General features: G+C 53.4%; 101 protein-coding genes, 1 tRNA gene, 1 pseudogene and 1 other annotated feature (2 of these 104 cut by a window edge). Of the genes and pseudogenes, 57 read left to right on the top strand and 46 right to left on the bottom strand.

Annotated elements, in window-relative coordinates; translation table 11 throughout:
• From rlpA to lipA, 5 genes are all read left to right on the top strand, one after another.
• Window positions 1-1,021 carry the 3' portion of an endolytic peptidoglycan transglycosylase RlpA gene (gene rlpA, locus AC6I8L_RS05435; protein WP_058960803.1) on the top strand. It extends 80 nt beyond the left edge of the window, so only the last 1,021 of its 1,101 coding nucleotides appear in the window; its start codon lies beyond the left edge, outside the window; the stop codon is at window positions 1,019-1,021.
• Window positions 1,022-1,143: 122 nt separating this feature from the next.
• Window positions 1,144-2,355 (top strand): D-alanyl-D-alanine carboxypeptidase DacA, encoded by a 1,212-nt coding sequence (dacA, locus tag AC6I8L_RS05430; protein WP_034829047.1) that lies wholly within the window; start codon window positions 1,144-1,146, stop codon window positions 2,353-2,355.
• A 160-nt stretch (window positions 2,356-2,515) separates the two neighbouring features.
• Entirely contained in the window at window positions 2,516-2,779 is a 264-nt protein-coding gene (gene ybeD / locus AC6I8L_RS05425; protein ID WP_034829045.1) for a DUF493 family protein YbeD, read from the top strand.
• Window positions 2,780-2,848: 69 nt separating this feature from the next.
• Entirely contained in the window at window positions 2,849-3,499 is a 651-nt protein-coding gene (gene lipB, locus AC6I8L_RS05420) for a lipoyl(octanoyl) transferase LipB (protein ID WP_058960804.1), read from the top strand.
• Window positions 3,500-3,675: 176 nt separating this feature from the next.
• Window positions 3,676-4,641, top strand: coding sequence for a lipoyl synthase (lipA, locus tag AC6I8L_RS05415; protein WP_058960805.1), 966 nt, complete (start codon window positions 3,676-3,678; stop codon window positions 4,639-4,641).
• 131 nt (window positions 4,642-4,772) lie between these two features.
• On the opposite strand, the gene tatE is transcribed toward lipA, so the two are convergent.
• The 6 genes from tatE to AC6I8L_RS05385 form a co-directional block, all read right to left on the bottom strand.
• Window positions 4,773-4,976, bottom strand: a complete 204-nt coding sequence (gene tatE / locus AC6I8L_RS05410; RefSeq protein WP_034829040.1) for a twin-arginine translocase subunit TatE — start codon at window positions 4,974-4,976, stop codon at window positions 4,773-4,775.
• 107 nt (window positions 4,977-5,083) lie between these two features.
• Entirely contained in the window at window positions 5,084-5,854 is a 771-nt protein-coding gene (locus tag AC6I8L_RS05405; RefSeq protein WP_058960806.1) for an amino acid ABC transporter ATP-binding protein, read from the bottom strand.
• Window positions 5,851-6,801, bottom strand: coding sequence for an amino acid ABC transporter permease (locus AC6I8L_RS05400; RefSeq protein WP_058960807.1), 951 nt, complete (start codon window positions 6,799-6,801; stop codon window positions 5,851-5,853). The genes AC6I8L_RS05405 and AC6I8L_RS05400 overlap by 4 nt, the downstream gene beginning before the upstream one ends.
• Window positions 6,798-7,685: an ABC transporter substrate-binding protein gene (locus AC6I8L_RS05395; protein WP_058960808.1), complete on the bottom strand. Its 888-nt coding sequence runs from the start codon at window positions 7,683-7,685 to the stop codon at window positions 6,798-6,800. The genes AC6I8L_RS05400 and AC6I8L_RS05395 overlap by 4 nt, the downstream gene beginning before the upstream one ends.
• Before the next feature lie 21 nt (window positions 7,686-7,706).
• Window positions 7,707-8,501, bottom strand: a complete 795-nt coding sequence (locus AC6I8L_RS05390; RefSeq protein ID WP_034829032.1) for a deaminated glutathione amidase — start codon at window positions 8,499-8,501, stop codon at window positions 7,707-7,709.
• A 2-nt stretch (window positions 8,502-8,503) separates the two neighbouring features.
• On the bottom strand, window positions 8,504-9,463 hold the full coding sequence (locus AC6I8L_RS05385) for an ABC transporter substrate-binding protein (protein ID WP_045816520.1): 960 nt from the start codon (window positions 9,461-9,463) through the stop codon (window positions 8,504-8,506).
• A 135-nt stretch (window positions 9,464-9,598) separates the two neighbouring features.
• On the opposite strand from AC6I8L_RS05385, the gene AC6I8L_RS05380 reads away from it, so the two are divergent.
• Entirely contained in the window at window positions 9,599-10,954 is a 1,356-nt protein-coding gene (locus AC6I8L_RS05380; protein ID WP_058960809.1) for an aminotransferase-like domain-containing protein, read from the top strand.
• Here AC6I8L_RS05380 and AC6I8L_RS05375 read toward each other — a convergent pair.
• The 3 genes from AC6I8L_RS05375 to pagP all read right to left on the bottom strand — a co-directional run bounded on the left by AC6I8L_RS05375 (window position 10,932) and on the right by pagP (window position 12,602).
• The gene (locus AC6I8L_RS05375; RefSeq protein WP_034829026.1) at window positions 10,932-11,363 is read right to left on the bottom strand and encodes a GNAT family N-acetyltransferase; all 432 of its coding nucleotides are present in this window, start codon (window positions 11,361-11,363) and stop codon (window positions 10,932-10,934) included. The genes AC6I8L_RS05380 and AC6I8L_RS05375 overlap by 23 nt on opposite strands.
• A gap of 357 nt (window positions 11,364-11,720) precedes the next feature.
• On the bottom strand, window positions 11,721-11,930 hold the full coding sequence (gene cspE / locus AC6I8L_RS05370) for a transcription antiterminator/RNA stability regulator CspE (RefSeq protein ID WP_034829024.1): 210 nt from the start codon (window positions 11,928-11,930) through the stop codon (window positions 11,721-11,723).
• 150 nt (window positions 11,931-12,080) lie between these two features.
• Complete coding sequence (pagP, locus tag AC6I8L_RS05365; RefSeq protein ID WP_082678124.1) at window positions 12,081-12,602, bottom strand: lipid IV(A) palmitoyltransferase PagP; 522 nt, start codon at window positions 12,600-12,602, stop codon at window positions 12,081-12,083.
• A 435-nt stretch (window positions 12,603-13,037) separates the two neighbouring features.
• Between pagP and AC6I8L_RS05360 the strand changes: the two genes are divergently transcribed.
• Window positions 13,038-13,223, top strand: coding sequence for a hypothetical protein (locus tag AC6I8L_RS05360; protein WP_072226559.1), 186 nt, complete (start codon window positions 13,038-13,040; stop codon window positions 13,221-13,223).
• Between the two features lie 31 nt (window positions 13,224-13,254).
• On the opposite strand, the gene AC6I8L_RS05355 is transcribed toward AC6I8L_RS05360, so the two are convergent.
• Window positions 13,255-13,338: a small membrane protein YohP gene (locus tag AC6I8L_RS05355; RefSeq protein WP_017346848.1), complete on the bottom strand. Its 84-nt coding sequence runs from the start codon at window positions 13,336-13,338 to the stop codon at window positions 13,255-13,257.
• Window positions 13,339-13,597: 259 nt separating this feature from the next.
• Between AC6I8L_RS05355 and AC6I8L_RS05350 the strand changes: the two genes are divergently transcribed.
• Both AC6I8L_RS05350 and AC6I8L_RS05345 read left to right on the top strand, forming a co-directional pair.
• Window positions 13,598-13,843: a hypothetical protein gene (locus tag AC6I8L_RS05350; protein WP_008103719.1), complete on the top strand. Its 246-nt coding sequence runs from the start codon at window positions 13,598-13,600 to the stop codon at window positions 13,841-13,843.
• 108 nt (window positions 13,844-13,951) lie between these two features.
• The gene (locus AC6I8L_RS05345) at window positions 13,952-15,034 is read left to right on the top strand and encodes a malate/lactate/ureidoglycolate dehydrogenase (RefSeq protein ID WP_058960811.1); all 1,083 of its coding nucleotides are present in this window, start codon (window positions 13,952-13,954) and stop codon (window positions 15,032-15,034) included.
• A 47-nt stretch (window positions 15,035-15,081) separates the two neighbouring features.
• Here AC6I8L_RS05345 and gntT read toward each other — a convergent pair whose 3' ends face one another.
• A complete protein-coding gene (gene gntT, locus AC6I8L_RS05340; RefSeq protein WP_058960812.1) occupies window positions 15,082-16,398 on the bottom strand; it encodes a gluconate transporter in 1,317 nt (438 codons plus the stop codon).
• Between the two features lie 292 nt (window positions 16,399-16,690).
• On the opposite strand from gntT, the gene AC6I8L_RS05335 reads away from it, so the two are divergent.
• Window positions 16,691-17,836 (top strand): iron-containing alcohol dehydrogenase, encoded by a 1,146-nt coding sequence (locus AC6I8L_RS05335; RefSeq protein ID WP_058960813.1) that lies wholly within the window; start codon window positions 16,691-16,693, stop codon window positions 17,834-17,836.
• Window positions 17,837-17,995: 159 nt separating this feature from the next.
• Here AC6I8L_RS05335 and AC6I8L_RS05330 read toward each other — a convergent pair whose 3' ends face one another.
• On the bottom strand, window positions 17,996-18,823 hold the full coding sequence (locus tag AC6I8L_RS05330; RefSeq protein ID WP_058960814.1) for a Cof-type HAD-IIB family hydrolase: 828 nt from the start codon (window positions 18,821-18,823) through the stop codon (window positions 17,996-17,998).
• 108 nt (window positions 18,824-18,931) lie between these two features.
• Window positions 18,932-19,405, bottom strand: coding sequence for an RcnB family protein (locus tag AC6I8L_RS05325; protein ID WP_479398113.1), 474 nt, complete (start codon window positions 19,403-19,405; stop codon window positions 18,932-18,934).
• A gap of 805 nt (window positions 19,406-20,210) precedes the next feature.
• On the opposite strand from AC6I8L_RS05325, the gene AC6I8L_RS05320 reads away from it, so the two are divergent.
• A complete protein-coding gene (locus AC6I8L_RS05320; RefSeq protein WP_167347119.1) occupies window positions 20,211-20,378 on the top strand; it encodes a 2-thiouracil desulfurase family protein in 168 nt (55 codons plus the stop codon).
• Here the strand turns inward: AC6I8L_RS05320 and AC6I8L_RS05315 are convergent.
• Entirely contained in the window at window positions 20,351-20,590 is a 240-nt protein-coding gene (locus AC6I8L_RS05315) for a DUF1272 domain-containing protein (RefSeq protein ID WP_058960815.1), read from the bottom strand. The two genes, AC6I8L_RS05320 and AC6I8L_RS05315, sit on opposite strands and share 28 nt — an antisense overlap.
• Before the next feature lie 182 nt (window positions 20,591-20,772).
• Between AC6I8L_RS05315 and AC6I8L_RS05310 the strand changes: the two genes are divergently transcribed.
• The gene (locus AC6I8L_RS05310; RefSeq protein ID WP_058960816.1) at window positions 20,773-21,876 is read left to right on the top strand and encodes an AI-2E family transporter; all 1,104 of its coding nucleotides are present in this window, start codon (window positions 20,773-20,775) and stop codon (window positions 21,874-21,876) included.
• Between the two features lie 63 nt (window positions 21,877-21,939).
• Window positions 21,940-22,941 (top strand): AI-2E family transporter, encoded by a 1,002-nt coding sequence (locus tag AC6I8L_RS05305; protein ID WP_058960817.1) that lies wholly within the window; start codon window positions 21,940-21,942, stop codon window positions 22,939-22,941.
• A gap of 1 nt (window position 22,942) precedes the next feature.
• Here AC6I8L_RS05305 and AC6I8L_RS05300 read toward each other — a convergent pair whose 3' ends face one another.
• Window positions 22,943-25,642, bottom strand: coding sequence for a cation-transporting P-type ATPase (locus tag AC6I8L_RS05300; RefSeq protein ID WP_058960818.1), 2,700 nt, complete (start codon window positions 25,640-25,642; stop codon window positions 22,943-22,945).
• A gap of 740 nt (window positions 25,643-26,382) precedes the next feature.
• Between AC6I8L_RS05300 and AC6I8L_RS05295 the strand changes: the two genes are divergently transcribed.
• Both AC6I8L_RS05295 and AC6I8L_RS05290 read left to right on the top strand, forming a co-directional pair.
• Window positions 26,383-27,006 carry a response regulator gene (locus AC6I8L_RS05295; protein ID WP_034828290.1) on the top strand — a complete coding sequence of 208 codons (624 nt, stop codon included), beginning with the start codon at window positions 26,383-26,385 and terminating at the stop codon, window positions 27,004-27,006.
• 49 nt (window positions 27,007-27,055) lie between these two features.
• On the top strand, window positions 27,056-30,622 hold the full coding sequence (locus AC6I8L_RS05290) for an ATP-binding protein (RefSeq protein ID WP_236699743.1): 3,567 nt from the start codon (window positions 27,056-27,058) through the stop codon (window positions 30,620-30,622).
• A 13-nt stretch (window positions 30,623-30,635) separates the two neighbouring features.
• Here the strand turns inward: AC6I8L_RS05290 and AC6I8L_RS05285 are convergent, their stop codons facing one another.
• Window positions 30,636-31,262 carry a response regulator gene (locus AC6I8L_RS05285; protein ID WP_058960820.1) on the bottom strand — a complete coding sequence of 209 codons (627 nt, stop codon included), beginning with the start codon at window positions 31,260-31,262 and terminating at the stop codon, window positions 30,636-30,638.
• Between the two features lie 250 nt (window positions 31,263-31,512).
• Window positions 31,513-32,397, bottom strand: a complete 885-nt coding sequence (locus AC6I8L_RS05280) for an alpha/beta hydrolase (protein ID WP_058960821.1) — start codon at window positions 32,395-32,397, stop codon at window positions 31,513-31,515.
• A gap of 102 nt (window positions 32,398-32,499) precedes the next feature.
• Between AC6I8L_RS05280 and AC6I8L_RS05275 the strand changes: the two genes are divergently transcribed.
• The 18 genes from AC6I8L_RS05275 (at window position 32,500) to AC6I8L_RS05190 (ending at window position 51,696) form a co-directional block, all read left to right on the top strand.
• On the top strand, window positions 32,500-33,429 hold the full coding sequence (locus AC6I8L_RS05275; RefSeq protein ID WP_058960822.1) for a LysR family transcriptional regulator: 930 nt from the start codon (window positions 32,500-32,502) through the stop codon (window positions 33,427-33,429).
• Between the two features lie 60 nt (window positions 33,430-33,489).
• A complete protein-coding gene (locus tag AC6I8L_RS05270) occupies window positions 33,490-33,666 on the top strand; it encodes a hypothetical protein (RefSeq protein WP_167347120.1) in 177 nt (58 codons plus the stop codon).
• A gap of 367 nt (window positions 33,667-34,033) precedes the next feature.
• Complete coding sequence (tssL, locus tag AC6I8L_RS05265) at window positions 34,034-34,642, top strand: type VI secretion system protein TssL, short form (protein WP_236699744.1); 609 nt, start codon at window positions 34,034-34,036, stop codon at window positions 34,640-34,642.
• Window positions 34,643-34,678: 36 nt separating this feature from the next.
• On the top strand, window positions 34,679-37,063 hold the full coding sequence (locus AC6I8L_RS05260; RefSeq protein ID WP_058960825.1) for a type VI secretion system Vgr family protein: 2,385 nt from the start codon (window positions 34,679-34,681) through the stop codon (window positions 37,061-37,063).
• A 2-nt stretch (window positions 37,064-37,065) separates the two neighbouring features.
• On the top strand, window positions 37,066-37,809 hold the full coding sequence (gene tla1 / locus AC6I8L_RS05255; RefSeq protein ID WP_058960826.1) for a toxin Tle1 chaperone Tla1: 744 nt from the start codon (window positions 37,066-37,068) through the stop codon (window positions 37,807-37,809).
• 6 nt (window positions 37,810-37,815) lie between these two features.
• Window positions 37,816-38,328: a Tli1a family immunity protein gene (gene tli1a, locus AC6I8L_RS05250; protein ID WP_072226561.1), complete on the top strand. Its 513-nt coding sequence runs from the start codon at window positions 37,816-37,818 to the stop codon at window positions 38,326-38,328.
• Complete coding sequence (tli1a, locus tag AC6I8L_RS05245) at window positions 38,313-38,852, top strand: Tli1a family immunity protein (RefSeq protein ID WP_082678125.1); 540 nt, start codon at window positions 38,313-38,315, stop codon at window positions 38,850-38,852. Before tli1a (AC6I8L_RS05250) ends, tli1a (AC6I8L_RS05245) begins: the two co-directional genes overlap by 16 nt.
• The gene (locus AC6I8L_RS05240; protein WP_058960827.1) at window positions 38,837-41,146 is read left to right on the top strand and encodes a T6SS phospholipase effector Tle1-like catalytic domain-containing protein; all 2,310 of its coding nucleotides are present in this window, start codon (window positions 38,837-38,839) and stop codon (window positions 41,144-41,146) included. The genes tli1a (AC6I8L_RS05245) and AC6I8L_RS05240 overlap by 16 nt, the downstream gene beginning before the upstream one ends.
• The gene (locus AC6I8L_RS05235) at window positions 41,143-41,406 is read left to right on the top strand and encodes a PAAR domain-containing protein (RefSeq protein WP_034828274.1); all 264 of its coding nucleotides are present in this window, start codon (window positions 41,143-41,145) and stop codon (window positions 41,404-41,406) included. Before AC6I8L_RS05240 ends, AC6I8L_RS05235 begins: the two co-directional genes overlap by 4 nt.
• A complete protein-coding gene (locus AC6I8L_RS05230; RefSeq protein ID WP_058960828.1) occupies window positions 41,403-42,539 on the top strand; it encodes a KPHS_23130 family T6SS system protein in 1,137 nt (378 codons plus the stop codon). Before AC6I8L_RS05235 ends, AC6I8L_RS05230 begins: the two co-directional genes overlap by 4 nt.
• The gene (locus tag AC6I8L_RS05225) at window positions 42,520-45,855 is read left to right on the top strand and encodes an ImcF-related family protein (protein WP_058960829.1); all 3,336 of its coding nucleotides are present in this window, start codon (window positions 42,520-42,522) and stop codon (window positions 45,853-45,855) included. The genes AC6I8L_RS05230 and AC6I8L_RS05225 overlap by 20 nt, the downstream gene beginning before the upstream one ends.
• 95 nt (window positions 45,856-45,950) lie before the next feature.
• A complete protein-coding gene (tssJ, locus tag AC6I8L_RS05220; protein WP_236699745.1) occupies window positions 45,951-46,376 on the top strand; it encodes a type VI secretion system lipoprotein TssJ in 426 nt (141 codons plus the stop codon).
• Window positions 46,373-48,157 carry a type VI secretion system baseplate subunit TssF gene (tssF, locus tag AC6I8L_RS05215; protein WP_058960830.1) on the top strand — a complete coding sequence of 595 codons (1,785 nt, stop codon included), beginning with the start codon at window positions 46,373-46,375 and terminating at the stop codon, window positions 48,155-48,157. The genes tssJ and tssF overlap by 4 nt, the downstream gene beginning before the upstream one ends.
• 2 nt (window positions 48,158-48,159) lie before the next feature.
• A complete protein-coding gene (gene tssG, locus AC6I8L_RS05210; protein WP_058960831.1) occupies window positions 48,160-49,173 on the top strand; it encodes a type VI secretion system baseplate subunit TssG in 1,014 nt (337 codons plus the stop codon).
• Between the two features lie 188 nt (window positions 49,174-49,361).
• Window positions 49,362-50,108, top strand: a complete 747-nt coding sequence (locus AC6I8L_RS05205) for an HNH endonuclease signature motif containing protein (RefSeq protein WP_058960832.1) — start codon at window positions 49,362-49,364, stop codon at window positions 50,106-50,108.
• Between the two features lie 270 nt (window positions 50,109-50,378).
• On the top strand, window positions 50,379-50,705 hold the full coding sequence (locus tag AC6I8L_RS05200) for a hypothetical protein (protein WP_072226563.1): 327 nt from the start codon (window positions 50,379-50,381) through the stop codon (window positions 50,703-50,705).
• A gap of 103 nt (window positions 50,706-50,808) precedes the next feature.
• A complete protein-coding gene (locus AC6I8L_RS05195; RefSeq protein WP_058960834.1) occupies window positions 50,809-51,015 on the top strand; it encodes a helix-turn-helix transcriptional regulator in 207 nt (68 codons plus the stop codon).
• 90 nt (window positions 51,016-51,105) lie between these two features.
• On the top strand, window positions 51,106-51,696 hold the full coding sequence (locus AC6I8L_RS05190; RefSeq protein WP_058960835.1) for a hypothetical protein: 591 nt from the start codon (window positions 51,106-51,108) through the stop codon (window positions 51,694-51,696).
• 366 nt (window positions 51,697-52,062) lie between these two features.
• Here the strand turns inward: AC6I8L_RS05190 and mzaE are convergent, their stop codons facing one another.
• The 8 genes from mzaE to AC6I8L_RS05150 form a co-directional block, all read right to left on the bottom strand.
• Entirely contained in the window at window positions 52,063-53,859 is a 1,797-nt protein-coding gene (gene mzaE, locus AC6I8L_RS05185; RefSeq protein WP_058960836.1) for an MZA anti-phage system associated AIPR family protein MzaE, read from the bottom strand.
• On the bottom strand, window positions 53,846-54,874 hold the full coding sequence (mzaD, locus tag AC6I8L_RS05180; protein ID WP_058960837.1) for an MZA anti-phage system associated PD-(D/E)XK motif protein MzaD: 1,029 nt from the start codon (window positions 54,872-54,874) through the stop codon (window positions 53,846-53,848). Before mzaD ends, mzaE begins: the two co-directional genes overlap by 14 nt.
• Window positions 54,858-57,716, bottom strand: coding sequence for an MZA anti-phage system associated Z1 domain-containing protein MzaC (gene mzaC, locus AC6I8L_RS05175; protein WP_352411784.1), 2,859 nt, complete (start codon window positions 57,714-57,716; stop codon window positions 54,858-54,860). The genes mzaD and mzaC overlap by 17 nt, the downstream gene beginning before the upstream one ends.
• Entirely contained in the window at window positions 57,713-59,215 is a 1,503-nt protein-coding gene (gene mzaB / locus AC6I8L_RS05170; RefSeq protein WP_058960838.1) for an MZA anti-phage system associated ATPase MzaB, read from the bottom strand. The genes mzaC and mzaB overlap by 4 nt, the downstream gene beginning before the upstream one ends.
• Window positions 59,212-61,263 carry an MZA anti-phage system associated sigma-70 family RNA polymerase sigma factor MzaA gene (gene mzaA / locus AC6I8L_RS05165; protein ID WP_058960839.1) on the bottom strand — a complete coding sequence of 684 codons (2,052 nt, stop codon included), beginning with the start codon at window positions 61,261-61,263 and terminating at the stop codon, window positions 59,212-59,214. Before mzaA ends, mzaB begins: the two co-directional genes overlap by 4 nt.
• Before the next feature lie 531 nt (window positions 61,264-61,794).
• Complete coding sequence (locus AC6I8L_RS05160) at window positions 61,795-65,076, bottom strand: type I restriction endonuclease subunit R (RefSeq protein WP_058960840.1); 3,282 nt, start codon at window positions 65,074-65,076, stop codon at window positions 61,795-61,797.
• 84 nt (window positions 65,077-65,160) lie between these two features.
• Window positions 65,161-66,612, bottom strand: a complete 1,452-nt coding sequence (locus tag AC6I8L_RS05155) for a restriction endonuclease subunit S (RefSeq protein ID WP_058960841.1) — start codon at window positions 66,610-66,612, stop codon at window positions 65,161-65,163.
• Window positions 66,602-68,206 carry a type I restriction-modification system subunit M gene (locus tag AC6I8L_RS05150; protein WP_058960842.1) on the bottom strand — a complete coding sequence of 535 codons (1,605 nt, stop codon included), beginning with the start codon at window positions 68,204-68,206 and terminating at the stop codon, window positions 66,602-66,604. Before AC6I8L_RS05150 ends, AC6I8L_RS05155 begins: the two co-directional genes overlap by 11 nt.
• Before the next feature lie 415 nt (window positions 68,207-68,621).
• Between AC6I8L_RS05150 and AC6I8L_RS05145 the strand changes: the two genes are divergently transcribed.
• Window positions 68,622-70,742: an ATP-binding protein gene (locus AC6I8L_RS05145; RefSeq protein ID WP_058960843.1), complete on the top strand. Its 2,121-nt coding sequence runs from the start codon at window positions 68,622-68,624 to the stop codon at window positions 70,740-70,742.
• 192 nt (window positions 70,743-70,934) lie between these two features.
• Here the strand turns inward: AC6I8L_RS05145 and AC6I8L_RS05140 are convergent.
• The 3 genes and pseudogenes from AC6I8L_RS05140 to AC6I8L_RS05130 form a co-directional block, all read right to left on the bottom strand.
• Window positions 70,935-72,140, bottom strand: a pseudogene (locus tag AC6I8L_RS05140) (tyrosine-type recombinase/integrase).
• A 174-nt stretch (window positions 72,141-72,314) separates the two neighbouring features.
• Window positions 72,315-72,391 (bottom strand) — tRNA-Arg (locus tag AC6I8L_RS05135).
• Between the two features lie 170 nt (window positions 72,392-72,561).
• The gene (locus tag AC6I8L_RS05130; RefSeq protein WP_058960856.1) at window positions 72,562-73,065 is read right to left on the bottom strand and encodes a DUF1198 family protein; all 504 of its coding nucleotides are present in this window, start codon (window positions 73,063-73,065) and stop codon (window positions 72,562-72,564) included.
• 174 nt (window positions 73,066-73,239) lie between these two features.
• Between AC6I8L_RS05130 and folD the strand changes: the two genes are divergently transcribed.
• Window positions 73,240-74,106 carry a bifunctional methylenetetrahydrofolate dehydrogenase/methenyltetrahydrofolate cyclohydrolase FolD gene (gene folD, locus AC6I8L_RS05125; protein ID WP_034828233.1) on the top strand — a complete coding sequence of 289 codons (867 nt, stop codon included), beginning with the start codon at window positions 73,240-73,242 and terminating at the stop codon, window positions 74,104-74,106.
• Window positions 74,106-74,318 carry a ribosome-associated protein YbcJ gene (gene ybcJ, locus AC6I8L_RS05120; RefSeq protein WP_058960844.1) on the top strand — a complete coding sequence of 71 codons (213 nt, stop codon included), beginning with the start codon at window positions 74,106-74,108 and terminating at the stop codon, window positions 74,316-74,318. Before folD ends, ybcJ begins: the two co-directional genes overlap by 1 nt.
• Before the next feature lie 173 nt (window positions 74,319-74,491).
• Here ybcJ and cysS read toward each other — a convergent pair whose 3' ends face one another.
• Window positions 74,492-75,877: a cysteine--tRNA ligase gene (gene cysS, locus AC6I8L_RS05115; RefSeq protein ID WP_058960845.1), complete on the bottom strand. Its 1,386-nt coding sequence runs from the start codon at window positions 75,875-75,877 to the stop codon at window positions 74,492-74,494.
• Window positions 75,878-76,095: 218 nt separating this feature from the next.
• Here cysS and ppiB point away from each other — a divergent pair, with 218 nt between their 5' ends.
• From ppiB to purK, 4 genes are all read left to right on the top strand, one after another.
• A complete protein-coding gene (ppiB, locus tag AC6I8L_RS05110) occupies window positions 76,096-76,590 on the top strand; it encodes a peptidylprolyl isomerase B (protein ID WP_034828227.1) in 495 nt (164 codons plus the stop codon).
• A complete protein-coding gene (gene lpxH, locus AC6I8L_RS05105; RefSeq protein WP_058960846.1) occupies window positions 76,590-77,306 on the top strand; it encodes a UDP-2,3-diacylglucosamine diphosphatase in 717 nt (238 codons plus the stop codon). The genes ppiB and lpxH overlap by 1 nt, the downstream gene beginning before the upstream one ends.
• A 202-nt stretch (window positions 77,307-77,508) precedes the next feature.
• Entirely contained in the window at window positions 77,509-78,018 is a 510-nt protein-coding gene (gene purE, locus AC6I8L_RS05100; RefSeq protein ID WP_034828223.1) for a 5-(carboxyamino)imidazole ribonucleotide mutase, read from the top strand.
• On the top strand, window positions 78,015-79,079 hold the full coding sequence (gene purK / locus AC6I8L_RS05095) for a 5-(carboxyamino)imidazole ribonucleotide synthase (RefSeq protein WP_058960847.1): 1,065 nt from the start codon (window positions 78,015-78,017) through the stop codon (window positions 79,077-79,079). The genes purE and purK overlap by 4 nt, the downstream gene beginning before the upstream one ends.
• A gap of 44 nt (window positions 79,080-79,123) precedes the next feature.
• On the opposite strand, the gene ybbP is transcribed toward purK, so the two are convergent.
• Together ybbP and ybbA are read right to left on the bottom strand one after the other, a co-directional pair.
• Window positions 79,124-81,541, bottom strand: a complete 2,418-nt coding sequence (gene ybbP, locus AC6I8L_RS05090) for a putative ABC transporter permease subunit YbbP (protein ID WP_058960848.1) — start codon at window positions 81,539-81,541, stop codon at window positions 79,124-79,126.
• The gene (gene ybbA / locus AC6I8L_RS05085; RefSeq protein WP_045833127.1) at window positions 81,538-82,224 is read right to left on the bottom strand and encodes a putative ABC transporter ATP-binding protein YbbA; all 687 of its coding nucleotides are present in this window, start codon (window positions 82,222-82,224) and stop codon (window positions 81,538-81,540) included. Before ybbA ends, ybbP begins: the two co-directional genes overlap by 4 nt.
• On the opposite strand from ybbA, the gene tesA reads away from it, so the two are divergent.
• The 5 genes from tesA to AC6I8L_RS05060 all read left to right on the top strand — a co-directional run bounded on the left by tesA (window position 82,192) and on the right by AC6I8L_RS05060 (window position 85,993).
• Entirely contained in the window at window positions 82,192-82,818 is a 627-nt protein-coding gene (gene tesA, locus AC6I8L_RS05080; protein WP_236699747.1) for a multifunctional acyl-CoA thioesterase I/protease I/lysophospholipase L1, read from the top strand. The genes ybbA and tesA overlap by 33 nt on opposite strands.
• 31 nt (window positions 82,819-82,849) lie before the next feature.
• Window positions 82,850-83,623, top strand: coding sequence for an SDR family oxidoreductase (locus tag AC6I8L_RS05075; RefSeq protein WP_058960850.1), 774 nt, complete (start codon window positions 82,850-82,852; stop codon window positions 83,621-83,623).
• 79 nt (window positions 83,624-83,702) lie between these two features.
• Complete coding sequence (locus AC6I8L_RS05070; RefSeq protein WP_058960851.1) at window positions 83,703-84,557, top strand: co-chaperone YbbN; 855 nt, start codon at window positions 83,703-83,705, stop codon at window positions 84,555-84,557.
• 63 nt (window positions 84,558-84,620) lie between these two features.
• A complete protein-coding gene (locus tag AC6I8L_RS05065) occupies window positions 84,621-85,535 on the top strand; it encodes an SPFH domain-containing protein (protein ID WP_034828210.1) in 915 nt (304 codons plus the stop codon).
• Window positions 85,535-85,993, top strand: coding sequence for an NfeD family protein (locus AC6I8L_RS05060; RefSeq protein WP_058960857.1), 459 nt, complete (start codon window positions 85,535-85,537; stop codon window positions 85,991-85,993). The genes AC6I8L_RS05065 and AC6I8L_RS05060 overlap by 1 nt, the downstream gene beginning before the upstream one ends.
• Here the strand turns inward: AC6I8L_RS05060 and cueR are convergent.
• Window positions 85,969-86,385, bottom strand: coding sequence for a Cu(I)-responsive transcriptional regulator (cueR, locus tag AC6I8L_RS05055; protein WP_058960852.1), 417 nt, complete (start codon window positions 86,383-86,385; stop codon window positions 85,969-85,971). The genes AC6I8L_RS05060 and cueR overlap by 25 nt on opposite strands.
• 110 nt (window positions 86,386-86,495) lie before the next feature.
• Here cueR and copA point away from each other — a divergent pair, with 110 nt between their 5' ends.
• The 3 genes from copA (at window position 86,496) to ybaK (ending at window position 90,749) form a co-directional block, all read left to right on the top strand.
• Entirely contained in the window at window positions 86,496-88,994 is a 2,499-nt protein-coding gene (copA, locus tag AC6I8L_RS05050) for a copper-exporting P-type ATPase CopA (RefSeq protein ID WP_498014232.1), read from the top strand.
• A gap of 71 nt (window positions 88,995-89,065) precedes the next feature.
• Window positions 89,066-89,866, top strand: a complete 801-nt coding sequence (locus tag AC6I8L_RS05045) for a TraB/GumN family protein (protein ID WP_058962238.1) — start codon at window positions 89,066-89,068, stop codon at window positions 89,864-89,866.
• A 403-nt stretch (window positions 89,867-90,269) separates the two neighbouring features.
• Window positions 90,270-90,749, top strand: a complete 480-nt coding sequence (gene ybaK, locus AC6I8L_RS05040; protein WP_058962239.1) for a Cys-tRNA(Pro)/Cys-tRNA(Cys) deacylase YbaK — start codon at window positions 90,270-90,272, stop codon at window positions 90,747-90,749.
• A gap of 43 nt (window positions 90,750-90,792) precedes the next feature.
• Here the strand turns inward: ybaK and AC6I8L_RS05035 are convergent, their stop codons facing one another.
• A complete protein-coding gene (locus AC6I8L_RS05035; RefSeq protein WP_058962240.1) occupies window positions 90,793-91,662 on the bottom strand; it encodes a LysR family transcriptional regulator in 870 nt (289 codons plus the stop codon).
• Window positions 91,663-91,752: 90 nt separating this feature from the next.
• On the opposite strand from AC6I8L_RS05035, the gene AC6I8L_RS05030 reads away from it, so the two are divergent.
• Window positions 91,753-92,184: a multidrug/biocide efflux PACE transporter gene (locus AC6I8L_RS05030; RefSeq protein WP_034828198.1), complete on the top strand. Its 432-nt coding sequence runs from the start codon at window positions 91,753-91,755 to the stop codon at window positions 92,182-92,184.
• 28 nt (window positions 92,185-92,212) lie between these two features.
• Here the strand turns inward: AC6I8L_RS05030 and ushA are convergent, their stop codons facing one another.
• Window positions 92,213-93,964: a bifunctional UDP-sugar hydrolase/5'-nucleotidase UshA gene (gene ushA / locus AC6I8L_RS05025; protein ID WP_058962241.1), complete on the bottom strand. Its 1,752-nt coding sequence runs from the start codon at window positions 93,962-93,964 to the stop codon at window positions 92,213-92,215.
• A gap of 162 nt (window positions 93,965-94,126) precedes the next feature.
• On the opposite strand from ushA, the gene AC6I8L_RS05020 reads away from it, so the two are divergent.
• Window positions 94,127-95,323 (top strand): MFS transporter, encoded by a 1,197-nt coding sequence (locus tag AC6I8L_RS05020; protein ID WP_058962242.1) that lies wholly within the window; start codon window positions 94,127-94,129, stop codon window positions 95,321-95,323.
• 220 nt (window positions 95,324-95,543) lie between these two features.
• Entirely contained in the window at window positions 95,544-97,232 is a 1,689-nt protein-coding gene (gene ybaL, locus AC6I8L_RS05015) for a YbaL family putative K(+) efflux transporter (protein WP_034828192.1), read from the top strand.
• A gap of 140 nt (window positions 97,233-97,372) precedes the next feature.
• On the opposite strand, the gene AC6I8L_RS05010 is transcribed toward ybaL, so the two are convergent.
• From AC6I8L_RS05010 to AC6I8L_RS04995, 4 genes are all read right to left on the bottom strand, one after another.
• Window positions 97,373-98,674, bottom strand: a complete 1,302-nt coding sequence (locus AC6I8L_RS05010; RefSeq protein ID WP_034828189.1) for an inosine/guanosine kinase — start codon at window positions 98,672-98,674, stop codon at window positions 97,373-97,375.
• Window positions 98,675-98,731: 57 nt separating this feature from the next.
• Window positions 98,732-99,691 (bottom strand): ferrochelatase, encoded by a 960-nt coding sequence (gene hemH / locus AC6I8L_RS05005; protein ID WP_034828187.1) that lies wholly within the window; start codon window positions 99,689-99,691, stop codon window positions 98,732-98,734.
• A 117-nt stretch (window positions 99,692-99,808) separates the two neighbouring features.
• A complete protein-coding gene (gene adk / locus AC6I8L_RS05000) occupies window positions 99,809-100,453 on the bottom strand; it encodes an adenylate kinase (protein WP_034828185.1) in 645 nt (214 codons plus the stop codon).
• Window positions 100,454-100,604: 151 nt separating this feature from the next.
• Window positions 100,605-101,435, bottom strand: a complete 831-nt coding sequence (locus tag AC6I8L_RS04995) for a DUF6024 family protein (protein ID WP_058962243.1) — start codon at window positions 101,433-101,435, stop codon at window positions 100,605-100,607.
• 191 nt (window positions 101,436-101,626) lie between these two features.
• On the opposite strand from AC6I8L_RS04995, the gene AC6I8L_RS04990 reads away from it, so the two are divergent.
• The gene (locus AC6I8L_RS04990; protein WP_038648497.1) at window positions 101,627-102,496 is read left to right on the top strand and encodes a LysR substrate-binding domain-containing protein; all 870 of its coding nucleotides are present in this window, start codon (window positions 101,627-101,629) and stop codon (window positions 102,494-102,496) included.
• A gap of 89 nt (window positions 102,497-102,585) precedes the next feature.
• On the opposite strand, the gene htpG is transcribed toward AC6I8L_RS04990, so the two are convergent.
• The 6 genes from htpG to AC6I8L_RS04960 form a co-directional block, all read right to left on the bottom strand.
• Entirely contained in the window at window positions 102,586-104,460 is a 1,875-nt protein-coding gene (htpG, locus tag AC6I8L_RS04985) for a molecular chaperone HtpG (RefSeq protein ID WP_058962244.1), read from the bottom strand.
• A gap of 99 nt (window positions 104,461-104,559) precedes the next feature.
• Window positions 104,560-105,165 carry a recombination mediator RecR gene (gene recR, locus AC6I8L_RS04980; RefSeq protein ID WP_007886897.1) on the bottom strand — a complete coding sequence of 202 codons (606 nt, stop codon included), beginning with the start codon at window positions 105,163-105,165 and terminating at the stop codon, window positions 104,560-104,562.
• Window positions 105,165-105,494 (bottom strand): YbaB/EbfC family nucleoid-associated protein, encoded by a 330-nt coding sequence (locus AC6I8L_RS04975; protein ID WP_031377860.1) that lies wholly within the window; start codon window positions 105,492-105,494, stop codon window positions 105,165-105,167. The genes recR and AC6I8L_RS04975 overlap by 1 nt, the downstream gene beginning before the upstream one ends.
• Before the next feature lie 52 nt (window positions 105,495-105,546).
• Window positions 105,547-107,619, bottom strand: coding sequence for a DNA polymerase III subunit gamma/tau (gene dnaX, locus AC6I8L_RS04970; protein ID WP_058962245.1), 2,073 nt, complete (start codon window positions 107,617-107,619; stop codon window positions 105,547-105,549).
• Window positions 106,144-106,205, bottom strand: a sequence feature (DnaX frameshifting element). It overlaps the preceding gene by 62 nt.
• 284 nt (window positions 107,620-107,903) lie before the next feature.
• Complete coding sequence (gene apt, locus AC6I8L_RS04965; protein WP_058962246.1) at window positions 107,904-108,455, bottom strand: adenine phosphoribosyltransferase; 552 nt, start codon at window positions 108,453-108,455, stop codon at window positions 107,904-107,906.
• A gap of 153 nt (window positions 108,456-108,608) precedes the next feature.
• Complete coding sequence (locus AC6I8L_RS04960) at window positions 108,609-108,989, bottom strand: DUF454 family protein (protein WP_058962247.1); 381 nt, start codon at window positions 108,987-108,989, stop codon at window positions 108,609-108,611.
• Between the two features lie 57 nt (window positions 108,990-109,046).
• Here AC6I8L_RS04960 and priC point away from each other — a divergent pair, with 57 nt between their 5' ends.
• The 3 genes from priC (at window position 109,047) to rsmS (ending at window position 110,146) form a co-directional block, all read left to right on the top strand.
• Entirely contained in the window at window positions 109,047-109,559 is a 513-nt protein-coding gene (gene priC, locus AC6I8L_RS04955; protein WP_058962248.1) for a primosomal replication protein PriC, read from the top strand.
• Window positions 109,560-109,732: 173 nt separating this feature from the next.
• Window positions 109,733-109,978, top strand: a complete 246-nt coding sequence (locus AC6I8L_RS04950) for a GlsB/YeaQ/YmgE family stress response membrane protein (RefSeq protein WP_058962249.1) — start codon at window positions 109,733-109,735, stop codon at window positions 109,976-109,978.
• 12 nt (window positions 109,979-109,990) lie between these two features.
• Window positions 109,991-110,146 carry a pleiotropic regulatory protein RsmS gene (rsmS, locus tag AC6I8L_RS04945; protein ID WP_064511361.1) on the top strand — a complete coding sequence of 52 codons (156 nt, stop codon included), beginning with the start codon at window positions 109,991-109,993 and terminating at the stop codon, window positions 110,144-110,146.
• On the opposite strand, the gene acrR is transcribed toward rsmS, so the two are convergent.
• Window positions 110,143-110,781, bottom strand: coding sequence for a multidrug efflux transporter transcriptional repressor AcrR (gene acrR / locus AC6I8L_RS04940; RefSeq protein ID WP_058962250.1), 639 nt, complete (start codon window positions 110,779-110,781; stop codon window positions 110,143-110,145). The genes rsmS and acrR overlap by 4 nt on opposite strands.
• A gap of 142 nt (window positions 110,782-110,923) precedes the next feature.
• Between acrR and AC6I8L_RS04935 the strand changes: the two genes are divergently transcribed.
• Together AC6I8L_RS04935 and AC6I8L_RS04930 are read left to right on the top strand one after the other, a co-directional pair.
• Window positions 110,924-112,114 carry an efflux RND transporter periplasmic adaptor subunit gene (locus tag AC6I8L_RS04935; RefSeq protein WP_034828153.1) on the top strand — a complete coding sequence of 397 codons (1,191 nt, stop codon included), beginning with the start codon at window positions 110,924-110,926 and terminating at the stop codon, window positions 112,112-112,114.
• Between the two features lie 17 nt (window positions 112,115-112,131).
• On the top strand, window positions 112,132-115,281 hold the full coding sequence (locus tag AC6I8L_RS04930) for a multidrug efflux RND transporter permease subunit AcrB (protein ID WP_058962251.1): 3,150 nt from the start codon (window positions 112,132-112,134) through the stop codon (window positions 115,279-115,281).
• Between the two features lie 44 nt (window positions 115,282-115,325).
• Here the strand turns inward: AC6I8L_RS04930 and AC6I8L_RS04925 are convergent, their stop codons facing one another.
• Window positions 115,326-115,343, bottom strand: partial view of an IS4 family transposase gene (locus AC6I8L_RS04925; RefSeq protein WP_058962543.1) — the end only. The gene runs 1,299 nt beyond the window's last position; the window shows 18 of its 1,317 coding nt (coding positions 1,300-1,317); the start codon falls outside the window, past its right edge; the stop codon is at window positions 115,326-115,328.

Genomic DNA, 115,343 nt, shown 5'->3' with positions numbered 1-115,343 from the left:
TGCGCCACCGCAGCCGGCCTATAATGGCCCGGTGGTGGAAATACCAGGCGTTGAACCGCGCTATGAACCGATCAATCCTTCTACCAGCCAGGATTACAGCGTTAATGGTAAAAATTATCGCGTAATCAAGGATCCTTCGAACTTCAGCGAAGTCGGACTGGCCACCTGGTACGGTGCAGAAGCGCAAGGTAATCGCACAGCGATCGGCGAAGCTTACGACCCGGATGCCTTAACTGCGGCACACCCTACTCTGCCACTGCCAAGCTATGTGCGCGTCACTAACCTCGCCAATGGTCGCCAGATCGTGGTGCGTGTTAATGACCGTGGCCCGTATACCCCCGGCCGCATCATTGACCTGTCTCGCGCGGCAGGCGACCGTTTGAATATCTCGAATAATTCCCGTGTTCGCGTGGATTACATCAAAGTCGCACCGGATGGTTCTGTTTCCGGCCCCGGCACCATTGGCACCACAGTGGCGAAGCAGAGCTACGCCCTGCCCGCGCGCCCGGATCTTAACGGCGGCATGGCGATGATGGGTGGCAGCGCCAATACTACGCCTGCACCTGCGCCACAGGATGTTCGCGCAGTCGATAACAGCACCCTGCAGAGTAACGGTGGCCTCGGTGCCCCGGTGCAGAGCAGCGGTTTCCTCGGCGCGCCTCAGCCTTTAGCAAACGGTGTACTGGAAGGCAGTGAACCGGCCGCCACGTCTGTGCAGGCAACACCCGCTGCGCCGGTTGCGGCATCGGTTTCTGCTCCAGCCAGCGCTGCACCTCAGAGTACGCATACCGCCGGTGGTTATGTCGTTCAGGTCGGTGCGGTCAATGATGCGGCGCGCGCCCGTCAACTGGCGACCAGCCTGGGTAAACGTTTTGGCGTGCCTGGAAACGTGGAAGCCAATGGCAACGTTTATCGTATTCAACTCGGTGGTTACAGCAGCCGGGCGGAAGCCGCTGCGTTACAACAGCGCCTGACCACTGAAGCACAGATGAGCTCATTTATTACAACTGCCCGTCCGTAATGTTACGGGCAGTTACCTTTACTGCTGAAACTGATTTGCAAAGCAAGATGTCGCTCGATCGGGCGTTTGCTATAGTAAGGCACTTTTTTCACTCTTAGCCCACGGATGTTGTAGTCCTTAACATGAATACGCTGAAACCCTCTCGTTTTCTGAAACGCCTGACAGTGGGATCACTGGTCGCCCTTTCTCTCAGCCATGCCGCCTTTGCGGACGATGTTAACCTTAAGACGATGATCCCGGGCGTCCCGGAAATCGATGCTGAAGCTTATGTGCTGATCGATGCCAACTCAGGTAAAGTTCTGGCCGAAAAGAACGCCGATGCGCGCCGCGATCCAGCCAGTCTGACCAAAATGATGACCAGCTATGTGATTGGTCAGGCAGTCAAAGCAGGCAAAATCCATAACGATGACATTGTCACCGTAGGTAAAGATGCCTGGGCAACCGGTAACCCGGTGTTCAAAGGCTCTTCACTGATGTTCCTGAAGCCTGGCGATCGCGTACCGGTTTCTCAGCTGACGCGCGGTATCGTACTGCAGTCAGGGAATGATGCCTGTGTGGCGATGGCCGATTACGTTGCCGGCAGCCAGGATGCGTTTGTTAGCCTGATGAATAACTACGTTGGCGCGTTGGGTCTGAAAAACACCCACTTCCAGACCGTGCACGGCCTGGATGCTGAAGGCCAGTACAGCTCGGCGCGTGATATGGCGCTGATAGGCCAGGCATTGATTCGTGATGTGCCGGACGAATACTCGGTCTACCGTGAAAAAGAGTTCACCTTCAACAATATCAAACAGATGAACCGCAATGGTTTACTGTGGGATACCAGCCTGAACGTTGACGGTATTAAAACCGGTCACACTGATGCGGCAGGTTACAACCTGGTGGCTTCTGCCACTGAAGGCCAGATGCGTCTGATCTCTGCTGTTATGGGCGGTCACACCTATAAAGGTCGTGAAACCGAAAGTAAAAAACTGCTGACCTGGGGCTTCCGTTTCTTTGAGACCGTCGCACCTCTGAAAGCAGGCAAAGAGTTCGCCTCTGAGCCGGTTTGGTTTGGTAACAGCGATCGCGTCCAGCTTGGCGTTGAAAAAGATGCCTACCTGACCATTCCACGCGGTCGTATGAAAGACCTGAAAGCCAGCTATGTACTGACCAATACCGAACTGCATGCACCGCTGCAGAAAAACCAGGTGGTGGGCAGCATCAACTTCCAGCTGGATGGCAAAACCATTGAACAGCGTCCGCTGGTGGTCCTGAACGAAGTGCAGGAAGGCGGCTTCTTCAGCCGTATCATTGATTACATCAAACTGATGTTCCATCACTGGTTTGGCTAAGACGCTTGAAAAATCGTCTGTCTGATACCATATAATTAGAATCCCCCGTTTCAAACGTATAGGGGAGGCTGGAAAGCCTCCCTTATCGATTTTTTATGCACTACCTGTTGTAGGGGCCGCCTGTGGGCTGCTCTTCTCAATTTTAAGCACCGGAGCCAACATGAAAACCAAACTGAATGAACTGCTCGAATTCCCTACCCCCTTCACCTATAAAGTAATGGGTCTGGCGCAACCGGAGCTGGTTGATCAAGTGGTTGAAGTGGTGCAGCGCCACGCCCCCGGCGACTATACCCCGGCAGTGAAACCGAGCAGCAAAGGTAACTACCATTCGGTTTCTATCACCATCACCGCAACGCATATCGAACAGGTAGAAACCCTGTACGAAGAACTGGGTAACATTGATATCGTGCGCATGGTCCTGTAATACCCGCGCTGGCAAAGGCGGCTTTGCCAGCGTTATACTCAGCCCTTCACTCTCTACCGGATCTCCGCTTTGTCAGCTAACACGCTTCTTGTTCGTCAACTGGGCCAGCGCGACTGGCAACCTGTCTCCGATGCGATGCATCAGTTTACCGATCAACGTGACAGCAGCACTGCCGATGAAATCTGGCTGGTGGAACATCATCCGGTGTTTACCCAGGGCCAGGCAGGCAAAGCCGAACATCTGTTGATGCCGGGCGATATTCCGGTAGTGCAGAGCGATCGTGGCGGCCAGGTGACGTATCACGGGCCTGGGCAACAGGTGATGTACGTGTTGATTGATATTAAACGTCACAAAATCGGTGTCAGAGAGCTGGTCACTGCGCTGGAGGAAACCGTGATCGCCACCCTGGCGGATTATGGTATCGCTGCGCGCGCACGTGCCGACGCACCCGGCGTTTATATCGGCGATGACAAAGTGTGCTCATTAGGCCTTCGCATTCGCAAAGGGTGCTCCTTCCACGGCCTGGCATTAAACGTGGCGATGGATCTGGCACCTTTCCTGCGCATCAATCCCTGCGGTTATGCCGGCATGCGCATGACGCAGTTAAGTGAAAAGCAGCCGGGCGTCACAACCGCCGACGTACAACCCCGTTTGGTACAACATTTCGCCCGCTTAACGGGTTTCACCCAGCTTGATTGGCAAAATGAGGCCAGGGTCTGACCTTGGCTGTCTGTGCTCATTTACAAAATTGTAACTTTAGCGCTCGCATATCGGCTGCTTATGCGCAGACGAAATGATATAATTTTTGCCATATTTTCAAATAAAGTTGAAAGCCTGGTTCTCAGTTTGAGTGAGGAAGCTTTCAAATCGCAATCCCGACCGGAACCTGCAGATTTATGAGTAAACCAATTCAGATGGAACGTGGCGTCAAGTATCGCGATGCCGACAAAATGGCGCTGATTCCGGTGAAAACCGTGATGGTCGAGCGTGAAGAGATTCTGCGTAAGCCGGAGTGGATGAAGATCAAACTGCCTGCGGATTCCAGCCGCATTCAGGGTATCAAAGCCGCCATGCGCAAAAATGGTCTGCACTCGGTGTGTGAAGAGGCCTCCTGCCCTAACCTCGCTGAATGTTTTAACCACGGCACCGCCACCTTTATGATCCTCGGTGCGATTTGTACGCGTCGTTGCCCATTCTGCGACGTCGCCCACGGCCGCCCAAATATGCCTGACGCCAACGAACCGCTGAAACTGGCACAAACTATTGCCGATATGGCGCTGCGTTACGTGGTGATCACCTCGGTTGACCGCGACGACCTGCGCGACGGCGGGGCTCAGCATTTTGCCGATTGCATCACTGCCATTCGCGAAAAAAGCCCTAATATCAAAATTGAAACGCTGGTGCCTGACTTCCGTGGTCGTATGGATCGTGCGCTGGAAATCCTCACCGCCACGCCGCCAGATGTGTTCAACCACAACATGGAAAACGTGCCACGCGTTTACCGTCAGGTGCGTCCTGGCGCCAATTACGACTGGTCACTGAAGCTGCTGGAGCGTTTCAAAGAAGCGCATCCGGACGTGCCAACCAAGTCTGGCCTGATGGTCGGATTGGGTGAAACCAATGCGGAAATCGTGGAAGTGATGCGTGACCTGCGTCGTCATGGTGTCACCATGCTCACACTTGGCCAGTATTTACAGCCAAGCCGCCATCACCTGCCGGTACAGCGCTATGTGAGCCCGGCAGAGTTTGATGAGATGAAAGAAGAAGCCATGGAGATGGGCTTCACCCACGCGGCCTGTGGCCCGTTCGTACGTTCTTCTTATCACGCGGATATGCAGGCCAAAGGGCTGGAAGTGAAATAATCGGTTCTGCGGGTGTGACGCCCGCAACCAGGCTTTTTCACCCGTGCCAAAAAACAAAAACCAGACTGGAAGCAGTCTGGTTTTTTTATCAACGTCATAAATATTTACACTTATTGACGTTTGAAGTGAGATTACTCTTTGTGGCTCACGCGTTCAGCCGGCGCTTCTTCAGCGGTGCTTTTGGTTGCGGTGGATTCATCGTCTTTCATGGCTTTCTTGAAGCCTTTAATGGCGGAACCCAGATCACCACCCAGTGAACGTAACTTGTTGGTACCAAACAGCAGTACAATAAGTGCACCGATGATCAGCAGTTTGGCAATGCTGAAACCTTCCATACTTTACCTTTCAACCTTAGCGAAAAACAGACATCACTATTAACGCGCAGTTTATCAGCTGTAACAACTAGAATCTGTAACAGATTACGATCAACACCCGCGCAACATTAAATAAAGCGGCTCAAGAATGCCTGCGTACGCGGGTGCTGCGGATTACTAATCACCTGCTCCGGCGTCCCCTGCTCCACCACCACGCCACCATCCATAAACACCACCCGATCCGCCGCCTCACGTGCAAAGCCAATCTCATGCGTCACCACGATCATGGTCAGACCACGATCGGCCAGCGTGCGCATCGTCGCCAGCACCTCTCCCACGAGTTCGGGGTCCAGCGCGGAAGTCGGCTCATCAAACAGCATCAACGCCGGTTTGATGGCTAACGCGCGAGCAATCGCCACACGCTGCTGCTGCCCACCGGAAAGATGACGTGGCCACGCATCGGCTTTGTCACTCAATCCGACCGTTGTCAGCAGTTCGCGCGCATGCTGCAACGCTTCCTGGCGGGGAAACTTATGCACACCAATGGGCGCTTCAATAATGTTCTGCAGCACGGTCATGTGTGGATAGAGGTTGAATTGCTGAAACACCATGCCGATCTTCTGACGCTGGTGAGCAATCCGCCGTGCCGACAGGCGATGCAGAATTCCACGCTTCAATTCGTAGCCAATCTGCTCTTCACCCACCATGATGGAGCCGGCGTTCATATCTTCCAGATGGTTTATACAGCGCAGGAAGGTCGATTTGCCCGATCCCGATGGCCCGAGAATCACCACCACTTCACCTGGAAACACATCCAGATCGATCCCTTTCAATACCTCGTTATCGCCATAACTCTTCTGGACATTGCGCGCAGAGACCAGCGGCTGAATCTCACTCATACATCCTCCTTCAGCTGATGTGTCGCTGCGACAGCCGTGTCTGTCCGGCGTTTATTCACCACGGTACGTTTGGTGCCGCGTGCGTAGTAGCGTTCAATTGCTGACTGCCCAATATTCAGGATCGACGTGATCAGCAGATACCAAATCACGGCCACCATCAGCATCGGGATAATTTCAAAGGTGCGGTTATAAACGGCCTGCACCGAGTAAAGCAGATCGCCCATGGCTATTACGCTCACCAGCGAGGTCGCTTTAATCATACTGATCAGCTGATTGCCGGTGGGAGGAATAATGGATCGCATCGCCTGAGGAATGATAATGCGGCGCAATGCACGGCTGCGGCTCATGCCAAACGCCTGAGTGGTTTCCACCTGCCCCTGATCCACAGACAACAGCCCGGCGCGAATAATCTCCGCCATATACGCCGCTTCATTCAGTGCCAGTCCGGCAAACGCAGCGGTCAGCGGCGTAATCAGATCGTTGGTATTCCAGCTGGCGAAGGTAATATCCGTCCAGGGTACGGTAATCGAAATGTTCGGAAACAGCGTCGACAGGTTGTACCAAAAGATCAGTTGCACCAGCAGCGGCGTACCCCGGAAAAACCAAATGTAGAGCGACGAGATACCGCTCAGCAGTTTATTCTCCGAAAGGCGCCACACCGCCAGCAGCAGGCCCAGCAGCGTACCGAGGATCATCGAGACCACCGTCAGCCCGAGCGTCACCTGCAGCCCTTTCATCACCGAACCTTCGGTGAACCACTGCAACACCACTTTCCATTCAAAATTGGGATTGGTCGCCACCAGCCAGAGAAAGTTGGCCGCGACCACCAGTACCACAATCCATGAGATCCAGCGTCCATAAGTGGGCGCACTGCGGGCGAAAGCGACATCGCGCTGCTGCACGTTGGCCTTATCCCTGGCTCGCGTATTGTGGGTGACTGGATTCATTTTGCTGTCCCCTGCGCCAGATTACGACCCGGCTGCTGCAAGATATTGCCGTCGAGTTTCCACTTCTTCATGATCGCCGCGTAGGTGCCGTTGGCGAACAGCTCTTTATAGGCGTCGAGTACTACATTGCCCAGTTCGGAACCTTTTGGTACCACCGTGCCCTGGAAAATATCGCCAAAGCCGTTTTTCTGCCCTTTACCGGAAAGCTCCAGCTGGCCATTGGCTTGATCGATAAAGTAAGTCAGCGGTGCCTGTGAAGAGAAGAAAGCATCAGAACGCTTAGAGCGTACTGCCAGAATCGATGAAGGCTGATCGGTAAAGGATTGCACCACCACCGCAGGTTTGCCCGCGGCAACGCAAGCGTCCGACTGCTTACGAATCACCTGCTCAGCTGAACCGGCTGCCATCACAGCAATACGCTTGCCGCAGGTGTCTTCCAGACCGTTAATTTTCGCTGGATTGCCCTTTTGAACGCCGAACACCACGAACTCCTGCACAAAATCGATGAAGTCGACTTTCTGCTGACGATCGGGATAGTCGCCAATCGGCCCAATCGCCATCTGATAACGGCCCGAGTTAATGCCAGCTAAAACACCCGACAAACCGCTGACCGTGGCATGTTCAATTTTCACACCCAGCAATTGAGCCAAAGCATTCGTCAGGTCGGCTGAGGCGCCGTCCATCGAATGTGGACCGTTCACGATCTCATAAGGAGGAAACGATCCGTTGTTTACCGAAATCATTTTTCCAGCGCTTTTAATCTCTGCTGGCAAGCGGTCATGCAGCGCCTGATCAACTTTCTGCGTTGGGATAGTTTCCGCTGCCTGCACTGCGCTGACTGTCAGCCCCAGCGCCAACGTTATTGCTGTGGTAAGTTTATTCATGAGCCAGTTCCCCAAAATCTATCAAAGTGGTTTCAGTTCAGGACGTGCAAAACGGCGGTTTTCCAGCACCGGCAGTACGCTGCGGGCGTAGGCAATGCGTTGTGGATCGAGATCGGCGAACACCAGTGCCGCCGACTCTGGCGCTTTGGCTATCGCCACGCCGAGAGGATCGATGACCAGACTGTTGCCGATGTTACGCGGGCCACATTCGCCCACGGCCACCATGTAACAGGTGTTTTCCAGTGCGCGTGCCGTACACAGCAATTCCCAATGCATCTCTTTCAGCGGGCCTTTGACCCACGCGGCAGGCAATACCAGCACATCAGCACCGTCCAGCACCAGACGGCGCGCCAGTTCCGGGAAACGCACGTCGTAGCAGGTCATCAGGCCCACTTTCATCCCCGCCACTTCCACCAGCGGTGGGATTTCGTTGCCTGGATTCACGCGCTGTGACTCCTGCATCGCAAACGCATCATAAAGATGCAGCTTTTCGTAGGCGGCGATGAGTTCACCGTTGCGAATGGCAATCAGCACGTTGAGCGCCTTGTTGCCCTCTGTCGGCACGTGCACGCTCATCATGGTGGTTAAATCGTTGCCCTTACTGACCGCCAGCAACTGTGTGATGAAAGGGCCATCCAGCGGTTGTGCGGCTTTCAGTACCAAATCAGGGTCGGCAATATCACGCGCCAGCACGCCTTCAGGCAGGACCAGTAAATCCGCGCCTCCAGCAAGTGCATTGTTCATTAAACCGATGCAGATATCGGTGTTTTCCTGCCATTCCCGGCTGACAGCAAACTGCCCCATTGCAACTTTCATCTTCACTCCCCTTGCACTGCTGCCGGGAAAATCGCTTCCGGCGTCAGTAATGTTTTGGTTAAGCCTTGCTGGAACAGCTCGTTAGCAAAATCGGCGATCATCTTTTTGTTAGCGGAGAATCCGTTTTGATTCCAGTCTGCCGGTAATTCCTGCGCGGTACGTCGCAAATCATCCAGCAGCCACGGTGTGGTGTCGGCGTATTTCTCGCGTTTCTGCATCCACATCTGGTACGAACGATCGATGATTTCGCTTAACGCCTGCGGCAGCCAGGGATGCATTTCCGCCAGTGCCGGTTTCATCGCCAGCAGATGGATACCCGGCACGTAGCCGACGCGGTTGAAGTAGTCACGTTCGGCGGTCACAAAGTCGTTTTGCAATTGACGCAGGCCAGAATTTTTCAGGAAGAAACCTTCCGGCATAAAGGGCGTGAACACCGCATCCAGCTCACCGGCCTTTAGCAGTTCGATCAGCGGGCGCTCACCCGGTGCAGGTTCGATGCGGCCCGGACGACCGAAGCCCGCGAGGCGATCCACAATCGGATGTTCTTCGGTCAAACGGCCGGCAAACCAGTACGCATCATCGATCTCCACGCCAGCTTCACGCAGCACGGTGCGCGTCCAGGTGTTGCCAGAATCCTGCCAGCCGGTCACCCCGATTTTCTTGCCTTTCAGTTGAGCGGGCGTGGTAATCGGGCTGTCAGCTGTGGTGATGATGCAGCGCTGGCGGAAGCCGCGCATCAGGAAGTGCGGCAGGCCAAGCAGTGCGTTATCGCCTCTGGCGCATGCCTGAGCATAGCGGCTGAATGACACTTCACCCGCGTCGTATTTGTCGCTGGTCGCGAGGTTATCAACCAGCGTGCCCACGCGGTCAATCTCTAACGTGAAGCCTTCTGGTTTGATGTCGCCGAGTGCCAGCGGTGTGAAATAATCCCAGTCACGCACCGCCAGTCTGATGGTTACCATAATTGTGCTTTCCCCGTTTTCGGCCAGAGATCTGGCGCTGTTTATTTATTCAGCAAATAGTGCTTGAATTTGAGTCTAAAACGCGAATACTAATCTGAACAATCAATTCTTTGTTACTGAACAAATGATTTTCTTATGACGCAAACGGTAGATGTCGAGTGGCTTAGCCATCAAATAGACGATGCTTCGGTAAAGGGAATAACGCTTACCGCCTCATCCTTAATTCGGGACGGCCAAATTGCTGTTGGCATGCAAATGCCTGCGGTGCGCGAACTGGCGGAGCGGCTGGGCGTCAGTCCGGCAACCGTTTCTGCTGCCTGGGCGCAACTGAAGAAGCAGAAAGTGCTGGCGGGTAAAGGACGCAGTGGCGTGTGGGTGTGTGGCAACAGCGTACTGCCACGCCCCATCCGCTTTGAGAAGATTGGTAACTACGGCGAGAACATCCGGGCAGCGCTGGCGATGGCGTCACCCGATCCGGCGTTGCTACCGGATCTCAAACGGGCGATCCTCGCCGGCATTGCCTCGCCTGAGTTAAACAGCTATCAGCGCGAAGCGATCTCCCCACAATTGCAAGCGGCCATCAGTCCACGCTGGCCCTATCCGGCGGAAGCCTGGTTAGCCACTGATGGCGGTTTTGATGCCATGAACCTGATTGTGCAGACGCTGTTGTCGCCGGGCGATCGGGTGGTGATTGAAAATCCCACCGCCACCCGTTTGCTGGATATGCTGGAAAATATCGGCGCAGAAATTTTGCCACTGCCCTGCGATGATCAGGGACCGATACCCACGGCACTGGCCACACATCTGCAAAAATCACCGGCGATGTTTATCTATCAGCCGCGCACGCATTCCGCCACCGGCTACAGCGTGACTCAGCGTCGCAGCGCCGAGCTGGCGCGGGTGCTGGCGAACAGTACCACGATGATTGTCGAGGATGATGGCATTGGCGATCTGTCGCGCTGGCCGGCCTGGAGCCTCGGTTTTCACTTCCCGGAGCGGGTCATTCACGTTCATTCTTTTTCCAAAGCCTATGGTCCCGATCTGCGCCTGGCGGCGTTATCCGCGACGGCAGACATGGTGAAACGCTTACAGTCGTGGCGTAACTTCGGCGTCAGCTGGACCAGCCGTATCTTGCAGGATGCGGTGGCATGGATGCTCACCGATGAGGCCACACAGCAGAGCATTCAACAGGCGAAGACCGTATACGCGCAGCGTCGCCAGCAGTTACTGGCGGCACTGGCAAAACGCGGAGTGGTACTGGAAGAGCGAGATGGGTTAAGCGTACAGATCCCGGTGGAATCAGAGCAGTACGCCATGATCACCCTGGCAGCACGCGGCATCGCTGTACTGCCGGGAGAACGCTGTTGCCTCAACGGCGAGCCCTTTATTCGCGTCAGTGCTTCACTGCTCCCGTTCGATCAGCTTGAAAGCATTGCTGACGCGCTGGTCATCGCCACCGGGCGTGAACTTAAAGCGAGCCCAGATCTTTGATGTGATAACGCGGAGATTCCACATAGCCTTCACGCGAGTAGAACTGGTTGGCTTTAAGGCGGGAAGCGTGACAATGCACTTCCATGCGATCGCAGCCCCGTTCACGCGCTAGCTGTTCGGCATGGCTGAGCAGCTGTTGGCCACTGCCTTTACTGCGCTCGCCTTCCGCAATGCAAAAATAGCTGATGCGGGCGAAATCACCGGGCAGCGCCAGTTGGGGGATAAAGTGCAAAGAGAGAAATCCCAGAACCTGATTACCGTGTTCTGCCACCAATAAAATTTCGTCGGGATGGCTGCATAACTGCGCCAGACGTGTATCAATAAACTTTTCTGTGCCGCTGTAACCCAGTTCGGTTAACAGCGCACTCAGGGCAAAACTGTCTTTTGCCAGTGCCTGACGTATATTCATCCTGCCTCCTCATGAGTCCTTGCATGCAGTTATATAGCGTTGTTGCGTAAAAAGCTGCAAGTAAGGATTGTTATGAGAATGTTACTGCCAGGTTCTGTGAAATACGCCGCAGAATGTGCCCTGTCATCAGACTGTCATCACGGCTTAAGGTTGGCTTAACCTGGCTTTGCGATGCTGAGTGAAATACACCTCTGGGGCGCGCACATGAAAAACCTGATTCCACGTAGCTACAATGAAGTGATGGCGCTTTTCGTCGCCATGGCGGCCGTGTTGGGCTATTCCCTGACCTGGTGGCACATGTAAAAAGGACAAAAAAAACCCGCCATTAGGCGGGTTTTCAAAATTCTAACTGTTAACTTACAGAGCGATAACGTTAGCAGCAGATGGGCCTTTAGCGCCGTCAGTGATTTCGAACTCTACACGCTGACCTTCAGCCAGAGTTTTGAAACCATTGCTCATGATTGCAGAGAAGTGTACGAATACATCTTTGCTGCCATCTTCTGGAGTAATGAAACCGAAGCCTTTCGACTCATTAAACCACTTAACGTTACCTTTGATCTTGGACATCTATATTACCTTTACATGAAAAATGGACACTAAACTGTGTCGGCATCTAGTACAGCAATTGCGGTGACATTTGTCCAGTGAGAATTGATGAAAAAGTGATAAATATTGATTTTTTGCATCCCCTTCACACTTTTTGACGCTTTTCACACGCTAAAACTGGAATCTCAGCCAGGCAAAATAGACGTTGCCGTTATTATAAGTCCCTGGAATATAAGTCATTTGGAAAGTGGCTGGCCCATATCCTATTGATGCTAATGGCAAAACCAGTGGAACCGGGATATAGCGCCAGTTATCTCTCGCGGTGACGCCCGCGGTGTAGCCTGCACCGATGTGGAAATTCTGGTCGTTCAATGGCCGCCAGGTCGCTTCCCAGCCATAGCCAGCGATAGGCTCCCATTTGTTGAACGAGTCTTTGAACACCATGGCATAGAGCCCATGCCAGTTGCCTTTCTCATCCCAACGAGAGACACCGCCCCCTGCACCCCACGGCCGCTCGTTGTACTTTTCGATATGCTCGTCATCATAGGTCCAGCGGTTATGCCAGGTGATAGCGGGTAGGTAAAAGTCATGATGCTGTGGCTGCGACCAGGTTTGCTCAACATTGGTGCTAAATGTGTTCCATCCCGCCTCAACGGCTTGCGATGTTGTGACTGCTGATGCCAAAAACGTCATGGGTAACGTCAAAATTCCGCCCAAAAGTGCGGATAAAATGGGCCGATTCACAAAAAAATCCTATTAAGTCATCTCTTAAATTCGCCCCCAGTAAAAAGGCGCATTCGGTAAGTGGGCGATTATTAGCGCAACAACTTAAAACGATATCTAAAAAGGCGGCTAAAAACTCCAGGGATAGTCTGTGTTACAACATTATTTTCCGATGATTTAGATTAGGTTGTGGTTTTTCTATAGAAAGAAATATCCCGGCCGTCAGGAAAAATGCACATTAAATGCACTCTCTGCGTGATAATCACCCAGAGAGACAACTTAATTTTCAGCAACTTAACGACAATCATTTATATCGGAAATAAATTAATTAAATTTATGAATTGAACTTTGAGGGCGAATAGGATAAATCTCATCTTTCCAGGATGGAGAGGGAGGAACATTGAAATGACGATTCGCTGTCGACGCTGCGGCTGCGCTAAATTTTATTTCACATTGCCGAAAGTGGAAGAGGATAAAAATAACTCACACCATGGTGCGTATTGCGCGGGGTGTGATAAACCGATTGACTGGCGGGACTTGATTCCGGCAATGCTCACATTGAGCGAATTTGCCGCGTCCCGGGCAGAATAAAGAATTCAGGCACCTCAGGTGCCTGTTCATGCTAAAAAATCAGTTTGAATACACCCGTAATCGTCAGTAATCCCACGATAAAAATGATGGCAATAATCCACAGAATTATTTTCATTGTTCGCTCCTTCAGTGATGAAAAATAACGCGCCTGTTTTCCAGTATAGATGATCATTCTGCGTTCGCTGTGCAGTGCGAGCACTGTCACGCATGGTGATGAGCGTTGCCTTCCGTTCAGTTTTATTTCTGCGAGACGGGTCGCATGTCGCGATTTTATCTCTCTCTCCCGCTGCGCACCGCCGGCTCGTGCTGTCTAAACTTACAGCGCCTCTAGCAGGCCTCAATTGTTATCACTGCCTACGTAACAAGGAGATCTTATGAGCACGATTAATACCAGCATGGGGCGTTACAGCCTGAAGGCAAAGGATTACGGCAACCACATCAGTGGCAGCATTGCTATTAATGATGAAGGTGGCACCCAACTCACCATGCAAGAGTTTGAAGAGCATTACCTTGACGATGTCGTCAACAATGTTATTTATCCGGTCACGGGTGGGAACCGTGAAATTACCCGCGCGTTGCGCGATCAGATGGTGAAAGCGGGCTTTGAACAGCCGCATTGAGTTTTTGGGCCACAGATTGTGGCCCTTTGCTTTTGATAACACTCACTTGCGGTAATGATAGCTTTAAGCGCAGGATGCATTATCGAACATGACAAGGAGATTGACCGCGTGAGTGCCCTTTACCGACTTCCCCCTTCCCAGTTACATCAATTTGTTCAGGCCATTTGGTTACATGCCGGCAGCAGCGCTGAAGAGTCACGTTTAGTGGCTGACCATCTGGTGGCCGCCAATCTGGCCGGTCACGATTCACACGGCGTAGGAATGATCCCGAGCTATATGAGTTCACTGAAGCAGGGATTCCTGCAGCTGAACCAGCACACCACCATTGAAAAGGATGCCGGTGCGGTGCTCACCCTGCACGGACATAACGGCTTTGGTCAGGTGGCGGCACATCAGGCGATGCAGTTGGGTATTGAGCGTGCAGCGAAGCTGGGTATCGCTGCGGTCGGCTTACACCACTCCCACCATATTGGTCGTATCGGTCATTGGGCGGAACAGTGCGCAGCTGCGGGATTCGTCTCTTTCCATTTCGTCAACGTGATGGGTGATCCGATGGTTGCGCCCTTTAACGGTAGCGACCGTCGTTTTGGCACCAACCCCTTCTGTGCCATCTTCCCACGCCAAAATGCCAAACCGCTGCTGCTCGATTTCGCTACCAGCGGGATTGCCTACGGCAAAACACGCGTGGCGTGGAACAAAGGGCAACAGGTCGCGCCCGGTTATCTGATCGATCATCAGGGGCAGCCCACCACCGAACCCGGCGTGATGCATCAGGCACCTTATGGCTCGCTGATGCCCTTCGGTCTGCATAAAGGTTACGCGCTGGCCACGATGTGCGAAATTCTGGGCGGTGCGCTTTCCGGTGGTCGCACCACGCACGATGCCACGCTGGTCAGCAGCCATGACGCCATTTTCAACTGCATGACCACCATCATCGTTAATCCCGAAGCGTTTGATGCCCCGGCGATGCAGGAAGAAGCAGAATCGTTCCTCGAATGGGTAAAACGCTCGCCACAAAGCGGCGATGCACCGATTCAGGTGCCGGGTGAATGGGAAGAACAGAATCGTATCGAACGCGATCGCGAGGGGATTCCGCTCGACAGCAACAGTTGGGAACAGATTTGTGCAGCGGCATTACAGGCAGGCATGTCCGATGAAGAGCTGGCGGCCTTCCGCGCGCTGGCGCAGTAGATCCCAGTAATAAGAAAGCTGAGGCACATCGCCTCAGCTAATTTCCTTCAGATCACGTTAGCCAGCAGCAAACAGCCGACCAAACCACACACCGAAATAATGGTTTCCAGCGCGGACCAGGAGCGGATGGTTTCACCGATGGTCAGGTTGAAGTATTCCTTGAACAGCCAGAAGCCCGGGTCGTTGACGTGAGAGAAGATCACGCTGCCAGAACCCACGGCAATCACCATCAGTTCCGGGCTGGCACCGCTGGTGGCAATCAGTGGCGCAACGATCCCGCCAGCGGTAATCGCCGCCACGGTGGCTGAACCCAATGCGATACGCAGCACTGCGGCGATAGACCACGCCATAAAGATCGGCGACAGATTAGTGGCATGCATCATATTCGCGATGTATTTATCAACGCCGCTGTCCACCAGCACCTGCTTGAACGCCCCGCCGCCGCCAATGATCAACAGCATCATGGCGATGATTTTGATTGAGTCGGTGATGGTGCCCATCACTTCATCCATACTCCGTCCACGGTTCAGACCAAAGGTGAAGATGGCGATCAGTACCGCAATCAGTGTTGCCATAATCGGGTCACCAAAGAACTCCGCATACGGCAACAACAGATGCCCTTTCGGCAACACCATCTCCGCCACGGCACGCAAGGCCATCAGCACTACCGGAACTAACGCCGTCCAGACGCTGACGCCAAAGCCGGGCATTTCCGCTTCGGTAAAGGTTTTCGGGTTCCACAAACCTTCAGGAATCGGTTTGTCGATGCCTTTCAGGAAGCGCGCATACACCGGGCCCGCCAGAATCACGGTCGGAATACCCAGCAGGGTGCCATACAGCAGCGTTTTACCCATATCGGCGTTGAACAGCGTCGCAATCGCCGTTGGACCTGGATGCGGAGGCAGGAAACCGTGCGTCACCGACAATGCCGCAGCCATCGGCACGCCGACGTACAACAGCGGCACACGCGCCGACGCCGCGATGCTGAACACCAGCGGCAGCATCAACACAAAGCCCACTTCATAGAACAGCGCGAAGCCCACCGTGAAGCCGGTTAAGACCAGCGCCCACTGAATGTGTTTTTGACCAAATTTAGCAATCAGCGTGGTGGCAATACGCTGGGCACCGCCGCAGTCAGCCAGCAGTTTTCCCAACATCGCGCCAAAGCCCATGATCAGCGCCAGACTACCAAGCGTGCCGCCCACGCCAGTTTTGATCGATCCAATCACTTTGTTGACGGGCATACCCTGCATCATGCCCACCGCCAGCGCGACCAGGATCAGCGCGATAAATCCGTTCAGCTTGAAGCGAATCATTAACAGCAGCAGTAAGGCTACGCCAATCGCCACATAGAGTAATGGCATAATTTTTCTCCACTTTTGCGCACGACAGCATGTCGGCAGCGGTTTGTTTTGTTGATCCCAAATGACAGTCGATTCGGTGACATCGCTGAGAGGCACGCGGTCTGTCGCACAATGTTACGGGTATCATGTTAAGGGTAACATTGCGCACAAAGCATCAGCCGTGCGGGGGGAATTTCTGTTTTGCGAAGGTGATCAACTTTTTGCCTGGCAGTTATCAGAATGTTTGCAGCGGAGGCCTGACGGGATTTGGTTACACTAAGGTCTTTATGCCCTTCAAAAAAAGGATCTGCAGGTGAGTGAGAATCTGATCGAGTTGTACAGTAATCAACAAACCCTGTTTGGACGTGGCAGCATCGACCGACTAATACCACTGCTGGCCGCCCATCCCCAACCGACGCTGCTGTTTTGTGGCCGCTCTTTCCTCAACGGTCCTGCCTGGCAAAGACTGGGCGCGGCACTCAATGACCAGATTCTGGGCTATGAAATTGTCAGCCATGAAGCCTCGCCGGATGAAATTGATGCCTGGGTGAATCGCTGGCGCGGCCATGTGGATCGCGTGGTAGCAATCGGCGGCGGCAGCGTGCTGGATGCGGCTAAAGCCTTCAGCGCCATGATGCAGCATCCGCTGAATACCGCACGTTACCTGGAGAAAGTGGGTGATACGCCGGTTCAGGCGATCACTCTGCCACTGATCGCCATTCCCACCACAGCGGGAACGGGCAGTGAGGCGACGCAAAACGCCGTGGTGACCGATCAGCAGCATATTCAGGTAAAAGCCTCGTTGCGCCATCCGGTGTTTGTACCACAGGTGGCAATTCTGGATGCCGATTTGCTCAAGGGCACACCAGATAGCGTACTGGCCACCTGCGCCATTGATGCCTTTACCCATCTGTTTGAAGCGTATCTGTCGCGCAAAGGCAATCTGTTTACCCAACAAACGGCGCTGAATGGGCTGCGGCTGTTCTTTCAGGCATGGCCAAACCTGAATCGTGACGATGCACAAGGTGATGAAGCACGAGAAGCGATGATGATGGCTTCCTGGCTGGGCGGTGTCTGCCTGAGCAGTGCGGGATTAGGCGTGATTCATGGGATTGCCGGGGAACTGGGCGCCATCAAACCTTTCCATCACGGAGAAGTGTGTGGACGTTTGCTGTTCCCATTCCTCGATGTGCTGGCGGAAACAGAACACGCCGAACAGAAGCGTTTGATGACACAGCTGGGGCAAGCATTGCTACCGGACGATCCGGCGCCGCCCGCGCTGGCGCTCAAAGCCTGGTTGCAGGCGCATGCGATTGTGCCGTTCTGGCAGGATGGGCCGACCTTGAGCGCCACCGACGTTGACTGGATTGTCGCGCGCGCCAACAGTAAAAACGGCTGGGTCAGTTACGATGCCCCCACCCTCACCGAGATGATTACTGCGGCCTGGCACGTTGCATAACATCGGTTGATTTAGACAGTGCGGGCGCGCCAAAGCACACCCGCACAACATGACTTTCCCGCCACTTTACAGCGCAATGTCGTGCAGCTTCATCTCGCCGCGCCTGCATACGCCTCGCGCATCGGCAAAGCAAACAATGAATTAAATGTCAGATGACGCTCAGAGGCTAAACGGCGCTTTGCCCGTCAGCATCTGTTCGATCACCTGCAGCACGCCCTCTTCATTGTTGCTGGGCGCTTCATAGCGTGCGGCATCTTTCACTTTTTGCGGTGCATTCGCCATGGCGAAGCTAAAGCCCGATTGCTGCAACATCTCCAGATCGTTACCGCCATCGCCAAACACCAAAATCTCGCTGCGATCGATGCCCCAGCGTTTGCCGAGCAGATCGAGCCCATGCCCTTTGTGATTGCCTGGCACAATCAGATCCACTGAGCCGTGGCCGCTGGAGGTCGCTGCGGCCGAACCCTGATGCAAGCGTTCGATATCGGCCATTAACGGTTCAACATAATCATCGGAGAGATTGAGGGCGAACTTGAAGAGTTTGTCATCCGCGACCTCATCGAGGCTGCGAATCGGCTTCAGACGGTGGCAGTAGTGGCGCATCTTCACCAGCCAGCTCTCGTCGAGACCTTCGAAGTAGTAAGCACTTTCACGTCCGCAGAGGATATAACGCAGTTCCGGGTAGTGCCCGTTGTGCAGGGTGTCGAGTACCGCATCGATATCGTCGCGGCTGAATGCGCCGCAGAACAGCTCTTCATCGCGATCGATGATCCATGCACCGTTTTCGGCGACGAAGGCAATTTCGCTGGAGATATCGGGGAAGAAGGATTTGAGTTGGTAATACTGATTGCCACTGGCGACCACAAATTTGATGCCGCGCCGTTTCATCTCTTCATAACAAGCCTGAAAACGAGCCCGGTTGTACTGCTTTTTATCGTCGAGAAAGGTGCCGTCCTTGTCTACTGCCACCATTTTTACCACGGTCATCATGACTCCTTAGCGCGTTGTAGGGAAAAAAGGGTCGCATAGAGAATAACCTGGTGAGGGCAGAAAGCAGAGAGAAACACGGATGGCCGAAGCCATCCGTGGGGGAGATTAGTTAAATGCGCCGTTCAGCAGCAGCGAGGTGATCACGCCAGTGGCGGCAGCAATCAGGACGTAATTGCCGTCAATGTAAGACCAGTACTCACCGCGCGGCGGCTCTGGCAGACGGCGTTCACGCCAGTCATCTACACGATAGTGCGGGCCACGGAATTCTGGCGGCATCGGGTGACCGCGACGGAAATCGTGGCCGTTCCAGGCGAAGTGATCGCCGTCGTGGTGTCCATCTGGGCCACGATGGTCGGCATAACGGTCATGATGATCCGGGCCACGGTCCGGGCCATGTTTGTAGCCATGATCGGGGCCGCGATCGCCGCCATGGTCAGGGCCACGCCCATGATCCTGATGCTGGTCGCCGCCGTGCTGCTGCCAGCGCTGGTCGCCCGGGCCATCAGCCCAGGAGACGGAAGAGAACAGTGTGCTGCATGCAATAAGTGACGCAATAAGACTTAATGTTGTTTTTTTCATGATGTTGCCTCCAATGATAACGGCAGTTACTGCGCCGTCGAGAGACACTATTCACCAATCAAAAGCAAAAGAGGATTTCCAAAACTCTTAAAAACCGCATACTTACATTATATTACTACAAATTATCGATTTCTTAACGATTGTGTCTTTTCTGACATTATCTGGTCTTAAAGTCAGCGGATTCATACTACAGCGGAGAGGAAAGAAACCCGATCGCGAGGATCGGGTGGAGAATGCTATTTCCATAAATTGCATAAAGCGGGTAAACCCTAAAATTGAGGGTAAAACTGAAGCACACAACGCCACATCACTAGCATTGCGGATAAACAATACCATTTTAAAATGCAAAATTCTTTTAAAAACCCCTGCTTTTCGGAAAAAACCGTAAAAATAAAATGGCGCAGAAAAATAATCTGCTGTGCGAGGGATCTGATGCACAAATAAGGTCTGTGCTCTGACCAGAATAGCGGTTTGATAAATTTCGCACCGTCGTGGTGATAGAAACGAACCTGCCCCCAACGATAACCACACAACCACCAGGCGATAAAACACTGCTAAATCAATACCATTCCCTTCAACCTGCGTCGGAAAACCCTTTCATTAACCAGACTTCAGCGTTATTCATCCATTTATCCGGCATTAATACGTTAGAATCCTGCAGCACCTCGATTAATTCACAATCGTGATTAATATCGCGCTAAATATAGCGCAGGCTTTACCTCGCTTAATGGATTTTTATTTCAACTTCGATATCAGCGTTAGAATATTACGTTACCGCTGCGATTTATTTCCGAAGGATGGAGTCATGGATAGAATATTAGTCAGTGCCTGCCTGATGGGATTTATGGTTCGTTATAATGGCAGCGATAAGTTACTCATCTCTCGCACGCTGCTGCGCCAGCACGGCATCGAAGTCTTCAACGAAGCGCAGCTTGACGAACTCATTCAGCGTGTCGCGGAAGCCGATAAATGACGCGTGGTCGAGGCCGGATGGCGTGCTAACGCCGCCGCCGGACGCACCGGACGGCGCACCAGTTCCCCCTCACAGTTTGGGCAGCGATGATTCAGCGTGGTTTCCACGCACTCGACACAAAAGGTGCATTCGAACGAGCAGATGCGTGCATCGGGTGAGTCCGGCGGTAAGTCTTTATCACAGCATTCGCAGTTGGGACGCAGTTCCAGCATGGTTCATCTCCAGTCAGATTTTTCACCATCATCACCGTGTTACCTCAAACGCGCTAGCCCGGTTGCAGACATCAGCAGGACAAATCGGGACATCCGATGTCCGCACGCGTGGCTTAAAAGCATTACATTCCGCTAATCACGTTCTATAGTTCAATCGCCACGTTTACTCACGAGACAATTGAATGCGTATTAAAGGACTTAACTTCTGCTTCTTTATTGTTATTTTGGCGATAGTCACCTACGCCTTTTTTGATGTGCTGACACCATACTTCTCTGCCATTTTTTGGGCAGCAATTCTGGCGGTGATCTTCCATCCGCTGAAGTCATTGCTGCGCCGCAAAATGGGCGATCGTAACGGGCTCGCTGCCTTTGCCACTCTGGCGATCATCTGTCTGATCGTGTTCACGCCATTAGCGATTATCACCTCGTCGATGGTAGTTGAAGTCAATACTGTGTACACCAAACTGCAGAACAGCTCGTCACAGTTCCCGACGGTGTTTGCCGAATTAATGCAGCACTTACCGAACTGGGCGCAGAGTTATCTCGCGGAGCACAACCTCAACAATGCCGGCCAGATTCAGCAGAAACTGTCTGAATTTGCCCTCAAAGGCGGCCAATACATGGCAGGCAGCGTGTTCATGATCGGTAAAGGAACGTTCACCTTTACGGTTGGCTTCGGCGTGATGCTCTATCTGCTGTTCTTCCTGCTGAAGGATGGCCCATGGCTGGTGAATCTGATACTGGAAGCACTGCCGCTCTCTACCTACGTGAAGCATCACCTGATGGTGAAATTTGCCGCCGTCTCACGCGCTACCGTCAAAGGCACGGTGGTGGTCGCGGTGGTTCAGGGCGTGTTGGGCGGTCTTGCCTTCTGGTTCACTGGCATTGACGGCAGCTTGCTGTGGGGTGCGTTGATGGCGTTCCTGTCGCTGATCCCGGCGGTCGGTTCCGCCATCGTTTGGGTGCCTGCGGCAATCTTCTTCTTCGCCACCAGCGCGATATGGAAAGGTCTGTTCCTGGTCGGCTTCTTTGTGGTGATCGTCGGTCTGGTAGACAACATTTTACGTCCGCTGCTGGTCGGAAAAGACACCAAAATGCCTGACTACTTGATCCTGATCTCGACGCTGGGCGGCATGGAAGTTTACGGTATCAATGGCTTTGTCATCGGCCCGTTGATTGCCGCGCTGTTTATCGCCTGCTGGAACCTGCTCTCCGGGCGCGACAACCGCGACAATGTCGAGGTAATCGACGAAGAAGTGATTGAAGAGGGGAAATCGCGCGAGTAAGGCCTTTCCCTGTCAGGCGGTTGCTGCACACGGCAACCGCCCGTTTACCGGAGAACTGCATCGATGTACCAGGGTTGGTTGAAATCTTTCGCGCCGCTGGCGCAGGCACTTATTCTGCTCGCTTGTCTGACCCTCGTGCTGTTTGGGCTGCGCCTTGGCGCGCCGCTGATCAACCAGGTACTGCTGGCGATGTTTCTTGCCGTGATGCTCGATCCGCTGATTAGCCGCCTGGCGCAACGCGGCGTCCCGCGTACGCTCTCCTCTCTGCTGGTGATTGTGGTTTTGCTGCTGCTGATCGTCATCACCATTATGTCACTTAGCGCCTCCGCGCCCGACCTGATCAAACTCAGCCGTCAGGCACCCAATCTGGTAGCAGCCAAGCTGCAATACCTGACGCTCTCTCTGAGCCAGATGGGCATTGCCCTCACCGCCGATGAGATGCTGAATTTTGTCGATGCCGGTGCGGTGGTGCGCTTTGTCACCTATCAACTGTCGTTAATCCCCGGCCTGCTTTCGTGGTGGCTGATGGTGTTCCTGATGCTGCTGTTTATGCTGATTGAGCTGCCGCTGCTGAAACGCACCCTGCGCGCCAGTAAACAGCACACTGCGCTGTTTATCGCTTTGGAAGAAGGGATTCAGAGTGTGATTGTTTATGCGCGGGTGAAAACGCTGACCGGCCTGCTGGGCGGCGTGATTGTCTGGGGCATGGCGCATCTGCTGGGATTGAAGTTCGCCTTTTTGTGGGGCGTGCTGATGTTTATCTTCAACTACATTCCGGTGCTCGGTTCCTTTCTCGCGGCCATTCCGCCGGTGATACAAACCTTTATCCTGTTCGATACTCAAACCAGCCTGATGATGGTGGGATTCTTTGTGGTGCTGAACCTGCTGCTCAGTTCGGTGCTGGAACCGCTGATGCTCGGCAAGCGCCTCAATCTCACCCTGACCGTGCAGCTGCTGGCCTTCCTGTTCTGGCAAGCGCTGCTGGGCATGACCGGTGCGATACTGGCGATTCCTCTCACCTTCTTGCTGAAAAAAGTCTGGCTGGCACTGCGCCAGCCAGAGTGAGTTATCGGGCGACGCGCCAGCCGCGCGTCAGATGCTTCTCAATTTCCACCAGCACAAATATCCCGGCGCTGACTGCCAGCGAAATAAACCAATATTTAACCGGCAGTGGCTCGGTGCCAAACAGCGTATTCATCAGCGGCAGATAGATAATCATCGCCTGCAGCGCCACCAGCACCAGCGTTACCAGCCAGATACCGCGATTTTTCAGCAAGCCAGCATCCAGTGAGAAGCCATTGCTATTGCGGCAGTTGAGCATGTACGCCCACTGAGCAGTCACCAGCATCTGCAGCAGCACCGTACGGATAAACTCCGGCGAGTAACCGCGCGGCTGCAGCCAGGCTTCCAGCACAAAGGCGCTAATCGAAATTAGTAACCCGACAAAAACCACTCGCCAGATGGCGTAACCATCCATCACATGGCTGCGCACGTTACGCGGCGGCCGACGCATGATATTGCGCTCGGCGGCTTCGAATGCCAGCCCAAATGAGAGTGTTGCTGAGGTCGCCATATTCATCCAGAGAATCTGCACCGGCGTCAGCGGTAATAGATTGCCCATCAGAATGGCGATGATGATCAACAGCCCCTGTGCGAGGTTGGTCGGCATCACAAACAGAATGGTTTTCTTAAGGTTATCGTAAACGCGACGCCCCTCTTTCACCGCCGCCGCGATAGTCGCGAAGTTATCATCCGCCAGAATCATGTCCGCCGACTCTTTGGTCACCTCGGTGCCTTTGATGCCCATGGCGATGCCGACATTGGCCTGTTTCAGCGCAGGGGCATCATTCACGCCATCGCCGGTCATCCCGACGATTTCCCCGCTCTCTGCCAGCGCTTTCACCAGACGCAGCTTATGTTCCGGGCTGGTGCGTGCGAAAATATCGTACTCGCGTGCCGCTTTGCCCAGTTCCGCATCATCCATGTGCTCCAGCTGATAACCGGTGACGGCGCTGTCGCTGTTGCCGATGCCTAACATCTGACCGATGGCCATCGCCGTTTCCGGGTGATCGCCGGTGATCATTTTGACGCGAATCCCGGCCTGCTGGCAGTCGCGTATGGCGGTAATCGCTTCCGGACGCGGCGGATCCATCATGCACGCCAGACCCAGCATCATCATGCCCTCGCGCAGATCGGCGTGATCGATCTGCTCTCGGCCCTCCGGCAGCCAGCGCCAGGCCGCGGCCACGGTGCGCAGCCCTTCGCTGGCATAAGTGGTGATCGCGGCGTTCCAGTAGTCGCGATCCAGCGCTTCGGCACCCTGCGCGCCCTGCTGCTGCTGACATAGCGCAAGCAGCACATCCGGTGCGCCAGTCAGTAACAGGCACGCTTTGCCATCAATCAGGCAACTCACGGCCATGTATTTGTAGGCCGAGTCAAACGGCAGCTTGCTCAGCACCTGCACGGATTCCGAGTTGATTCCCGCTTTCGCCGCCAGCACCTTGAGCGCGCCCTCGGTAGGGCCACCGACAATCCCCCAGTGACCCTGATTATCCTGCCTCAGTTGGCTCTCGTTGCAGATATCCACCGTCTGTAAAAAGCCGTTGAGCAATGCCTCATCGCGCTGTCCACTCTCCAGCTGAAACTCTCCTTTAGGCTCGTAGCTGTTGCCACTGATACGCCAGTGACTGTTCGCCAGCACCAGCGCTTTCACCGTCATTTCGTTCATGGTCAGCGTGCCGGTTTTATCCGAGCAGATCACTGACATGGCACCGAGGGTTTCTACCGTCGGCAGCTTACGAATGATGGCGTGATTGCGCGCCATCGACTGCACGCCAAGTGAGAGAATGATCGAAATAATCGCCGGCAAACCCTCTGGCACCGCCGCCACCGCCAGGCTGATCACCGCCAGCAGCAGTTCCGCCAGCGGGATGTCGCGCAGCAGATAACCGAACACGAACAGCGCGGCCATCATCAGCAAAATGATGTAGAAAATCGCCTTACCGAGTTTTTCAATCTGCACCAGCAACGGCGTTTTTGCTTCTTCGATGGAGGAGATCATCGCGTTGATATGCCCCAACTCGGTATCACCGCCAGTGGCGATCACCACACCTGCGGCAGTGCCAGAACTCACCGTGGTACCGGAATAAGCCAGATTCAGCCGATCGCCGAGCGACTTTTCGCCTTCCAGCGCATCGCTTAATTTGGACACCACCGTGGATTCCCCGGTGAGGATGGCTTCTTCTACCCGCAAATTGTGCACGTCGAACAAACGCAGATCGGCGGGGACCTTGTCGCCAGGACGCAGCAACACCACGTCACCGACCACCAGCTCTTCGGTCGGTACCGTCATCTGCCGTCCATCCCGCAATACCATCGCTTCGTTCGACAGCATGTTCTGAATGCTTTTCAATGACTTCTCGGCGTTACTTTCCTGGATAAATCCAATCAGTGCATTGATGACAGCAACGCCGAGAATGACAAAGGTATCCACCCAGTGGCCCATCACCGCGGTAATCAGCGCTGCCGCCAGCAGGATGTAGATCAGCACATCTTTAAAGTGCGCCAGAAAGCGCATCAGCAGTGATTTTTCGGCTTTCTGTGGCAGCACGTTGCGCCCGTTAGCCGCCAGACGCGCCTTCGCCTCTTCGGTCTGCAAGCCACTGGGCGAACTGTTTAAGCGGATAAAAGCGCTGGCACTGTCGAGCTGATATAAGGGTCGATCAGATGAATCCGATCGATCTGGACGGAAAGGAACAACGGTCATATTTCACCCCGTGCGGTTGACAATAAAATGAAAAAAGGAGAGTAAAAACAAAAGCCCAGTTTAATATTATTAATCTTTACCGAGATGACCGGGGTCATGTTTTAGTTAATTAGACCGTTAATTAACATCGCTGATAATCATTCAGTATTGAATTAATCACACTCTGGAAACCAGAGGTGATGATGCTTTATTTGCCGATAAAAAATCACAACATAAACATAAATTTAATCATTTAAAACAGCATGTTGGACCAACTTCACTTGTTTATTTATGCAAGGTTACTTACTGACATGACTATTAGTTCAGTGACATTTTATGACGTTACTCTTAGGATCACATAAATAACTTTACCTTCAGGTAAAATTAAACCCAATCTAAACAAGGTCACACTTTGTCTTTCCGACGAGAGACTCTGATTTCTCGTCTCGCCCCGATAAGACCACTACCTGCACACCTTAACATTTACCCTCAGTGATAACTTTTATACTGCTTTCACGTCGAACTCATCACCTCAACGCCCAGTGAAATCACTAAATTTAAACGACTCATCGCATAATTAGAAAACTGATTAAAAACTATAGTAAATATATAAATTACACGTCAGGTCATGATATTTATCGCATCAGGAAAACCTTACAAAATAATTATTTGCGCCATTTAAACTTTACTCTTAAAATCTGCTAACCAATGAAACCAATCCTTATGAATATTCTATTCACCGCAATAAACAGGACAGCCATATGAAGGAAGTTCTTATCGTTGATGACCATCCGGTGGTTCGGATGGCATTAAGACTGCTGCTTGAAACGGATAACATGAATGTGGTGGGCGAAACGGATGACGGATTTGAAGCATTAGCGCTTACCAAGAAACTGTCGCCGGATTTGATCATCGTGGATATCGATATGCCTTCTTACAACGGCATCGATCTGGTACAGAGGCTGCGCCACAACGGCTTTAACGGCGGTATTCTGGTGCTGACTGGCAAAGACGTTGACCACTACATCAAACGCAGCGCCACTGCCGGTGCCGATGGCTTTATTAGCAAACGCAATAACATGACCGAGTTGCACGACGCTATTCGCGCGATTAATGCCGGATATGGCTTCTTTCCTTTAAATCGCCGACGTCAGGGGTTACCGGATGATATTCAGGAAGACAAAAATAAAATTGCCGGCCTCTCCAGCAAAGAATTGCAGGTGCTGGTGTATTTATCCAAAGGAATGAAAGTGGTGGAAATGGCACAGCGGATGAAAATCAGTGATAAAACCGTCAGCACTTATAAACGCCGATTAATGGAAAAGCTCGACATTCAAAATATGGTCGGCCTTTACGAGTTCGCCAAACGCAATAATATCGCCTGACAGAGTGATGGTTAAATTACTCCTCCTGATAGGCCTGATGCTCTGTCTGATGAGTCAGCCAATCAGGGCGGAAGATCCCCGCATCATGCAGTTGGTCAGCCGTGAACAAAATGTCCTGCTGACCTTTGATCTGCCCGACAACGACTGGCGCTGGCTGGGCGAAAAGCGCGAAGTCAGCGTCGCCATTTACGCGCCTGAAAATCCCCCGTTCGATATGGTCATTGATGCCAACACGCTGGAAGGAATTTCCGCGGATTACACCGCTTTAGTCCTGCATTACCTCGGTTTGCACATCAACACGCACTATTACAGCAGCCGCAGTGCGGCGCTTGATGCGCTGCAGCAAGGCAAGGTCGATATGCTGGTGGACAGCGCGGGCAGCCCGGAACCCACTGGCGAAGAACTGCTGTTGAGTACCCCGTTTGCCTCTGATTATCCTGCGATGGTGTCACGCGATAACATCATGTCTGAAATGAGTGATGATAATTCGCCGATGCAAATCGCCATGCCGCGAGGCTACCTGAGCGATGCCTGGATCGAGGCGCGCTATCCGGAAGCGAAAATCACCCGCTATCCTTCTGCGCTCAGTGCGTTGGCATCTTTAGCCTTTGGCGAAAACGACTACTTTATTGGCAATCTCAACACCGCCAACTACCTGATTGAACGCAACTACGCCTCAACGCTGTCCGTGATACGCATTTTTGAGCCCACCGATGCCGGACCGCGCTTTGTGTTGCCCATCCGCAATGCGCCACTGTTTCGGGGCGTCAATGCGGTGCTGAACGCCATTCCCTTGCAACAGCATAAAGCCATCTTCCATCAATGGGTGCAAAGCATGCCGCCGATGATGGCGGCACCGCCTCTGCAACTCACTGACCGTGAGCGACGCTGGCTGGCTCAGCATCAGACGCTGCGCGTGGTGATGAACCCGCTCGATGCGCCTTTCACGCTAAAAGATCGGCACAACAAATTTAACGGTATGACTGCAGACTTACTGCGCCTGATCCACCTGCGCACCGGTATCGACTTCACCATGGTGGAGGCCTCCTCCGTCAACGCGATGATCGACCAGTTGAGCCGCCATGAAGTTGAGCTGATTGGCTCGCTGGCCCACAGCCCGCAGCGTGAAGCGCGCGCCCTTTTCTCTCACCCTTATGTGTTGCCGCCGTATGTGCTGGTGAGCAAAAACACGCTGGGTGCGCCCAAATCACTCAATGACACCGACACGCTGGCGATTACGCCCCAGCATGAACTTATCGGCTGGCTGAAGGAAAATGTCCCCCACATCAAGTTGGTCACCGTCGAGAACGCCAGCATCGCGCTGCAGATGGTTAACGAAGGCCGGGTGGATAGCGCGGTGAATAACCTGATTGCCGCGCGCTACATGATCGATCGTTACTTCAGTAATCGCCTCCAGATTGTTTCACGCCTCGGGGAAAATCCGGCGCGGATTGCCTTTACCGTGGGGCGCGATAATCCGGAACTGCTAAGCATCCTGAACAAGGTGCTGGCGACCATCCCGCCGCGCGATATCTCGCTGCTGGCGATGAAATGGCAGGGCACGCCCGATGTTAAACTCGATACATGGATGGCGTATCGCCACGAATTCTACTGGCTGGCCGGGATCTTCGCGGTGCTGGTGATCACCTCGCTTTTCTGGAACTACCATCTGCATCGCGCGGTGCGTCAGCGTAAAGAGGCGCAGGCGCGACTGCAGGAACAGGCCACCTTCCAGAAAACCCTGTTCAACGGCACGCCGGTGCCGATTTACGTCATTGACCACAAAGGCGAGATGACCAACAAAAATCCGGCCTGGAGCCAGTTCTTCAACGATCCACACTCCAATATCAGCCAGCTGCCACTCAGCGACAGCGCGCACCCGTTGCACGCCATCTGCCAGGCGCAAATGGCCTTGCTGGCGGAGCAAACCTCACTGGAGATGGCACCGCAGCGCGGCCAGATCGATAACGGCCACGAACTGCGTGATGTCATCCACCGCGCAGTGGCGTTTCGCGATAATCACGGCAACATCGCCGGAATGATTTGCAGCTGGCAGGATGTGACGGAACATGAACAACTGACCCGCGATCTGCTGCAGGCCAGCGAGCGCGCCGAACAAGCTAACCGCACCAAAAGTACCTTCCTCGCCACTATGAGCCACGAAATCCGCACGCCGATCAGCGCGATTATTGGCTTACTGGAGCTGGCGGTCGCCAATCGTCTGCAACAACCGTGCGATAAAGAATCGGTGCGCGTGGCCTATGAATCCGCGCAATCGCTGATGGGGCTGATTGGCGATATCCTCGACATGGCGAAAATCGAATCGGGCAAGCTGGAACTGTCGCCGGAATGGGTGCGCTTCGATACCCTGGCCGAACCGGTGGTGCGCGTGTTCGAAGGACTGGCGCGCCAGAAAGGATTGCTGCTGCACTATCAGATTGATGTGCTGCATCCGGACGAACTGCTGTTGGATCCGATGCGTCTGCGGCAAATCCTCTCAAACCTGATCAGCAACGCCATCAAATTCACCGAGCGCGGCACGGTGGAAGTACAGGTGCGCAGCAAACCTGGAGAAGGCGATCGCGCTACGTTGGAACTCACGGTGCAGGATACCGGCATCGGCATCAGCGAAGAGGATCAGCAACTGATATTCAATCCTTACGAACAGTCCGCATCGGGCAAAAAACAGCGCGGCACCGGACTTGGATTGGCGATTTGCGAACAAATGGTGGCGATGATGGCGGGCAGCCTGACGCTGCACAGCCAGCCGGGGCGCGGCACCCGCATCTGCGTGCGCATTCCGGTAGATTGCCGTGAAGCGGTCAGCGTGCCAGTGGAACCGATACGCCAGCAGGATGCCTGTGGCCTGCCGTTAACCATCCTGACGGTGGATGATCATCCTGCCAACCGCTTGCTGCTGAAACGCCAGCTCACCCGACTGGGACACAAAGTGATTGAAGCCGAGGATGGCGAACAGGCGCTGTGGTTGTGGCAGGAAAACCAGATTGATTTGGTGATCACCGATTGCAGCATGCCGGTGATGGATGGCTTTACCCTGACGCGCGAACTGCGCAAGAAACAGCGTGAACCGCTCACCATTATGGGACTGACCGCCAACGCGCAGCCGGAAGAGCGTTCCCGCTGCCTCGAAGCGGGCATGGATGACTGCCTGTTCAAACCGTTGCGTCTGCCGCAGCTGGAAGCGCTGCTGCAAAAGGTGCCGCGCCCTGCTGCTGTGCCCTATCCCGGCCATGTCGCGCTGAATCATCTGCTCGATCTTAACGCCCTGCGCGAACTGGCTCATCAGGACAACGAGATGCTGCAGCGCCTGCTCAGCGCCACCCGCGATGAGAATCTGCAGGATATGCAGGTGGCCTGCGCCTGTTACGACAATCGCGACTGGCCCGCGCTGGAGCGCAGCCTGCACCGTCTGGCAGGTTCGGTGCAGATCATCGGTGCCATATCGATTGCCGATCAGTGCCGCGAATTAGAACAAGCCTGTAGCGCCCCAGCCGATGAACGCCATCTCAGCCAGATGCTCGATAAAACGCTGGGCTGCGTGCAAGTGTTAAATCAGGCTATCGAAACCTTTCTCAAAGACGAGTTCAGCGCATGAACTGCCGAGCGTCTCAATCCAGATTGTGCCGCTGGGCAAAATCAAGCACATCCACCAGATTCTTTAACTCCAGCTTCATCATCAGCCGGCTTTTATAGGTGCTGACGGTCTTATCGCTGATGTTCATGCCTCGCGCGATATCCACCACCTTCTCGCCGCGCGCCAGCTGCCGCAACACATCCAGCTCTTTCGGCGACAGCTCGTCAATCTTGCGCTGGTCGCTGTTTTCATCCTCAAGATGCAAGCCCTGACGCGCACAATTCATCGGGAAAAAGGCATATCCTTTGCTGATTGCGCGAATCGCATCTTTCAGCTCGGTTAACTCTTTGCACTTACTGATAAAACCATTGGCACCCGCCATGGCACAGCGGCGGATATAGTGCTCGCTGTCTTTGCCGGAGAGCACCAAAATCCCCCTCTTGTGCCCGCTCTGGCGCACGCGCTTGATGACATCGATACCGTTGAGCACCGGGATATCGATATCAATAATCACTAAATCCGGCTGCAGTTTTTTCACAAACTTTATAGCCTGAATGCCATCGCCCACTTCTCCTACGACTATCCGATTGTCTTGTTCAATGACTAGCTTGAGCGCTAATCGCGTGATTGGATGATCGTCAACAATCAGTACCTTTTCCATTTTTCACCCCATCCCGCATATTGACCGAGAAAGTAGAGCGGCTGGGTGAATTGACGTGCGTCATTAACCGTCAGGCATCAGCGCCAAATTGACTCGCCTCTGCCTCGCCAGCCCCCCTCTTCGGAAACGATCCCTTAACGGTTATATCGGTGGATGTGGCGGTTGCTAAAATAAATGTGATGGGGGGGATGAGAGGATGGATTTGTGCCCGGCCTGTGTTGCGGGAATCACTGGCCGGGCACATGAAGTGTTACTGATGCTGGCGAATAAAACGGGCGGCGATATCCAGTGCGTGACGTGCGGCATCCAGGCGGATGTCCCGCTGAAATACGTGGTGCATTCCCTGATAGATATCCAACTGCACTTCACCGCCCTGCTCAGCGAAGTGAGCCGCTAAGCGCGTGGCGTCATCCAGCAACAGTTCTTCGGTGCCAACCTGAATCATCAGCGGTGGTAACTGACGGTACTGCGCAAACAATGGCGAGGCGCGTTGATCCTCCGCCGATGCGCCCTGCAAATAAGCCGCAGCAGCATCCCGCAGGATCGATGGCTGGAAAATCGGATCGCGCGTATTGGGATCGTTAAACGAAGCGCCGCTGAAGGTCAGATCGGTCCATGGCGAAAACAGCACCGCAGCACGGATTTTCTGCACCAACTGCGGATGTTGCAGCGCCACCAGCGACAGCGCAGCACCGGCTGAATCCCCCACCAGCGCGATATGTTCAATGCCGCTGTCGACCAGCCCGTTGAGTATCTCAATCACCCTGTCCGGCGCGGCCGGGAATGGATGTTCCGGTGCCAGCGGATAGTCCAGCACAAAGGTTGAGTAGCCGGTGCGCACCGCCAGCTGGCTGGCGAATCCGCGATAGGCCTGCGCGCTGCCGAGCATATAAGCTCCTCCATGAATAAACACGATAACCTGCTCGGTGCGCGCCTCCTGCGGATGCAGCCACCAACCCGAATCCGCGACGTGCTCTAAGTGCACATCTGCTTCCAGCGGTGTCTCCGCACTCATCTCGTCATAATACTCGCGCATCGTGCCGCTAAAGTGCTCGCGATGCGCTTGCTGCTCGGCCAGTGATTGCTGCACCTGCAAACGATCGTGTTCAGTTAAGGGATGCTGAGTCATGTTCATGTGTTTCTCCGATAATGTGGGTGTGGAGAAACCTTATGCCATTCCAATTTTCGCAACTAGCTGGCTTAATGGAATACCTTCTATTCCCATCAGGACTACGTAATGGATCGACTTGATGCTATCCGGCTGTTTCTGCGCGTGGTCGAGTGCGGTAGTTTCTCCGCCGCCGCCAAAGAAGCCGGTATCGGGCAATCTGCGGTCAGCAAACAGATCGCCGCACTGGAGAAGCAGTTCAATCACCCTTTACTGAAACGCTCCTCACGCGGCATTGCCCTAACCGACGCAGGCCGAACCTTTTATGACGGCGCACTGCGCCTGCGCGATGAATTCGACCAGCTAGAATTAAACGTTAAATATGGCGCAGATGAACCGGCTGGCACGCTGCGCATCTCAGTGGCACCGGTGTTTGGCCGCTTCTACATCGTGCCGCGTCTGCCCGCGCTACTGGCGCGCTATCCTGCGCTGAATGTGGAGCTGCGCGTCTCCGAGCGACATGTGGATTTGATTGAAGAAAATATCGATGTCGCCATCCGCCACGGCGAACTGCAGGATTCTGCGCTGACACAACGCAAGCTGGCCAACAGCCCGCTGGTCACGGTGGCGAGCCCGGATTATCTGGCGAAGTATGGCGTGCCCACCTCACCTGCCGAACTGAGTGAGCATCAGTGCATCTCGTTCAATGCCGGTCGGGGCATGCATCCGTGGCGATTTGTGGGTGAGAACGGTAAAGCGTTTACGCTGATGCCTCAAGGCCGGTTTCAGAGTAATGATGGTGAGCAACAGCGTGCCGCGGCGCTGGCGGGATTGGGGATTACGCAGTTTCCGGCTTGGTTGGCAGGACCGGATTTGGCTTCGGGGGCATTGGTGCCAGTGTTGAGGGAGTTTGCGGTGGGATCGATGCCGGTGAGCGCAGTGTTCGCAACGAAGCAGACGGCGAATAGCAAGGTAAGGGTTTTTGTTGAGTATATGCTGGGGACGTTGTATGAGGATTTGCCGTTGGTGGCTGGGGATGAATCAGGGAGGTTAGTGTGAAGCCTACTTTGGAAGAGGTGATTGAGTTTGTGCGTGAGTTTTCGGGGGGATCACAAGTCTGTGAATACTGAGCATACCCTGCTGGATGCTGATCTGGGTATTACCGGAGATGATGGAGTTGAGCTGCTGGAGGACGCGGAGAAGAAGTTTGGGGTTTTGTTTGTTACCGAGGAGAGATCGTTTCAGGAGATTTGTAAGATTGGAGAAGTGAATATCATGCAGGAATTCCGTTTCTGAATGGAGCAGGAGTTTGGGTCAGAGTCACGGGATCACTCCACTTCGATAACAGGATGTTGTCAAGAGGAACGTTTGCAGTTAGTTAAAAAGAGGATTTGCGGAAGAAAAATATACTAAAAATTGGATCTGTAAATTTGATCAACTATCACCTTGTGTAATATCATCAGTCGCACTGAAGTATGGGTGTTAATCTGATTGACGCGCAGCCGAAAATTAAACTTCTAAGCATGTTAGAAGTCAGTAAAGACAACACCATTCAATGAAATTTGTGATTGTGATAAGGGATTAATAACACTTAGGAGTTACCAGGATGGTACCCACAACGTCTTCCGCCTACAACATCAAAGCCAGTACCCTCGATACGCTCATGCAGGATACCTGGCTGCTGGCGCTCTCTGTCCGAAACGGACAATCCATAACGATTGACGATGCACTTTATCAGCGTTGTTTCAGCATGGTCCAACAGGTCCAGGATAAACTGAGTACGGCGGGTGCAGCGGCCTCTCTCCGCGAAGAAATCAAATTTGCACACTGTGTCTTTCTTGATGAACTGATCATGACCATTCCAGACGCTGATATTTCAGCCTGGTGGAAGCGCACACCTTTGCAGGGGCATTTTCTCGGCCATCTCAACGGTGGCGAGCATTTCTACGAACGCATCAAAAAGCTGCTTCGTGAACCTGCAACAGCAGAAGCCGCCGTCAGCTGCTACTACAGAATGTTGCGCTTTGGCTATACCGGAAAATACCGAACGGAAGACGATGAGGAGCGTCAGTCACTGGTGCAGCAGCTAAAAGCGCTGTTGCCTGAGCAGGCTGGATCTCCCGACTCAGCGGTCATTATCCAGCGATCAAAACACAAAACATCTTTCTGGCAGCGTTCTCCCTGGCTTATTCGGGGCAGTGTGATGGTTGCCATCATTGTTGCCACTTTCATCATGAACGGCCATCTGCAATATCTGCTTGGAAGAGGGTAGGTATCGGGCCAGCAAATTTCAGGAAGGAATCTGTAAATGGGTAAGAAGGATTTTGTCATTCAGGGCGGAACGACGCCGGTCTACAACCACTATCAACTGAGCATCCCGGCGCTGAAAAATCAGCATCCGGATATTCAACTGTCGGTGCTGCGTTTCAGCGGTGAAGAAGCGCTGAACACGCCGTGGTGCTACACGATTGAAATGACCAGCGCCAGCCGGGATATCCCGGCAGATATTCTGATTAACAGCACTGCTCAGCTGCTGTTTTATCCTGATGGTCAGCCCTGGCAATCGGTTGAGCCACGCATTCTGCGCGGGGTGATTACCGCCTTTCGGCAGTGTGAATCTTCTGCGGATGAAACCCGCTACGTGGTGACGCTGGAGTCCCGTCTGGCGCTGCTGAGAAATAGCCTTACCTATGCCGTTTATCAGCATAAAAGCGTGCCGGGCGCGCTGGAGGACATACTCAAACGCTGGGAATTCTCCTCTCTGGATTACCATTTTCGCCTGAACAGCCGTTATCCGGCGCGTGATTTTTACATCTCCTATGCGGAGAGCGATCTCGCGTTTATCGAACGCCATCTTGCACGCATCGGCGTGTTTTACTACTTCGCATGGGATGAGGAAAATCACCGGGATGTACTGGTGCTGGGTGACAATTCACGCGCTTATGGCGCTGATCAAAGCATCGCCTTCCGTCATCCTTCCGGGCTATTCGATGGCGGACAGGAATCACTGTGGGACATATCAGTTAACCGCCAGTCAGTAGCCGCCAGCACCAAACTTAATGATGAATACTATCTCGATGCGCAAAATGACATGCAGGCGCAGGTAGAAACCGATCCTGACAAAATCGCCTTGTCGGGAACGCTGTATCGCTACGGAGAACATTACCTACAGCAGGGTAAAGAATATCAGGAGCAGCCGGAACAGGGGCAATGGTTTGCAAAGTGCCGTCAGGAACGCTTAATCACCGAGCAGGTGACGTTTACAGGCATGACCAATGCCATGGACGTTCGTCCTGGCGCGGTGATTTCGCCACAAGGCAAAGAGTGGCCTGATGCACCGGATGGTCTGCTGGTGGTTTCGACCTCTTCAAAGCGCATCTCACGCGACACGGCATATGTTATTCGCTTTACTGCCGTACCGGTGCGTGCTCGCAGCACTTATCGCCCGCCGCTAAAAACCTGGCCGCACATCGCAGGAACGCTGCTGGCACGCGTTACCAGTCCGGTCAGCAACGCGCAGTATGCTGAGCTTGATGAACATGGCCGCTATCGAGTGCGTTTCCAGTTTGATCTGAACGAAACATGGCAGGCCGGTTTTGAGAGTGTGCCGGTGCGACTGGCGAAGCCATATGCTGGTAACGTTCACGGTTGGCACTTCCCGTTGATAGCCGGAACGCAGGTGATGATTGCTTTCACCAACGGCGATCCTGACCGGCCCTACATTCTTTGCTCAATGCATGACTCGCGCCATGCGGATCACGTCAATCTTTATAATTATCAACGCAATGTCCTGCGGACACCGGCAAACAACAAGCTCAGGTTCGAAGATCGCCGGGGTTATGAACATGCCAAGCTTTCGACGGAATTTGGCGGCAAAAGTCAGTTGTCGTTAGGTCACATTGTTGACAACGCACGTAATAAGCGCGGCGAAGGATTTGAGCTGCGCACTGACAGCACCGGTACGCTGCGTGCTGGTAAAGGCCTGTTCCTGACAGCAGATGCACAGACAACGGCGACGGGTCAGGTGCTGGAGATGGCTCCGGCAATCAGCCTGGTAAAAGGCGCGCTAAGCCAGATGAATGACTGGCAGACCATTACCCAGTCTCACCACAACCTTCAGCCCGATGTTTCTCACCTGAGCGCGTATCTGACTGCAGCCGAACAGCTCAAATCCCCCTCCATGTTGCTCAGTGCCCCGGAAGGAATTGGTGCCGTCAGCCCCAAAAGCATCCTGCTTAACTCTGGCACAACCCTGCATCTGCAAAGCCAGACGGAAACCAGCATTGCCAGCGGCAAACGTGTGCAGGTCAACGCCAGTCAGGCCATTTCGCTGCTGTCGCAGAAGGAAGGCATTCGCATGGTGTCGGGCCAGGGACCGCTAACGGTCGAATCGCACGGCGATACTCTGAGTCTCACGGCGATGAAAGATATCAGCGTGCAAACCGTTCAGGGTGAACTCCGTCTGACCGCCAAAAACGGCATCGTGCTGGGCTGCGGCGGCGCAACCATCAGGATCACGCCGCAGGGCGATATTCAGATCCATTCGCCAGGTAAAACCAGCATTCGAGGCGTGCATGTCTGGAATACGCCTGCCAGCGAAGAGACGCAGTTACCGGAACTGCCAAAATCGGTGTGTAAAGAGTGCCTGAAAAAAGCGCAGGAAGCCGCTCTGGCTTTCGCGCCGAGGGGATAACCATGACCAGTAAAGATAACGAATTGGCATGGTTAAAACAGGCCACAGCTCTGTGTACTGTTGCCGGACAGGACTATATCGACGTGCTAGTTGATCAGGCAGGTACTGATCAACCGTTGCAGCAGGCGCTGAATCAGATTAACCCACCGCTGCGCTGGTTTGCACTGTTTGAGGGAACGCCTGAAGCAGCAACGGAAGAGTATTCCCCGCTGGTGATGCGACTGCATTTTAGCGTTGCCAGCCATCAGCGCTGGCTGGAGCAACTGGTGCAGCACTTTTCCGCTACGCCACGACTCACATTTCTGATATCGCCACTGGCATTCGATCTGCTTACCACTCATTTGCAGGCACTTTCGCAGGTTCAGTGGGAGGAACAGACCGGACTGCTGCGCTACTACGATAATCGCGTTTTTCCCTCGCTGCTTGAGCATGTCCTGACGGCGGAGCAGCAGACTGTTTTCACCGATATTGCGCTGTTCTGGAGCTGGCGGGATCGTGATGGCGAGGCTGTGTGGAAAACCGGCACCTGGACACCTTATCGACAACTTGCTGATGCCCCGGAGATGAGTCGCATCAGCGATGCACAGGTTGAGGTAATGGGATGTATCAGTGATGCCGAGATGTTGATGAAGGGGCAATCAGCCCTGCCGCTTTTGCAAGAAGCACATTTTACAGATTGCATGGCAATAGCAATGCGGGCAAGCAAGGCGGGTTACATCGGCGATTTGGCAGATTTTAGGGATTGAAATGTAATGAAGAGAATTTTGATAAGTTGCTCATTACTTCTTTTATCGATGATGGCTGGCTGCTCGCAGGCAAGCGGTGATGACAATTATACAGCTGGTGATCTTCGAGCGGTCAACCATGTCGAGGGACAGGGTATAAATGGGTTTTCGGTGAATGGATACCATGTTCCAGGTTTAGGTGGGGGATATTGCTGCATCATGCTTCCTGAGAAGTGGACGCCTGAATTGAAAGCTCGGGTGGAGTGGGAAGTTGACCCTCATACTGCACCGCCGCCACCCAGTTATAAAGATTGGGACAATTATCTAGTTTGGGAAAAGGAGCTGAAAAGCAGTTTTAAGCAACATAGTGCCATCGTTAACATTCCGCGGTATGGCAAGGAGCGATGTGGTTTAACTGTGCACTTCCTACCCTGTAATCGGGTGAAGGTCACAACGGTTTGTTCCGGATATGGCACTGAAAACTATCCATTCAAAGAACCGCTAAATATGAAGGAGCCTGCGGCATGCCCAGCAAATTAAAAATTAATTTGATGATAAATAAATTAATTATCGGGTTTTCATGGCTGGCTTTATTTACGCTTTCCGCTTGCTCGCAGGCAAGCGGTGATGACGGCTATACAGCTGGTGATCTTCGCGCGGTCAACCACGTTGCGGGGCAGGGTATAAATGGGTTTTCGGTGAATGGATACCATGTTCCAGGTTTAGGCGGTGGATATTGCTGCATCATGCTTCCTGAAATATGGACTCCTGAATTGAAGGCTCGGATTGAGTGGGTGGTTGACCCTAATCCTAATGTGATTCTACCTCCATTGGGGACTGATGAGTTCCGTAAGGCCTATGCGCAACATAAAACTAATTATCAGCAACATAGTGCCTTCGTTAATATCCCTCAATATGGCAAGGAGCGCTGTGGATTAACGGTGCACTTCCTGGTTTGTAATCAGGTGAAAGTGACAACCGCATGCTCTGGATACGGTACATCAGGCTACCCGATTAAAGAGCCTCAAAACATGAAGGAGCCTGCGACATGTTCCGTGAAATGAATTTAGCGCTGCCTTGTTTCGCACCACCACTGTTCCCTGACAATGGTCGCTTGCCGCTAAGCGAAGCGCAAGTTAATGCCAATTATAAAAAGCAGATTCGCGAAGAAAGTGATTATCGGGCCAGTCTGGCTGAAGAAACCGGGAAGAAAGGTATCATCCCTTGCTGTAGAAGCCTACATATCAGCTTATTTTTTGATGGTACGGGAAATAATGAAGAGAACGATACGCGTATAGCTAAACCATCGCATCCGACCAATATTGCTAAGTTATATCACGCGACATATGAGAACGCTGAAAGTGATGGCTATTTTCGCTACTACATCCCAGGTGTTGGCACACCATTCCCTAAAATCGGCGAAATGGATTACAGCAATGACGGTCTGGCTTTCGCCGCTGGTGGAGAGGATCGAATTAACTGGGCGCTGCTGAGATTGGTGGATGCTTTGACTTATGCCGTCACTAAAGGGGCTAAACGGCTTGACGATAGTGTGGCGAAAGGAATGCTGCCCAGTATGCAGGTTCGCGGAGCTTTTTCTGGGGAGGTGAATCGACGTAATGCGATTAGCCCCTTGTTAAATGCCCTGGAAAGCCAGACAGCGCAAACCCAGCAGCCCCATATTCTGGGTATTAAGTTATTTATCTACGGATTTTCCCGTGGGGCTGCCGAGGCGCGGACTTTTGTTAACTGGTTAACCCAGTTACCCGACCCCAAATTAAAAAACGAACATCTCAAACTTGCTGGTTTACCGATCAGTATTGAGTTTCTGGGGTTACTCGATACGGTGGCGTCTGTTGGCGCTGCTCATATTTTACCGGGGGCCGCAGGTCATATGAGCTGGGCGAATAATAGTCAGCAGTTACCTGATGAACGTAAATTTCCAGGGTTGATTAAGTGTTGTCGTCATTTCGTTGCCGCACACGAACAGCGCTTATGTTTCCCTCTTGACTCAGTCCGCCGCCCCGATGGCAGCTACCCGGCCAAAACTCAGGAGGTCCTTTATCCCGGGATGCACTCAGACGTTGGTGGCGGTTATCCTCCTGGAGACCAGGGGAAATCATGCAACGGCACGGGTGAAATTTTATCGCAAATTGTTCTTCACGATATGTATGCTGCGGCATTTGATGCAGGTGCACCATTGTTAGTTTTGCCTAATAGTATCTCTGCACTCATAAAGGACATTTCTCCGTCACGAACAATGTCTCCTGACTCACAAGGAGAATTCGACTTCAGTAAAACACTGGTCAAACGCTTTAACATCTGGCGTCAAACCCTGCTCAACACCACCCTGCAAGGCAGCGAGGAGACGGTAGATAAAGCGGAAGGTTATCGCGCCTATCAACTTTCGCAGACACTTGAAAGTGCACTGATCGATCAGATTGGTTGGATCACCGCGTGGCGCATCGGCCGCTACGCTCACGGCAGCATGCTTCCTCAGGGCGATAAATTTGCCAACAGTTTCTTTAACCAGGCACCCCAGCTAACTCCTGAAGGACTAAAAAAAGAAGCGGAAGAACACAAAGCGGCAGTAGAAAACCTTAAGTCACGGCGAGCAGAGGCTAAAAAGAGTCGCTTGCCGATGAACGAAAGTTTGCAGGGTAAACCCGATCTTGATCCTACTAACGCACAATATCAGCTCCGCGAAGCTGCTCGTGAATTCCAGCACGACTATAAACTGTGGCGGCGAGATATCAATGGTGGCTGGATAGATAAAACCGCGCAGATCGTTCTGGATGTGATCCCCAGGCACGCCATCTTCCTGATCAACGGTGACGATGAAGACGCGGAATACGCGCAAATGAAAGCCGATGGCGATCGCCGTTATCCGCAATTGTTTATCGATAAGCTGGGCACCGGCATTCGTACTCAACCACGCGCGGACTTATTAGCCCTTTATGATGAACAAATTCACGATTCCCGCGCCTGGTTTATGCAAAGTGCGCTGGGAGGACGTGAACCCTGGGGCGGATATTTCCGCTATCGCATGATTTATTGTGGCAACCAGACCAATAAAAACCTTCGCCTGATATCCGTCGAAGGCAAAGTCATCAATGCCGCGCCAACCTCGAATAACGTCATCTATTTTATCGAGCCGAAAACCGCTTCTAACAACGTGACTTATAAAGTCAAAGATATGGCGAACGGTGTCGTTCATACACTTACTCCACCAGAGGTAACGACCCAACCAGGTACCGCCGTTGCTCTGGCACGCACCAATGTGGTTAGCGAGCAGCACCAGGCCATGATGGCCTCTGCCCTCGACATCCTGAAATCATCAGGAGCGAAGGTGGTATGACGCTTAAAAAACTGGTGCGCGTTGGCGATACGCTGAAACCGCACGGCGGCGAAGTGCTTACCGGCAGTTATGATGCTTTTGGTAAGCCAGTAGCCTGCGTTGATGACAAAGCGAAGTGTAATCAGCATGGCATGACCAGCATCATTCAGGGAGCATCCGACAGCACGGTAAACGGTAAACCGGTGGCGCTGGATGGTCACAAATGCGCCTGTGGTTGCACGCTGGTTAGCTCGCTGCCGGATATGGATGTATGCGGATGAATTCGCCACCAATCTGGCCTGACTATGCTGCAATTCCTGCTGTGCGCTGGCGACGCTGGTGGATCGCGTTACCTGTACTGCTATTTTTTTCGGCGATAGTAACGATTATGCTGTGGCCGGAAGGCAAGCCAACCCGTGTGCCGCTCTTCTGGTTTGGGGCATTAGTTCTGCCGCTACTTTGCTGGTCGCTGGCCGTAGCACTGCGCTGGCTGGTATGGCTGCAGGGTATGGATAACAGCGCAACGCATTATGCGGAAACCTCGCAGGCAACGGAGACGTGGTGGCGTAAGCGCAGTCAGGCGCTACCGGTTGAAGCCGTGCTGCTGGTGACGCCGGTCGGAGAGGATGTTGCCGAACATCTGGCGCTGCTATCCCGGCCTTCAGATGCACCGCAACCGGTGATGGATGCCAGTGGAAACGCGGCGCTTCGTTGCCCGCTGGTGCTGAATGGCATCGGCAATCGCCCGGCAATGCTCGCGGCGTATCTGGCTCACCGCCTGGTGGCGCATCTGCGTCAGACCAGCGAAACGCGTCTTTTCACGCACTTCTGCTGGCTGGGCGATGATGCTGGCCTGTCTCCCTTTCGTGAAACGTTGCGGCGTGAAGGCGTTGTTCTGCCTGACGAAACCCTCAGCTTCGAAGCACGTACTGGTGCAGACAGCCTGATTAACCTTATCGCTGAATCACCTTCATCATTGTTGCTGTGTGCCGGAAGCGGTGAAGGTCAGCCTGCTGACATCAATGTCACAGGCGAAGCCGCGTTTGCCTGGATCTGCTCTGCGCAGGGAACAGCTTTATTGCACCGTTCAGAAAGCTGGCAACCGGCTCAGGCAGGAATAGCCGAACAAGCAGTAATGCAACTTACTCGCTATGCCGGGCTGGCTGATGTGCCGGATCGGGTGATTGCTGCTGACACACCGGCGATGACAGCACTGATAGATGGCGGTTGGTCGGCACTGGAGCATGTGCTTGCCGCATGGCTCGGCAATGCCGGAGAAGTCACGCCTTACACATTACGGTCGCTGGCGCTGCTTTCAGCGCTAAACGGTCAATCCTGCGGCTGGATCGCCTCAGATATGGAATCTCAATACATTACAGGAGTTTGCGTTCCCCGTGGAAACCTCCCGCACTAATTCCCGCCATTCGCTGTTCTGGCTGGTTTGTGGCTATCTCATTGCCATCACCTTGCTGGTGCTGATCGGCGCCGGGCTTTATTACTTTATTGGTCGCAGCCTTGATTTACCTGAAGCGCTGCCGCGCCAGATTGCTTTCTGGTCATTCATGGTCTGGCTGGCAATGGTGTGGTTCTGCCCGTTGTTTATTCTCGCCTGGCGCGGATTGGTGCGCCTCAGCGCCCGCGAAGTGACGGGCATAACAGGCCCCCGGAAACAGCGCCCAGCTGAAAATCAGCGGGTGCAGGACATCATCACGCAGATGCGTTATCAGTATCGATGGCGCTGGCGCAGCCGGGTGCGCATTCTGCTGGTGGTTGGCGATGAGCATCTGGTTGAGCAAAGCATTCCTGGCCTGACAACCCAGTACTGGCTGGAAGGACACAATACGTTGCTCATCTGGCACGGCAATCCACAGGATGAGCCCGTTCCCTCTGAGCTTAAAGCGCTGCGTAAAATTCGCCGACAACTGGCGGATGCCGTCATCTGGGTCGTGAGCGCAGAAGCGGAGATAGAGCAGGATTTGCTGGATACCACGGCGCGGCAGATGCAGAAACGCTATCGCCTGCTGGGACAGGATATCCCGCTGTGGCTGTGGGAGGTTCATACCCCTTCGCAACCGGGATCGCCCGAACAGGGTGTGGGCTTCATTATTGCGCCGGGTGAATCGACTGAAGATTATCGCCACTCGCTTAACGCGCTGGAACACCAGTTAGTTGAACGCGGTATGCAGCAAATCGATCATCAGCGTCAGCACAGTTTTCTGCTGGAACTGGCGCAGATGCTACGCAGTGGCGGCATCAATCGACTGACAACAACATTGTCACAGCTTGGCGAAGGCGCATGGGCGCTGCCGCTGGCAGGCGTTGTGCTCAGCCAGCCGCTGACTGCCGGAAGTGCTTCCCTGCGCCACGCCTGGCAACCCGGAAAAGCCTGGCGCGATCTACTGGCACAGCGCTGGCGCAGACCTGTCACCAATGGGGCGTCATGGCGAAAAACAGGACTGATGGTTTTCTCCTGCCTGCTGGCAGCGTGGATGGCCTGCTTAGTTGTTGCCTGGATTGCCAATTATCGCCTGATTCAGACCGACCAGCAGCTCGCAGCCGCTGCAACCGATACCCGCCAGCCTCTGCGCGAGCAGCTTTTCGCGTTGCGGGAATTGCAGAAAGAGATCGAGCGGCTGCAATATCGCCAACGGTACGGTGCGCCCTGGTATATGCGCTTTGGCCTCAGCCAGAACGATGCCTTACTGAACGCGCTGTGGCCGCAGTGGCAAAAGGCAGCCATGCCGCTGCTGCGTGATGCCTCCGTGCAGCGCCTCACCACGTTGATGACCAGCTGGCGCAACCTGCCACCCGACAGCCCGCTGCGATCGGATGACGCCAGAAGCATGTATGACCTGCTGAAGGCGTATCTGATGCTGGCCCATCCTGACAAATCAGATTCGGCATTTTTTAGCAGTACGCTGATGAAGATCTGGCAGCTGCGCAGCGGCATTAATGATGCCAGCTGGCGCAATCAGGGCGGCGATATGCTGGCCTTTATGATGAGCAATCTGCCCGCGCATCCCGCGTGGCGAATCGAGCCGGATATGCGGCTGGTCAGCAGCATGCGCTCTGCGCTGTTGCGCCAGATTGGGGCCAGCAATGCCGAATCCACCCGCTACCAGAAGCTCATTGAGCAGGTATCGCGCGACTATACCGATATGACGCTCAGTGAGATGGTCAGTGGCACCGACAGCAGCATGCTGTTTACCACCGATGAAACCGTACCCGGCGTATTCACACGCAAAGCATGGGAAGAAGACGTGCAACCTGCAATTGAGGAGGCGGCAAAGGTTCGGCGTGACGAAATTGACTGGGTGCTGAGCGACAGCAAACCTACCAGCAACGATGATGTTTCTCCGGAGACGCTGCAGGCCCGGCTGACAGAGCGCTATTTGTCTGATTACGCCGCAGCCTGGCTGAAGTTTCTCAACAGTATTCAGTGGCAGCGGGCTGAAAGCCTGTCGGAATCTATCGAACAGTTATCTCTGCTGGCGGATGCGCGTCAGTCGCCGCTGATTGCGCTCATGAATACCCTTAACATTCAGGGCCGAACCGGGCAAACCGGCGGCAATCTGACCGATTCACTGGTGAGTTCGGCGAAGAATCTGCTCAGCAGCGATAAAACCAGCGCCATCAATCAAGCGCAAATCGCAAAGGGGCCGATGGATGCCACCTTTGGCCCGCTGCTGTCACTAACTGATACGAATGCGGCGGCGAAAGAGAGCCTCAGCCTGCAAACCTTCCTGACCCGCATCACCCGTGTTAGCCTGCGCCTGCAGCAGGTTACTAACGCACCGGATCCCCAGGCCATGATGCAGTCGCTGGCGCTGACAGTGTTTCAGGGCAAAGCCGTTGATCTCACCGACACCCGCGATTACGGCAGCCTGATTGCCGCCAGCCTCGGCCAGGAGTGGAGCGGCTTTGGTCAGGCGGTATTTGTGGAGCCAATGGTGCAGGCCTGGGAGCAGGTGTTAAGCCCAACGGCAGAAAGCATCAACAGCCAGTGGCAAAGCGATATTGTGACACCCTGGAACGAAGCCTTTGCCGATCGCTATCCGTTCGCTAGTCGGCAGAGCGATGTCTCCTTGCCGCATCTGGCGCAGTTTATGCGCACCGACACCGGACGCATTGCGCAGTTCGTCAACGGACGCTTAGGTGGTCTGCTGCGTCTGGAAGGTGATCGCTGGGTGCCGGATGCGATGAACAGCCAGGGACTGATCTTTGATCCGGCTTTTCTGGTGGCGCTGAACAAGCTGACGCGCATCGCGAACGCGGTTTTTGTCAGAGGCGATGTGGAGCTGCATTTCCAGATGATGACAAAGCCTTCCCGCGATGTAGTGGAATCTGAACTGACGGTAGACAGGCAGAAACTGCAATATTTCAACCAGGAAGAGAGCTGGCAGATGCTGAACTGGCCTGATAACCGCTGGCAGCCTCAAACCACGCTGACCTGGCGCAGCGCCAGAGCAGGAACCCGCCTTTATGCCGATCATCCGGGAAGTTGGGGGTTGATTCGCCTGTTGGGTAAAGCTCGGATCACTGAGCTGGGTAGCAACATGTATCGCGTAGTCTGGCCGACGCCGGATGGCCTGTCGCTTAACTATCAAATACGCACGGAACTGGGTAACGGCCCGCTGGCGTTACTCGATCTACGCGGTTTCAGTCTGCCAGCAAGGATATTCGTTTCTGGTCCGACTAATGATGCTGCTTTGTCGGGAGGTGAAGGATGATCTCTCGCCTCACCTACGCCTTATTGATTTGCCTCTCAGCTTTGCTGATGAGCAGTTGCGGTGCCTGACAAAAAACCAAACAGGGCACGGCGAGCGTGGCAAAAGCGGTGTTTTATCGCCAGGTGGAAACGTTGCATATGACCTTCACCGCTCGCGCAGCCATCAATCAGGATGATGCTCAGCAATCGATGCCACTGCGCCTGGTTGTGCTGCAACTCACAGACCGCCAGCGCTTCGATAACACCGAATACAACAGCTTGCTGACGCAGCCTGACCTCGTGCTGAAAGAAACACTGGTCGCACATCGGCAGCTCAGCATTACGCCGGAGCAGAGCGTTAGCCTGGATATGCCAATGGAAAAGCAGGCGCAGTTCGTCGCGGTTCTGGGCTTGTTCCGCCAGCCTGACAGAGAGCGCGGCACATGGAAACGAGTATTGAGCCGCGAGGAGCTTGATCCGGATTCACCTCGCACGATTGAAGTAAGGGATAACACCCTGAGCCTGCTACCGGAGCAGAAATGAAAGATCATGAATTTCTGAAGTATTTCGACAGCGAAATGCGTTATCTGAAGGCAGCGACGCAGGAGTTTGCCGGGCAATATCCTGAAGCGGCGCGGCGATTAGGGTTGGACGGAATGTCTCTGAAGATGGATGAGTCGGTTGAACAGTTGTTTCAGGGCTTTTCACTGATGATGGCGCAGATGCGACGCAAAATTGATGACGATATTCCGGAGCTGACAGAGCCACTGCTCGGGCATCTGCTGCCCGTGGTGAATCGCACTCTGCCATCTATGTCAGTGGTAGAACTGACACCCGATATTGTCGCTCAGGTGCGTGATGAGGTGGTACCGGAAGGCACGACGCTTCCGACACGCCCGATGGATATCTCTGGCCTGTGCTGCCCTTATCGCACCACTGATGTGTTGAAATTACACCCATTGATGTTAGGTCATGTCACCACATCGTTTCACCCTGACGGGCACCAGATGATCTCCCTGCGGTTTACACTCAGCCCTCAGGCCGATCCGAGCCAGATCGATCTCAGCGATATTCCGCTTTATATTCACGGGGATCGCCCTGTTCAGTCGCTGCTATACCATGTGCTCACCCGCCATCTTCGCAACATCACTGTTAGTCTGCCGCAGAGTGATAACCACGATCCGCAGCCATTTCATGGTGGCATTAGCGTCCGCTGGCAGCAGCACTGGCGGTCAGTCTGGCCTGAAAGCGATAGCCCGGCACTCTGCGGCGAAGTTCGCCCACTGCTGGAATACTTCAGTTTCCCGGCTCGCTACGCCTTCTTTACTCTTACCGGGCTCGAAACGCTTCCTTTCAGTGAAAGCTGTCGGCAAGCAATTCTCGATATTCATCTCAGCCAACCGCTTCCACGTGATATTTCGTTACCAGAAGACGCGCTGCGTATTCACTGCGTTCCGGTGATTAACCTGTTTACGTTGAACGCAGAGCCGCTGAAGGTGAAGCCTGCTGTGCTCGACTACCGTCTGCGCCCTCACCGACTTCGAGATCAGCATACTGAGATCTACAGCGTGGATGACGTTGCCGCCAGCGAAACGCTGGATAAGCGGCGCTACGTGCCGTACCGACACTTCCGGCAAAGAGGCGGTATGTTGCAACGCAAGGAGTCGTGGCCGGAGCGTTATTTTCATACACGCATCTGGCGAGGCGTCAGTGGCCTCTATGAAACCCTACTGATGCTGGGCGGGGATGCGAGTGAGGCTGATCGGAGAGAAGATGATGCTACGCTGTTTATGAACATCACCTGCACCAATGGTAACTATCCGCGCATGGCGCTGGAGAAATCGATATTTGATGGAAGCGCGGTCACCGGCAACCTGGCGTTGCAGTGCAAAACCCGTCAGCCAACTTCCATGCCTCATTACCCACCAACCAAACAGCTGTATCAGTGGCACCTGATGTCACTACTTCACCCACGAGCTCTTAGCCAGATGATAAATGATGCTGCAAGCCTAAGGGCCGTGCTGGCGTTATTCAACTGGAGCGATGACGAAAACAACCTCCGCCGCATCAATGGTATCCGCCACGTTAGCTGGCGTCAGGACTATAACTCGTCGTATCACTGGCACGGCGTGCGCATCCGTGTGGCGCTTGATGAAACGCAGTTCAGCGGAACCGGTGATGCCCGCTTGTTCTGCGAGCTGCTGGAACAGTTCCTGACGCAATACGCCAGCGTGTTGCGTTATACCCAGCTTACGGTATTACTGACCGCTTCGGGCACCGAATGGGCCTGGCCGGAGCGACGTATTGACAGGGTGCTGATGTGAGCATGGAGAACAAAAAAAACAGCCAGCCGCTGCCACCGTTCTGGCTGGACGATAAAGGTCGTGACCAGACGGCGCGGTTTAACTTTTATCGATTCTGCCAGTTGCTGGAGCAGACGACCGACAGCCGCCTTGGCACGGGCCGCACGCCGGAGAGTGATCCGGTGCGATTTCGCCCCAATCCGCATCTGGGCTTTCCCGCCGGGGAGCTGAAACGCATGGAAACTAACGCTGACAATCCGGATGCCGCGCCGACGGTCAGAACCAACTTTTTCGGCTTATACGGTGTGGATTCGCCACTGCCGACGAGCATCATTGACGACATCAATCAGGGCCGTGAAGGTGCGGATGCGATGGCAGCGTTTCTGGATATCTTCAATCATCGGTTGATGTCGCAATTTTACCGCATCTGGCGCAAGTACAGCTATCCGCCCACCTTTGAGCCGGGTGGTATGGATACGGTTTCGCAAAGCTTGATGGCCCTGACCGGCATCACCCATAGTGGCGATCAACCCTCATCACGCCTATTGGCAATACTGAAACCTCTGCTGCATACCACGCACACCGCTGAAGGTATCGCTGCGGTGATCAGCAGCCAGGCACCGAACACAAAAGTTGAAGTTTTCGCCCACCATCCAGTGACGATGGCAGTGGCAAAACGCGCCCGGCTCTCGCTGCGCGGCGGCATGACACTCGATCAGAATCCGATACTGGGCAATGAAACTCGCGTGGCTGATTATTGCTCGCGGATTGAGCTTTCCACCGATGATCCCGAAGAAGCGAAGGGCTGGATGCCTGACGGGCAACTCCGCCAGGACGTGATGGCGCTGCTGCGCACCTATCTGGGCTGTGACTATGATTTGCGCTTCTGGCTGACGGTTCCGACCCGATTACTACCGGTGCCACGTCTGGGTGATACGGGATTGTTCAATGGGTACAACATAATGTTGGGGCTGAGGAAAGATAATCTGGATAAAATGCCTGAAAGTACCAGGATTCGGGTGGGTAGGTTGCGGTAAGTAAATGTAAATATTGGGCAAAGTTAACCTCAGTCCCTGTGGATCAATTTATAACAGATAGTGATATTAGGAGATGAATTGTTAATGGAATTATTTGATCCTAATCATAAATCCGGCTCCATTCAGAAATAAATTTCCGTAATAATGTTCCCTATCTCGACTGAACAACAATCAAAAGGAATATGCTGATGACACAACGCTATACACCAGAACAAGCTGAGCGGATGAAGAAAAGGAGGTGTTGGGTATACGTGGATGGCGAGCGTTTCAGTAGCGCTGCAGCAGCGAATAAACACGTAGGCGTTAATATTTTCCATGCAGCTTGGCGTGCAGATCTTATTTCTGAATCTGGCGGGGAGGAAATGAAGATAGGAGACAGAACAAAGTCAGTCCGGCGAGGAAATCATATTGTTTTTCTGGAGCGCCGGGACGACCTGTCGGATAAATCCGTCCGTGACTATCAAGCAGCGCGCAGGAAGTTGTTGAATGCTGGTTGGCGAAGCGATGAGCTTGATGAAATGGAAAATGGCGAGCTTTATACGCATTATAGAAGCGAGTTAGAACTCGAGAGGCTCTCTGTACCGCATTTTTCTGGATCTGAAAAAAAGTACACTAGAGCTGAGATCCGCCCAGCACAAGGACGCTTTAGGCGCGAAGTGATGTCAAACTGGGAAAATCAATGTGCCATCACCGGTACACGGCTAGCCCTTGAGGCTGCACATATCGTTAGTCACGCAAGCGGTGGAACTGCGAGCATAGAAAACGGAATTTGCCTCGCTGCAGATTTGCATACGCTTCTGGATTCAGGCCATCTGCTTATTCTTGAAGGTATTACTCGCCTGTCAGATGAAGCTAAAAATGACCTTCGCTATGCGGCTCTAGAAGGAACTGTGCTACGAACCTCACGCGTCAAAGTCCATTTTCCGACAATTTAGTGAACATTTTTTTATAAAAGTAGGAACGTCCTTCCTTTATGACTACGATGCATCGAATGTGAAGATTTTACTGAGGAGAGAACATGTATTGAAACAAATCGCTGCACGAAATTAACGTTCTTTTGTAGATAGCGCACCCGCACCTGTACTCGACTGGGAACTCAATCCGATGTTAAACATCCTTGCAGGTGAAAATGATAAATGGGAGCTCTGTATCGTTGATGTTACGCCTAAATCGATAACAACGGCTCAGAAGTGTCTAGATTATCCGTGGCAATTCATCATCACATTCACGCTGTATTTTATGCAAATGGTCAGACGCATCAGAAAAGCTATCCCATCTCAAGGCTCATTGGTGGCTTGTGGCAGCAACTTACTAATGGTGACGGTTTTTTCCATATATGTGAACCTCAAGATAAATTTGAATTCAATCTTGGAAAGGTTGTTGACCATCGTGATAAATCCGCCATTAACGGAATCAGGTATGTAATTAGCTATCTGGCAAAAGATGAACAGAAACCTTTCGGGGTGATTTCAGGTTGCAATGTGCCATTACCACCCAGCAGACGTGGAAGGCCACGTAACACGAAATTATGACTATCTGAATTAAGGTCCCTATTTTTTACATGAGAACCCAGTGATATGCCGGAGAGTATGCGTGAATCGTTTTCCGGCCCCTTATCAACTGGAGCCACTCACCATGACCACAAATCCAAACGTACTTGACGATCAATTCGTCACTATGGAATTCATTACCCATTTAACTGGCCTGACAGACAAATGGTTCTACAAGCTGATCCAGGAAAATCACTTCCCTAGACCAATCAAATTTGGCCGAAGCTCACGATGGTTAAAAAGCGAAGTGGAAGGCTGGCTTAATGAGCGCATCAGACACTCTCGGCACTAACTTATCCAACCCGAAACACTTATCCGTTGAAAATTTATTAGGTGACATCGAAAGCATATGTCACCTAAATACTAATGAGAAAAAAGCACTGTGAAAGAATATAAAACGCGCTATGAAGAGATTCTTAAATACTACCAAACCTGGTTGATGGATTTTTCTAAGCTCGCCGTTCGACAAGGAATGTGCCACCAGAACATTTATTTCTCGCATCACCTTATGATAGGTTGCTTAAAGTTCCCCAAAAAGGAACCTATTAATGCTGTTGTTCCACAGTGTCTGCACAAGATCATTTTTGGCCCACTTCTGGAGAAACCGTCACCTTCATTGGATGACCATAATGTTAGTTTAAGTATGCAGGAACATCTGCTGGTTCATCATCCAATGCTTGAAGGTGTCTTACTCTCTGAATGTGTTCGCTTGAAACAACACTCACTAACCAAGAAGCTAATCAGCCTGTTTCAACAATTTAGTGGCACAGAAATACGCCTCAAACTTGTCTGGCTGTGCTGGTACGATTTGATGTTAGGAAATGATCTAACCGACTGGATTGAAAGTTTAAAATTCAAATCAGAGCCAGAAATTATTGTATGGATAAACAACCGGCAAGCTGAAAACGAAGCACTCACCAGCGCAATGGATGAGTATGTCACCTTCGCTTGTCGTACGGTAGTCGCTCTATAAATTCATGCTTACCTTTAGCTGGATCGTTGATGGCAGTAGCGGCAAGGCACTGACCTTCTCTCCGTTGATTAATACCCCTGAGCTTAAAGAGGATCGGGGCAATTCGCCGGGACTTGTGGGAAAATTTTCGCATTCTTCATCGCCTATTGCGTAAGCTGATTAAGATGGGATGTTGCTCCCGTGGGAAGGAAAGTGAGGTAAGGAGGTGACTAGAGGAAAAAATTGAATTGTCCAGAGCAACGTAACTCTGGACATACTATGCGGAGACGTTAACGAATGTCATGTAGTGGCACACTCAGACATAACAACCACTGAGATCAACCACGACATGCGTGTAAGGCTTTGATACTGAAATCAGTATTTAATTTAAACATGCGGGAGGCCATCCGTTTTTGCCTGCGCGGAGAAATAGATTTTGCTGCGCACATAGTCCCAGCATTCAGGCTTTTTCGCCCATTCCGAAATCATCCTGCCGTTCGCGGATTCAGTCAGAAGACTATTCACCCGATGGGCTAGGCTGACAAGACGATTCCCCATCGTTTCCTCAATGCCCTGTTGATGCCAGATCTCTGCCAGATCCGTTTGGTTGCCATAAAGATGTGAATACGCGGCCACGGTATAGGCGGCGATATTCGCCTTAAATGCGGGGAAAAGTGAATTAATCAACTTATAGGCTTTTTTATAAATAATGGCCTGCGCGATGTAATTTTTAAAACTTTCAATGTTCAGTTCATCCCCATAACGCTCAGTATCCTTGTCGATCATCGTCATTAATGCGGCAAAGTTCTTCTGTCCGCCGAGGCTGACTAAATCCGGACGCTGGAGCCAGGCACAGTGATATTTTGCGAAATCGGTTTTCGTTATCCGACGTGATGGAGGAATCGCGTCTTTTAGCCGTTTGATTCCAGCCGGTGTTTTACCTTCTCGTTCCAGCATAACCTTATAACTGCCGTTCGCTCGCTCGTAAAACCAACGACTGTATCCGTCCGGGCAATACACCGTGTTTGCCATTTTTTCCAGCTGTACATGTACCGGTCGATTGGCTGACAAATCGGAAATATTGACTTTATTCTGGCTATTCGAGAAGCGCGAAATATCCGCAATTAACATCTCTTCTTGTGCATTATTCGTCTGTTTCAGCACAATGACTTTTGCGGGTACACGCACGTTACGCAGATTGGTTGCCGGGAATTTCTTTTTGGTGAAAAACATGGAAGCCGTCGTCTGCCCACCGTTGACGATCTGCATTCCCTGCATCCACGCAATACCAGGGCCACCTCCTGGCGCTTCGCCAAGTCTGACCTGATCGGCAACAATCACAATGCCGTTATTATAAGCCATAAAACGCTCAGGCTGCTCACGTAAGGTGTCGCGAATCCCCTTGTTGACTTTCCCCGTCTGGCTCAGAAATGAGCGAACGTTCGCTTCCAGAATCCGGTTGCCATATTTTTCATAGATAAATCGCAGCGTCTCGCCCGGAACCACCGTCAGTGCATAATCATATTCACCCATTTCATCCGGGATCCATACACAGGGGAGTGCGCCCCCCGCCACCTCATCAAAATTAACCTGCAGTTCGTCGCGTGGCTTACCTTCCTGCCAATGGTTAAACAGGCGGACAATGTCCATAACCTCTAATTTAATGGTTTTACCGGCCACGTCGCGGGACTGGTACCACCGGGTTTTCACCTGACCATCGGTCAGTACATAAACTCTGATTTGCTCCAGTTCCGTATAGGACTGTTCGATGGTCGTCACCAGTTGCCAGGCATCATTGGACTGATCCAGCGTGGAAGATAATTTACCGTCAACGCACTTCTGCAAAAATTGAATGCAGTGGCCGGCAATCGCTTTTGTCTCAGCATCCGGGACGTGACAAAGCTCGTCGCTACCGTGATAAATGCTGACAAAAAGGTCAAGTTGATCGCCATCTTCTGAGAAGGCATAACCGCTGAGACGCACATTGTGTCCACTGACTTTAGCCATAAAGTGACACGTCTCGGCATCGTCGAATGTCATGCCGATATCGGCCATATGACGCATAACAGTATTGGTAAAAATCAGCTCCTGAAAAGGCGACTCTACCCCAGGCTGAGTCATCTGGTCCTGATATTCCTTACGAATCTCATTCTGCGTTTGACGTAAAAAATCAATAAGTTCCATGCGGTAATCCTGCAAAGTCTGACAAGCAATGGTTAAAATTTTGAGCCTGAGGAATAAGTGTCTGGAGTTCGAGTTGATAGAACGCACTCACCACCGGCAACGGGACATTGGCATGCGTCAAAGAGGGAAAATCCGCTTCAATGGGGAGCGCGAACGCCTCTGTCAGCAAGAAATGACGTGTATAGAATTCAGCATGTTCAGTGTAATATCCGACATGACAAAGCGATCCCTCAAAAAGACAAGCCGCCTGAGCGTTTCCCTCAAACCTCTGACGAAGACGGTTAATAATGTCATTCAGGGTCGCGCCGGTGGGATGCTCGCTGAAGCGCAAACCGCACAACATGAGCGAGCCAGGCCGCTGCCAGTCCAGTTGTTCAAGAGAGTGGATGGTTACGCAAAAACCCTGCTCTGCTGTGGTGCTTTTTACCTCAATGGCACGTTCATCGAGTTCAAAATCCTGTAGGCCATGCTGTGGTCCTACCCATGCTTCGACTGCCGTTGGCGACGCAAGACCGCTCTCGATCAACCGTTCCAGACACGTCAATTCCCCGATTAATCCCACTTCTTCTTCGTGACTGAGTGGACGGGTATCGCGCTCCATAAACGTCTGCCATAAACGAATCCGACGGAGCAGGGTTTCAAACAGACGCTGTTCAGAAACATTCAGGAGCGAATGGAGAATATCCAGAATCATCGTCGTAAAGACATCCACATTCCCCGTTTGCTGGCGACGGATCATCAAACCGTTCTGCCGCCCTTCCTCTGTTCCGGTCATCTCAACGCGAAATCCTTTACAGGACGGCAGCGCCGTCGCCCCCAACGAAAGAGGATGAGGAAACACGGCAATCAGCATTTCTTCATTATCAGGCTGACGACGCCCGGCATGAAAGCTACAGCCCTGATGCGTAAAAAGCCGAATTCCGCGCCAGCCCTGGGCTCCGGGCTGTTCGTCTGCCTGAAAGCGATCTAAGGCTTTCCAGGCTGCCAGTAGATCATCTTTACTCAGCCGCACCATAATCTTGCTCCCACAATACGTTGTTAACTTTGTACTCCACCGTTACCCCACTGCGACTTCCCGGAAAACTGATACCAAAAGCCACCACTGGCAAGGCATCATCCTTATATTCCGTTGCCGACAATGCCTGTTGCGGGTCCAGTAAGTAAATGAGCAGTAGCCCTTTTTGACGCTGTGCCGGGATGTCGTTTATGCCAAATCCTTTGATCCGACGCAGTACTACGCCACCAGGAATGACGGGCTTCTCTCGCCCTTCATTACGTCCGGGATCGGCATGAAAAATACGCTGCGTTTCTTCCAGCGCGGCAAGCCAAGTCGATTCATCGCAGTCTATCCCTTCATCGCGTGGAGAAAGTAAACGGCCAATGGAATAGCGATCAGTGACTCCCTCAGACGCTTTACGCATCATAAGCGGGACGGGGAAGCCACATACAGCGTGATGACGATCGCCCCCCCCTCCTATCACCGCCACTGTCCACTGGGTGAGTTCATCAACACGATTCATCCGTGTAATGAAATCCGCCAGCAGTTTGCTGTTGGCTTTTCTGGCCTGAGCGTGGGTCTCATATTCCGTTAAGAAATCAATGATCGGCTCGGGAGAGACGTTTTGCCAGATGACTCCATTCCATTTTTCAATCTTCTCTCCGCGTCGTCTCTCAGGGATCGGCACGCCAGAACCGATACGTCCGGTCAGACGCTGGAAGGCCGAGTAGTTATGCTTGTGGTACTCTGGCTCTCTAAACAACGAAATCGTTTCGACCACCGAGCCACTGAAAGACAGCCACAGTGAGCGCGCACTACGCATTTTTAAGGGTGATGTCACCATTAAAACGGGGTGTGATTTCACTTTTAGCCCGAAATCACGCGGAGTTCCGCCGCTGGCGATCATATTGTCAAACTCTTCTCTCAGCTCTTCCGATGCATCCGCAATGTGCTCAAACCATTCAATCAGCTCATCGGTGGTATACAGCCGACATACGTCCAGATATCCCTGGCGGTAGCCAAACCAGCGCCCCATCTGCATTAACGTGTCATACATGCGGGAGGCGCGTAAGAAATAACTGGTGCATAATCCCTCAAGCGTTAACCCTCGAGCCAGCTTGTCTCCGCCAATCGCAATAACTTTTAAACCTGTCGCACTGTCTGAATAATCAAGCGCATCCTTCGCCGTTCCATTTATCATTCGTACCGACACGTTTTCTATCACGTTATACAGCTTGTCAACGATCTCCTGCCACACGAAGTAGACGTCTGGAACCTGCTGCGGCATAACGTCGCGAATCGTCTGACAAGTCGGCAAAAAGTCGGCCTGCCAGAGTGATTCAAGCTGATGTAAAAAAAGCTCATGTCCAATCTTTCGCGTCAACCGCTGTCTCAAATCCTGAATGTAGGCATTAATATGCTCATAAACGATCGATTGCACGTTATTGAAGCGGGTCACATGGACAAGCATCGAACTGTGTTTATCTCCCTGACCGCGTAATTCTCGGACGCAGCACGCCAGCAAAAAGCTATCAATGGCGTTTTTTAACGAGTCAGGGAAATGGGTTAGCGTATCAAGCGTGGGATGGTGCGAGCTCTTATGAGAAACTGGCATCCATCCTCTTTTTCCATCATCGCTACAATGATCGCTCACCCGCCTGATCAAAGGAAGTTCACCAGTCCGGCCTTCCGCGGTTGCCCGACCAAATACCCTCGCAGGGCCGATGTAATTTGAAGGTGCGCCGAGGTTAATGATAAAGGCTGAAGGGAACAAATCCGGACCTTCATCACGCGTTTCATTGCTCTCGTGAATAAAGATATTGGCAAAGGGCGTGGCGGTATAGCCGACATATGCCTTACGGCTGAACTGCATCAACAACTTACGAATCAGACTATTGATTGCCGTTGGCTGATGTTCAGCATCCGGTTTTCCATCGCCATCGTAAACGATTTCCCCCGTGTCAACGGAGGCGTTATCAGCTTCATCATCAATCATCAGCAGCGGTAATTCCGAAACAAAACGCTTTCCGGTGACGGGATCAACGCTAGTGGCAACATGGTTTTCAATCCAGGTATGCAGGCGCTTTAAAATAGATTTATTTTTCTTTACCACAAACAGCCAGGGGCGTTGCTCGGGGCTGATCCCCAGATTCTTAGCCACTCCGGCACTGAAGTCGCCCTTTTCAGATCGGTTGGTGACGTAATTGGGACGAATGACGGGATCGCTATCAATATCGCCCACCCCAATGATGGTCACTTTTTCTCTGAGTGGACTCGTCTCATAGCCAAGAAATCCTTCATCAAGACGCATTTGGGTCTGCGAGCGGAGGTTATTATGCAAACCAGCAAGCACAATGATTATCTTATATCCTGCATCCGCGGCTTTACAGATTAGCCCGGTATAGTGGCCGGTTTTCCCGGACTGAACATGGCCGACTACCAGACCACGCCGATCCCAGCGCCCTTCTCGTCCCGGTTGCTCAAGTAATCCCAGAACACGATCCGTTGAACGGTCAAGGGTATCTAGGACTCCCCAGGGCATCGTTTTGCCAAGCCACTGACGGTATCGATGCCAGTAGCGCCACTCGCGTTTTGCGTCAGCTGTCAGCCAGGGTTGATGTCCTTCGTCATTACTCAGAGAAGTATCTTCGCCCATCCAGATGCTATAACGGCGGATCAACTCTTCGACCAGAATCTCCCGGTTATCAAGGTGGTTCCACTCCGGTTTCATCTGACAAACCATGTCAATATGTTGACGCAGAATACCAGGGGTAATCGTGCTTTTATCCTGGCCTTGCAGGAACGTTTGCACAATCTGCAATACACTCAGTTGCGTGTCATCCAAGGGGCTCAGACTCATAGCGATTTCTCTTGTTGATCGTCGAGGAGTTGTGCAATTAATTCGGGATAATTATCGAAGGGTTCCATATTTTGCAGATGCTGTTTCGCCAGTGCCGGTGACATCGCCTGCTGTCCAACCATGGTCTGGTACATGACCTGCAATACGGATAACACCTCTGCGGGCGGTGCGCTTTGAAAGCCTGTCCGCGGCGTCTCTTTTGTCTCAGCCGTATCAAGCCAGATTTGCTGAACCGGAACGGTTTCCTCAATCAGTCTTAGCATGGCCTGAATTTGCGGAGATAATTCACCGGCCTGCGAAAGAACATTGCTGATAACAGGATGTTGTAATGAAATCTGGTAACGAACACCTGATGACGTCTTTTGCGCCTGCCAGAGATGAATGAGTTCTTCACCTGGCTTGCGCTTATTCATTTTCCCGCGTTTTGCAAATGTCCGTACCGCACGATCGCGTGTTGATTGCGCCAGTTGGGTTAACCAAGGACGCAGCGAAACCGGCGGGCGCGCCATCGATTTACGAATATCAATCTTCCAGTCTATGTCGGCATCATTAGGGATATCCAGACGGATCCGCGCAAGGCGGTGGGTTTCATCTTTCGTCCAGGCCCGCGGACTACCGAGTCCAAGCCAGTTGCCCGCCACCAGCAATCGCTCATTCCGGTATACATAGAATCCTTGCTGAGCAGTCCAGCCTGCCGGTCCTTGAGCCTGTTGATACTCCTGCGTCGTCAGGTGATCCTGATGCGGCAGAACATGGCACTCCACCTTCACGGCAGGGGCGCCTGGCGCCATTGCCGCAGGCGAATGCCAGGGCTTGGAAGGATGCCCGCTGAGAAAGGGATCCCAGGCTTTAATGTTGCGATCATTGAGGGTGAGAGTGAGTCGGGGTGAGCTCCCCTCAAGGAATCGGTGAAATACCATCCCCAGATGTTGTTCAACGCCATCCATCAGATTGAGGAAATCTTTCTCACCGTAGCTGGGGGTGACGATTCGGTCTAAAACATCCCACAGCACCACCGTACCGTGGGAGTCAGGTTCTGCATTTGCTAACGCCTCCTCACTCCCTGGGTCAGCACCTTCAAGCAAATACCAACCGTCGTCCGTACTTGCGGCGAGAATGTCCAGATCCCACCGTAGGATGGTCGTTACCCCCTCTTTTTTGGAAGAGACCGTCAGGCGGCGGCATTGCGAAAAGGAGGCGGTTTTGAGTCCAAGACCGAAGCGGCCCAGATCGTGTCCTGGACGCTTTGTCAGCGGGTTTTTGACACCCAGTCGCATTGCAACATCCAGTTCAGCGGCCGACATGCCGCAGCCATTATCCCGAACCACGATATAGCTATCCGCCTCACGCCAGCAAAAGGTCAGCTCGACCTTACGGGCACCGGCACTAATACTGTTGTCGATGATGTCAGCCAGTGCGGTGGCGGTGTTGTAACCGAGCCCTCGCAGAGCTTCGATCATAATTGCTGCATTCGGTGGCGCATGGCGCATGGTCGTCATTCTTCTTCTTCCTGCATCTCACTCAACGCGGTTTCCCACTGTTCAACGAAGCCGCCTAATTCTGACGCCCGGCTATGATGACGGAGCTTACGGAGCGCTTTGGCTTCTATCTGACGTATCCTTTCTCGCGTGACATCAAACTGTTTACCTACCTCTTCCAACGTGAAATCTTGCGTCATGCCGATGCCAAAACGCATTTTTATAATCTGTATTTCGCGTGGCAGCAGGGTATCCAGAACCGATGAAATGCGCTCTCTTAGCTCCAGAGACTGAACAGGGGCACTGGTAAAATCCCTTTTAGTCAGCAGCGCATCCCCCGGCAACGCCACTTTGCTGTCATGGGCGTCATCATGAAAATCGCCAATCAGCGCCGTCTGTTCTTCATATTTAGCCATCCGAAGAAGCTGACGCTCTGGCAGGTCGGTCATTTCCTGCAACAGTCTGAGTGTGGGCGTTATCCCTTGGCGATGCAGAAACTGATCCCGACTGCTCTGCCAACGTCTAAATTGCTCATAGAAGTGAACGGGTAAACGGATGAGTTGTGCCTGATCGGCAATCGCACGGGTAATCTTCTGACGGATCCACCAAGAGGCATAGGTTGAGAATTTAAATCCGCGCCGATAGTCGAATTTTTCAACGGCCTTGATCAAGCCCAGATTGCCTTCCTGGATCAGGTCCTCGACATCTAATCCTCGCCCGCTGTATTTTTTCGCAATCGCAACTACCAACCGCAAATTGGCGTGGATTAACCCCTCCCATGCCTCTCTGTAGCTGCTGACATACAGACTCATTTTATGGCATTCATCAGGAATGAGCGTTCGAGCGCGCTCGACTATCAGTTGCAGGTCAGCGTAATCCGGACGGGGAATATGATTATCCTGGTACTCTTCTGCTTTTCCACTTCTCAGCAGAAAGAGCAGATCGTTAAAGCTGATGGCGTCTTCGTCATCGGATGCGGAATACATCTCCTCATCCGCTTCTTCAGCGTCGTCTTCCTCTTCAGAAATCTCAGGCGCTGGCACCGGAAATCGATTCGGATGCAGCAACTGAAGATATTCTGCTTCGGGTAATTCCGCCAGGATAGTCAACAAATTGATAAGCGCCGTATCCATGCGCTGCCCGAGTCGTTCTTCCTTTGTTTTATCCACGACATCCCATTGGCGAATATCCACAAGATAACGTTCAAAGATGCCGGACTGCCACAATGCACCGAAAGCGTCAAACCAGGGCTCGAGATCTTCACTCGCCGTTAATGCCTCATAGGCCTCACTTTCCGGGAAAGCATCATCGCCATCCACAATCAGAGGTAAGTCTTTGATCAATGCCTCTACGCTGACCCCTAGTTCAGGCCACGACATACCGAAATCCTCTTCCCCGGCAAACCGGATGTCACGCACAGAGACACGACCGGCATTGAGTGCGTCAGCGAGCAACGTTGAGAGATGAGGATAATTTTGTGAAGAGTGGGAAACTGGCGTCGGCGGGTCAGGAAGCGTGAGTTCGATATCGCTCCACTCAGCAGCGTCATCTTTCGGGCGATAGCGGGATAATAATTGCTGAACCTCAGCGGAAGCGTGTCGTAATGCCAGATTATCTTCGGCGGGTTCCGATTCGACTTCAGCGTCCCACAGCATGAAATCCATTGCGGCTTCGGTTTCGGGAGGTTCTGTTTCAACATCGGCTTCGACTTCAACCTCAACTATGGCATCATCGACTGGCCCTCTTGCTGGTTGCTGCTCGGCAGGCGGATGAGATTGCCGATAACGGGCCAACAGATCACGCAGCATTTGCTCCTGTGCGAGGTCACTGGCGCAGAGCCCGAGGTTGTTTTGATGTTCAACATCGACACCCGCGCGCAACAACATTTCGCAAATAGCGAAATGCCCATTCTGGGCCGCAATCATCAATGGGCTATTTCCCAGAGAATCTTGTGAATCTTTCGGTAATCCCCTGCTGAGATGAAGCTCCACCACGGAGAAGACTCCGCTTTTTAGCGCCCGAATAAGTAAAGGGGGAATGCGATAAAACTCAGAAATAGTACGATGCATGTTGACCGTCTTTCCTTGTAAACCTCACACACAGAAATGCAATCTATCTTAAATGGGAAAAGTCGAATTTGGTACTTTACATAAATAAACTATCATTTTAAGTGTCAGCATTCATCTCCTTGATGTGGAATGATTATCAAGGCGCAATATGTTGGATTTTTCACTAACACAAAGGGGGTTCTTGCCACAGTTCTGAATGCGTTCCCACTGAAAGTCCCTGAAGTGGAGTTGACATTTGTCCAGATTCCCTACAAAAGACAACTCTATATAACCTACGATCTTTCCACAAAATGACGCATGTCTTCCGGCGTTAAGATTACAACAATCAGTTCTTTTCGAGGAATGGTACGTTCCCAAAATCTGGTAGACCACAGCCACTGCAACTGAAGGAAAATTTAAATACTTTAATGTCATTTTACTGGCAAACCCGCGTCACCGAAATGACTTCGAGCGGTAGCATAAAGCTCAGTACGTGGGTTCAAATAGCTGAGTATTTCAGGGGGACAGGGCTCGCTCCCTCCATTTGATAAATCAGCTATGCAAGTACTTTTTAAAGTTTTCCGCCTGCTCCAGCACGCTCTTGTAGACCTCATCGTTGGCTACCGGAGGGAAGCCATAGCGGTGTAGCAGCAGGATAAGATCTACTTTAAGTTTAGCCTTGATGTCGTCGCGATTGCTCCAGTCGGGGTACTGGGCACTGTCATCGACAATCACCTTCATCTCTTTGGCCAACTCCAACATTTTATCCTCGTCATAGGTGAAATCGTACTTCTCGCACATATGCGCCAGGATATCGAGAAATGCCTTTTCTTCCATATCGATGCCAATATCGGCAAATGACATCATCTCGGTCTTAATGTCGTAGATCATGTCAGCCATCTGTTGGGTGAACGTGTCGAACTCTTCACCGTTGAGCACGTCGTTCTCTTTGCGCTGATTGTACTGATCAACCAATGCCTGGAAACGTTTGGAGAAGTTGATCCCCTGAAGTTGGTTCACCTTTTGAAAATCGCTGATGGCTTTTGCCAACATTTTTTGCAGTAGTTGCATCCGGGTGTTGGGCAACTTGATCTTGCCGATACGAGCCATGTACTCGTCGTCAAAGATATCGATGGTCTCAGCTTTATCTTCGCCTAAGGTGAAGATCTCCTCTACTCCTTCAGCCTTGAGTGCCTCGGCAATCATCTCACGCACTTTCTGGTTCATCTGTGCGGTGTCCGGCGCATCGCCCTTTGTAAGCTTGTAGACGATAGAACGCACGGCCAGATAGAAATGAATTCGCTCACGCTCATCCTGAGTGATCTCTTCACTACCCACGCAAACGTCATAGGCGGCTTTCAGGCGTTTCACCAATCCCATAAAGCGCAGCTCAATCTTCTTGGTCTGCAGCACGAACTCGGCAGCTCGGTTGAGGCATTCCAACTGTAAGGCCGGTGCGCCAGAGAAGTAATCGCGGTTGTCGAAAGTATGGAACACCTGAGCAAGCAGATGCAGGTGATTACGCACCTCGATAAGTGACTGCTGTATATCTTCAAAGTTGGATTTATCAGCTTTCGAATACATAGCTAACGCCATATTCATTCGACTTTTTATGCCAATGTAATCGACCACAAGCCCCTTCTCTTTGCCCTCAAAGCGGCGGTTTACCCGCGAGATAGTTTGGATCAGATTATGCTTTTGCAGTGGCTTATCGATGTAAATGGTATCAAGTTCGGGCACGTCAAAACCGGTTAGCCACATGTCCACCACAATCGCAATTTTGAAGTTGGACTTAGGGTTCTTGAACTGTTTGTCGAGCTCACGGCGGTACTCCTTAGTACCGAGCAAGTTGTACATAGCCTCATCATCATCCTGGCCACGAGTCATAACCATGTTGACGAGAGGAAGACTCATCAACTCTTTTTTCTCTTGCTCAGTAAGGGTGACACCATCAATAGCCTGTTTTGCCTCGAACCACTTGGGGCGCTGACGTTTCAGTCTCTTATAGAAATCGTAGGCAATCTCGCGGCTGGCGCAGACAAACATCGCCTTGCCTTTGATAGTCGAGCCTTCTGTCACCCGTTTTTCGTAATGCTGGGCGAAATCCTTGGCCAATGCCTCGATGCGATCCGGATCGCCCAAGATGGAATTCATATTGGCCGTGGTTTTCTTGCTCTCTTCAATCTGGTGTTCACTGGCACCCAGTTTTTCGCATTCTTGATAATACTGCTCGATCTCTTCCAGCTTACTGTTATCAAGCACCACTTTGGCAGCTCGCCCTTCGTAGACAATCCGCACCGTGATTTCATCGTTAACCGACTCGGTCATAGTGTAACTATCGATGGTGGGGCCAAATACATCCAGGGTGGCGTCGATAGGAGTGCCGGTAAAGCCAACATAGGTAGCGTTAGGCAGCGAGTCGTGTAGATACTTAGCAAAGCCGTAGGTCTTTTTCACCGTTCCGCTTTCAGCATCGATACTGACCTTCAGGTCGAGGTTGATCTGGCTTCGGTGGGCTTCGTCAGAAATACAGATGATATTGCTGCGATGGGAGAGCAGTTGGATATCTTCAGTAAACTTATGGATGGTTGTGAGGAAAACTCCGCCGCTAGCGCATCCGGCCAGCTTGTCTCGCAAATCCTGACGGCTGGTGACCGGTTCAATCACCGCATCGCCGATAAAAGCGGTGGCATTGCAGAATTGCTTCGCGAGCTGTTCATCAAGATCGGTGCGGTCGGTAATGAGAACAATGGTCGGACTGGCAAAATCGACGCTTTTCATCAACAGCCGTGCAAGAAACTGCATGGTGTAGCTCTTGCCGCAGCCAGTAGCACCAAAATAGGTTCCCCCTTTACCGGTGCCACCAATATTCTCTCCGCTGGCCGTTATCTGCTTGCGCTCTTTTTTAATGTTGTAGTAAAGCTTACGGGCGGCGTAATACTGCGGATAGCGACAGCAAATCTTCACTTCCTGTTTACTGGTGTCCGGGAAGAAGACAAAGTTCTTCAACACGTCCAGCAGACGGATCGGATGAAATAACCCTTGGATCAGAGTGTAGAGGCCGTTGATACCATCTTGCTCTGTGGACTCGTTACCGTTCACCTTGCGCCAGGCGTAGTAAAACTCGTATGGAGCAAACAGATTACCTAGCTTATTGTTCACCCCGTCACTGAGAATACACAGCGCGTTATAGACGAATAGCTTAGGAATATCGCGCTTATAGCGCACACAAAGTTGGCGCCAAGCGTCATAAGTGGTAGCCTCTTCTTCACGTACCGCCGATTTAAACTCGAAGACTACCAGCGGCAGGCCGTTCACATACAAGATGCCATCGGGGATACGCAGTTGCAGTCCGCCGTCACGAGTCTGGCCTTCTATATCCAGTTGATTAACCAACCGGTAGATATTATTACCCACCTCGGCCATCTCTTCGCCATGTCCTGTAAACAAGCTGACTAACTGCTCTGACAAGGTGCTGGTATCCATCAGCTCGATATAGAGGTCTTTCTTATTACGATCTTCACGCTTAAGTAAAAAGCCGTTGCTGAGCCAGTGGCAAAAGGTTTTATTGCTCTGATAGAGATCGCTGGCAGGAAGCGTCTGCAGCTGATGGAGGATGTGAGAAATCTCCCCTTCCGTGATCCCCTCAGCCTGATACTGGTTGGCCAGATACTGGCGCAGGTCATCCGTAATCAGCACCTCACTTCTCTCTTTGCGTGGCACATTACTACCGACAAAATGAGGGTAACAGGGTTGGCCTTCCGCATTTGAGTGCTGTCCCAGTAGGGAGATAATGGCCTGTTCCAGCTTCGCTTCCGTGAAAATATGGCTCATAGCAATGGCTTCTTATTCTAGTTCGGGTCGTTAAAGGAAATAGCTATAGAGGAGAAAGTGCTAGCACGTCCCCCCTTTAATGAGTTATACCACGCTCTCTGAAGTAAGTTTGGCCTCGAGTTCCTCAAGACACAGCTCTCCGGAAATCAGTTTGGGTAGTAGGCAGTCACGGAGCTTAACTAATGTATTGCATTGCAATCGAACATTTTTTGCCTGCTCCAGGTAAGCCCCAGCAATACTGTCAAAATAAGCCAACGTTTGATTTTTTGGCACAACGCAGAATGAATCACTGAGGTCACCCTTTTTGATATGTCCCATCGTAACTGCTTTTGCTGCTGCAATATGTTGAAACCTAACCAAATGATGATTTGTCCAGTGAAAATAAAATGATAACGGATATTTACTTGAAGTGACCTTGTATAAATGCTGATTTAAAGCCGCATTACCACCAGTCCAAATATCTGTCATCAATGTTCCTGACCAAGAAAAAATCATGTCGCCATTGTATACTCGGCATGACTCCTTTAAGTCGATTCTGGCTCTTTCGTTATTGTCGCAATACCCTTGGCGAAGCTGCGCAATTTTAAGAACAGGAAGATATTCATCTTCGTCACTATCTGGTCTAAATTTTTGTAAAGCCAGTCCATTCTGGAAATTGGCAATATTATCTAATGGGGCAATAAACCACCCCTTCGGTATCCAACCATTAATTCCTACTGAAGGCTCGACACCCTCCTCAAAAGCTGCGGGGAATAGCTGGCGGATATCCTCCGATAAAGGTTTGAAGTCTGCATTTTCGCGCGCAGCTTTACGGGCCTCAGCACGGCGCAGCAACTCATCAGAGAACTCTAAATCCTGCTCGAAAAAGCCTGCATCCAACGCGTTATCGACTACGGGGTCAAAATCCACGAACCATGATTTAAAGAGCGCTTGTGCCATTTGCTCTAGAGTTTGGTTGATTTGAGTATTAATACTTTGCTTTGCCAATAAACCAAGCGTGACTCTGGATATATGTTCCTGAATAAGCATCGGTGGCAAGGGGATCTCGAAGCTTTCTATATGTCCTTTTGTAATCGCTCTTCTACTGCCTCCTGCATTGAAACTTTCAATGTATGCTTTGGTTTCAGGTAAGCATAAGTAGGCCATTAGATATCCAGGCAAGCATTTACTCTTATCTAATCTAATTATTGCAACATGTTGATTAACAGCTGCGGGCAAAATTTCTTCAGGAACTAAGCAGCAACGTGAGAATGTTACACCATCACCTGTGATATTTATTAGCACGTCATCTTTCTGAAGATGTACCCCTTTTAGTTTATTAGCGTCCTCATCTGATATAAACCTCAAGCCACTTACGTCAAATTTGAAATCGTAGACATTCTGACTTCTGATAAATGCAAATTTTTTACGTTCTGGAATATAAGCAGACTCTCCCCCGCGAGGAGTTGAACCAGAACCAATCTTAAGAGATATCTCTTTTAAGCAAACGGTATCCCAGCTATATTCGCCTAAAAATCTAGAATTATTACTCTCCATACCCAAGCTCCTCCATATTTTGGCGTATAGCTCGATCCAGCACGGCTGCTTCATCCAATTGTCGATAAAGAGTTTGGGTCAGCTCCTGCATCTTGGTTTCAAAGGCGATGCCATCATCTTCAACATCTGCAGCGCCCACATAGCGGCCAGGAGTCAGCACAAAGTCGTTGGCCTTCATATCATCAAGAGTCGCGACTTTGCAGAAACCAGCCTGATCCTGATATTGCTCGACACCGATCTCTTTAGCCTCAATGCGGCGCTTGAGTTCGCTTTCGCTAATGCGCCAGGCGTGGAAAGTGTCGGCTATGGTGGCAATATCCTCTTTAGTCAGCTCTTTTTGGGTACGGCTCACCATAGTGCCAAGATTACGGGCATCGATAAACAGAGTCTCACCGCGACGATCGCGGTAGCCATATTGAGGATTGGCTTGTTTGCTTTTGCTGATAAACCACAGGCAAACGGGGATCTGGGTGGTAAAAAACAGCTGCCCCGGCAGGGCAATCATGCATTCGATACGGTCATCTTCTATCAGCTTTTGACGGATCTCGCCTTCACCGCTGCTATTAGAGCTCATCGAGCCATTGGCCAGCACAAAGCCCGCGGTGCCGTCTTCGCTCAGCTTGGAGAGCATGTGCAGGATCCAGGCATAGTTAGCGTTGCCGGTAGGAGGAGTGCGAAAACCTGCAAAGCGCGGATCGTTGGTGAGCTCCGCCTCGTTGCGCCAGTCCTTCAGGTTAAAAGGTGGATTAGCCATGATGAAATCGGCCTTGAGATCTGGGTGCTGATCGGCAAAAAAGGTATCAGCCGGGCGCTCTCCCAGATTGCCGGAAAGTCCGCGCACAGCCAGGTTCATTTTGGCCAGCTTATAAGTGGTGCTGGTCAACTCCTGGCCGTAAATAGCGATGTCCTTACTCTTACCTTGATGGCTTTCAACAAATTTTAGCGACTGCACAAACATGCCGCCTGAGCCACAGCAAGGATCATAGATCTTGCCTTGATAGGGTTCGAGCATTTCAGCAAGCAGGGTCACTACTGCTTTCGGGGTATAGAACTCTCCACCACCTTTACCTTCGCTGGCGGCAAACTTGCCAAGGAAATATTCGTAAACGCGGCCTACCAGATCTTCTTCAGTCAGATCGCATTCGTTGGCGAGGGTGTCAATGTTCTCAATGGTATCAATTAGAGAAGCGAGCCTTTTCACCTCTAATCCCTGACGGGAGAAGTAGTTATCAGGCAAGGCACCCGTCAGCGACGTATTGCACTTCTCTATGGTGGAAAGAGCCGTGTCAACGATCACCGCGATGTCATCTTGCTTCGCACGGGTTTTGACATAAGACCAGCGGGCTTCTGGTGGCAGGAAGAAGACGTTATCCTGCTGATAGAAAACGTCCATATCGACAAAAGCTTCCTGGCCGTTGTCAATCAGCTGGTTACGCTTGGCTTCAAACTTGTCGCTGATAAATTTCAGGAATACCAGGCTCAAAACTACGTGCTTGTACTCGGAGGATTCCACGCTGCCACGCAGCTGGTTGGCGGTATCCCAAAGTGTTTCTTCGAAGCCTTTTCCAGCTTTCTTGGTTGGTGATTTAGCCATGTAAATGCGTTCTCTTTTTCTAATAAAACAATCGGATTCTCTCGATTTTGGAGCTAACCTCTGATGAGAGGAAACCTCATCATGGGTTAATCCCTGTGCGAGTGGTCGCCAATGTATACAAAGTGATATTGACCGGGATTATCTCATAAAATCAGCCGGACTTAATTACCTAAGGCCAAAATGCATGCAAGTTTGCGCCCTCTAAGATGGTCGAGACAAGCGATCGCGACCAGCATCTACAAACTGGGAAATTGATGGCTTGCACAGAACTAGTTGTGAAACAGCTTATGGAAGTGTTGGTGTACCGGCTGCGATGTGTTGTGGCGAATACTTAACGAAGTATTGATAGTGATTTTTCTAACAATTGTTGCTAATCTGACCACACACATAATTTCTCTGAAAGAGTTAGGAAAAAATGAGAAACCCGAACGCAAACCTCCAAGGTATGCTTAGGCTTATTCCAGCCTCAAAGAACACGCTAGCTCCAGTTTTTGAGGCAATAACTAACTCTTTAGAGTCTATCCTCGAAAAAAAAAGCACTAAAAAACAATTCATCAGTGTGAATTTTCATTTCAACGATATTGACAAAGAAAAGAAACACCTCGATCGTATAGTTATTTCTGATACTGGTGTTGGATTTAACAGTGTTTCTTTTGAAAGATTTGGCGCAATATTAGACAATTCCAAAGGCTATCATAATAGAGGTACTGGGCGTTTACAGTTCTTACACCGTTTCTCTCAACTTAGTATAGTTAGTCAATATATAGAAAAGAATGAGAGCTATATTCGAACTTTCAAAAGCAGTAATGAGAACTTCATCTTTGATGAGCGGCTGGCGCAGTCGAATTCTGAAGAATCTTTGACAACAATAACTTTGCAAGGATTTAAGTCACAGAAAAAAGATGATGAATATTTCAGTTCGTTGACACTGAAAAAATTTGAGTCCCTTATTAAATCTCAATATGCACTACGTGTATATTTAGAAAAGCAGAAAGATATCACATTCCCTGATTTAAAGCTCCAATTTGAATATTCTGTGTCTTCAGAATCAGAAACAGTTTGCTTGACTCCCGATCTCTTCCCTGAACCTTGCCAATCCGGGCAGTTTACAGTTCCTTACTCCTACCCACGACAAAATGACAAGGCAAAAAGTGGTGTTGACTGGATTTGCGATTCAGTTAAAGAGCCAGAAATTTTTAAGTGGCTTGTATTTGAGTTTGACGCTGAATCAATAGAAAGTCACGGGGCATTTCTTTGCAGTAAAGATATCCCAGTCGAACACATTAAGAATCCCATTATAAATAATGCGAATGGGTTGATTGGTAAGAAAAAAATTGCGGCATTTTATGGTGATTACTTAGATCGCCCAGAAAATGTAAATGACGCTGTAGATTCCTTTATAATAAAATCTAAATTAGATGTTAATCAGATATCTTCTTCTTTATTTTATGATTATTCATATGTGTATATGGATGATATTAAAAAAGAGGTTGGCATTCAGCTTGATAAGATTTATGAGGAACTTGTAGATGCAAAGGAAGCAACCAGCAAAAGAGTGATGATGCTCGCTCTAGAACTCGGTGTGTCGGCAAAGGTTGCTGACATTGTAAAAGGCCGAGTAAAGCTGAATGCACCAGATGAGGTGATAATTAAATCTCTACATGTTGAATTAGCCAATATTATCGCAGATAAAAGTAATAAAACCAGAACCATCATTAAACAATTAGATAAACTAAACCCTGCCTCTGATAATTATCAAGCGCAAATCGAGTCAAAATCAAAAGAAATTTCTCGACTTATTGATGAGCAAAATAAAGAAGAACTTTCTAAGTACGTTATTCGTAGAGAGATTATTACAACACTGCTGGACAAAATAGTATCAAGCAAGCTTGAGATTCAAAATGAAGAACAACCTTTAGGGAAAAGAAAAGATAAAGAGGGAATTATTCATGACTTGTTTTTTAAAAGAAAAACCAATGATGAGATTAATGACCTTTGGGTTATTGATGAGGAATTTCTTTATTATCAAGGGTTTTCTGAAATAGAGTTAAGTAAAATAACTTTACCTGATGGAACTCCCCTTCTTCGACGAGAAGCGTATGAAGTTATGGTAAAAGAAGGGTTTAAGCCCAATCAAAGACCTGATGTTTACCTTTATGCTGGAGAAGGTAAGTGTATTTTGCTTGAGTTTAAGGCTCAAGACGTTGATCTTTCTGATTACCTGCAACAAATGCCTAAATATTGCAATATATTGGCAAATTACGCAAATGTTAAGCTGGAAAAATTCTACTGTTATTTGATTGGTGAAAAAATATCACCAATTTCATCTTTGAACGATTATGAGCAATCAGTAACAGGAAGTTGGTACAGGGATTCTATTCCAGTGAGAAGTGCCGACTTAACTAATAGGCAAACTATTGCAAATATTCGAATGGAAATATTAAAGTTGTCTGATATTTCAAAAAGAGCTCGATTGAGAAATGTTAGCTTTGCCCAAAAACTGGGGCTCAAAAAAATGCTTGCAAGCTCTGATTGATTTTGGGTATTTATAACAGATGACGCTCATAACTGTCAGAGAGCAGTGCTGGATGTTGATTTGTGCCAATTAATGACATGGCTTACTATTGTGTGAGCCATGTCATTAGACTTATAAACATACCTCTTTTAGTCACACACTTTTTGAGTTCCCTTACCAATATCGCTGCAAGGTTAAATCAGAGATTACCATTCAAACGACTCTTGGGAGCTCAGTAGTATTAATTTTCCCTAAACCATCCACAAAATCCCCATACCACTGCAACATTTCCCTTCTCTGCTCCAGATACTGAGCATGATTATACGTCCCACGAATTGTGTTTTTGTCCACATGAGCTAACTGCAACTCAATCCACGCGGTGTTATACCCCTGCTCATGCAGGATGGTACTCATCGTGTGCCGGAATCCATGTCCTGTCGCTTTCCCGTGATAACCAATGCGTTTCAACACCTGATTGATGCTCGCTTAACTCATTGGTTTGGTGATGTCATTGCGTCCGGGAAATACCAGCGAATAACGCCCAGTAACCACTTGGATCTCGCGCAGTGCTTCAACCACCTGGGTTGACAGCGGTACCATATGTGGACGCCGCATCTTCATGCGTTCTTTAGGCACTTCCCAAATCGCTTTATCAAGATCAAACTCTTTCCACTCAGCCAGACGTAACTCAATGGTGCGCACACCGGTCAGCATCAGAATACGGGTTGCAAGCCGAGTGATTGGGCTACCTGAATAGGCTTCTAACGCCTGCAAAAACTCAGGCAGCTCTTCCGCGAGCAGATGAGGGAAATGTTGTGACTTTGGCGTTGCCAAAGCACTAGAAAGCTCAGATGCGGGGTTATTCTCCGCCCGGCCAGTGACAATCGCGTATCGAAATACCTGATTGCATGCCTGTCGGATTTTACGCAATTTATCGAGAACACCGCGCTTCTCTAGCTTACGCAGCGTCGTCAGCATCTCCAGCGGCTTTATCTCTGCAATGGGTCGCTTGCCGAGATCTGGGAAGATGTCGTTTTCAAATGCTTCCATTAAGTCATCAGCGTAGCCTTTTGACCATCCGGTACGCTTATACTCATGCCATTCCAGCGCGATAGCTTTGAAGTTATTTTCAACACTTGCCTTCTGCGCCAGTTTTTCAACCCGCTTCTCTTCGCTTGGATCTCCGCCAAGCGCAACAACCTTGCGTGCTTCCTCTCGCTTCAAACGAGCATCTGCCAATGAGATATCGGGATAAACACCGATAGAGAGCTTTTTCTCTTTACCCAGCACGCGATATTTTAAGCGCCAGTATTTAGCACCGTTGGGTTTGATCAGCAGGTAGAGTCCGCCTCCATCCGTTAATTTGTATTCTTTCTCTCTTGGTTTTGCAGTGTCGATCTGCCGTGCATTTAGTGGCATAGGGGGCCCCTAATTTCCATTGAACGAGATGAGCCCCCGCAAAGGCCCCCAGACACCAATTGATTTGGGTTGAACTGAGTAGACTTTAGTTGAGCTCGCGACAGAAAAATCCAGCTATATCAGGGATTATAAAGCAAAGAAAGAGAGTTCAGTAGAAGTGTGTTGACTTGAAAATGGCACGCCCTACAGGATTCGAACCTGTGACCTACGGCTTAGAAGGCCGGTGCTCTATCCAGCTGAGCTAAGGGCGCATAGTGGTTGCGTCGGATTATACGTTTGCACGCTCTCGCGTCAACGTTTTTGCCTCCCTGCGGCTCCAGAGTGTTGAATCATTGAACAATTCGTCCTGAAGACCGAGCAGTACGCCCCACGTCGCGCGCCATCCGCCCTCTATACCCATGCCCAACAATCCCCCTCCCCCTCAATGCCGCTTACGCCACTCGCTCATCGACACCAAATTACTCACCTCGCCAGCCTCCCCTTCCAGCTCGATCCCCTGCTGCGTAAACCGCGCGTTATACTGTTCTCGCAGCGCATGCAGCTCCGCACTCTCCGGCTCCAGCTGCCGCAAAAATCCCAGCGCCAGCAACAGCTGCTGCCGCGATATCAGTCCCGAAAATCCAGCCCTGGTCAGAATCCCGTGCCAGCGCACCGCGTTCTCGTCGCTGCCATCGACAATCAACACCTGCCAGATCAGCATCACCGCAGCGCCGTTGCCCAAATGGGTTTCATTATCGCCCGCGATGTAATCGGTGAACTCTTTGGCCGCGTCCTTACCCATCAGCGACAGCATCGATTCGATGTGCACCGGCGGCAGTTGCAGCCGTTTACTCAGCCCTTGCGCCGCATGGCGTGAACCGGCCGTCAGTAGTTGAAACCCTACAACAAACACCACCGCCAGCGTGGCGAGTATTAACCAAATCATCACGGCATCCACATAATTTCCTGAGGGACATAATACGCGCTAAGGCGGCCTCACGTCACTGCGGAAAGTCGTGAAACGCACGGGTGAAATGAATCTCTACCTGACAGCCGGACGCGCTTCTGACAGAATAGGCGCCAATCCCCGACTTAACTCTACAGATGGATTTCCTCTCTGATGGCAGCAAAAATTATTGACGGTAAAACGATTGCGCAGCAGGTGCGCCTTGAGGTTGCCGAAAAAGTACAGCAGCGTCTGGCAGCCGGTAAACGTGCGCCAGGTTTGGCAGTGGTGCTGGTGGGTGAGAACCCCGCTTCGCAGATCTATGTCGCCAGCAAACGTCGCGCCTGTGATGAAGTGGGCTTTATCTCCCGCTCTTACGATTTGCCTGCGACCACCAGCGAAGCCGAACTGCTGGAACTGATCGATACGCTGAACAATGACAGCGAAATCGACGGTATTTTGGTTCAGCTGCCGCTGCCAGCCGGCATCGATAATGTCAAAGTGCTGGAACGTATCGTGCCGGACAAAGATGTCGATGGCTTCCATCCGTACAACATCGGTCGTCTGTGCCAGCGTGCGCCAAAGCTGCGTCCTTGTACGCCACGCGGCATCGTCACGCTGCTGGAGCGCTACAATATCGATACCTACGGCCTGAACGCCGTGGTGGTTGGCGCATCCAATATCGTTGGTCGTCCGATGAGCATGGAACTGCTGCTGGCGGGCTGCACCACCACCGTTACGCACCGTTTCACCAAAGATTTGCGTCATCACGTTGAGCATGCCGATCTGCTGGTGGTGGCGGTTGGTAAACCGGGCTTTATTCCGGGTGACTGGATCAAGCCAGGCGCGGTGGTGATTGATGTTGGCATCAATCGTCTGGAGAGCGGTAAAGTGGTGGGCGATGTGGATTTCGCGAGCGCTTCTGAGCGTGCGTCTTATATCACCCCGGTTCCCGGTGGCGTCGGTCCCATGACCGTCGCGACCCTGATTCAAAATACATTAGTCGCGTGCGAAGAGTATCACGACGTGGAGGAGGCATAATGGCCAGTTTTTCTTTGGGCGAACATGCTCACGTTGATTTGTGTGACCTGCTGAAACTCGAAGGTTGGGTACAGAGCGGAGCGCAGGCAAAAGTCGCCATCGCGGATGGCGAAGTGCGCGTAGATGGCGCAATCGAAACGCGTAAGCGCTGCAAGATTGTGGCAGGCCAGAAAGTTGAGTTCGCCGGTTATGAAATTACCGTTGTAGCTTAAGCATTCAGGCAAACAAAAAAGGGGCGAACTGCGGTTCGCCCCTTTTGCTATTCTGCGGCTGGTAAATTCAGGTGCGCATCAACGCGAACCCTGCAACCTGGCAACTCGGGTGCTGATGACTGCGCACCCTTCAATTTGCCTATTCGGATGCCAATAAACGCGCACCGACGCTGTTACTTACGACGCCAGCTCGAACCCTGCGGACCATCTTCCACAATCACGCCCAGCTCATTCAGCTTGTCACGCGCCACATCCGCCTGTGCCCAATCTTTTGCCGCACGCGCATCAGAACGCGCTTTGACCCAATGCTCGATTTCCGCCACTTCGTCATCATTCACCTGCGCACTGCTCTGCAGGAACTGCTCTGGATCCTGTTGCAGGATGCCGAGCACGTTCGCCAGCTGACGCAGTTTCGCGGCCAGGGCATCAGAGGCGGCTTTGTCTTCGGTTTTCAGGCGGTTAACTTCACGCGCCATGTCGAAGAACACCGAGTAGGCTTCCGGCGTATTGAAGTCGTCATCCATCGCGGTGCGGAAGCGCGCTTCAAACTCTTCGCCGCCTGCTGGCGTGGCGCTGGCATCGGTGTGACGTAGCGCGGTATAGAGACGCTCCAGCGCCGCACGTGCCTGATTGAGGTTATCTTCGCCGTAATTAAGCTGGCTGCGATAGTGGCCCGACATCAGGAAGTAACGCACGGTTTCCGCATCGTAATGCGCCAGTACATCGCGCACGGTGAAGAAGTTGCCCAGTGATTTCGACATCTTCTCGCGGTCGACCATCACCATGCCGGAGTGCATCCAGTAGTTGACGTAATCGCCGTCGTGCGCACAGGTTGACTGCGCCACTTCGTTTTCATGGTGCGGGAACATCAGATCCGATCCACCGCCATGGATATCGAAGTGGGTGCCGAGCTGTTTGCAGTTCATCGCGGAACACTCAATGTGCCAGCCTGGACGACCATTGCCCCACGGCGAATTCCACGCGGGCTCGTTAGGTTTGGACATTTTCCACAACACGAAGTCCATCGGGTTGCGTTTGATCTCGGTGATTTCAACGCGCGCGCCCGCCTGCAACTGAGTCAGATCCTGACGCGACAACACGCCATAACCTTTGTCACTCATCACATCGAACATCACGTCGCCGTTGTCCGCCACATAAGCGTGTTTGCGTTCGATTAGACGCTCAACCAGTTCGATGATTTCAGGGATATGGCGCGTGGCACGCGGCTCCAGATCCGGCGGCAGAATGCCCAGTGCGTCAAAATCTTTGTGCATTTCAGCGATCATACGGTTGGTCAGCGTTTCGATGCTCTCACCGTTTTCGTTGGCACGTTTGATGATCTTGTCTTCAATATCGGTAATGTTACGCACATATTTGAGCTGATAGCCCACATAGCGCAGATAACGTGACACCACATCAAATGCAACGAAGGTACGCCCATGGCCGATATGACAAAGGTCATAAACCGTAATTCCACAGACGTACATGCCGATCTGACCAGCGTGGATCGGTTTGAATTCCTCTTTCTGACGGCTCAGGGTGTTATAGATCTTCAGCATTGAACGATTCCGTTATTAACGTTTGCGGGATACGCCTTTCCAGCGTAGCTGGGTATTGTGCCGTATTTTTCTCAGTTGTGCATCGCTCGCTTACCTTCTGTGGCTGCCTTACTGACGAGCCATCGGAATTTGTGATATAAGAGGCGTCTACAAAAATGCCCCGCCGCTTAGCAGGCGCGGCAGTTGATACTGACGACACCCGTAACAGGACGAATATAATGGTCACTTTCCAGACGAACCATGGCGACATCGTAATCAAAACCTTCGATGACAAAGCGCCGGCTACCGTGAAAAACTTCCTGGACTACTGCCGTGAAGGTTTCTACGACAACACCATCTTCCACCGTGTTATCAACGGTTTCATGATTCAGGGCGGCGGTTTCGAGCCTGGCATGAAGCAGAAAGACACCAAAGAAGACATCCGTAACGAAGCCAACAACGGTCTGAAGAACACCAAAGGTACGCTGGCGATGGCCCGTACTCAGGCGCCACACTCTGCGACTGCACAGTTCTTCATTAACGTAGCAGACAACGACTTCCTGAACTTCCGTGACGAAAGCCTGCAGGGCTGGGGTTACTGCGTGTTCGCTGAAGTGGTTGAAGGCATGGACGTGGTTGAGAAAATCAAAGCGGTGAAAACGGGCCGCAGCGGCATGCATCAGGACGTTCCGGTTGACGACGTTGTCATCCAGAAAGTGACTGTTAGCGAGTAATGTCGCGCACGCTGTTTATCGCAGATTTGCATCTGTGCACAGAAGAACCGGCAATTACTGCCGGTTTTCTGCATTTTTTGCAGGGTGATGCGCGCGATTGCGATGCGCTTTACATCCTCGGCGATCTGTTTGAAGCCTGGATTGGCGATGATGATCCTAATCCGCTACATCGTGAAATCGCTGCTGCACTAAAAGCCCTGCCAATCCCCACATTCTTCATCCATGGCAATCGAGACTTCCTGCTCGGTAAACGTTTTGCGCGTGCCAGCGGGATGACGCTGCTACCGGAAGAGCAAGTGCTCAGCCTGTACGGACATCGCGTGCTGATTATGCATGGCGATACTTTATGTACTGACGATGAAGGCTACCTGCGCTTCCGCGCCAAAGTGCATCAGCGCTGGCTACAGCGCTTGTTCCTCGCCCTGCCGTTGCGGATTCGTATGCGCATTGCCGCACGTATGCGCGCCGACAGCAAGCAAGCAAATCAGCACAAGTCGATGAGCATCATGGATGTTAATCAGCAAGCCGTAATCGATACGATGACGCGCCAGCAGGTGCGGATTTTAATTCACGGGCATACCCACCGTCCGGCGGTGCATGAGCTGGTTGTGCAAGGTGAAAGCGCCCAGCGCGTGGTGCTCGGTGCCTGGCATGAAAATGGCTCGATGATTCAGGTTGATGCCGATGGCGTGCAGCTGATCGAATTCCCGTTTTAAAATCGAATCCTGAAATAGTCGGGCGCATTCGTGCTCGACACTCAGCGGGATGAAGATTCATCATCTGCCCATCCTGACGCATCATTGCCCGTTTTCCGGCCACGCAACCGTTTTCCTTGCTCTCTTCTCATGCTATTCTCTGTGCCCTTCTTTACCTGCCCGCCCGGCCAGGTTCGTTTGACTATTCACAGGAGTTGACCGCATGTCATCCAACGCCACCCCGGCTCGTATCGCCATCGTCATGGGTTCTAAAAGTGACTGGGCTACCATGCAGTTCGCCGAGGAAATTCTTAACAGCCTGGATGTTCCGTTCCACGTTGAAGTGGTCTCTGCTCACCGTACGCCAGACAAACTGTTCAGCTTTGCCGAAACCGCCGCGGATAACGGTTTCCACGTGATCATTGCCGGAGCGGGCGGTGCTGCGCATCTGCCGGGCATGATTGCTGCCAAAACGTTGGTGCCAGTGCTGGGCGTGCCGGTACAAAGCGCCGCACTGAGCGGTGTGGATAGCCTCTACTCCATCGTGCAGATGCCGCGCGGTATTCCTGTCGGCACATTGGCGATCGGTAAAGCCGGTGCGGCTAACGCTGCGCTGCTGGCGGCACAGATTCTGGCGGTGCATGACAAAGACCTGGCGGCGCGTCTCGCCACCTGGCGTCAAACCCAGACTGACGAAGTGCTGAACAACCCAGATCCGCGGGTGGATGCATGAAACCGGTTTGCGTACTCGGCAACGGTCAGTTAGGCCGTATGCTGCGCCAGGCGGGCGAACCGCTGGGCATCGCGGTGTATCCGGTGGGTCTGGATGCTGAACCTTCTGCCCTACCGATCGCCGAAAGCGTGATCACCGCAGAGATCGAGCGCTGGCCGGAAACCGCGTTGACGCGCGAGCTGGCGTTGCACCCGGCATTTGTGAACCGCGATATCTTCCCGCGTCTGGCCGATCGCCTGACGCAGAAACAGCTGCTCGATCAGCTGAACCTGGCAACCGCACCATGGCAACTGCTGGCAGATAAAGCTGAGTGGCCGCAGGTGTTCAGCTCGCTGGGCGAACTGGCGATTGTGAAACGTCGCACCGGCGGTTATGACGGTCGCGGTCAGTGGCGTCTGCGCGCCAATGAAACCGATTCGTTGCCGGATGAGTGCTACGGCGAGTGCATCGTTGAACAGGGCATCAACTTCAGCGGTGAAGTGTCGCTGGTCGGTGCGCGCGGTCAGGATGGCACCACAGTGTTCTATCCACTGACCCATAACCTGCATCAGGACGGCATTCTGCGCACCAGCGTGGCCTTCCCGCAGGCCGATGCCGCGCAACAGCAGCAGGCGGAAGCGATGCTCAGCGCGATCATGCATGAGCTGAAATACGTTGGTGTGATGGCGATGGAGTGTTTCATCACGCCTGAAGGTCTGCTGATCAACGAACTGGCGCCGCGTGTGCACAACAGCGGTCACTGGACGCAGAACGGCGCGTCGATCAGCCAGTTTGAGCTGCATCTGCGTGCGGTGCTGGGTCTGGCACTGCCGAAACCGGTGGTGTTTGCGCCGTCGGTGATGGTGAACCTGATTGGCACCGACGTGAATGTCGACTGGCTGCAACAGCCGCTGGTGCATCTGCACTGGTATGACAAAGAAGTGCGTCCTGGCCGTAAGGTGGGGCACTTAAATCTCACCGATAGCGATCAGGCACGCCTTACGGCGGCGCTGAACGCGCTGGTGCCGCTGCTACCGGAAGAGTACGCCAGCGGAATTGCCTGGGCGGTTGAGAAGCTGTAAATGAAAAAGGCCGCGCAAGCGGCCTTTGATTTTTGTGCACAAGATTAAGCCGCTTCAAACCGCCTGAACAGCGCCTTCCCTTTCAGCAGTCGCACGCCCAGCCAGCCACCGCACACTGACAATAGCAGCGCGCCGCAAATCGGCAATGCAATCCACAGCGTCCAGTCTGGCTCCCAGGGGAAATCGAAGATTTTACGCTGTAATCCCCACAGCGCCGCTTCTGCGCCCAGTGCCGCCGCGATCCCCGACACCACACCAAGCAAGGCAAACTCGCACCACAGCGTGCCGCGCAGCAGGCGTTTACTGGCACCCAGCGTGCGATACACCACCAGCTCTTGTCTGCGTTGACGCATACCGACCTGAATCTGCGCCAGCAGCAGCAGCACGCCGCACACCGTCACCAGCACCACCATGATCTCCAGCGCCTGACTGACCTGCGCCAGCACCAGACCGATCTGCTTCAGCATGCTGCCGACATCCAGCAAACTCAGCGTCGGGAAGGCGCGATTGAGCTGTGCCAGCAGTGCCGGATTGCTGTCCATGCGGAAACTGGTCAGCCAGGTTTGCGGCTGTTGATCCAGCGCGCCCGGCGGGAAGATAAAGAAGAAATTCGGCCGCAGGCTCTCCCAATCCACTTTGCGCAGGCTAGTGACTTTGGCGCTGAACTGCTGGGTATCACCGCTGAAGGTCAGCGTATCGCCGAGCTTCAGGCCAAGGCGATCAGCCAGCTCCACTTCCATCGATACTTCACCGGCTTTCGGCGGCCAGCTCCCGGCCAGCAGCGGATTGTGATCCGGACGCTCCGATTGCCACGTCAGATTGAGTTCGCGGTTCAGCGCGTTATCCATCTTCGGATCGGCTTCTTTGCCGTTCAGCTCGGTCAGACGCGCACGCACAATCGGGTAGTAGGATTCCGGTTTAATATGATGCTGATTGAGGAAGTCGCGCACCTGCGGCACCTGTTCCTGCGTCATGTTGAGCAGGAAGTAGTTTGGCGCATCCGGCGGTAACTGCTGCTGCCAGCGATCCAGCAGATCGCCGCGCATCACCAACAGTAACGCCAGCAGCATAAAGGAGAGCGAAAATGCCGCCAGCTGGCTCAGCGTCATCACCGGCTGCCGTAGCAGACGATTGATCGCCAGACGCATCGCCAGATTGCGCACCACCAGCTTACGCAGCATCAGCAGCGTGCCCCAGCCGAGCAGTGACAGCAGCAGCGCCAGCATCACCACGCCCGCCAGCAGCGCCCACAGCATTTTGCTGCCGCCCATCAATAACGCCAGCAGGCCAACCACCACCAGCGCCATCGCGGGAAGATAAAACCGCAGCGGCCAGACATTCGCCACCGCATCGCGCCGGAGCACACGCAGCGGCTGCGTCGCCATCAGCAGGCGATAGGGGCGCAATCCCACCAGCAGCGAAATCACAAACATCGCGCCAATCGCCCACAGCCACGGCCAGAAGCTGGCGGCAGGCAACGCAGCGGGCAGCACCGGTTTGAGCATCGCCAGCAGGATGACCTCAATCCCCTGCCCCAGCACGCTGCCTGCGATGGCCGCCAGCAGCAACACCGCCAGCCACTGGCCGATGATCAGCCGTTGTAAGGCTCTACGCGTGGCGCCCAGCGTTTTCAGCACTGCCACCAGATCGTAGCGGCTGCGGCAGTAATGGCTCATCGCCACCGCAACGGCGGCAATCGCCAGCATCAGCGTCAGCAGTGCTGATAACAGAAGGAATTGCTGCGCACGCTGCATTGAGCGACCGAGCGCATCTTCGGAGTTCTCGACGCTGATCCAGCGCTCACCGGCTTTTAACTGCGGCTGGATCCAGCTGTCATAACGCGCCAGCGGAGCCGGATCGCCGGAGAATTTATAGCGCCAGCTGAGCCGACTACCCGGCTGAATGGCACCGGTTTTATCGACATCCGCGAGGTTCATCAGCAGGCGCGGCGCCGTCTGGAACGGATTAAAGCCGCCATCCGGTTCCTGAATCACTTCACCAGCAATGCGCAGCGTGGTGTCACCGACATCAACGTTATCGCCAACTTTCAGATTCAGCAGCGCCAGCAAGCGTGGCGCGGCCAGCACCGTGCCCGCCTGCGGTTTTAATCCCGGCGGATCGGTCTGCAAGGTGCCGAACATCGGATAGGCATCGTCCACCGCTTTCACATCCGCCAGCTGCGGCGTTTGATCGGCGAAGGTCATGGTCATAAAACTGAGCTGACGACTGACCGAGAGCCCTTCATCGCGCGCTTTGTTCAGCCAGGCTTCTGGCGCGGGTGCACTGCTGCGCAGGGTACGATCGCCCGCCATAAAATCACGGCTCTGCTGACTGAGCCCTTTTTCCATGCGATCGCTGATCGAGCCCAGCGCCAGCACGCAGGCCACCGCCAGGGTGAGCGCCAGCCAGACAATCAGCAGCGACGGCGAGCGCCATTCACGCCAAAACCAGCGCCAAATCATGTCTCCTCCCACAGCTTGCCGTCGCGCAGACGCAGCCGACGATCGCAGCGCGCCGCCAGTTGCTCATCGTGCGTCACCAGAATCAACGTGGTGGCGAAATCGCGGTTGAGGGAGAAAAGTAAGTCGGCGATGCGATCGCCGGTTTTGCGATCCAGGTTGCCGGTCGGTTCATCGGCGAACAGCAAACCGGGACGGCCGCTAAACGCGCGTGCCAGCGCCACACGCTGTTGTTCCCCACCGGAAAGCTGCGCGGGCAGATGATGCAGACGATCTTTCAGGCCAAGTTGAGTCAGCAGATCCACTGATTGCGCGCGGCTGTCGCGATCGCTGTCACCGCGCAGCAAGGCAGGCAGCTGCACGTTCTCCAGCGCGTTGAGCGTCGGCACCAGCATAAAGGACTGGAACACAAAGCCCACTTCCCGCGCGCGCAGCGCGGCACGTTGCTCTTCGTTCATGTTATGCAGCGGCTGACCGAGCAGATTGACCTCGCCGCTGCTGCCATCGTCCAGCCCGGCCAGAATGCCCAGCAATGTGGATTTGCCGGAACCCGATTCGCCAATCAGCGCGATGGTCTCAGCTGGTTTGACAACCAGCTCAACTCCGGTAAGGATGGTCAGCTGATGCTCTCCCTGACCGACGGACTTAGTAAGATGATGAACTGCAACAATGTTTTCCGCTGGCATTATCCCTTCCTGTTGTTATTGCTTCTGCTGGTGTCCCGCATCGCCGCCGCCGATACCTTGCTGGTACTGGGCGACAGCCTGAGCGCCGGGTATCGCATGTCCGCCACCGCGGCATGGCCCAGCCTGCTCAATAAAACCTGGCAACAGCAGCCCCAGATTATTAACGCCAGCATCAGCGGAGATACCGCCGGACAAGGGCTGGCGCGTTTGCCTGGCCTATTAAAACAGCATCAACCCCGTTGGGTGTTAATCGAATTGGGCGGTAACGATGGCTTACGCGGCTTCCCGCCTGCCAATATCGCGCAGGATCTGAGTAAAGTGATCGACGAAGTCAAAGCGGCTAAAGCACAGCCGCTGCTGATGCAAATTCGTTTACCCGCTAATTATGGACGTCGTTATACCGAAGCGTTTAGCGCGATTTATCCGCAGCTGGCACAGAAGTACAACATTCCTCTGGTGCCCTTCTTTATGGAGCAGGTCTATCTGAAGCCGGAGTGGATGCAGCAGGACGGTATTCACCCCAATCCGGATGCGCAGCCGTTTATCGCCAATCTGATGGCCAACGAACTGGCTCCGCTAGTAAAGCAGAATTAAAGCAGGCGTGTGATTTTTAACAGGTAAAGAAATGCAAAAAACAATTGTAATCACTGGCTGCTCCAGCGGCATCGGCTTAGTGGCCGCCAACGATTTGCAGTCTCGCGGCTATCGCGTGATTGCCGCCTGCCGTCGCGCGGATGATGTGGCGCGCATGGAGGCGCTGGGCTTTATTGGCGTGCTGCTCGATCTTGATGATGAAGCCAGCGTGGATGCCGCTGCCGACCATATTCTGGAATTGTGCGAGCATCGCCTGCATGGCCTGTTCAACAACGGCGGCTTTGGTCAGTATGGTCCGTTGAGTAGCGTGTCACGCGCGCAGCTGGAAAAACAGTTCTCCACCAACCTGTTTGGCACCCATCAACTGACGATGCGCCTGCTGCCTGCCCTGCAAGCCAGCGGCAATGGGCGTATTATCAATACCAGCTCGGTGCTGGGGCTGATCTCCACGCCCGGGCGCGGTGCCTATGCCGCCAGCAAATGGGCGCTGGAAGCCTGGAGCGATGCGCTGCGCATGGAAGTGCGCGCTTCCGGCGTGCGCGTAAGCTTGATCGAACCTGGGCCGATTGCCACGCGTTTCACCGACAATGTGCATCAGGGCGAGCAGGACAAACCGGTGCGTAATCCCGGCATTGCCGCACGCTTCACCCTGCCGCCGGAAGCCATTTTGCCCAAGCTGCGCCACGCGCTGGAAAGCAAACATCCGCGCCTGCGCTATCCGGTGACGCTGGTCGCATGGGTAATGAGCCTGCTGAAACGCCTGTTACCGGGCTGGATGCTGGATCGCATCTTGCGCAGCAACTGATCGACAAGCTAGATTTGAACTTGAAGCGGGGCAGCTTGCCCCCATATTCTCAACACACTTTCTGCAAAGAGACGTATTCATGTCACACGCTTTGATTATCGACATCAACGAATCCAACCTGCACCAGACGCTGGAACAATCCACGCAGATGCCGGTGCTGTTCTATTTCTGGTCCGATCGCAGCCAACACTGTCAGGAGCTGACGCCAGTGCTGGAGCGTCTGGCACAGGAGTACGCAGGTCAGTTTATTTTGGCCAAACTGGATTGTGATAAAGAGCAGATGGTGGCATCGCAGTTTGGTCTGCGCTCGATTCCAACCGTGTACCTGTTCCAGAACGGGCAGCCGGTGGATGGCTTCCAGGGCCCGCAGCCGGAAGAAGCGATCCGCGCGCTGCTGCAAAAAGTGCTGCCGCGTGAAGAAGAGATCAAAACCCATCAAGCGATGCAGCTGATGGAAGAAGGCAAACCGCTGGATGCGCTGCCGTTGCTGAAAGATGCCTGGGCGCTGAGCAACCAGAACAGTGAAATTGGTTTCCTGTTGGCAGAGGTGCTGATCACCCTGAGCCGCAGCGAAGAAGCAGAAGCGGTGCTGGCGGTGGTGCCATTGCAGGATCAGGACACCCGTTATCAGAGTCTGGTATCGCAAATCGATCTGCTGAAACAAGCTGCCGATACCCCTGAAATTCAACTACTGCAGGAACAGCTGGCAGCCGAGCCCGCGAATGCGGAGCTGGCTGCTAAACTTGCTTTACAGCTGCACCAGGTGGGCCGTAACGAAGAAGCACTGGATCTGCTGTTCAGCTTCCTGAAGAGCGATCTCAGTGCCGGAGAAGGTCAGGTACGTAAAATGTTCCAGGAGATTTTAGCCGCGCTCGGCACAGGCGATGCACTCGCCACGCGCTATCGCCGCCAGCTGTACTCGCTGCTGTACTGATCGGTACCGCGCGTGCAACGGGCCGAACGATTCGGCCCGACAATCTGACAACCAGGAGGTTATATGTTGACTGTCATTCCCGTCATTATCGTGCTCGCGCTCGTAACCGTGTGGGCCGGTGTAAAAATTGTGCCACAAGGCTATCAGTGGACGGTGGAACGTTTTGGCCGTTACACTAAAACGCTACCGCCAGGCCTGAGTTTGATCGTGCCGTTCATGGATCGTATTGGTCGCAAGATCAATATGATGGAACAAGTCCTCGATATCCCCTCGCAAGAAATCATCTCCAAAGATAACGCTAACGTCACTATTGATGCCGTGTGTTTTATTCAGGTGGTTGATCCTGCGCGCGCGGCCTATGAAGTCAGCAATCTTGAGCTGTCGATCCTCAATCTGACCATGACCAACATCCGTACGGTGCTCGGTAGCATGGAATTGGATGAGATGCTGTCGCAGCGCGATAACATCAATACCCGCTTACTGCATATCGTCGATGAAGCCACCAATCCGTGGGGCGTGAAGATCACCCGTATCGAAATTCGTGACGTGCGTCCACCGCAGGAATTAATCGCGGCAATGAATGCGCAGATGAAAGCCGAACGTACCAAGCGTGCTGACATCCTTACCGCAGAAGGCGTGCGCCAGGCGGCGATACTGCGTGCTGAAGGTGACAAGCAGTCGCAGATTCTGAAAGCCGAAGGTGAACGTACCTCCGCCTTCCTGCAGGCCGAAGCGCGTGAACGTCAGGCGCAGGCGGAAGCCAACGCCACGCGTGCCGTATCGGAAGCGATTGCCGCAGGCGATATTCAGGCGGTGAACTACTTTGTGGCGCAGAAATATACCGATGCGTTGCAGAAGATCGGTGAATCACATAACAGCAAAGTGGTGATGATGCCGCTGGATGCCAGCAGTTTGCTGGGTTCGATTGCCGGGATCGGCGAATTGTTGAAGGAGAGCCGTCAGGAGCGTAAACCGTGATCCTGATTGAGCTGATTGCCCATCCACACTGGTTCTGGCTGACGCTGGGTGGCCTGCTGCTGGCGGCTGAAATGCTCGGCACCAGCGGTTATCTGCTGTGGAGTGGATTAGCGGCGGTGCTGGTCGGTCTTATTGAATGGTTTTTCCCTTTCTCGTGGACGCATCAGGGCATTTTGTTCGCGGTGCTGACGTTGCTGTGCGTCTATTTCTGGTATCGCTGGATGCGCTACCGCGAGGTTTCACAGCAGCCTAACACCCTGAATCAACGCGGATCGCAGCTGATCGGGATGCACCTGACCCTTGATAACACCCTTAAAGATGGGTTAGGCCATGTGCGCATAGGCGACAGCAGTTGGCGAGTGCAGGCGACAGAAGATTTGCCCGCCGGAACGCCCGTGATCGTCACCGGTGTGATCGGTATCACGCTGCAGATTCAGCCGCGTTTCCCTTCGCCCTGATGGCAGCAGCCCGCCAGATGATTGATGATCGGGCACTCGGCACTGTCATCGCCGGGGCAGGCTTCAGCAAGTTCCAGCAGTCGCGCGCGCATTGCATGCAATTCTTCGATGTGTGCAGCGATTTCATCTGCTTTCTGCAAGGTGCGCGCTTTGACATCCGCGCTGTGGCGTGCGGGATCGTTGAACAGCGTCACCAGCTCGCGGCATTCGTCCAGCGTAAACCCGACCTGACGCGCCTGACGCAGCAGATTCAGCTCATCGATATGGTGCGCGGCATAACTGCGATAGCCATTGTCACTGCGTAACGGCGGCGTCACCACGCCCTTCTCTTCATAAAAACGGATCGCCTTGCTGGTTAGCCCGGTTTTTTTTGCCACATCGCTGATGTTCATCTTTTGTCTTCACCTCATGACCGCTTGACCTTCCCCTGAATGGAAGGTTTAGGCTCTATAACTAATGCAAAGTTTGCAGACAGTCAAACCTCTCGTTTAAGGAGTTTAAGATGTCACACACACAATTACTGGTACTGGACGGTTTGTCCTGTGGCCACTGCGTCAAACGGGTCAAAGAAGCGCTGGAGCAGCGCGACGATGTGGAACAGGCGGATGTCACGCAGCAGGAAGCGCGCGTTACCGGTGCTGCCAGCATCAGCGATCTGATTGCGACCGTGGAACAGGCCGGCTATCACGCGGCGGTGAAAGACAGCCCAAAGCCTGAGCCGTTGACAGCAACAGAGCCGCCGCCGGAGGCGCTGACAACGGAGTCGCAACCGGCAGAAGAAAACCTTCCGGTGCACCATTTGCTGATCGGCGGCATGAGCTGCGCCAGCTGTGTGAGCCGGGTGGAACAGGCGTTGCAGAAAGTGCCTGGTGTCAGTCAGGCCCGCGTCAACCTCGGAGAGCGCAGTGCGCTGGTGTTAGGCGATGCGCAAGCCGAGGCGCTGATTGGCGCAGTGGATCAGGCGGGCTATTCCGCTGAAGTGATCGACGATGAACAGACGCGGCGTGAACGCCAGCAGGTTAGCGCACAGCAGGCGATGCGCCGCTTTAGCTGGCAGGCGGCATTGGCGCTGCTGCTCGGCGTGCCCATGATGATCTGGGGCATGCTCGGCGACAACATGATGTTGAGTGACGCCAACCAAACGTTATGGCGCTCGCTCGGCGTGATCACTTTGCTGGTAATGGTGATCGCCGGCGGCCATTTCTATCGCAGTGCGTGGCGCAGCCTACAGCACGGCACCGCCACCATGGATACGCTGGTGGCCTTAGGCACTGGCGCCGCCTGGCTCTATTCGATGAGCGTGGCGCTGTGGCCGGAATTTTTCCCGATGCAGGCACGACATCTCTATTTCGAAGCCAGCGTGATGATCGTCGGTCTGATTAATCTCGGCCATGCGCTGGAACAGCGAGCACGCCAGCGGGCCTCCAAAGCCCTCGAACGGCTATTGGATCTCACCCCGGCGCAAGCCTGTGTCATCGACGAACAAGGTGAAACGTTAATGCCGCTGAGCGAGGTGCAACCCAGCATGCTGCTGAAGCTGGTGACGGGCGATCGCGTGCCGGTGGACGGCGAAGTCGAAAGCGGCGAAGCCTGGTTTGATGAAGCGATGTTAACCGGTGAAGCGGTGCCGCAGGCGAAACAGCCGGGCGATAAAGTCTATGCCGGGACGCTGGTGCAGGATGGCACGTTGCGCTTCGTGGCACGCGCCACCGGCAGCCACACCACGCTGGCGCGGATCATCAATCTGGTACGCCAGGCACAAAGCAGCAAACCGGACATTGGCCGCCTGGCCGATCGCATCTCAGCGGTGTTTGTGCCGGTGGTGGTGGCGATTGCCCTGCTGGCGGGTCTGGTGTGGTATCTGGTCGGCCCGCAGCCGCAGTTAGCCTACACGCTGGTTATTGTCACCACGGTGCTGATTATCGCCTGCCCTTGCGCGCTGGGGCTGGCGACGCCAATGTCGGTGATTGCCGGCGTCGGTCGCGCGGCAGAATTGGGCGTGCTGGTGCGCGATGCTGATGCGCTTCAGCGTGCCAGCGAAGTCGATACCATCGTGTTTGATAAAACCGGCACGCTGACGCGCGGCACCCCGCAGGTGAGCGATGTGCTGGTCTATGGCGACTGGAATCGTCAGCAGGTGCTGAGCGCTGCGGCGCAACTGGAACAAAGTTCGAACCATCCGCTGGCGAAAGCGATTCTGGCGGCAGCACCCGATCTCAGCGATGAGCCGACTAAGCAATTTCGTACAATACGCGGCAAAGGCGTGAGCGCTAAAGTGGCGGGCAGAACGCTGCTGCTCGGCAATCAGGCGCTGCTGGATGAGCAGCAGATTGATTACCGCGCTGCACAACAAGATATCGACCGTTTCGCCGCGCAAGGCACCACGCCAGTATTGCTGGCCGATCACCGTCAGTTGCTGGGTCTGATCGCCTTGCGTGACAGCCTGCGTCCGGAAAGCACGGAGGCGTTACAGCGCCTGCACCAGTTGGGCTATCGGTTAATCATGCTGACCGGCGATCACCAAAAAACCGCGCAGGTGATTGCTGCCGAAGCCGGTATTGATGAAGTGATCGCGGGCGTGCTGCCCGAAGGCAAAGCGCAGGCGATTGCGCAGTTGCAGCAGCAGGGGCGCAAAGTGGTGATGGTCGGCGATGGCATCAACGATGCGCCCGCGCTGGCGCAGGCCGATGTGGGGATTGCCATGGGTGGCGGCAGCGATGTGGCCGTCGAAACCGCCGCCATGACGTTGATGCGCAACGATTTGCACTGTGTTGCCGATGCGCTGGCGATGGCAGGCGCGACACTGCGTAATATGCGCCAGAACTTGCTCGGGGCTTTTGTCTATAACAGCCTGGGGATTCCGATTGCGGCGGGCGTGCTCTACCCATTCACGGGTTTGCTGCTTAGCCCAATCGTGGCGGGCGCGGCGATGGCGCTGTCTTCGATTACCGTGGTGAGTAACGCGAATCGTTTGTTGCGCTTTAAGCCAGCAAAACGCTAATCGCCCTCTCTGCCCTGTTTTTCAGTGACTGAAATCGCTAGCATGGATTTTTGACTTCAAAAGGACAGGGCATGAGACGCAGTCTGTGGCACAGCTTCCAGCAGATGGCCGCCAGCCTCTTCCCGGCACGCTATACCTGGCCGGCAATGGATATCAAATTGGGCGATCGACGCCTGCATCTGGCGGGCAGTATTCATATGGGCACGCGCGATATGCAGCCGTTGCCCGCCGGTCTGTTGCGTCAGCTGAGCAAGGCCGACGCACTGATTGTCGAAGCGGATATTACCCAGGGTGCATCGCCCTTCAGCAATGATGATGCCTGTGCACCGCTGGCAATGCGTCTGGATGCCGAGGTGCTGCAGCAACTGGATGTGCTGTGCGATGAGCTTTCGCTTTCCATGGCAGTGTTCGACACGCTGCCGTTCTGGCAAATCGCCTTGATGCTGCAGGCACAACAGGCGCAGCGTCTGGGGTTACGGCCGCAATATGGCATTGATTACCAACTGCTGATGGCGGCGAAATCGGCTAATAAGCGCATTATTGAACTGGAAGGCCCGGAAACCCAGATCGCACTGCTGAAGTCGCTACCGCAGGAGGGTTTATCGCTGTTACTGGACACGCTGGAGCATTGGCACACCAACGCCCGCCTGCTGCAAACCATGATCAGCTGGTGGCTGGATGCACCGCCCACGCAGCAACCGGTGGCCCTGCCGACCACCTTTAGCAGCGATCTCAATGACACGCTGATGCGCAATCGTAATCAGCACTGGCGCGAGTTATTGCAGGCGCTACCGAAAGGCCGCTATGTGGTGGCTGTCGGTGCACTGCATCTGTATGGCGAGGATAACCTGCCAGGATTGTTGAAATCGTAACAAATGCCGTCACCGCAAGACCTTATGCATCCTCATGTCCTGAAAGCGATCAGATCGATGACGTGCGTCTCTCTGATTGTGCGGAAATGTGCTTTGCCGGATGCGCGGCAGATGGTTGGCACAGCGGATGAGCAGTAAGCAGTAAGCAGTAAGCAGTAAGCAGTAAGCAGTAAGCAGTAAGCAGTAAGCAGTAAGCAGTAAGCAGTAAGCAGTAAGCAGTAAGCAGTGAATTGCAGGCAAAAAAGAAGGCCAATATCGCTATCGGCCCGTCAAAGAGGAATTTGTTTATGATTTTGGTTATCACCAGCATTGCTGGCGCGGGCCAATTTTCGCGCAAAGTTCAGAATTTCGCCAGTATTATTCACCAAAACTGAAATAAGAATTTTCGTAGCAAGGACAGAACATGACACCCGCCGTAAAACTGCTGGAAAAACAAAAAGTCGCCTTTACCCTTCATCCTTATGAGCATGACAGCCACGAAACAAATTTTGGTGATGAGGCGGTGCGTAAGCTCAATCTCGATGCACGCCAGGTGTTCAAAACCCTGCTCGTGGCGCTCAACGGCGATGCCAAAGCGCTGGCGGTAGCCGTGACGCCAGTTTCCTCGCAGCTCGATTTGAAAAAAGTGGCAAAGGCGCTGGGCGCCAAAAAAGCGGATATGGCCGACCCGCAACTGGCACAGCGCGTCACCGGCTATCTGGTGGGTGGCATCAGCCCGCTGGGGCAGAAAAAACGTCTGCCAACGGTGATCGATCAGCAGGCTGCAGAATTTGCCACCATCTTTGTCTCCGGCGGTAAGCGCGGGCTGGATATAGAACTGGCGGCGCATGACCTGGCACGACTGCTGGATGCCACACTGGCCGACGTGGCGCGCCGCGATTAATCCGGCTGCTGGATGCCGCACTGCCCGACGTGTCGCGCCGCGATTAATCCGGTTGCTGGGCGCAGAGTTGATCAATCATCCAGCGCCCGGCAGGACCTGGCGGATTGCGTCGCGACCAGATTACATCCACCGCGATGCGCTGTGGCCAGCCTGGCACCGGCAACTCTTTCAACACCTGATGACCAAACTGCTCCACCAGCCAGCGCGGTAATACGCTCCAGCCAAATCCCTGCTCCGCCATTTCCAGCAGCAATAAATAAGAAGGCGCCGACCACACTCGGCCAGCAGGCAAGGGTTCACGGTTTTGCACCCAGGTATTAAGCCGTAAATGACGCAATTCACCGAGTTGTGCTTCACTCACCTGCTTTGACTGCGATAACGCATGATCCTGATGCAGATAGATCGCCATTTCCGCCCCCACCTGTAAACGTGCCACCGCTAAATCAGGCGGCAGCTGCGGCTGCGCACGCACCACGCCGAGATGCACGCGACCGGCCTGCAGCAGGTCCAGCGCGTCCGCGTCCTCAGCAATCATGCATTCAAATTCAATATCCGGATAACGCGCTTCAAAGCGGTTGAGCAGATTTTCATGATGATCGGCCTGCCAGAAATCAGAAATCGCCAGACTGAGTCGCGGTTCCACGCCCTGTGACAGCCGCACCGCCAGCTCATCCAACCGCTGGCTGGCCGCCAGAATCTGCTGCACCTGCGCCAGTGCGCGCTGTCCTTGTTCGGTTAATACCGGCTGGCGACCGCTGCGATCGAACAGGGTGAAACCGAGATCGTCTTCCAGATTCGCCACGGCGCTGCTGATGGTGGACTGGCTTTTGGCCAGCGCACGCGCCGCCGCAGAAAACGAGCCACTGGCGACGGTCTGGACAAAGGCCTCAAGGGATTCCGGGGAGTATTTCATGGTGAACCATCGCTTTTATCGATAGGTAATCATTTTATCTTAGCATTTTGCGGTGAGAAAATGTGTCGCGTTACCCAAAAGGAGGTCTATATGCGTACCCGTTCGCTGAAAGAACGTTTTTATCATGCTGCAGGATTTGAAGTGCTGGCGATTCTCACTGTGGCTCCGCTGGCCGCCTGGATTATGGAAAAGCCGCTGTTTCAGATGGGCGCGCTGGCGATTATGTTGTCAACGGTCGCCATGCTGTGGAACATGATCTATAACACCGGTTTTGATCGCATCTGGCCGCCGCAGAGAAAACGCGGCCTCGGCCTGCGCGCCATCCACGCGCTGGGCTTTGAAGGGGGCTTTATCGTTATCGGTTTGCCGATTGCCGCCTGGATGCTGAAGATCACGCTGCTGGAAGCCTTCATGCTGGAAGTGGCGTTCTTCCTGTTCTTCCTGCCCTATACCATGGCTTATAACTGGATGTGGGATAAATTGCGCCAGCGCTGGCTGACGCAGAAATCCTGTCAGGCATAAAACAACGGCGCCCAATCGGGCGCCGTTTTTAATTGTGCAGCGCACGCGGCCAGATCCACGCCAAAATGGCTTGCGGGTAGCTGCGCTTCCTGGGTTTTTCCTGCGCTTTGTCGCGCTCCTGTACCTGCTGCTCCGTCAAATGCACGATGCCGGTTGGCGCATAGTCGGCGATTTTCAGCGGTGAGTGCGCCGTGACAAAATCGCGCAGCACATCTGCATCGCGCAGTCCGGTATTGCTGAAGCCCGCATGCGCCTCGATGTTGGGATAACCATCACCGCCGCTGGCATTAAAGCTGTTGGTGGCCATGCGATAGGTTTTGTCTTTTTGCAGCGGCTCGCCATTGATCTTCACCTCACTCACCGCTTTGCCATCCGCCACCAGACTGATATTGCTGAATTGCGCGAAACCACCGGAGTTGGTCTTGATATTGGCAACCGTGGCAAGATACTTCAGTAATTCGTCTCCGGTCAGCGTGACTGACACCACCTGATTACCAAACGGCTGCACCTGCAACAGATCGCGCCAGCTCAGTTTGCCTGCGGCCAGTGAAGTGCGAATGCCACCACCACTGATCACCGCGAAATCCGCTTGGGTCGCTGCCATCTGCGCGCGCAGAATCAGCTGCCCTAGGTTGGTTTGTTCAAAGCGCACTTTGTCGCGTTCGCCCACGAACACGCCATCACTGCTGCCAACCGTGACGTCGAGTTTCTTTGCCGCGCGCAGTTGATACGGCGTCAACAATTTCATCATTGCGCTGTTGGGTGGGATCTCTTCCTGCCAGGTAAGCCAGGAAACGCTGCCATCCAGATTCTTCACTTCGTGCTTGAGGTTCACCGGGATCAGCTGATAGCTGTCCAGCGTCAATTCGCCGTTGCGGAAGGTGAAATCGCCGCGCCCGACGTATTTGTCCCACTCTTTTGCCTGCATGATCCACACGCCATTTTGGCGATCGGGCTGACAAGGCTGGCCGGGCTGATAATCTTTCACGCTGACGTTATCTTTTTCCATGCACACCGCGTCCTGCGAGTGGCCACCAATAATCACATTAATAGTGCCCGGCGGCAGGCTGCGCGCCAGTTCCACATCACCCGGCGCGTTGCTGCCGTGCTGTCCGTCGTCGTAATGGCCCATGTGCGTCAGCGCCACGATCACATCGGGTTTCTCGCTGGCACGCAGTTCCGCCACCGCTTTTTCCGTCTCTTTCACCGGATCGCGGATGTCGATGTTAGCGATATTTTCCGGGTTGGAAATTTTCAGCGTATCGGTGGTAGTCAAACCGATCACCGCGATCTTCAGCCCCATGCGATTAAAGATCGCCCACGGCTTGAACAGACGCTGGTCGGTGCCCTTTTGATAGATATTGGCAGAGAGGAAGGGAAATTTGGCCCACTTCTGTTGCTGTTGCAGCACGCTGAGCGGCTTATCAAATTCGTGATTGCCGAGCGCCATGGCATCGTAGCCGATGAGGTTCATGCCACGAATATCGGGTTCGGCATTGAGCAGATCCGATTCCGGCACGCCGGTATTCACGTCTCCGGCGGAAAGGATCAAGGCACCACCGCCTTTAGCCTGCACATCATAACGCTGTTTATCCATCAGCGTTTTCTGTGCCGCCAGACCGTATTCGCCCTGCGCATTGGTCCAGTAGCGACCGTGATGATCATTGGTGTGCAGAATACTGAATCGATAACTGCGATCCGTCTGCCATGCCTGCGCCAGCATCGGCAGCAACAGCATGATCAGCGCCAGCCAGCGCCCTCTCCGCGGGAATAACAACAAAGCCGATCTCCTTATTCTGCGTCTTTCCACTTTGCCGTGGACTTAATGTGCTTTATCACCCTTCTGTGTCGCACATATGGCACTTTAACTCAAGACTAAAGGCTTATAGAGTCATGCGGTAGTAACAAACTGATAACGATAACTGCACTCTTCAGGATTTTTATGGCAAGTGACATCGCAACCCCGGCACGCGCACCGGGACGGACCGCTTTTGGCATTTTAGGTGCCATCAGCCTCGCGCATCTGCTCAACGATATGCTGCAATCGCTGCTGCTGGCGATCTACCCGATGCTGCAAAAAGATTTTAGCCTTAACTTCGTCCAGATAGGTCTGATAACGCTAACCTTTCAGGTCACCGCTTCGCTACTACAGCCGATCATCGGTCATTACACCGACAAATACCCAAAACCCTGGTCTTTGCCGGTGGGGATGGGCTTTACGCTGTGTGGTCTGGTGCTGCTGACGTTCTCCAGCACCTATCCGCAGGTGCTACTCGCTGCCGCGCTGGTGGGCAGTGGTTCCTCGGTGTTTCATCCGGAATCTTCGCGCGTGGCGCGTATGGCCTCCGGTGGACGTCATGGCCTGGCTCAATCCCTGTTCCAGGTGGGCGGCAACTTTGGTAGCGCGTTAGGCCCACTGTTGGCAGCGATGATCGTGGCCCCTTACGGCAAATGGCATCTTGCCTGGTTCGTGCTGGCGGCACTGCTCGGCATTATCGTGCTGCTGCAGGTCAGCCGCTGGTATAGCCACCAGCAGCGCGCCAGTAAGGCAAAGGCAACGGTTGCGCCGGTTAACCCGCTGCCGCGTAAGAAAGTGGCGTTGGCGATCAGCATTTTGCTGCTGCTTATCTTCTCTAAATACTTCTATCTCACCAGCCTGAGCAGCTACTACACCTTCTATTTAATCCAGAAGTTCGGACTTTCTGTTCAGGCCTCGCAATTCCATCTGTTTGCCTTCCTCGGCGCGGTGGCTGCGGGCACCATTATTGGCGGGCCGATTGGCGATAAAATCGGCCGTAAATACGTGATTTGGGTATCGATTCTTGGCGTTGCGCCCTTCACCTTGCTGTTGCCCCACGCCAACTTAATGTGGACCAGCGTGTTGAGCGTGATCATCGGGTTGATTCTCGCCTCGGCGTTTTCTGCCATTTTGGTGTATGCGCAGGAGCTGATGCCAGGGCGTATTGGTATGGTTTCCGGGCTGTTTTTCGGTTTTGCCTTTGGCATGGGTGGGCTCGGTGCCGCCGTGTTGGGCGTAGTGGCAGACCACACCAGCATCGAATGGGTATATCAAATCTGTGCCTGGCTGCCTTTAATCGGCCTTTTAACCGCTTTCTTACCTGATAACCGCCACGCGTAAGCCACTTTTGGGGGGCAACGCTTTTTCCTCGCCCCCCTCCATTCTGCGTAAAACCTGCCGATAGTATGAGATAACTGAGGAAAATGCTGCTTAAGCTGCGTTTTCTTCTTAATTTTTCAATTTAATCGCTTTTCACCGCTCAAATGTTTAAACGTGGTTAGCGATTGTGCATTACACTAGGTTGTTACAAGCGGATACATTTGCACACAAGGAGACAGGCATGCATCACACCACACCGTTGATCACCACCATTGTCGGGGGCCTGGTCCTCGCCTTTATCCTTGGAATGATTGCCAACCGTCTGCGAATCTCCCCGCTGGTCGGTTATCTGCTGGCTGGCGTGCTCGCCGGTCCCTTTACCCCGGGCTTCGTCGCCGATACTAACCTCGCGCCTGAGCTCGCCGAACTCGGCGTTATCCTGCTGATGTTTGGCGTGGGTTTGCACTTCTCGCTGAAGGATTTGATGTCGGTAAAGTCGATCGCCATTCCCGGCGCCATCGCGCAGATCGCGGTGGCCACGCTGCTGGGAATGGGGCTGTCGTGGGCGATGGGCTGGTCGTGGATGACCGGTCTGGTGTTTGGCCTCTGTCTCTCCACCGCCAGTACCGTGGTGTTACTGCGTGCGCTGGAAGAGCGCCAACTGATTGATAGCCAGCGGGGGCAGATCGCCATTGGCTGGCTGATTGTTGAAGATTTGGTGATGGTCCTGACGCTGGTGCTGCTGCCCGCCATTGCCGGAATGCTGGAAGAAGGCAACGCCAGCCCCTCTCTGCTGTTCTGGGACCTGATGCTGACCATCGGCAAAGTCGTCGCTTTTATGGTGCTGATGATGGTGGTGGGCCGTCGTGTGGTGCCGTGGATTCTGGCAAAAAGTGCCGCCACCGGATCGCGTGAACTGTTCACCTTATCCGTACTGGCCCTGGCGCTGGGTATCGCTTTCGGTGCGGTTGAATTCTTCGATGTCTCCTTCGCCCTCGGCGCCTTCTTTGCCGGTATGGTGCTTAACGAATCCGAACTCAGCCACCGTGCCGCGCACGATACTCTCCCACTACGCGATGCGTTTGCGGTGCTGTTCTTTGTCTCGGTCGGTATGTTGTTTGACCCGATGATTTTGATCGAGCAGCCGCTGGCGGTGCTGGGCGCGCTGGCGATCATCGTGCTCGGGAAATCCATCGCCGCCTGGCTGCTGGTGACGCTGCTCGGCCACTCGCGCCGTACCGCCATGACCATTTCGGTGAGTCTGGCGCAGATTGGGGAATTCGCTTTTATCCTTGCCGGATTAGGTATTTCACTCGGCATGTTGAGTGATGAAGGACGCAATCTGGTGCTGGCGGCTGCGATCCTCTCGATTATGCTCAACCCGATTCTATTTACCCTTCTGGAGCGCTACCTCGATAAGACTGAAACCATCGAAGAGCAGACGCTGGAAGAGGCGATTGAAGAAGAGAAGCAGATTCCGCTGGATATCTGCAATCACGCGGTCATTGTGGGTTATGGCCGCGTTGGCAGCTTGCTGGGCCAGCAGCTGATGGAAGCCGATGTGCCGCTGGTGGTGGTGGAAAATTCCCGTCCGCGCGTTGAAGCGCTGCGTGAGCAAGGGATCAAGGCGGTGCTGGGCAATGCGGCTCGCGTCGATACCATGGAGTTAGCCCGACTCGACTGTGCACGCTGGCTGCTGCTGACCATTCCAAACGGTTACGAAGCCGGGGAGATTGTCACCGCCGCGCGTGAGAAGCGTCCGGATATCGAAATTATTGCCCGCGCGCATTACGACGATGAAGTGAATTACATCATGGAGCGCGGTGCCAATCGCGTGGTGATGGGCGAGCGTGAGATCGCCAACAGCATGCTGAACGTGCTGCAGGAAGAGATCGCGCAGAACCCGATTGTGCGGGAATGCCCGATATAACAGACACCGTAGCGCCATAATTCAACTGATACCGTAGCGCCGCTATTCAACAGACACCGTAGCGGCGGGATTAATCGCGCAATTCAAGCAGCACCGCTGCCAACAAACGCGCGATAAATCGCGCCGTTACGGGTTCACTGTTACCTGTCCCAGTACGACTCTTCTAAACTGTCTTCCCGCTCAGGCAGCCCGCGCATCAGACGCGGTGAATGCTGATTCAGCACCTGATAACTCACCCGGTTGGCATACTTACACACCTGCGCCAGCGACGAATAGGTGAGATAACCGCGTGCGTGTTTACTGGAGTTCGGCACTTTCTGGCGGTGGAAATTATTGGCGGTGATGTCGTGCAGCAGCGCGGCCAGAGCACCATCGCCCGCGCCATTGGTGTTCATGATCTTCTCAGGGCCGCCCATATAAGGCGCGATGTGCGAGAAGATGCGCAGCGGCTGCTGGCAATCCTGATGACGCATAGCGCGGCTGAACTCATACTGGTTGAATTCGGCAATCGCGCCCGGCAACAGCGGATGATTGGTTTTGCGCTTGAATTCATCTTCGGTGAAGCCAGCCATATACAAACCGGTAGGGCCAGCAGTGCACAGCACCAGATCCACCCAGTCCAGCGCAATATTCGACGCCAGCAGCGGATCCTGCTCACCCGTCAGCGCCAGCGCCTCTTCTTCGTTCATCGCCACGATCGATACATGATCGCGCAGGAAATCGCGCCAGAACTGCGGATCGTCCTGAATCACGTATTTGGTTCCCAGCGTCAGCACCACCGGCACGTTATGTTTTTTCGCGTAGTCGATGGCACGCAGCGTGGCCGCTGGCATCGGTTCACCCGGCTGGCAGCGCACCAGATAGGAAGTCAGCACCAGCGCCGACGCCCCGGCAATCACCTCTTCCGGAATGCTGTCCGCCTGCAGTTGGTTCATTAAACCCGGGCTGATGGCAAAGGTGCGTTCGCCCTGCTCACCAATCAGAGTGAAGCAGCGGCCAATCGCGCCATCCACGCCTTGCAGGAAGTTGAGATCCATACGGCTGGAGGTGTTGCACAGATAGCGATAAGCGTAGCCGCCAATCTGGATGTTGTTGCACATCACGCCGAGCAATACGGAACGGTCATCGGCCAGCACGGAATAGTTGTGCAGCGTATTACCGATGGTGCCGCCGGCAAATTGATGGCTGATCAGCGCATCGCGCATCAGCTCGTTATACAAAGCTTCTGCGGTAGCATCGTCGATCACCAGCGAGTGGCCGGCGCTCAGTCCGTAGCGTTGCAGAAAGTCATCATCAACTTTGGCTTCAATATCCACCAGCGTCTGGTCGATACCCACCACCCAACTGCCCTCTTCCTGCTCTTGAGGTGTGGCTTGCAGCAGCGGATCGCGCGCGTTAACGGGGAAATAGTGTTTGGATTTGCGTTTGCCGGGAAATTTCATCGTGGCTGCCGTAAGGGAAATCTGGCAGAGAATGATATCACACTCTCTGCCAGCACTTTATCGGCGTGCGTTGACCAGCTGAACCATCATCTCGATGTGCTCGTCATCGGCGTTGAGCGCGGGAATGTATTCAAACTTCTCGCCACCGGCGTGCAGGAAGAACTCACAGTTCTGCTCGCTGATCTCTTCCAGGGTTTCCAGGCAGTCTGCGGAGAAGCCGGGACTCATCACCTGCACATGTTTGATGCCCTTGGCCGGTAAACCTTGCATGGTTTCGTCGGTGTACGGTGTCAACCATGGCTCGCGACCAAAGCGTGACTGGAAGGTCATCATGATTTTGTGCGGCGCGATGCCCAACGCGGCAGCCAGCGCCTCGGTGGTGTCTTTGCAGCGCTGCGGATAATCATCACCTTCGTCGGCAAAGCGCTGTGGGATGCCGTGATACGACAGCACCAGCAGGTCCGGTTCGCCATGCTGCGCAAACGAACGCTCAACCGAAGCCTTCAGTGCTGCGATATAGGCAGGATGCTCGGCATAATCGCGAATGAAAGCCACTTCAGGCAGGGAGCGCAGCGGTTTAAAGCTGGCGGATAATCCGTCCCAAACGGCAGCCACCGTCGAGCACGAGAATTGCGGATAGAGCGGCAACACAATCAGTTTGGTGACACCCTGGTCCAGCAAACGCTGTACCGCCCCGTCGAGGCTTGGCTGGCCGTAGCTCATGCCCAGCTCAACCGGCATATCCACGCGCTGCGCCAGCGCATCGCGCTGCTGCTTGCTGAACACCATCAGCGGAGAGCCTTCTTTCATCCACACCGAGGCGTACAGCTTCGACACGCGCGGCGAACGGAACGGCAAAATGGCGAAATTGAGAATCGGCCACCATAACCAACGCGGTGTATCCACCACGCGCGGGTCGCCAAGGAACTGTTTAAGATAGCGCTTAACGGCAGGTGTTGTAGGCGCATCAGGTGTGCCTAAATTGACCAGCAAAACCCCAGGCTTTTCTTGCCTCATTGGTATTTCCTTGATGTCAAAACGAATGGATCAAAATCAGGGGGAAATTGTAGCGGAAATCGTGGGAGGGGAAAGCAATTGCTGCAAAAGGGCCGGACAACCGGCCCCTGATCCGCATTAACCGAGAATACCGGCCAGCTGCGTGCTCACTTCAGCCACCTTACGGGTGCCGTCGATCTTGTGATACTGGGTGTTACCGGCTTCCGCTTCTTTGCTGTAGTAAGCAATCAGCGGTGCAGTCAGCTGATGGTATTCCACCAGACGCTTACGCACGGTTTCTTCCTGGTCGTCTTTACGCGTGGTCAGCTCTTCGCCGGTCACGTCATCTTTGCCTTCCACTTTTGGAGGATTATAGGTGACGTGATACACGCGGCCAGACGGCGCATGCACGCGACGGCCAACAATACGATCCACAATCAGTTCGTCCGGTACGGCAAACTCCAGCACGAAGTCCACATTGATGCCCGCGTCTTTCATGGCATCAGCTTGTGGGATAGTGCGTGGGAAGCCATCGAGCAGGAAACCGTTTTTGCAGTCTTCCTGCGCGATACGCTCTTTAACCAGCGCAATCACCAGCTCGTCTGTCACCAGTTTACCGGCATCCATGATGGCTTTCGCCTGTTGGCCCAGTTCGGTGCCTGCTTTAACTGCCGCACGCAACATGTCACCGGTGGAGATTTGCGGAATACCATATTTCTCCATGATGAATTGAGCCTGAGTGCCTTTACCTGCGCCCGGTGCCCCGAGCAGAATAATACGCATTGCGTAATTCCCCTTGCGAATCGCATTGATCAATCTGAGAAGGCCAAGAACATACCATTATGACCCGCGCACCACAAGGAAACGGGCGCGCTTCCGGTGAAAGCTTTACTTTGACTTGCTTTAGCGCAAAATACCAGCAGAGTGCCCGTTTTTAAGAATCAAGGCTAACGCTTAACACGTCTTTCAGACGTCTCTTCAGGATCGGCGTGACGTTTTGATTTTTGTTCACACCACCTCGCACGTTGGCATGCAGGCGCAATCGGTGATGAGCGGGAAGCAGATGCATATCCTGCGGTAAGTCGGGCAAGGTAAGACTGACCGGCATGGGGAACAGGGCGAACGGTAAGCCGTGCTGCTGAATCGATTGCAGCTGAACCGGGGCCTCAAGCGTAATATTATCCACGCTAGCGATATTAAACGGCCGCCAGTCGCTGTTTTCCATCATTTCAAGGGTTTGATCCAGTGACGAGCCAAAGGCCAGTCCCTGCTCAAATAACCGCAATTCGCTGCGCACCAGCGTGCTGAAATCGCAGGTTTTCAATGCAATTAACACCAGGTCACTGCTTAACGCCGCATGACGATCGAGCCGCGCCACAAACAATCGCGCATCGCTGATTAATCGTTTATGCAACAAGGTGGCAAAGGATTCCGAGGCGTCGGTCACGCCCTGACTTTGACACTCCGCCAGCGGACGCACCCGCCCCTGCAGCATGTCGACATGCTCCACCAGCGCAATGTTACCAGCCATCATCGGCACTGCGGGTAACACACTCAGTTCACTGACCGGATATTGCGAAGCGTAACGCGTTTGATTGCGCGCCTGTTCCTGACGTAAAAACAGTTGTGAGAGCAGCACCCGCGAAATATGCAAAGAAGGTGCAAAGAAGAGGTCGTAATTTTCCAGCCGATAGTGACGTGAAAGCAAGCCGCGAAGTCGATCGCGCGCTGCCGCCGCCCTGGCAGAAGCATGTTGGTGATCCATCGCGTGAGATTTCTCTAATTATAAAAATGCTGTGAGTGTCGCAGATTGAGGGGGAACATTAGCCGCGTTAAACACAGACAACGCCATCCGTCAACCCGCCATAATCTGGGGGAAAGGTTAGGCCAATGCGGCTGGACATTAAAATGATATAAACTGACAATCCCTGTTAGGTTTTTACACAGGGGATGAGTATGACCGCGCTTCCGTCGTTACGTGCACTGCACTATTTTCATCAGGCAGCACTGCACAGCAGTTTTAGCGTGGCGGCCGAGCGTCTTCATGTGACACACAGCGCCATTAGCCATCAGATTCGACAGCTGGAAAGCTGGATGGGAAAGCCCTTATTCGTCCGTACCAATGGGCGCGTCAAATTAACCTCACACGGCGAGCGCTTGCTGGTGAGTTGTCAGAAGGCGTTTAGCGAACTCTCCACCACCTGCGAAAGCATTCGCACCGGCATGCGTCATCACCTCAGCGTCTCTTGCGCGCCCAGTTTTCTCTCGCAATGGCTGATTCCACGTATTAGCAGTTTTTATCAACGCTATCCCGATATTGAAGTGCAGTTTCAGCCGCTGGTGGAGATCGATCAGCTGCGCAGTGAACACACCGATGTGCTGATCCTTAGCTATGAGCAGTCACCGGATGAGGATATTGATGCTACGCTGATCAGCGATGACTACATCGGCCCGCTGTGCGCGCCTCAGTATGCCGCGCGTTTTCACAATGAGCAGGATTTAGCGTCATTGCCGCTGCTGCATGCCGATACACGACTGCACGCCTGGGCCGAGTGGGCGAAAACCAGCGGTGCGCGTGGCAATTATTGGGTCGGTAAGCATTTCGATAATCTCACTCTGGGCATTCAGGCGGCGAGAAATGGCTTAGGGGTGATCATGGCCCCGCGTTTACTGGTCAGGCAGGAGTTGAGCGACGGTACGCTTATCGCTCCATTGGGATTTGTGCGGGTGGACCGCGCCACCTGGATGATGACGAAAATGTCACGTCAGCATGATGCGGAGATAACGTTGTTCCGGGATTGGCTGCGCGATCAGGCGCTGCATTAAAAAAAGGTCGGCATTCAATGCCGACCTTTTTTGTCTCTTGCCAACCCTGCCGCCGGTATTGATGCCAACCGGCGCGGGCGCTGAATGGCTTATGCCGTCAGCAGTTGGTTCATACGACGGATAAACTGGTTAGGATCGTCCAGCGTGCCGCGCTCAGCCAGTAGCGCCTGATCCAGCAGCAGCTCAACCCATTCAGCAAAATGCGCTTCGTCGTGGGTATCCGCCACGCGTTTCACCAGCGTATGCTCCGGGTTGATTTCGAAGATGTACTTCACATCCGGCACTTCCTGGCCCGCAGCAGCAAACAGCTTCGCCATCTGGGTGGTCATTTCGTTGGCGTCGGTGGTGACAATCGCCGGGGTGTCGGTCAGACGATGAGTCAGACGCACCTCTTTCACACGCTCGCCCAGCAGCGTTTTCACGCGCTCAACAAACGGCTCCAGCGCTTTCTCCGCTTCCTTCTGCTCTTCGGTCTCTTCATCGGCCAGTTTGCTCAGCGACTCATCCGCTTTGCTCACTGACTGGAAGGTTTTACCGTCGAACTCGGTCAGGTAGCTCATCATCCACTCGTCGATACGATCGGACAGCAGCAGCACCTCGATACCTTTTTTGCGGAACAGTTCCAGATGCGGGCTGCTCTTCGCGGCGGCATAGCTGTCAGCAGTGATGTAGTAAATCTTATCCTGCCCTTCCACCATGCGGCTCAGGTAATCGTCCAGCGAAATGGTCTGCTCAGCGCCTTCACTCTGCGTGGTGGCAAAGCGCAGCAGTTTAGCAATCGCCTGCTGATTGGTGTTGTCTTCGGCGGGGCCTTCTTTCAGGACCAGACCAAACTCTTTCCAGAACTGCTGGTATTTTTCGGCGTCGTCTTTAGCCAGTTTTTCCAGCATCTGCAGGCTACGCTTGGTCAGCGCGGCGCGCAGGCTCTGGGTGACACGGCTGTCCTGCAGGATTTCACGCGAGACGTTCAGCGGCAGATCGTTGGAATCTATCAGGCCACGTACGAAGCGCAGGTAGTTCGGCATGAACTGCTCGGCATCGTCCATGATGAACACGCGCTGCACATACAGCTTCAGGCCGTGTTTGCTGTCGCGGTTGAACATGTCGAATGGCGCACGCTGCGGGATGTACAGCAGGCTGGTGTACTCCTGCTTTCCTTCCACACGGTTGTGGCTCCAGATCGCCGGATCGCTGTAATCATGGGCGATGTGTTTATAGAACTCGTTGTACTCTTCGTCGCTGATTTCAGACTTGTTGCGCGTCCACAGCGCCTGGGCTTTGTTGATCTTCTCCCAGGTGGTGGTGTCGTTCTCTTCGTCTTTGGTCTCAATCTCAACCGGCAGCGCAATGTGATCGGAGTATTTGCTGATCACGTTGCGTACGCGCCACGCATCAAGGAAATCATCCTCGCCTTCGCGGAAGTGCAGCGTGATTTCGGTACCGCGATCGGCTTTCTCAATTTCTGCCAGAGTGTATTCACCCTCGCCCGCCGATTCCCAGAACACGGCTTCATCGGCTTTCGCGCCCGCAGCACGAGTACGCACGGTGACTTTATCCGCAACGATAAACGCCGAGTAGAAGCCCACGCCGAACTGACCGATCAGCTGACTGTCTTTCGCCTGGTCTGAGCCCATCGATTCAAGGAAAGATTTGGTGCCGGACTTCGCGATGGTGCCGAGGTTCTCAATCACCTCATCACGGCGCATACCGATACCGTTATCGCTTAAGGTCAGCGTACGATTATCCTTATCGACCGAGATACGCACGCGCAGGTCGCCATCGCCTTCATACAGATCCGGCGTGGACAGGGCGCGGAAGCGCAGTTTGTCGGCGGCATCCGAAGCGTTGGAGATCAGTTCACGCAGGAAAATCTCTTTGTTTGAATAGAGGGAGTGAATCATCAGGTGCAGAAGTTGTTTTACCTCTGACTGGAAGCCACGCGTCTCTTGTCCTTTCATGGTCATTGCTACCTCAACTAAATCGGGGTTGATCATATGTCGAGAGAGAAATGGGGATGATGATGGGAATTTCAAGCCGATGTCGGTGAAGACATCGGCAAGTGATTAGAATTTAATCTTGTGGCGTCCGGCAAGTGAGTGCGACAGCGTGGTGCCATCGACCATTTCCAGCTCACCGCCGACCGGCACACCGTGTGCAATGCGGCTGGCATCGACGCCATATTGCCCGCACAGTTCAGCGATGTAATTGGCCGTGGCTTCACCTTCCACCGTTGGGTTGGTAGCGAGGATCACTTCGGTCAGCGTTTCACGCTCCAGCCGCTGCTCTAACCGATCCAGACCGATATCTTGCGGACCGATGCCATCCAGCGGTGACAAGTGGCCCATCAGCACAAAGTAACGGCCGCCAAACTGGCCGGTTTGCTCAATGGCGTGGATATCGGCAGGACTCTCCACCACGCAAATCTGGCCGTTTTGTTGACGGCGCGGATTGGCGCAGATGGTGCAAATTTCCTGCTCGGTGAAAGTGCGGCAATCGGCACAGTGGCCGATTTCCGACATCGCGCGGGTCAAAGCCTGCGCCAGACGCATACCACCGCTACGATCGCGCTGTAACAGCTGAAAAGCCATGCGCTGCGCCGATTTCGGGCCCACGCCCGGCAGGCAACGCAGCGACTCCATCAAAGATTCAAGCAGTGGACTGGTTTGCATCAGAACGGCATCTTGAAGCCAGGTGGCAGCTGCATACCAGATGACACAGAGGCCATTTTCTCTTTCTGCGTTTCATCAATGCGACGTGCTGCATCGTTGAAGGCTGCCGCAATCAGATCTTCCAGCATGTCTTTGTCGTCTTCCAGCAAGCTTGGATCGACTTCAACACGGCGGCAATTATGTGCACCATTGATGGTGACTTTGACCAGGCCAGCGCCTGATTCACCGGTCACTTCCAGCGCGGCAATCTCTTCCTGAACTTTGGCCATTTTGTCTTGCATCTGCTGGGCCTGTTTCATCAGGTTGCCCAATCCGCCTTTACCAAACATAGTCTTCTCTCTCTGCTGGGGCTGCGCGCCACTCACGCGCGACAGCGGGTGTTCAAACGGGTCGAATACTCTCTTCATCCAGATCGGCATCGAAGAATCGACGCAATGTCTGAATGTGAGTATCGCTTTCAATCGACTGGCGCGCCTGCACCAGTTTCTCTTCATAAATGGCCTGACGCCATTCCAGTGGCGTCAACACCGCAGGATTATCGTCTTCAACGATGGTCAGTTCAACCGTTTGTCCGGCTGCCTGACTGAGCGCTTCCGTCAACGCCTGTTTTGCCGACGCTGAATTCAGGTGACGCTGACTGCTGCGCAAATGCAGCGTGACGGCGTTCTCGCCCACCTCTTTCCACGCGTTTAACGCCACCTGCTGCACCAGTTTTGGCAACGTCAGTGCGGCTATTTCGGCGGCCCACGCATCGCGCTGCTGGGCTTCTTCGGCCAGACGAAGCGCCAGCTCAGGCGTTTTCTCATGCTCCAGAGCAGAACGCAAGGCTTTTGGCGTTGCGATAGGCTCCGCTTTTACCTCGACCGTTTGCTGGGCTTTCCAGCGATAGGCTTCTGGCTTCGCGGGCGTTTTTACCGCGGGTTCAGACGCACGCTGCTGCACGCGTTCGGTGACACTGGCAAGACGTTCCAGCGCCGGGTTCGCCGGCCGCGCGGGACGCGCTGCCGGCTCACTCTTTTTTGCTTTGCCGGCTCCCTGACGCAGCAACTGCGTTCGCGCCTGTAACAGCTGGCTGGTGGAGTCGGACATATGTTCTGGCGCCGGTTGCATATCGGCGTAATCATCAGCCATCGGCGGTGGCGCCATCTGCGGCTGCGCGGCAGAGGCGGTGCGAGGTGCCGAAGAAGTGGCTGCAGGTCCGGGAGCGGAAGCCGCTGGCGTTGCTGACACGGCAGTGTTGGCTGACGAAGCTGGAGCAGTAACCTGAGCGGAAGAGGCCGGCGCAGCAACGCCTGCGGATGCAGCAGACGCTTGCGGTGCCGCCTGCGGAATCAGGCTGGGCCGCGCAACCGGCTCGGCAATAGTCGCCTGCGGATGGAATGCCAGCGCACGCAGTAGCGTCATCTCGACGCCGAGGCGGCGATCCGGTGCCAGTGGCAGATCTTTACGTCCCATCAGTAAGGTCTGGTAATAAAGTTGCACGTCGGCGGGTGGCAATACGCGCGCTAAATCGCGCAAGCGCTGTGCCTGATTCACATCATCCTCGCCCAGTGAAGCCGGCAGCAGTTGCACCATCGCCACACGATGCAGCAATCGCAGCATCTCGACCAGCAGCGCTTCCCACTCGACACCCCGCGATGCCGCCTGATTCAGCAGTGCCATCACCTGTTCACCCTGGCCCTCCACCAGCGCTTCAATCAGCGCCAGCGGCTGTTCGTCATCCAGCGTGCCCAGCATTTGCGCCACGGTTTCACGCGTCACGCTGCCCTGCCCCATGGCAATCGCCTGATCGGTGAGACTCAGGGCATCACGCATACTGCCATCAGCGGCACGCGCCAGCAGATGCAGTGCACGCGGCTCGGCGGCAATCTGCTCCTGCTGCAATATATGCACTAACTGCTGCTGAATTTGCTCGACGTCGAGCGCTTTAAGATGGAACTGCAGGCAACGCGACAGAATGGTCACCGGCAGTTTTTGCGGATCGGTGGTCGCCAGCAGGAATTTGACGTGCGACGGCGGCTCTTCCAGCGTTTTCAACAGCGCATTAAAGCTGTGACGCGAGAGCATGTGCACTTCATCGATCAGATAAACCTTGAAGCGACCGCGCGCCGGGGCGTACTGCACGTTATCCAGCAGATCGCGCGTGTCTTCGACTTTGGTGCGCGACGCGGCATCGATCTCAATCAGATCGACAAAGCGCCCCTGCTCGATTTCACGGCAGTTATCACACTGACCACATGGCGTGGAGGTGATGCCGGTTTCGCAGTTAAGACCTTTCGCCAGCAAACGGGCGATCGAGGTTTTCCCCACGCCGCGTGTACCGGAGAAGAGATAAGCATGATGGATTCGTCCCAGTGACAATCCGTTGGCCAGCGCAGTCAGCACATGTTCCTGACCGACTACGTCAGCGAAAGCCTGGGGACGCCATTTTCGCGCAAGTACCTGATAGCTCATGTGGATTCAATCACTGGAATTTATTGAGTTGGCACAGCGGTGCGGCTAAGTGAACCGGGTTCCGCCACAAGACAAAGAGGAAAAATGCAGCTTCGCAACCCCTGTTTATATGGGCAGTAGTCTAACAGCCACAACAGGATATGCCTATACCCGCGCTGCAGGCGCTGAATTTCATCGCGCATCCGCTTGAGCGGTACGATTTATCAGATATTGATACAAAGGTACGACGGCAGGAACGCGCAATGAAATGCGCCGCGATGGCCAAGGCCAGCGGCGCACAGACCTTAATGGCCGGGGAAATTCACGAGGCTGTAGCAATCAATGCCGATCGCGTTAAGGCGCGCTTCACCGCTCAGATCAAACAGGTTGATCACGAACGCAGCATCTTTCACTTCACCACCGGCACGGCGGATCAGTTTCACCGTGGCTTCCAGCGTACCGCCGGTGGCCAGCAGATCGTCCACCACCAGCACCACATCACCTGGCTTAATGGCATCTTTGTGCAGCTCCAGCGCATCAGAACCGTACTCCAGCTCATAGCTCTCGCTGTAGGTTTCACGCGGCAGCTTGCCCGGCTTACGCACCGGCACAAAACCGACACCCAGACCCAGTGCCACCGGTGCACCAAACAGGAAGCCACGTGCTTCGGTACCCACCACTTTGGTGATACCTTTGTCACGATAGCGTTCAACCAGAATGGCAATCGACGCAGCATAGGCCTGCGGATCTTCCATCAAACTGGTGACGTCACGGAACAGGATGCCCGGCTTAGGGTAGTCAGGGATGCTTTTGATGCTGTTTTTGATGAGTTCAAGCTGCTGAGCAGTTGCGGTCATAAGTGTTACGCCTGGAAAAATATCTAATACGCGCAGCATCCGACAGCGCCAATACCCGGAAACCGGGTTAAGCGAAGACGTTTAAAAAGGGAAGCCACGCACGAAGATGCCCAAATCTATGCAAATACCTGTCTAAATGCAACCCTGCCGCACTTAATCGCCGCTGTCAGCATTTTCTGCCACTACCGGGATACGCCACATAAACAACAGCAGCGCGCACAACATGATGCCCAGCATAATCCGCACCCACAGCATGTTAACCAGATAAATAGAAGCGGCAAAGGTGATGACAATCAGCAACATGGCGCGGCCTTTGGCGCCGGGCGGCATGGCGCGATGCTGTTGCCAGTGGCGGATATAGCGACCAAACGGCGAGCGCCACAGCAGCCAGTGATGAAAACGCGGTGACGAACGGGCAAAGCACCAGGCGGCCAGCAACATAAATGGCGTGGTCGGTAATAAAGGTAATACAATGCCCAGCGTGCCCAGCACAATCGCCAGCCAGCCAAGACACAGAAGAAAAATTCGTTGCATGCCTGATGCCTGATAAAATCGGAACTGCGCTACGTTAACACAGTCGGAATCAGAGTGATGCCCCAACCGCCCGCACATCAACGTCTGCTCGCCATTGTCGATCAGCTACGACGGCAAATCGCGCAGCAACGCGATGGTGCGTGCCGACAGCCCCGTTTTGACGCCCAACTGTTCCATTGCAAAGGCACGCGGCTCGCTGATTATCTTGCTGAGCTGGAACAGAATTTAACCCAGCTCATCGCTGCTGATACCAACGTCATACGCCGTCAGTGGCTGGCGGAGAAAGTGCTGGACCAGATTGCCGCCCTGCAACGCGAATGCCAGAGCCAGCAACTGCGCACCCCGCGTGAGCGTCCTCGCGTTGATCCGCGCCAGTCGAAGCGCGAAGAGTATCAGGGCTATGAAACGCGCTTGCTGGCGATGATCGAACAACGTGAGCAACATCTGGCGCGCGCCGAAACCCTCAGCGTGCAGCAGCAGTTGATCCGCGATATCGAAGTGCTGCACGAGCGGCTGGCACGCTGTCGCCATGCGATGCACAAACTGGAAATGTCAGGCCCGGCACGGTAATCGCCGCCCACTTTCCTCTATACCCGTCATACTTCACATGGCAGGTGCGTTGGCTACGCTCATTCCCCCCATGTCTGCATGAGTAAGCCCCTGCGGGTTCATTCCTTTGCCACTTGCCTGCACCTGAAATTATTTAGGATATATACTCCCCCTATGAATGAAGGAGGAAAATCATGACCCTAATTATGTGGATGGCGATTGGCGTGGTGGCTGGCTGCATCAAGCGCATGGTTTTTCCCGGTCGGCCGGGTGGGTTTGTTCCGACGCTGGTGCTGGCAGTGATTGGTGCGTTAATTGGGGGTTACATCGCGACTTATTTTACAACGGGTGATTTAGCGACGTTGCATCCCGCTGGCTTTGGGGTGGCACTGCTGGGTTCCATTTTGATGCTGCTGGTGGCGGCAAAATTACGTATTTAACAAGGAGAGATCATGTCACTGGAAACTGCATCCGATGAGATCAAACTGGCAGTGGATTTGATTCAACTGCTGGAAGAGAACCAGGTGCCGACCGCAACCGTGTTAGCCGCGCTGGCGATTGTCCAACGCGATTATCAGCAGAAACAGGCGGCAGAGGGCGTAAATTAACGCGCCGAGGAAAGAGTGGGACTGAGTCGCAGCATATCAATAAAGGCATCCACCAACTGCGGCGCATCTGCTGCCAGATCAAACGCCTGCGGGTTAAACAGCCAGTTTTCCATCATACCGTTGATATAGCCGCACATCAGACGCGCCGATTGCAACGTGTTCAATCCCGCAGGCAACTGGCCCACTTCGATACACTCACGTAGCACCAATTCAATTCGGTCGTAACACTCAAGCAGTAAACTTTGACGCATATCCTGTAATGTCGACATTTCGCCAACGAATTCACATTTATGGAAGATAATCTCCATTAAAGCGCGTCTTTGTGGATCCTTTGCTGTGGCGTCAAGGATATAGATCAACATCGAACGGATAACAGAAAGTGGATCGCCCGGGTATTTTGTCTGATACTCAAGTTCCACATCGTCAAGCCCAGCGTCACACCGAAGCCAGATTTCATGCAGAACATCGGCTTTATTTTTGAAATGCCAGTAGATAGCACCGCGCGTGACGCCGGCCGCTGCTGCGATATCTGCCAGGGATGTGGCAGCCACACCGTGTTCAGAGAAGTGTGCTAAAGCGGCATCCAGAATTTGGTTCCGCGTTTCAAGTGCTTGCGCTTTGGTTTTTCGTGCCATAGAGGACTTTTTTTACAAACTGGCAAGTTTACATACATTTGTGAATGTATGTACCATAGCACGACCCGTGTTTTAACGCAGCAATGGGTTTATCGGTTTGTGATCCATTGATCATTTGATATCGGACACTAGAGGTTTATTTATGAATAAAAACAGAGGATTAGCGCCTCTGGCGGCCGTCCTGATGCTTTCAGGCAGCTTTGTGTTAACAGGATGTGATGATAATAAATCCCAGCAAGCCGCCCAGCAGCAGCCCCCAGAAGTGGGTGTTGTGACGTTAAAAAACGAGCCTTTGAAAATTACCACCGAACTGCCAGGACGTACTTCGGCATTCCGCGTGGCAGAAGTGCGCCCTCAGGTGTCAGGCATTATTCTGAAGCGTAATTTTGAGGAAGGGACGGATATCAAAGCAGGCGTGTCCCTGTATCAGATCGATCCGGCAACTTACCAGGCGGCTTATGACAGCGCCAAAGGCGATTTAGCACAGGCGCAAGCCAATGCACACGTCGCGCAGTTAACCATCAAACGTTATAAGCCGCTGCTGGGTACTAAGTACATCAGTCAGCAGGACTATGACACCGCTGCGGCCACCGCTGCACAGACGGCTGCAGCCGTTCAGGCAGCCCAGGCTAACGTGGAAACCGCCCGCATCAATCTGGCTTACACCAAAGTGACGTCGCCGATCAGCGGTCGCATTGGTAAATCGTCAGTCACTGAGGGCGCTCTGGTCTCCAGCGGTCAAACCACTGCGCTGGCAACCGTGCAGCAGCTCGATCCTATGTATGTCGATGTGACCCAATCCAGTGATGATTTCCTGCGTTTGCGCGCAGAACTGGAATCCGGTCAGCTGAAACAGAATGACGGCAAAGCCAACGTCACGCTCTTGATGCAAAACGGTAACGCATACACGCAGACAGGCACATTGGAATTCTCTGATGTGACCGTGGATGAAACTACCGGCTCCATCACGCTGCGCGCCATCTTCCCGAACCCGGACCACCGCCTGCTGCCAGGGATGTTTGTGCGTGCGCGTCTGGATGAAGGCACCAACCCAACCGCACTGCTGGTACCGCAACAGGGCGTAACTCGTACCCCAACCGGTCAGGCAACCGCGATGGTAGTGGGCGCAGATAACAAAGTGGAAGTCCGTAATATCACCGCTAATCAGGCATTTGGCGACAAATGGCTGGTAACTGATGGCCTGAAAGAAGGCGATCGCGTGATCACCGTCGGTCTTCAGCGTGCCAAGCCAGGTGCGCAGGTGACACCACAAGAAGTCAAAGATGATGCCAAAGCAGCACCGGAATCACAGTCTGCTAAATCATCGTCCTAAACAGGAGCCACTGATACATGGCTAAGTTCTTTATCGATCGCCCCATTTTTGCCTGGGTGCTTGCCATCATCATTATGCTGGCAGGTACTCTTGCGATTATCAGCTTGCCGATTGAGCAATATCCCAATGTTGCGCCGCCGGCGGTTGAAATCCAGGCAACCTACCCGGGTGCTGATGCGAAAACGCTGCAGGATTCGGTAACCCAGGTTATCGAACAAAACATGAACGGCATCGATGGCCTGATGTATATGGCCTCGAGCAGTGACTCGTCCGGTACATTGACTCTGACCCTGACCTTCCAGTCCGGTACTAACGCAGATATTGCGCAGGTACAGGTACAGAACAAGCTGCAGCTGGCCATGCCACTGCTGCCGCAGGAAGTACAGCAACAAGGTATTCAGGTTAAAAAGTCTTCCAGCAGCTTCCTGATGGTGGCCGGCTTTGTCAGTGATGACGGCAGCATGACGCAGAATGACATCTCTGACTACGTCGCTTCCAACATCAAAGATCCGATCAGCCGTACGCCTGGCGTCGGTGATACTCAGGTGTTTGGTGCGCAGTACGCGATGCGCATCTGGCTTGATCCACACAAACTGAACAACTACCAGCTGACGCCGGTGGATGTCATCAGTGCGTTGGGAACTCAGAACACCCAGGTCGCCGCCGGTCAGTTGGGTGGCACACCGCCCGTACCGGGCCAGCAGTTGAACGCCTCGATCATTGCGCAGACCCGTCTGACCAATACTGAAGAGTTCGGCAACATCATGCTGAAAGTGAACCAGGATGGCTCACAGGTACGCTTGCGTGACGTGGCGAAGATTGAACTCGGTGGTGAAAACTACGAGATCATCGCCCGCTACAACGGCAAACCGGCTTCGGGTATCGGTGTGAAACTGGCAACCGGTGCGAATGCATTGGATACCGCCAAAGCGGTGAAAGATGAGCTGGCCAAACTGCAGCCGTTCTTCCCGTCAGGCATGAAAACCGTTTATCCGTACGACACCACGCCGTTCGTGAAGATCTCGATCTTCGAAGTGGTGAAAACGCTGTTTGAGGCGATCGTGCTGGTGTTCCTGGTGATGTACCTGTTCCTGCAGAACTTCCGCGCCACGCTGATTCCGACCATTGCGGTGCCGGTGGTCCTGCTGGGTACGTTTGCGATTATCAGTGCCTTTGGTTACTCGATAAACACCCTGACGATGTTTGGGATGGTGCTCGCCATCGGCCTGTTGGTGGATGATGCCATCGTGGTGGTAGAGAACGTTGAGCGTGTGATGGCGGAAGAAGGTTTACCGCCGAAAGAAGCGACGAAACGTTCAATGGAGCAGATTCAGGGTGCGCTGGTGGGTATTGCCCTGGTGCTGTCCGCAGTATTTATCCCGATGGCCTTCTTCGGCGGCTCGACCGGGGTTATTTATCGTCAGTTCTCGATCACCATCGTTTCCGCGATGGCACTGTCAGTACTGGTGGCGTTGATTCTGACGCCGGCACTCTGTGCCACCATGCTGAAACCGATCAAGAAAGGCGATCACGGTAAAACCACCGGCTTCTTCGGCTGGTTCAACCGCCTGTTTGACAAGAGCACCAACCACTACGTGGATAGCGTGGGTCACATCGTGCGTAGCACCGGTCGTTATCTGGTGATCTACCTGGTGATCGTGGTCGGCATGGCGTATCTGTTCCTGAAACTGCCAACCTCCTTCCTGCCGGAAGAGGATCAGGGTCTGTTACTGGCGCAGGCGCAGTTGCCAGCCGGTGCAACCCAGGAACGTACACAGAAAGTGCTGGATCAGGTGACCGATTACTTCCTGAACAAAGAGAAAGACAGCGTTAACTCGGTATTTACCGTTAACGGCTTTGGCTTTGCGGGTCGTGGTCAGAACACCGGTATTGCCTTCGTCAGCCTGAAACCGTGGGATGAGCGTGGCGATGCCAGCCTGAAAGTGCCAGCGATTGCCGGACGCGCCATGCAGGCGTTGGGTCAGATCAAAGATGCGATGGTCTTCCCGTTCAACCTGCCAGCCATTATCGAGCTGGGTAACGCCACCGGCTTCGACTTCATGCTGACGGACCAGGGTAACCTGGGTCACGAGAAGTTAACCGCCGCGCGTAACCAGCTGTTTGGCATGATTGCCCAGCATCCGGATACGCTGGTGGGCGTGCGTCCAAACGGTATGGAAGATACGCCACAGTACAAACTGATCATCGATCAGGAAAAGGCGCAGGCATTGGGTGTGTCGCTGTCTGACATCAACACCACGCTGGGCGCGGGCTGGGGTGGTTCGTACGTCAATGACTTCATCGACCGCGGTCGTGTGAAGAAAGTGTACGTCATGGGCCAGGCTGACTCGCGTATGTTGCCAGATGACATCAGCAAATGGTTTGTGCGTAACAGCTCCGGCACTATGGTTCCGTTCTCAGCCTTCTCTTCGGCGAAGTGGCAGTACGGTTCACCACGTCTGGAACGTTACAACGGCTTACCATCGATGGAGATTCTGGGTCAGGCTGCACCAGGCAAGAGCTCCGGCGATGCCATGAACCTGATGGAAGAGCTGGCGGGCAAACTGCCTGCGGGTATCGGCTATGACTGGACCGGTATGTCTTATCAGGAACGTCTGTCCGGTAACCAGGCCCCTGCCCTGTACGCCATCTCGCTGATTGTGGTGTTCCTGTGTCTGGCGGCATTGTATGAGAGCTGGTCGATACCGTTCTCCGTTATGCTGGTGGTGCCGCTGGGTGTGGTCGGTGCATTGATCTTCACCACCCTGCGCGGACTCAGTAACGACGTCTACTTCGTGGTGGGACTGCTGACAACCATTGGCTTGTCGGCGAAGAACGCCATCCTGATCGTTGAATTCGCCAAGGATTTGATGGAGAAGGAAGGGAAAGGTTTGGTGGAATCAACTCTGGAAGCAGCACGTATGCGTCTGCGTCCAATTCTGATGACCTCACTGGCCTTTATCCTCGGTGTTCTGCCGCTGGCCATCAGTACCGGTGCTGGTTCCGGCGCACAGAACGCCGTAGGTACTGGCGTAATGGGCGGCATGGTCACCGCCACCGCGCTGGCGATCTTCTTCGTGCCGGTGTTCTTCGTGGTGGTACGTCGCCGCTTTGGTAAGAACAAAGCGGAGATTGAGCAAGGCCATCCGGTCGAGCACAAACACTAAGTTGTCACCTGTTGAAAAGGCCGCGCAAGCGTAATGCTTGTCAGTTAAGATCTTAATGGAGG

Source organism: Type-E symbiont of Plautia stali, from assembly GCF_059731115.1.
The sequence above is the reverse complement of the archived record's forward strand: the minus strand, read 5'-3'. Positions and strand labels throughout refer to the sequence as shown.

What these genes read in the sequence shown, in the direction of transcription:
- dacA (WP_034829047.1), top strand. Translation starts at nt 1,144, where the DNA reads ATGAATACGCTGAAACCCTCTCGTTTTCTGAAACGCCTGACAGTGGGA.
- ybeD (WP_034829045.1), top strand. Translation starts at nt 2,516, where the DNA reads ATGAAAACCAAACTGAATGAACTGCTCGAATTCCCTACCCCCTTCACC.
- lipA (WP_058960805.1), top strand. Translation starts at nt 3,676, where the DNA reads ATGAGTAAACCAATTCAGATGGAACGTGGCGTCAAGTATCGCGATGCC.
- tatE (WP_034829040.1), bottom strand. Translation starts at nt 4,976, where the DNA reads ATGGAAGGTTTCAGCATTGCCAAACTGCTGATCATCGGTGCACTTATT.
- AC6I8L_RS05405 (WP_058960806.1), bottom strand. Translation starts at nt 5,854, where the DNA reads ATGAGTGAGATTCAGCCGCTGGTCTCTGCGCGCAATGTCCAGAAGAGT.
- AC6I8L_RS05400 (WP_058960807.1), bottom strand. Translation starts at nt 6,801, where the DNA reads ATGAATCCAGTCACCCACAATACGCGAGCCAGGGATAAGGCCAACGTG.
- AC6I8L_RS05395 (WP_058960808.1), bottom strand. Translation starts at nt 7,685, where the DNA reads ATGAATAAACTTACCACAGCAATAACGTTGGCGCTGGGGCTGACAGTC.
- AC6I8L_RS05390 (WP_034829032.1), bottom strand. Translation starts at nt 8,501, where the DNA reads ATGAAAGTTGCAATGGGGCAGTTTGCTGTCAGCCGGGAATGGCAGGAA.
- AC6I8L_RS05385 (WP_045816520.1), bottom strand. Translation starts at nt 9,463, where the DNA reads ATGGTAACCATCAGACTGGCGGTGCGTGACTGGGATTATTTCACACCG.
- AC6I8L_RS05380 (WP_058960809.1), top strand. Translation starts at nt 9,599, where the DNA reads ATGACGCAAACGGTAGATGTCGAGTGGCTTAGCCATCAAATAGACGAT.
- AC6I8L_RS05375 (WP_034829026.1), bottom strand. Translation starts at nt 11,363, where the DNA reads ATGAATATACGTCAGGCACTGGCAAAAGACAGTTTTGCCCTGAGTGCG.
- cspE (WP_034829024.1), bottom strand. Translation starts at nt 11,930, where the DNA reads ATGTCCAAGATCAAAGGTAACGTTAAGTGGTTTAATGAGTCGAAAGGC.
- pagP (WP_082678124.1), bottom strand. Translation starts at nt 12,602, where the DNA reads ATGACGTTTTTGGCATCAGCAGTCACAACATCGCAAGCCGTTGAGGCG.
- AC6I8L_RS05360 (WP_072226559.1), top strand. Translation starts at nt 13,038, where the DNA reads ATGACGATTCGCTGTCGACGCTGCGGCTGCGCTAAATTTTATTTCACA.
- AC6I8L_RS05355 (WP_017346848.1), bottom strand. Translation starts at nt 13,338, where the DNA reads ATGAAAATAATTCTGTGGATTATTGCCATCATTTTTATCGTGGGATTA.
- AC6I8L_RS05350 (WP_008103719.1), top strand. Translation starts at nt 13,598, where the DNA reads ATGAGCACGATTAATACCAGCATGGGGCGTTACAGCCTGAAGGCAAAG.
- gntT (WP_058960812.1), bottom strand. Translation starts at nt 16,398, where the DNA reads ATGCCATTACTCTATGTGGCGATTGGCGTAGCCTTACTGCTGCTGTTA.
- AC6I8L_RS05330 (WP_058960814.1), bottom strand. Translation starts at nt 18,823, where the DNA reads ATGACCGTGGTAAAAATGGTGGCAGTAGACAAGGACGGCACCTTTCTC.
- AC6I8L_RS05325 (WP_479398113.1), bottom strand. Translation starts at nt 19,405, where the DNA reads ATGAAAAAAACAACATTAAGTCTTATTGCGTCACTTATTGCATGCAGC.
- AC6I8L_RS05320 (WP_167347119.1), top strand. Translation starts at nt 20,211, where the DNA reads ATGGATAGAATATTAGTCAGTGCCTGCCTGATGGGATTTATGGTTCGT.
- AC6I8L_RS05315 (WP_058960815.1), bottom strand. Translation starts at nt 20,590, where the DNA reads ATGCTGGAACTGCGTCCCAACTGCGAATGCTGTGATAAAGACTTACCG.
- AC6I8L_RS05310 (WP_058960816.1), top strand. Translation starts at nt 20,773, where the DNA reads ATGCGTATTAAAGGACTTAACTTCTGCTTCTTTATTGTTATTTTGGCG.
- AC6I8L_RS05305 (WP_058960817.1), top strand. Translation starts at nt 21,940, where the DNA reads ATGTACCAGGGTTGGTTGAAATCTTTCGCGCCGCTGGCGCAGGCACTT.
- AC6I8L_RS05300 (WP_058960818.1), bottom strand. Translation starts at nt 25,642, where the DNA reads ATGACCGTTGTTCCTTTCCGTCCAGATCGATCGGATTCATCTGATCGA.
- AC6I8L_RS05295 (WP_034828290.1), top strand. Translation starts at nt 26,383, where the DNA reads ATGAAGGAAGTTCTTATCGTTGATGACCATCCGGTGGTTCGGATGGCA.
- AC6I8L_RS05290 (WP_236699743.1), top strand. Translation starts at nt 27,056, where the DNA reads ATGAGTCAGCCAATCAGGGCGGAAGATCCCCGCATCATGCAGTTGGTC.
- AC6I8L_RS05285 (WP_058960820.1), bottom strand. Translation starts at nt 31,262, where the DNA reads ATGGAAAAGGTACTGATTGTTGACGATCATCCAATCACGCGATTAGCG.
- AC6I8L_RS05280 (WP_058960821.1), bottom strand. Translation starts at nt 32,397, where the DNA reads ATGAACATGACTCAGCATCCCTTAACTGAACACGATCGTTTGCAGGTG.
- AC6I8L_RS05275 (WP_058960822.1), top strand. Translation starts at nt 32,500, where the DNA reads ATGGATCGACTTGATGCTATCCGGCTGTTTCTGCGCGTGGTCGAGTGC.
- tssL (WP_236699744.1), top strand. Translation starts at nt 34,034, where the DNA reads ATGCAGGATACCTGGCTGCTGGCGCTCTCTGTCCGAAACGGACAATCC.
- AC6I8L_RS05260 (WP_058960825.1), top strand. Translation starts at nt 34,679, where the DNA reads ATGGGTAAGAAGGATTTTGTCATTCAGGGCGGAACGACGCCGGTCTAC.
- tla1 (WP_058960826.1), top strand. Translation starts at nt 37,066, where the DNA reads ATGACCAGTAAAGATAACGAATTGGCATGGTTAAAACAGGCCACAGCT.
- tli1a (WP_072226561.1), top strand. Translation starts at nt 37,816, where the DNA reads ATGAAGAGAATTTTGATAAGTTGCTCATTACTTCTTTTATCGATGATG.
- tli1a (WP_082678125.1), top strand. Translation starts at nt 38,313, where the DNA reads ATGCCCAGCAAATTAAAAATTAATTTGATGATAAATAAATTAATTATC.
- AC6I8L_RS05240 (WP_058960827.1), top strand. Translation starts at nt 38,837, where the DNA reads ATGTTCCGTGAAATGAATTTAGCGCTGCCTTGTTTCGCACCACCACTG.
- AC6I8L_RS05235 (WP_034828274.1), top strand. Translation starts at nt 41,143, where the DNA reads ATGACGCTTAAAAAACTGGTGCGCGTTGGCGATACGCTGAAACCGCAC.
- AC6I8L_RS05230 (WP_058960828.1), top strand. Translation starts at nt 41,403, where the DNA reads ATGAATTCGCCACCAATCTGGCCTGACTATGCTGCAATTCCTGCTGTG.
- tssF (WP_058960830.1), top strand. Translation starts at nt 46,373, where the DNA reads ATGAAAGATCATGAATTTCTGAAGTATTTCGACAGCGAAATGCGTTAT.
- tssG (WP_058960831.1), top strand. Translation starts at nt 48,160, where the DNA reads ATGGAGAACAAAAAAAACAGCCAGCCGCTGCCACCGTTCTGGCTGGAC.
- AC6I8L_RS05205 (WP_058960832.1), top strand. Translation starts at nt 49,362, where the DNA reads ATGACACAACGCTATACACCAGAACAAGCTGAGCGGATGAAGAAAAGG.
- AC6I8L_RS05195 (WP_058960834.1), top strand. Translation starts at nt 50,809, where the DNA reads ATGACCACAAATCCAAACGTACTTGACGATCAATTCGTCACTATGGAA.
- mzaE (WP_058960836.1), bottom strand. Translation starts at nt 53,859, where the DNA reads ATGGAACTTATTGATTTTTTACGTCAAACGCAGAATGAGATTCGTAAG.
- mzaD (WP_058960837.1), bottom strand. Translation starts at nt 54,874, where the DNA reads ATGGTGCGGCTGAGTAAAGATGATCTACTGGCAGCCTGGAAAGCCTTA.
- mzaC (WP_352411784.1), bottom strand. Translation starts at nt 57,716, where the DNA reads ATGAGTCTGAGCCCCTTGGATGACACGCAACTGAGTGTATTGCAGATT.
- mzaB (WP_058960838.1), bottom strand. Translation starts at nt 59,215, where the DNA reads ATGACGACCATGCGCCATGCGCCACCGAATGCAGCAATTATGATCGAA.
- mzaA (WP_058960839.1), bottom strand. Translation starts at nt 61,263, where the DNA reads ATGCATCGTACTATTTCTGAGTTTTATCGCATTCCCCCTTTACTTATT.
- AC6I8L_RS05160 (WP_058960840.1), bottom strand. Translation starts at nt 65,076, where the DNA reads ATGAGCCATATTTTCACGGAAGCGAAGCTGGAACAGGCCATTATCTCC.
- AC6I8L_RS05155 (WP_058960841.1), bottom strand. Translation starts at nt 66,612, where the DNA reads ATGGAGAGTAATAATTCTAGATTTTTAGGCGAATATAGCTGGGATACC.
- AC6I8L_RS05150 (WP_058960842.1), bottom strand. Translation starts at nt 68,206, where the DNA reads ATGGCTAAATCACCAACCAAGAAAGCTGGAAAAGGCTTCGAAGAAACA.
- AC6I8L_RS05145 (WP_058960843.1), top strand. Translation starts at nt 68,622, where the DNA reads ATGAGAAACCCGAACGCAAACCTCCAAGGTATGCTTAGGCTTATTCCA.
- AC6I8L_RS05130 (WP_058960856.1), bottom strand. Translation starts at nt 73,065, where the DNA reads ATGATTTGGTTAATACTCGCCACGCTGGCGGTGGTGTTTGTTGTAGGG.
- folD (WP_034828233.1), top strand. Translation starts at nt 73,240, where the DNA reads ATGGCAGCAAAAATTATTGACGGTAAAACGATTGCGCAGCAGGTGCGC.
- ybcJ (WP_058960844.1), top strand. Translation starts at nt 74,106, where the DNA reads ATGGCCAGTTTTTCTTTGGGCGAACATGCTCACGTTGATTTGTGTGAC.
- cysS (WP_058960845.1), bottom strand. Translation starts at nt 75,877, where the DNA reads ATGCTGAAGATCTATAACACCCTGAGCCGTCAGAAAGAGGAATTCAAA.
- ppiB (WP_034828227.1), top strand. Translation starts at nt 76,096, where the DNA reads ATGGTCACTTTCCAGACGAACCATGGCGACATCGTAATCAAAACCTTC.
- lpxH (WP_058960846.1), top strand. Translation starts at nt 76,590, where the DNA reads ATGTCGCGCACGCTGTTTATCGCAGATTTGCATCTGTGCACAGAAGAA.
- purE (WP_034828223.1), top strand. Translation starts at nt 77,509, where the DNA reads ATGTCATCCAACGCCACCCCGGCTCGTATCGCCATCGTCATGGGTTCT.
- purK (WP_058960847.1), top strand. Translation starts at nt 78,015, where the DNA reads ATGAAACCGGTTTGCGTACTCGGCAACGGTCAGTTAGGCCGTATGCTG.
- ybbP (WP_058960848.1), bottom strand. Translation starts at nt 81,541, where the DNA reads ATGATTTGGCGCTGGTTTTGGCGTGAATGGCGCTCGCCGTCGCTGCTG.
- tesA (WP_236699747.1), top strand. Translation starts at nt 82,192, where the DNA reads ATGATGAACTGCAACAATGTTTTCCGCTGGCATTATCCCTTCCTGTTG.
- ybbA (WP_045833127.1), bottom strand. Translation starts at nt 82,224, where the DNA reads ATGCCAGCGGAAAACATTGTTGCAGTTCATCATCTTACTAAGTCCGTC.
- AC6I8L_RS05075 (WP_058960850.1), top strand. Translation starts at nt 82,850, where the DNA reads ATGCAAAAAACAATTGTAATCACTGGCTGCTCCAGCGGCATCGGCTTA.
- AC6I8L_RS05070 (WP_058960851.1), top strand. Translation starts at nt 83,703, where the DNA reads ATGTCACACGCTTTGATTATCGACATCAACGAATCCAACCTGCACCAG.
- AC6I8L_RS05065 (WP_034828210.1), top strand. Translation starts at nt 84,621, where the DNA reads ATGTTGACTGTCATTCCCGTCATTATCGTGCTCGCGCTCGTAACCGTG.
- cueR (WP_058960852.1), bottom strand. Translation starts at nt 86,385, where the DNA reads ATGAACATCAGCGATGTGGCAAAAAAAACCGGGCTAACCAGCAAGGCG.
- copA (WP_498014232.1), top strand. Translation starts at nt 86,496, where the DNA reads ATGTCACACACACAATTACTGGTACTGGACGGTTTGTCCTGTGGCCAC.
- AC6I8L_RS05045 (WP_058962238.1), top strand. Translation starts at nt 89,066, where the DNA reads ATGAGACGCAGTCTGTGGCACAGCTTCCAGCAGATGGCCGCCAGCCTC.
- ybaK (WP_058962239.1), top strand. Translation starts at nt 90,270, where the DNA reads ATGACACCCGCCGTAAAACTGCTGGAAAAACAAAAAGTCGCCTTTACC.
- AC6I8L_RS05035 (WP_058962240.1), bottom strand. Translation starts at nt 91,662, where the DNA reads ATGAAATACTCCCCGGAATCCCTTGAGGCCTTTGTCCAGACCGTCGCC.
- AC6I8L_RS05030 (WP_034828198.1), top strand. Translation starts at nt 91,753, where the DNA reads ATGCGTACCCGTTCGCTGAAAGAACGTTTTTATCATGCTGCAGGATTT.
- AC6I8L_RS05020 (WP_058962242.1), top strand. Translation starts at nt 94,127, where the DNA reads ATGGCAAGTGACATCGCAACCCCGGCACGCGCACCGGGACGGACCGCT.
- ybaL (WP_034828192.1), top strand. Translation starts at nt 95,544, where the DNA reads ATGCATCACACCACACCGTTGATCACCACCATTGTCGGGGGCCTGGTC.
- AC6I8L_RS05010 (WP_034828189.1), bottom strand. Translation starts at nt 98,674, where the DNA reads ATGAAATTTCCCGGCAAACGCAAATCCAAACACTATTTCCCCGTTAAC.
- hemH (WP_034828187.1), bottom strand. Translation starts at nt 99,691, where the DNA reads ATGAGGCAAGAAAAGCCTGGGGTTTTGCTGGTCAATTTAGGCACACCT.
- adk (WP_034828185.1), bottom strand. Translation starts at nt 100,453, where the DNA reads ATGCGTATTATTCTGCTCGGGGCACCGGGCGCAGGTAAAGGCACTCAG.
- AC6I8L_RS04995 (WP_058962243.1), bottom strand. Translation starts at nt 101,435, where the DNA reads ATGGATCACCAACATGCTTCTGCCAGGGCGGCGGCAGCGCGCGATCGA.
- AC6I8L_RS04990 (WP_038648497.1), top strand. Translation starts at nt 101,627, where the DNA reads ATGACCGCGCTTCCGTCGTTACGTGCACTGCACTATTTTCATCAGGCA.
- htpG (WP_058962244.1), bottom strand. Translation starts at nt 104,460, where the DNA reads ATGACCATGAAAGGACAAGAGACGCGTGGCTTCCAGTCAGAGGTAAAA.
- recR (WP_007886897.1), bottom strand. Translation starts at nt 105,165, where the DNA reads ATGCAAACCAGTCCACTGCTTGAATCTTTGATGGAGTCGCTGCGTTGC.
- AC6I8L_RS04975 (WP_031377860.1), bottom strand. Translation starts at nt 105,494, where the DNA reads ATGTTTGGTAAAGGCGGATTGGGCAACCTGATGAAACAGGCCCAGCAG.
- dnaX (WP_058962245.1), bottom strand. Translation starts at nt 107,619, where the DNA reads ATGAGCTATCAGGTACTTGCGCGAAAATGGCGTCCCCAGGCTTTCGCT.
- apt (WP_058962246.1), bottom strand. Translation starts at nt 108,455, where the DNA reads ATGACCGCAACTGCTCAGCAGCTTGAACTCATCAAAAACAGCATCAAA.
- AC6I8L_RS04960 (WP_058962247.1), bottom strand. Translation starts at nt 108,989, where the DNA reads ATGCAACGAATTTTTCTTCTGTGTCTTGGCTGGCTGGCGATTGTGCTG.
- priC (WP_058962248.1), top strand. Translation starts at nt 109,047, where the DNA reads ATGCCCCAACCGCCCGCACATCAACGTCTGCTCGCCATTGTCGATCAG.
- AC6I8L_RS04950 (WP_058962249.1), top strand. Translation starts at nt 109,733, where the DNA reads ATGACCCTAATTATGTGGATGGCGATTGGCGTGGTGGCTGGCTGCATC.
- rsmS (WP_064511361.1), top strand. Translation starts at nt 109,991, where the DNA reads ATGTCACTGGAAACTGCATCCGATGAGATCAAACTGGCAGTGGATTTG.
- acrR (WP_058962250.1), bottom strand. Translation starts at nt 110,781, where the DNA reads ATGGCACGAAAAACCAAAGCGCAAGCACTTGAAACGCGGAACCAAATT.
- AC6I8L_RS04935 (WP_034828153.1), top strand. Translation starts at nt 110,924, where the DNA reads ATGAATAAAAACAGAGGATTAGCGCCTCTGGCGGCCGTCCTGATGCTT.
- AC6I8L_RS04930 (WP_058962251.1), top strand. Translation starts at nt 112,132, where the DNA reads ATGGCTAAGTTCTTTATCGATCGCCCCATTTTTGCCTGGGTGCTTGCC.